Here is a 115343-nt window from a genome sequence, read left to right as displayed (position 1 = left end):
TTGAGCAGTCGCACGTGGCTCAAACTGGCCTGATGCCACAAACGCAAACCTTCCACCGACATCGCTTCGCCGCCGACATGAACTTGACGCAAATCACCGAGATCGCGCACCACACCGCTCGCGCATTCGCGAGCCAGCAAGTACCAGTAAGCTGCCGGCAAGTCCGCCACGGTGACGCCTTGCTGGACGATTTCAGCGGCCAGTCGCCCGGCATCCCACAACTCATCACCGCGCATGATCAACGCCGCGCCGACACACAGCGCCGGGAAGCACTGTTCGACGAAGCCATCGAAACTGACGGTCGCGAACTGCAACACGCGGTCTACCGCCGAGAGCACCGAATAGTCGGCGGCGCTCTGGCAGAACTCGCGCAACGCGGCGTGAGCGATGGCCACGCCTTTGGGTTGGCCGGTGGAGCCGGAGGTGTAGATGACGTAGGCCAGGTCTTCGACGACCGCGTGATTTGGCGGATTGCTGTCGGAGTAACCGGTGTTGTCGTCGAGGCTGAGACGAAGCACGCCTGGCACATCCTCCAGCAGACCGGTTTCGCACAGCAGCACGTCGAGGCAGCTGTCGTCGATCATGTAGGTCAGCCGTTCCGCTGGATATTTCGGGTCCAGCGGCACATACGCGGCGCCGCTTTTCAGCACCGCCAACAGGCTGACGATCAATTGCGGACTACGGTGCAGCGCCAGCCCGACACGCTTGCCGGGGCCTGCGCCGTTTTCAATCAGGCGATGGGCCAGTCGGTTGGCCTGGGTGTTCAACTGCGTGTAGCTGAGGGATTGGCTGTCGACCTGCAACGCCAGTGCTTGCGGGGTGACGGCAGCCTGAGCGGCGATTTGTTCATGGACCAATAAGGTTGTGGATAACTGAACCGGGGCCGGCTGGCTGATCGCAAGCAGCGCTTTTTTGCCATCGATATCGAGCAGTTCCAGCGCGCCCAATGCCGCATCCGGCAGCGCCACCAACTGCATCAGCAGATGCTGCAGGTTGGCCGACAACTCAGCGACCTGTGCCGCACTGAACCGCGCCGCGTCGTAGCTGAACTCCAGACTCAAGCCCTCACCCAGCTCAATACCCAACGTCAGCGGATAATGCGTGCGTTCGTGGTTATGCAGGTTGCCAAACGACAGCCCGGCCGGGGCGCCCTGTTTCAGCGCTTCGGCCACCGGGAAGTTTTCGAACACCAGCAGGCTGTCGAACAGCGCCGAACCCTGCTGCCCCGCCCAACCCTGAATGTCATAAAGCGGCACATGCTCGAACTCGCGCATGGCCAGGTTCAACCCTTGCAGCTCGCTCAGCCATTGGCTGACGGTTTGCTCAGGGTTCATCGCGCACACCAGCGGCAGCGTGTTGATGAACAGTCCGAGTTGTTCTTCGATCCCCGACAGCGGCGCCGAACGACCCGCGACGGTGGCACCGAACACCACGCAATCCTGGCCGGTGTAGCGATGCAGCAACAGACTCCACGCCGCTTGCAGAACGGTGTTGAGGGTGACTTTCTGTTGCCAGGCAAAATCGGCCAGACGTTGAGTGGCGCGACTGTCGAGGGCGACTCGATACTCTTCGCTGCCCCGCGCGCCCACTGGCGGGCGCAAGGCTTCAGCGAGCAATGTCGGCGCCTCCAGCGGCGTCAACGCGGCTTTCCAGAACTGCTCGCCAGCGACGGCGGATTGCTGCTGTAACCAGCCCAGATAATCGCGGTATTGCCCGGTCGGTGTCGGCAGCGATTGCCCGGTGGCGTAATGCTGAATCACTTCGGCCAGCAACTGCGCATTGCTCCAGCCGTCCATCAAGATGTGGTGGCTGGTGTAGATCAGGTGCCAATCGTTGGAGTCGGTACGGACCAGCTTCAAGCGGAACAGCGGCGCGCTGCCCAATTCGAATCCTTGGGCGCGCTCGGCATCGGCCAGCGCATCGGTGTCGGTCGCGTCCAGCACTTCGAGTGGCAACTCGACCTGACGGACAATCGCCTGATGCGCGGTGTCGAGGCCTTGCCAGTGGAAGCTACTGCGCAGGATGTCGTGGCGTTCCAGTGCGGTCTGCCAGGCTTGCGCAAAGCGCTGCGGATCGAGGCCTTGAATGTCCAGACGCAACTGACTGATGTAGGCGCCAACGTGCGGTTCATAGAGCGTGTGGAACAGCATGCCCTGTTGCATCGGCGACAGCGGATACAGGTCTTCAAGAGTTGCGACCGGCAATGCGTCGAGTTGCATCTGGCTGATGCGCGCCAGCGGGAAGTCCGACGGCGTGGCGTGGGGCATTTCAACGGCACAGCAGTGATCGATCAGCGCCTTGAGTTCCAGCGCGTAATCGTCTGCCAGACGCTGGATGGTCGCGATGTCGAACATCTCGCGGCTGAACCCCCAGCTCAGCGACAACTCGCCGCCGTAGACCTGACCTTCGACCGTCAGCCAATTGCCCAACGGAGCCGAAGGATCCTGCGCCACACCGTTACCTTCGGTAGAGGGCACGAACATCGCCGCATCGTCGAACTGACGGTCAAACTGCCCCAGATAGTTGAAGGTAATGCGCGGTTGCGGCAAAGCTTCCAGTTCGGTACGAATCGTCGGGCTGCCGAGATAACGCAGCGCGCCGTAACCGAGGCCCTTGTCCGGCACGCCGCGCAGTTGTTCCTTGATGCTTTTGACCGATGCGCCGAGATCGCTCGACGGCACCAGATTGACCGGGAACAGGCTGGTGAACCAACCCACGGTACGGGTCAGGTCGATGTCGTCGAACAGGTCTTCGCGGCCATGGCCTTCGAGCTGAATCAGCGCACTGCCCTGCCTGCTCCAGCGGCACACTGCTCGTGTCAGTGCGGTCAGCAGCAGGTCGTTGACCTGGGTCCGATATGCCGCCGAGGCGTTTTGCAGTAGTTTGCGGGTGTGTTCGGCGTCGAGTTTGAACTCGATTTTGTGTTCGAAGCGGTTTTCCAGTGCGCCATTGGGGCGGTCGCAGGGCAGATTATTCGGTGCGTTGTTGAGTTGGGTCAGCCAATAACCGTGGCTGCTTTCAAAGGCTGGAACGTGCGCTTGCAGACGGGCGACCCAGCGCTGATAGCTACTGGTTTTCGCTATGGAAATATTGCCGCGGTAGAACTGCTGAAGATCTTCCAGCAGCACGCGCCAGGAGACGCCGTCTACCACCAGGTGATGAATCACCAGCAACAGGCGTTGTGTACCGTCAGCCATCGCCACCAGCAGCGTGCGCATCAGCGGGCCATTGTGCAGATCGAGACTGCGTTGGGCTTCATCGCACAGGACGTTGAGTTCTTCGAGCGACTGCGCCTGACACTGCCACAACACCGACTCCGTGGTGGGTGCGGCGTAGATTTGCTGCCAGCCTTCGACGGTCTGTTCATAACGCAGGCGCAAGCTGTCGTGGTGAGACAGCAATTGCTCAATAGCGCGGTCCAGCGCCTCGGCGTTCAACACCTCACGGGGCACCAGCAGCAGCGACTGGTTCCAGTGCTGGCGCTCGGGGATTGCCTGTTCGAAGAACCATTGTTGAACCGGCGCCAGCACCACTACGCCCTGCGCCGGGCATTGGTCGATCAATGGCTGTTCGCCGCTGCGGGCCGCTTGAGCGAGGCTGCGAATGGTCTGGTGCTGGAACAGGTCCTTGGGACTCAACACGATCCCGGCCTGACGCGCGCGACTGACCACTTGCATGGACACGATGGAATCGCCGCCCAGTTCGAAGAAGTTGTCTTCCAGACCGACGTTATCCATGGCCAGCACGTCCTGCCAGATCGCGGCCAGGGATTTTTCCAAAGCGCTGCGCGGTGCGACGTGTTCGCGTTGTTGCTGCGAACCATCAACCGCCGGCAAGGCTTTACGGTCGAGTTTGCCGTTGGGGGTCAGCCGCAGGTGATCGAGGAACAGCAGAAACGCCGGGACCATGTAGTCCGGCAGGTGCTGACGCAGTGCGGCTTTCAAGGTTTCACGCAGGGTCGATTGCGCGTCGGCATCGTCCAGCAACGCTGGATCATTCGGCACGACGTAAGCCACCAGTTGCTGACCGTTGACACTATCCTGCGCCAGCACCGCCACTTCGCGCACGGTGTCCTGCTGCAACAGTCGCGCTTCGATCTCACCCAGTTCGATGCGAAAGCCACGGACCTTGACCTGATGGTCGATGCGCCCGACGTATTGCAGCGTGCCGTCGGCCTGATAGCGGGTCAGATCGCCGGTGCGGTACAGACGCTCGCCATTGCTGGCGAACGGGTTAGGCACGTACTTTTCGGCGGTCATGCCCGGCCGCGCCAGGTAACCGCGGGTGATGCCGGCTCCGCTCAGATAAAGCTCCGCAGAGACGCCTTGCGGCACCGGTTGCAGCTCGGCATCCAGCAAATAGCTGACGGTGTGTTTCAGCGGACGACCGATGTTCGCGCGGCCGCCGGCCTCGCGCCGGGTCCAGGTCGAATAAGTCGTGTCTTCCGACGGGCCGTACAGGTCGTAGACGTGTTCGACGGTCGGCTGCTGATACAGCGCTTCCACCAGGCTCTGCTTCAGCGGCTCGCCGGCGAGGTTGATAATGCGCACGCTCGGCGGGATCTGCCCGTCGCGCTGCAACGCATTGATCGCCGACGGCACAGTGTTGATCAAGCGCACCTGATCCCGCGCCGGCAGTTGCGGCAATTCCAGGGCATTGCGGGCGATGATCACCGAACCGCCGTTGGCCAGGGTCACAAACAGCTCCCACACCGACAGGTCAAAACAGACCGAGGTCGAGGCCAGCACCCCTTGAATGTCTTCGCGGCTGTAGACCGATGTCGACCAATCAATCAGCGCCAGCACGTTGCGATGGGCGATGGCCACGCCTTTGGGTTTGCCGGTGGAGCCGGAGGTGTAGATGACGTAGGCGAGGTTGTCCGGCGTGACGCGAGTTTGCGGGGCGTTTGCCGGGTATTCGACCCATGCCTTGTCGTCCAGCAGCAACACTTGCGTATCGGCTGTAACGGTCAGTGTCGCGGCGACGGATTGCTCGGTCAGCAACACCAGTGCGCGGCTGTCTTCGAGCATGTAGGCAACGCGCTCAACCGGGTAATCCGGGTCCAGCGGCACGTAGGCACCACCGGCCTTGAGTACCGCAAGCAGCGCCACCAGCAAGTTTTCCGAGCGCGGCATGGCGACGCCGACACGGACTTCCGGGCCGACGCCCAGCTCGATCAGTTTGTGCGCCAGGTGATTGGCCTGGATGTCGAGTTCGGCGTAAGTCAGCTGCTTGGTGCCGAAGGTCACTGCTAATGCATTCGGATTAGCTGCGACTTGCTGGCTGATCAGCTCGTGAATGCACAGGTCTTGCGGAAAGCCTTCATCGGCGTGATTCCAGTCATGCACGATGCGCTGGTATTCCGCACTTTCCAGCAGTGGCAAATCACTGACTCGCTGCGTCGGATCGCTGACCATGCCTTGCAGCAGATGGGTCCAGTGCTGCGCCATGCGCGCGATGGTGTCTGCGTCGAACAGGTCGTTGGCGTACGTCAGCGCAGCGTACAGCTTGCCGCGCTTTTCATTGGTGTTGAGGTCGTAAGTGTCGAGGGTCAGGTCGAACTGGGTGGTGCGCCCTTCCCACTCGATCACGCCCAGCGCCAGACCGGACGCCGTGCTGACCGTGGCAATGTCCGCGACCTGCGGCTGGTGGTTGTACATCACCTGGAACAGTGGCGTGTGGCTGAGGCTGCGCTCCAGTTTCAGCGCTTCGACCAGACGCTCGAACGGTAAATCCTGGTGAGCCTGGGCGCCGAGGGCGGTTTCCTTGATGGCGCGCAGCAAGTCGTCGACGCGGGTCTGGCCGTCGAGTTGCGTGCGCAGCACTTGGGTGTTGACGAAGAAACCGATCAGGCCTTCGATCTCTGCGCGATTGCGGTTGGCAATCGGCACACCGACGCGGAGGTCGGTCTGCCCGGTGTAACGATGCAGCAGCGCGTTGAACGCACCGAGCAACAGCATGAACAGGGTGATGGTGTGCTTTTGCGCCGTAGCACGCAGTTGCTCGGCCAGTTGCGCATCGACGGCAAACTCGTAGCGAGTACCGCGATAGCTTGGCATTGCCGGGCGCGGGTGGTCGGTGGGCAGCTCCAGCACCGGGTGCTCGTTGCCCAGTTGTGCTTGCCAGTAATCGAGTTGGCGCGCCTGCTCGCCGGCTTCCAACCAGCGCCGCTGCCACAGGGCGTAGTCGCTGTATTGGATCGGCAATGGAGTGAGTTGCGGTTGGGCGCCCACGTCGAACGCGTCGTAGCAGCGGATGAATTCGTCGATCAGCACGTTCATCGACCAACCGTCGGACACGATGTGGTGCAGGGTAAGCAGCAACACGTGTTCCTGATCGGCGAGTTTGAGCAACGTCACGCGCAACAAAGGGCCGACTGCAAGATCGAACGGCTGCACGGATTGCTGCTCGGCTGCTTGTGCGACCGCGAGTTCGCGCTCAGGCGCCGGTAATGCGCTGAAATCCACATGATCGATCACCAGCGGTGTGCGGGCTGGCACTTGCAGCAAGCTGTCATCGGCCTGGAGCTGGAACACCGTGCGCAGGGTTTCGTGACGTTCGACGAGGCTGGCGAAAACCTGTTCCAGCGCGTGCAGATTCAAATGCCCGGTCAGGCGCACCGCGCCCGGCAGGTTGTACGCGCCGCTGTGCGGGTCCAGTTGCCAGAGAAACCACATGCGTTGCTGGGCGAAGGACAACGCCTGGCGATCCTCGGCCTCAACGCCAGCCGGAATGGGAAACCGGGCGAAATCAACGCCTTCCTTGTGCAAGGCCGCAAGGAACAACTGACGCTTTTCCAGGGGCAACCCGATAAACCGGCGAGCAAGTTTCAAGGAGTCTTCAGCATTCATTTCTAAGCATCCGGATCAGTGGCGGGAAGCACAAAGGCACGTCGTCCCTATAAAACGAATGCACACCGGAAAAATTAACGAATGAGAATAAGTATCAGAAAGGAGGTGGAGCGAGAGGAAATACAGAAACTTGGCGAACCCGAAACCTGTAGGAGCAAAGCTTGCTCGCGATAGCGGTGCAACTGCCAAAATCTATGTTGAATGTCAGTCCGTCATCGCGAGCAAGCTCGGCTCCTACAGGGGGGACGGAGTCAGGCGCTGGCGGTCATGGTGTGGCGGCGATGGTGAATCTCGAGTTGATCCTTGATCACCCGCAGCACCTTGGCCTCGTGCTCATGGATGAAGAAGTGACCACCACTGAGCATGTCCAAGGAAAAGCTGCCGTGGGTTTCCTTGCTCCAGCCGATCAATTGTTCAGTAGTGGCGCGGTCAGCCTTGCCGCCGAGCACGTGCACCGGGCATTTGAGCAAGGGACGCGGCTGCAGCTCGAAGCGCCCGCACAGCAGAAAGTCCGCGCGCAGGACCGGCAGCGTCAGACTCATCAGCTCTTCGTTGGCCAACACCTCTTCGCTGGTGCCGTTGAGCGTGCGCAATTGCTCGATCAATTCGGCATCGGTTTTCGGTTCGGCGAAACCGCGATCATAATCAGCACGCATCGTCGGCGCGGCGGTGCCTGAAGCGAATAGCGCCACCGGCTCCGGGCAACCCATCGAACGCAACGCATGGGCCATTTCACAGGCGAGCAATGCGCCCAGGCTATGGCCGAACAACGCGTACGGCGTCTTGAGCGTGGTGATTTGTTCCTGCGCGAGTTGCAGCGCCAGACGCTGCATGTCGGTGTGCAACAGCTCGCCAAAGCGCGCGCCACGGCCGGGCAGTTCCACCGGTTGCAGCGTGAGCCACTCCGGCAGTTTGCGCCGCCAGCGGCTGTAAACCATGGCACTTGCGCCTGAATAGGGCAGGCACAGCAATGTCAGCTGGGTCACCTGGCTTACCTCGAAAAGTTGTCTACCAAGAGAACGGATGAGCGCCGCGGAGAATTAGGCGAACACATCCCCCCTGTAGGAGTGAGCCTGCTCGCGATAGCGGTATGTCAGTTAACTTGATGGTGACTGAAACACCGCTATCGCGAGCAGGCTCACTCCTACAGGGGGTCTTTATTTCAAATGACGGAAGCTTTGGACGGCGGAAACGAGGACCACCAGGCCTGCAGCTATCGCCAGCCAAAACCCGCTACGAGCCCCGAACCCATCCACCAACCACCCCGAACCGGCCGCGCCAATCGCCACGCCGATGCTCAACCCGGTGACCAGCCAGGTCAGGCCTTCGGTTAGCTTGGCCGGTGGCACGATGCGCTCCACCAAGGCCATGGCGACAATCAAGGTCGGCGCAAAAAACAGCCCGGCAACGAACACCGCCAACGACAATCCAAGAATATTGGTCGCCAGCAGCAACGGCAGCGTCGTCACCGCCGTCGCCACCCCGCCGTATAAGAACAATCGCGGTAACGGCAATTTCGAACGCAATGTCCCGAACGCCAGCCCGGCCATGCATGAACCAATCGCATACACCGACAACACAATACTCGCCGCCGCCGGTTGGCCCTGCTGCTGGGCAAACGCCACACTGACCACATCGACTACACCAACGATGGTACCCATGGCGACCATCAACAGCATCAGCAGCTGAATCTCGCTGGAACGAATGATCGAGCCTTGACGATGTTCTTCATGCGGATGAATCACTGGCTCGGTGTCGCGTTGCAGGACGAACGCTGTCACTCCGATTGCCAGCATCAACAGCGCCGCCAGCGGCCCGGCCTCGGGGAACGCCACCACGCACAACCCCACCGACAACGGCGGCCCGACGATAAAGCACACCTCGTCCAATACCGATTCCAGCGCGTAGGCTGTTTGCAGTTCGGGTTTGCCGCGATAGACCTCGGTCCAGCGCGCCCGGACCATCGCCGACATACTCGGCATGCAACCGGCCAGCGCGGCGAACACAAACAGTGTCCAGTTCGGCGCTTGCAAGCGGGTGCAGAGCAACACCATCAACAACGCCCCGCCACCGATCAGTGCTGACACGGGCAAGATCCGGCGCTGTCCAAAACGGTCCACCAGCCGCGATACCTGTGGCGCGCAAAATGCCGTGGCCAGGGCAAACGTCGCTGCCACGGCACCGGCCAGTCCATAGCCGCCCTGCAGTTGCGAGAGCATGGTGATCAGGCCAATGCCGGTCATGGAAATCGGCATGCGCGCGATCATGCCGGCCAGCACGAAGGCTCGGCTGCCGGGGGCTTTGAACAGGTCGCGGTATGGGTTTGCCATGGGGTCGAGTCTCAGCCAGGGCGTGCAAGTTGCCATAAGACTGCCCCAGGGAAAAGTCCGGATTTGTTGGTTGAATGTGAACGTCGCTACACCCAACGGCAATCGGTGAGAACCTACGATCACCTTGTACAAAACACTTAGGTCGGCACACCCTCTGACACTTTAACGAGACAATGAAATCGGTCTAATAGAAATTTTGCAGGGTGCAAATGCCTTGACTAGATTTCAATTCATACATGCATACGTCTGAATTTCCCTACGTAGTCTGGTCATAAATAAAGGTCCGGTAGCGAAGACACAATGGAGTCTGGCTATGGACGAGTTACTGATTCTGGTCGACCGACACGGTCGCAAAAAAGGCACCGCTGAGAAATTACAGGCCCATCAACAGGGCCTCTTGCACCGCGCCTTCTCAATCTTCATTTTTGATCGCGACGGGCGCCTGTTGCTGCAACAGCGTGCTCTCGGCAAATATCATTCCCAAGGTTTGTGGAGCAATACCTGCTGCGGTCATCCCCGCCCGGGAGAACGGACCGCTGCCGCAGCGAAACGCCGCTTGCTCGAAGAAATGGGCATCACCTGTCAGTTGCGTAAAGTCTTCACCCTTCTCTACCGTGAACCCGTTTCAAACCAGCTCATCGAGTACGAATACGGGCACATTTACGTCGGCGTCAGCGATTGCGACCCCGTCGCCAACCCCGAAGAAGCCAATGACTGGCAATGGCAACCATTGCCCGAGCTTACCGCACGCATTACCGCCGCACCCGAGACCTTCACTATCTGGTTCCGCCGGTTGCTCGATACCTGTGGACCCGCTGGACTAAACACCTGGAAAGACCAAGCGCTAACTGGCCGGCAAGCGGTGCGCATATCGAAAACGAGACCTGGTCATGAATGACAGCCTGCGCCGCCGACCTACGTCTCGATACTCGGATTACACCGTCGAAGCCGCAGAGCACGAGTTATGGCGGTAAACGCGACTGGAAAACAACCGAAGGGCTAGACTTTCATGGTCTGCTCTGAACTCCCACCAGCACCCGCTAGTCATCTGTTGAGGCCCTCATCAAGGCGCATGCCAATCTCCCTTCGACTTATCCGGAGTTTCGCGGCAATGGCTGATCTTCATCCCGAACGACAAAGCGCCATCGACGCCCACGGCATCATCGGCGACATGCGTAGCGCGGCACTGGTCAATGACAAGGGCAGCGTGGACTTTTTCTGCTGGCCGGAATTCGACAGCCCTTCAATTTTCTGTTCGCTGCTGGATGCGCCCGAGGCTGGCATCTTCCAACTCTCCCCGGACTTGCCCGACGCCCGCCGTGAGCAGATTTACCTGCCCGACACCAACGTGCTGCAAACCCGCTGGCTCAGTGAGCGCGCGGTGGTCGAGGTCACCGATCTTTTGCCCATCGGCGACAGTGAGGACGATCTGCCGCTATTGATGCGAAGGGTTCGCGTGGTCAGCGGTGAAGCGACATTTCAAATGCGCTGTGCCGTACGTCATGACTACGCTCGCGCCAAGACTCGCGCGCAGATGGATAAAAAAGACGTGACGTTCGTGGCCGCCGATCAGCCGTCCATGCGCCTGTCGTCGGATCAGATTTTGCGGGTTGATGGCAATGCTGCAGTCGCCGAATTCACCCTCAAACAGGATCAGAGCGCACAATTCCTGCTCGGAGGCCTCGACGACCCGCGCTTCAAGGAGGGAGCCGCCGCCATTTGCCAGGAGCGCACCTTAAAGTTCTGGCGCGACTGGATCGGTCAGTCCAACTATCGCGGTCGCTGGCGGGAAATGGTCAACCGCTCGGCCCTCGCCCTGAAGCTCCTGACCTCGCGTAAACACGGCGCCATTCTCGCCGCCGCCACGTTCGGCCTGCCGGAAACGCCCGGCGGTGAACGCAATTGGGACTATCGCTACACGTGGATCCGCGATGCCTCGTTCACCGTCTACGCGTTCATGCGCCTGGGGTTCGTCCAGGAAGCCAACGATTACATGCGCTGGCTGCGTGGGCGAGTCAGCGACTGCCATGGCAAGTCGATGAAACTCAACATTCTCTACGCCATCGACGGTCGCCAGGAACTGTCGGAAACCGAACTGTCGCACCTGTCCGGCCATGGCGGCGCCACACCGGTGCGCATCGGCAACGGCGCCTATGATCAGGTCCAGCTCGACATCTTCGGTGAGCTTATGGATGCGATCTACCTGGTCAACAAGTATGGCGACGCCATCTCCCATGAAGGTTGGAAACACACCGTGGAAGTGGTCGATCAAGTGTGCGAAACCTGGCAGCAGAAAGACGTGGGCATCTGGGAAATGCGCGGCGAGCAGCACCACTTCCTGCATTCACGGCTGATGTGCTGGGTCGCCCTGGACCGCGCCATTCGCCTCGCCTCCAAACGTTCACTCCCCGCCCCGTTCGCCCGCTGGGACCAGATGCGCCAGGCCATCTACGCCGACATCTGGGAAAACTTCTGGAACGAAGAATGCGGCCATTTCGTCCAGCACATCGGCGGCACCGCCCTCGACGGCTCAATGTTGTTGATGCCGCTGGTGCGCTTCGTCAGCGCCAAGGACCCACGCTGGCTCGCCACCCTCCAAGCCATCGAAAAAACCCTGGTGCGCGACGGCATGGTTTACCGCTATCGCAACGACGACGCCCGGATTGATGGCCTCGACGGCACCGAAGGCGCCTTCGCCGCGTGTTCGTTCTGGTACGTCGAATGCCTGGCCCGGGCCGGTCAGGTGGAAAAGGCTCATCTGGAGTTTGAACAATTGCTGAGGTATGCCAACCCGCTGGGCTTGTATGCCGAAGAGCTGGACAGTCATGCGCGGCATCTTGGGAACACCCCGCAAGCGCTGACGCATCTGGCGTTGATCAGCGCGGCGTGTTTTCTGGATCGGAAATTGAGTGGGGAGAAGAGTTTCTGGCAGCCGTGAGACCGTGGCGCCCCCTTCGTCGGAACGCCGCCCGGAGCAAGCCCGCTCCCACAGGAGTCTGCAATAGCTCGGCAAACGGTGGTCCATTGTGGGAGCGAGCCTGCTCGCGAAGAGGCCATCAGCCACAACACCATGCGCCGACAGAGCCTGTCGGAAATTTCCCGTTTTGCGCTGCCGCTTGTAGGACCGAGGCTTGCCCGTGAAGCACTTAAACACACCCACCGGAACATAACAGCCCCGCACTGGCGAGACTTGGCGGGCGCTACTGCCCTGAAACCTACAAAAGCCAAACAACCATTCCCCCTTCACCCCAACACGGCACATTCCTACGCCCTGAAATACCTTGTTGCCAGTCGTTACATCCCCCCCTAACATCCAACGTCAACGGGTACAGCGGAGCTGTCCAATAAAACCCGAATTCAAGGAACCAGAATGAACCAGCACATCCACCGCAGCATCGACTCCCCCTTCAGGTCAGGCCTGAACCGCGAGGAATTATGGGAAGGCCCGGACAAAGGCTTGATCAAATGCTGGGAAATCGGCCGCCAACGCGCCACCCGCTTTCCCGAACTCGCCAAACGAAGCCTTGCCGGGGAACTGCCGGTGCTCGGTTGGAAGGGTGGTGTCAGTCGCAGCCTGAAAAAACTCGAAAAGTACGGATCGCTCAAATACCTGGCGCAGTGGCAAGGTTTGCGCGGGGAGGATCTGGATATTGATTTGAGTGCAGAGCGGGCGTTGGCCTGTTCCCGAACCGGCATGGTGGTGACCTTTACGCCGGATCGGTCGAAGTACTTTAATCAGGTGGCGGAAGTGGAAGCGTAAGCAATAGCACTCATGGTCGATTTACTCCGGCAAGGGCCTGATCAAGAAACCTTTTGATCAGCCCACTCATTTTGATCGGCTGTTCATTGAGTGCAAAGTGCCCGGCATCGAGCATGTGCAACTCGGCATCGGGACGGTCGTTCTTTATGGATTTGGCGCCGTTCTCTGAAAATATAAGATCGTGGATGCCCCAAAGCACCAGTAAAGGCAACTTGGAATCCTTCAAATACGCTTGCCATCGCGGGTACTCGCGGACGTTATTCTGGTAGTCATACGCGAGTTCCAGCTGTACTGCCGCAACCCCCGGCTTTTGCAGAAAAGCGATCTCGTCGGACCATAGGTCAGGATTGAAAGACTCCCGGTTTTTGCGTGCCCCCACATACCGCGCCACACCGGATGAAGGCGCCGGCATAGCATTGAGGATCTTCTGCTCATAAGCAGCACGGTCCTGCCAGAACGCACGACGCAGCTTCCATAAATCACTCAGCCCCGCCTCATGGATCACTGCGTTCTGTACGATCAGTGCCTGTACTCGTTGGGGGTGAGCAAGTGCAAGGTGGAATCCAACCGGACCACCATAGTCTTGCATGTAAAGGCTATACCGATTGAGCGCCAACACCTCGGTAAATGCGGCCATTGTCTTGGCCAGATGCTCAAACGTGTACTTGTAAAGGTGGCGATCAGGCATCTGCGAATGACCGAACCCTGGATAGTCCGGCGCGATACATCGGTAAGACTTGGCCAACAGTGGCAGCAACGGATCGAACATGCGTGAAGATGATGGGTATCCATGCAGCAAGAGCAGGATCGGTGCATCCTTGGGGCCTGCTTCACGATAGAAAATTTCCACCCCATTCACCTGGACTGTTCGATAGCGAACACTCTGATCGCTCTCGCTGAACGGGTCCGCACGCGGGGGTTGTCCCTCTCCATTGACGCCGGTTGACCGATTGATTGCCAGTGCGATGGCTGGAGCCGACGCGGCGACCACGCCCGCCATGGCCAATCCAGACAACACGCTACGTCTACCCAGGCTGTAATTTCTGCTCATGAAAACGCTCTTATTGAGGGAACGCTTCCATTGTCTGCTTCTGAAGCAGTTCGGGAGAGCTACAAACTTGCCAGGTTTAGATAGGTTCTTGCCAAACACTTAGAGGTTGACATGCACGCACTGAAGATCGCCGTTGTCGCCTTCGATGGAATCAGTCCGTATCACCTGTCCTTACCTTGTTTGGTGTTCGGCAATCATCGCGCGGACCTGGGTGTGCCCCCCTACGAGTTCATGGTCTGTTCAGCCGAGGACGGCAAACTACGCACCAGTGTTGGCTTTACCATTGAAACGGTGCACAACCTTAGTGTGCTGTCATCGGCGGACATTGTGATCGTGCCGTCGTGGCGCAATCCGCACGAGCCTGCGCCAATATCCTTGATAGAAGCACTGCGAGCCGCGCACGCGCGTGGCGCGCAGGTGGTCGGCCTGTGCCTCGGTGTTTTCGTGGTTGCGCAGACAGGCTTGCTGGATGGTCGTCGAGCGACAACTCATTGGTTGTGGACAAGGCTGTTCACCGAGCGTTTCTCCAACGTGCGGCTTGAAGTCGATAAGTTATATATAGACGAAGGCGATGTTTTGACGTCGGCGGGTAATGCCGCCGGAATGGATTGTTGCTTGCACCTGTTCCGCAAGCATCATGGAGCAGATGTTGCCAACCGTCTCGCGCGACGCCTGGTCGTACAACCGCATCGCCCGGGCGGACAAGCGCAATTTATCGAGCGCCCGATGCAACACGACGGAGCAGGTGATCGCCTGTCAATCACCCTGGCTTGGGTGCGAGCCAATCTAAATACACCGCACACCATTCGCTCGCTCGCTGACCATGCTCGACTTGGCGAACGAACGTTTTCGCGTCGTTTCCAACAACTTACCGGTACATCGGTAAAACGATGGCTGACCGAAGAACGGTTGCTGCTCGCGCAATGCCTGCTCGAGTCGAGTAACAAACCTATCAACGATATCGCGCACGCCGTGGGCTTTACCGATAGCCTTTCAATGCGTCAACAATTTGCAGCAAAACTGCATACCACTCCTTCGATGTATCGGAAGGTATTCCGCATGAGTGAGGGCAATCGGGTCTGAATGCAGTGGTCAACTAACCCCGGACGCGACGTTAAGTTTTTTCTCGGCCTGAGTTGGCGCTAGCCCACCGCTAAACCGATGGAGCTGAATCCAGTTGTACCAAGGCGTCAAAAAATGACGTTTTGTTACAGCCTGCACAAGTTTCGATTAGTCAGGCTCGGACTTTACCGTTAGTGGAACGGTCGGGGTTCCCGCATAGAACACAATCAGCTCAACCGGTTCATCCCCACTCTCACCGCGATGAAAGGCGCCGACTATCTCAGGCAATACGTCTCCAGGACCGATGACCAATGTCTTTGCGTTGTCCTTGCGGATGACCGTCAGGTGACCGGAAAGAACATAGGCGACATTGACTACCGGATGGGTGTGCCACGGAAGCGAACTATGTGCCGGGATCTTATAGCGCAGGACCGATACTTCCGGCTGGCCTTCTGGATACTTGCGATATTGAACGCCGTCCCACGACTGCGTTGTTTTCAGAAGCTGCGTTACCTCGACTTGAGGCTCGGCCGCCACAGCCGTCGAGGCATGCATAGCGCCAGCAAGCAAGGACAACGAAGCCATGAGAACAGTTGCAAAGCGTGTTTTGACAGGCGGATGGCTGGACATCAAATGTTCCCTTAGTTGGACAATAAGGCAGCTATGGGGCAGTTTAGTGGCGAACAATGTCAGTGACTTTTTTGACAAGTCTTATGATTAAGCTCTACGGCTTTCCATTTCACACCAATAGCCAGGCCAGTCTCTGCGCGCCCCTCTTTCAATGCCCGACAATACCAGACTCTTATCGGACAAACGGTAGCCGGCAAGCTGAATAAGTGTTTAGATGTTTCGACGAACGATCAGCATTACTGTTTTTCTTTCTTTGTGAGCACCAGATACAACATGCATTAATGCTGTAAAGAGTTTTCTCACGAAACATATATTTACACACACTGAAAGACCGTAGCTTTCAAAAAACGCCCCAGGCGTAGTGCAATAGTGCGAATTGCAATATCCCGATCCGCAATTCCCCCTCGCCGCGAAGGGCTATCGCGTCAAGCGCCCCCGACAGTTTCCCTATGCGGTGCCAGCGCTACTGAATCGACTGCAACACTGACGGAAAACCGCTCGCGATAAGCCTGCGGTGTTACCCCCATAGCCCGCAGAAAACTGCGCCGCAGCGTCTCTTCACTGCCAAACCCGCATTGCACCGCCACCTTCTTAATCGGCACGCCGGTATCGCTGAGCAACCGTCGCGCCGTTTCGACCCGGATCAATTCGATGGCTCGCGCCGGGGTTTGCCCGGTATCGGCGCGGTAGTGGCGCACGAAGCTGCGTTCGCTCATGCCCGCCTGCAAGGCCAGGGTGGGGATGCCGAGGTCCTTGGTCAGATTTTCACTGATCCAGGCATGAAGTTCGTCGAAACGCTCGCCTTCCTTCTGCAAGGACAAGGTCACGCTGAACTGAGACTGGCCGCCCGGACGCTTGAGGAATACCACTAGTTGTTGGGCGACCTCCAGGGCCATGTTGCGGCCGAGGTCTTCTTCGACCATGGCCAAGGCGAGGTCGATACCTGCCGTGACACCGGCCGAGGTCCAGACCGGCCCGTCGTTGATGAAGATCGGATTAGGTTCGACGTGAAGGCGCGGATGCTTCTGCGCCAACTGCTCGCAACGCGTCCAGTGTGTCACCACTCGACGGCCATCGAGCCAGCCACTGGCCGCCAGCAAAAACGCCCCGGTACATACCGACGAGACACGCCGGCAAGCCGCTGCATGTTCACGCACCCATGCCACCAGCGTCTGATCTTCTGCGGCCACATAAACGCCCCAGCCACCGGCAATGACCAGCGTGTCACTACCCTCCTCGGGCAACGCTTCAGCCAACAGCGCCAAGCCCGCCGACGACATCACCGCCCCGCCACCGCTGGCAATCACCGAAGGCGCATAAGGCGGCGGCAGCCCTTTCTGGCGGGCAATATCGTTGGCCGAAGCGAACACCTGCAAGGGCCCGGTGACGTCGAGCAGTTGCACATTGGCAAACGCGAGCACGTGAATGGTTTTCGGCATGATTGGCGTAATTCGTGGGGTGATTGGCGAGTACGCCAAATCCTACGAGCCTACAGTGAAGACGTCCACCCACTTCAGGAGAAATAAGCCATGACGTTGCAGATCGGTTTTCTGTTGTTTCCTCAGGTTCAGCAACTCGACCTGACAGGCCCTTACGACGTATTGGCCTCATTGCCGGACGTAAAGGTGCACTTGATCTGGAAAGACCTGGTGCCCGTCACCGCGAGCACCGGGCTAATGCTGAAACCGACCATGACGTTCGACGATTGCCCGGCGCTGGATGTGATCTGCGTTCCCGGCGGAGGTGGCGTCGGGCCATTGATGGAGGATGAACAAACACTGGCATTCATCAAGGCTCAAGCCACCAACGCGCGGTATGTCACCTCGGTGTGCACCGGTGCGCTGGTGCTCGGCGCCGCGGGGTTGCTCAAGGGCAAACGGGCGACGACCCACTGGGCCTATCACGAGTTGCTCAAGCCGCTGGGTGCGATCCCGGTCAAGGACCGGGTGGTGCGCGATGGCAATCTGCTGACCGGTGGCGGGATTACCGCTGGGATCGATTTTGCCCTGACCCTGGCGGCTGAACTGTTCGACAAAGACACGGCGCAACTGGTGCAGTTGCAACTGGAATATGCCCCGGCACCGCCATTCCAGTCGGGCAGCCCTGAAACAGCGCCGCAAAGTGTTCTGGCCAAAGCGCATCGCCGTGCAGCTGCCTCGCTTGAGCAACGGACGCAAATCACCGAACGGGCGGCGGCCAGACTCTAAGCACCGCCAGACTTTTCGATAGGCGAAAAAAAACCCGCCGAAGCGGGTTTTTCCCAAGACCATTGTCGACTCCCTGTCGGTAGCCAATCCTTGCTGATGGTCGATCATCCGTGATCCTGAAGCGCTTCCTGTGCTTCAGTTGATGGGGCTAGATTACGTGTCGGATCCAATCTGCAACAGACGACATAGCTACCACCGCGTGTAAGACATTCGCTATAACCGCCCTTCCGAAAACCCTTAGACGCCTAAGGCATCTCGCCTACAAGCCGCGCGTTTAGCGACCTGCGCCTCCACCACCCTCACGCTCGAGGGCTTTTTTGGCGCTTTCAATCAGATACTGTTCTATGTTGTTCATCTGCTCTTCCCAACCACGGCTGTCCATGCGAAACGCTTTTTCGCGACGCGCCTGGGGAACGTGGTCGAAACCGGATTCAGACACCTTGAGCAGCGTGCCGTCATCCATGTCTTCGAGCTCGAATTTCACCAGTGTGGTCGGCTCCTGGGAGTAGTCGAGTTCCGGGTTGACGGCATAAGGGTGCCAGCGAAATGAAAACAATCGCTCCGGCTCGACCCGCTCGACCAGGACATTCCACAGCAAATGCTCGTAACCGGGGTACGTGACCTGCCCCTGAGTCCACTCACCGGCGACAAAACGCTTGCCTTCCAGCGCAACGCCAAACCATTGCCCGAACACTTCGGCATTGGCCACCGCGCGCCAGACATGCAAACGCTTCGCTTTGAGCAGGATCTTCCTTTCGATGCGATCTGATGCTGGATTCATATGTCACCTCCTGTAATGAACAGTAGGTCAGTAAGACCACAAGACCAACCCTAAAATGTCCCAATCGCTTGCCGCGATCAACCATGTCCGCAATATTCGGCCGCATTTGCACGCATAAGTTCGGGTTTGCAAACGAGACAGTTGGCTGTCAGTGCACCTTCGGCAGGTCTTCCTCAGTCGGCAATTGGCTACACTGCTCCCCAATTCCCCTTGTCACAGCGAGTTTCCTCCATGTACTCACGCTTTTTCCTGGCGCTGGCGCCTGTGATGTTTACCTCAATGGTTGTCGCCGCGGACTGTGAAAACGCCAGCGACCAAGCCACGATGAACCAGTGCGCGGCGCAGCAGCATGCGGCGGCCGATAAGGAATTGAATGCGTTGTATCAGCAAATCACCACGCGCCTGAAAGGCGAGCCCGACCGCAAGAAATTGTTGGTGGGGGCGCAGCGGGCGTGGGTCGCATTCCGGGATGCCGAGTGCACGTTTTCGGCGTCGGGGGTGGATGGGGGCAGTTTGTATCCGTTGGTCTACAGCAACTGCACCACGGACTTGACCAAGGCGCGTGTTCAGACGTTCAAGAATTATCTGAAGTGCCAGGAGGGGGATGTGGGTTGTCCGGTGCCTGGGGTTTGATGATTGTGTGATCTTGAGGGCCTCATCGCGAGCAGGCTCGCTCCCACATTGGTCCTGCGTTCACAGTTCCAGTGTGGGAGCGAGCCTGCTCGCGATGGCGGCCTGTCAGGCGCTGCAATTACCGCACAAACACCTGCGCTGTGGTAATCGCCATATCCCCGCCCGGTAACTTTATGCTGCCGATCTGCTTCAGGCTGTCGGCATCAAAAATCGCCACATCGTTAAACGTCCCGGCCAGGTAGATCTTGCTGCCGTCCTTGTTGAAGGAAATGCAGTAGTAGGAATGATCCAGCGTCGCCGACTGGAGCATTTTCTTCTCCTTGATGTCGTACTTGGCCAACCGGTTCAGCACCCCGAACATCAGGTTCGGGTCCTTCGGCGAGCGCATGCCGCTGAAGTAGATTTCCGTCAGGGGGCCGAAGTCGGTGGCTTCGGTCTTGCCGGTTTTCAGGTCGATGCTGAACAGCCCGTAAAGGTACTCGGCGGTGGCGGGGTCCTGCTTCTTGTCCTTGAATTTCGCCGCGGTGTAGAGCAGCGAGAAGTCATGGCGATAGGTCTGCTGGTTCCACACGTAGAGCACGTCCGGCGCGCTGTAGTTCGGGCGTTTCCAGTGACGGCTGGGGATCAGCACGTCGAACTTGCCGGTTTTCACATTGACCTTGTAGACATCTGCCCCGGCCACGTACAGCGTGCCGTCATCGCCACTTTGCATGATGGTCAACTGCCGAGGTGCCGGGAAGCTGCGCACCGGTTTGGCGTCCATGCCAGCGTCGGTGGCATAGACATCGAGCCGCGGTTGCTGCACTTCGTAGCGGTCATTGAGCATCAGTGTCGGGTTGGCGATGGTGAACAGTTCCTTGCCGTCGTGGCTGAGGGTGAAGGCGAACATCGACTTCGCTTTCTCCCCCGGTTTCTGGGTAATGCTGGCGTGGAACACCTGTTTGCAGTTGTCCAGCTCGACGCCGTAGACATCCGCATAGTGGTTGTTCAACACATAGGCGGTCTTGTGATCCGGCGACAGCTGCACGGTGCCGGGGCCGAAGGCGTCGGGCATCTTGCAGGTTTTGAACAGGGTGTCCGTCGCCAGGTCGATCACGTGCAGGTTGTTCGGGTAATTGGTGGTCACCATGTACTCGTGACCGTCTTGCAGTGCTGTATTTTCATCGGCCAGAACGTTGAACGAACAGGCGCTCAGGACGGCGAACGCGGCCAGGCCGCAGGCATTAGTGCGAAGCATACTGGAATCCTTCTTATGTCCGATTACTTGTCTTTTGGAAAGACAGTCCCGAGGTTGCGCCAGTTTTCGTTGGACGCCTGTGCATCCTTGTTCCAGTCCGGGTAGGTGCTCATCATGTCGGGCACCTGGGCCGGCCACCAGCACGGGTCGGAGCAGCCATATAGGTCGGCTTCCATTGGCTGGCACAGCGACGACACCCCGCCAAATGCATCGATTTCCCAACCTGGGTCGGTGGTCGAGGCGCAGCCCGCAACGGAGCTCATCGCCACCACTTCTTCGATACGGTTATCGGCCGCGGCCTCATCCAGTTTCAGCGCTTTATTATTGATTGCCTTGAGATGTTTCATATCAGTGAGCCTTGCGCGGAGTGATGTAGCTGCTGATAAACGCAGGGTTATGGGCCATGATCCGGGTATAGACCTCGATGCCGAAGTCGACCCAGTCACGCATCAGTTCGCAGTAGTGATAGGTCGGGTGGGTCGGGTCGCCGTACCGGGCGTAGCTCTCGTGGTAGCAACCACCGGAGCACAGGTTGCGGATCTGGCAGTCCTCGCAACCGGTGTTGGTGCGGTCGAGGCGCTGGGACAGGAAGTCGTTCAACTCCACCTGTTTGACGCCACTGTGCACGTTGCCGAAGGTCGGCAGTGATGAACCGGTGAAGCGATGGCACAGGTTCAGCTCGCCCTTGTGATCCACCGCCAGCATCTTCAGGCCCGCGCCGCACGGCAGGGCTTTTTTGTGGCCTTCGTGGATGTCGGTGATCAACTGGTGCAGGTTGGAAAAACCGATATTGCGGTGTTCCAGCGCCGCTTCCAGATAACGCCGACCAAGCTTCTTCATGTTGGCGAAGACTTCGACCAGTTCGTCGCTGCTCAGGTTGAAGCTGCTGATGTCGCCGGAGGTCACCGGGGCAAACCCGACTTCGGCAAAACCGAGTTCGTTGAACAGGTGATCCCAGATGGTTTCGACATCGGTGACGCCAGTGGTCAAAGTCACCCGCGCGCCAACTGGTCGGCTGTTGTAGCGCGACAGCAGCATCTCGGCCTTGCGCCGCACCACGTCATACGTGCCCTGCCCGCCCACGGTGATGCGGTTGCGGTCGTGCACGGTTTTCGGCCCGTCAATACTCACCGAAAGCCCAAAGCGGTGGGCGTTGAGGTAGTCCACGGTCTCTTCGGTGAGCAGCGTGGCGTTGGTGGTCATGACGAACTCGACGAACTTGCCGGCCTCGGCAAACCGCTTTTCACAATAGTCGACCATGTACTCGATCAGCTTGCGGTTGCTCAGCGGCTCTCCACCAAAAAACACAACCGTAAAACGCTCCTCATCCGGCGATTCGCGCAGCAGCATTTCCACCGACGCGACAGCCGTTTCAACGTCCATTTTCTTACCGGCCGACGGTTTGTCGAGGTCTTCCTTGTAGCAGTAGGTGCAGCTCAGATTGCAGCCGGTGTTGACGTTGAGCACCACGGTATTGATCGCCGTGCGTTCGACCCGTTTGGTGCCGATGTCCGGGGTCAGCGGCGAGCCGTCGCTGACCAGTTCCAGGGACATCAACTCACGCAAGGTCTCGGTGATTTCCTCGCCGTTGAAGCGTGAAGACAAGCGCTGGATCAAGTCGTCCGACGAACAGCCGGGACCGCGCAAGGTATCGATGATGGTGCCCGTGAGCTCATCACTGGCGAACAGCGAACTGCTGGGGATGTGAAACAGCATGCGGTCGGCGTCGACATGCACTTCGTGCAGGTTCCGTTCAACCAGATTCAAAATAGCGCCCATTGCAACCTCCTGTGCAAACCCAGTCTGACGGGGCCTGCGGTCATTCCGAAAAAGTGTCTGAAGCCGTATGGATCAGCCAACTCATGGAATGGGTGGATTGTTCCAGCGTTGCACGGTGACGATCATGTGGCCTTCGCCGGTCAGGGATTTCCCTGCATCGTCGACGGCGGCGATCACCTTGAGGTTGCCGGCATTGTTGGTGGACATTTTGCGTTGCGGGTTCGGCCCGGCATCGCCAGGGGTGAACACGCCGGTGTCAGCCTGCATGGTGCCGGCGAACTTGACGTCTTCGTCTTCCTTGGCGCGGTCATCGAAGGCTTCGACCTTCCACTGTGCCGGGAACACACCGATGCGATACGGCTTGCCGTCGGCGCCCTTGCCCCAGGCTTCGGCGTCGAAACGGCCCTGGACTTTCGGCGTTGAACCACCGCCCTCGCCAATCCGCGCCACCGAGAACTCCGGCACGACTTTGACTTCGGCGATTGAGCTGTAGACCGACAGGTTCGGACCTTTCAGCGAGCCGACAGAGACGTTGCGCAGACCCGGTTGGGCATTGGCGGCGGCCTTGAGTTTGACCCTCATGCGTTCGGGGCTTTGCTCGACGATTTCGACCACTTCCACGCCTTTGCCGAAGTCCGGTTTGCCAGTGAGGCCGCTGCCAATCAGGGTGACTTCCGTTTCGCTACCGGCCTTCAGATAACCTGGCTGCACCGCCAGCAGACGGTTGGAACCCTGCTTGGCGGCAACGAAGTCCAGTCCGCGCTCATCATGCTCGGCCTCGAACATCCTGCCCTGCATCGCATTGCCTTGAACGGCGAACACCTGGCGCATGGTCACGCCGTCAATGGTCACGTTGCCGCGCCATTCATAACCGGTATACAGAATTGCGCTGCCATCGCCGTTGAACGGAGTGCCGTCGGCGTACTGGCCTTTGACGCTGACCTTGAAGGTGTCGCTACCATCGGCGCTGACGGTCATCACACCGGCCAATTCGCCCTTGCCCGGCAAGTGGCCGCTGAAGCTCCAGTCCCCCACCAGTGCAGCGGATTTCGGCGCGACGCTCTGCCATTTTTTCCAGGCTGGGTTGTCCAGCGGATAACGCTTGGCCAGCAGCGGCACCATGTCTTTGCGAGCGATGTCGAACCAGTCGCGGTCCCGGGCCAGGGCCTGGTATTCGAGGGACGGCCATTGGCCGAGGTGGAAGTTCACCAGACGCTCCCATTCCTGGGCCGGACGCCGTTGCAGAGCGACCCGCGCACCGGAGTGGCAGCGGCCACACATCTGGCTGGTCTGGTCGTCGAACTTCTCGACAGTATTGAGCCGGCGTTCCAGCGCATACCGCACGCCATCGGTCTCGCTCGGCGCCAGCCCCTGGGTGTCCGCCAGGTACTTGACCAAGGTGCGACGGTCGTCATCGCTAATCTGCAAACCGTGCATGGTCTGCATTCGGGCGATGGTCATCAGCCAGCCTTCCGGGGTCTTGCGCTGGTGACTGATGCGACTGAGGCCGTTATCGGCTTCGGGGGTGTGACAACCCTGACACGTTTCCTTGAGGATGGTCTGGGCGTCGCGGGCTGCCAGGCTATAAGGCGAATGCAGCGCCGCACAGGCGGCCACGGCCAGCAGGCTGGCGCTCAGGCCTGATCGGAGTTTTCTCTTCATCAACGTCGAACCTCGCACGGTGCGTTCTTATTGTTGTGGCTTATCGTTTTTATGGTTTCTACCGCCGGCGACGAACCGCTGACAGAGGCAAGAGAAACGTCTGCGATGAGCAATACACGGAGCGTGCCAGCTTGCCGATATCCTTTTTTATCAATCAGTTGCGTGAAAATAATAGCGCTCGAACCGCTTTCGACGAGATCGCCTGCGTCTAATATCGCGACAGTTGTTGCAGTTTGAGACAAGCATAGATGCCCAGTTGGAACAGCTCATCGCCCGACGATTGACGGCACGGGGATGCGAGCGCGAAATGGTTGTTCACCGATTGCCAGCAAGGGGATAAAAAATGGCAAGCATCACTGTCTTGGCGGGGGACTTTCTGCAGGGTGATGGAGAGTACAGGGACGGCGTTTTCACCCTCAGGACGCCGCTTCACCCATGGCCCGGCCTCAGTCTCCCGCTCTCATCATTCAAGCGTGTGGAAGTCGCCAACGAGGAGTCGATCAACAACATCAAGGATGCCATCGGGTTCGGCGTGGCGGGCGCCATGCTGCTGGGCCCCATCGGCGCGATTGCCGGGTTCATGTTGGCCGGCAAAGAGACGGAAGTGACCTTTCTGGCCACGCTCAAGGATGACAGGACGTTATTGGCGGCCGTCGATAGCAGCACGTTCGAGGAGATTGCCCGAAGAATCCCTTCATGATCACATCAGCAAGGGCCGCACCACACACCGGTGGTGCGGCTGACGCAGGTTCAACTCAAGAACGTTGGAGGGGCGCCTTTGTGTGCGTTGATCTCTTGCTGCATCTGCGTCACCAGCGTCGTAATTGCATGGGCCGTGTCCAGTTCCCAGACGGGAACGTTGGTCGCCACCAGGTCCACTTTGCCGGTCATGCAATCGCAGACCCGAATGGTCATTGACTGATCCGGGGCCATGCTGCAGGTGCATATCGAGGGCAGAAAACTCTGCTCAATGATGCTTTGAATCTCCAGGGTTGAAAGGTTCATCACAACCTCCCTTGCGCGAGATGTGTGGCCGGGCAATGTTCCATCATTTCACCCACCGAGCCAAAAAATTCTAGCCCTCAACTCAAGGGGGTTCAATGTCGCAACCGGGTTGCTCGTCGTCTCAGCGGATGTCGCAATTTGCGAAAAAACCTCCCTGCAGCCCTCCTTTTTCGCCCGGCGATCCCCGACTAACCCAAGGCCCGCCTGACCTTGCAGCGACTTGGCACAGCCATTGCGAAAGCCCTGTTCTCACGAACAATAAGAGGCTTCGCCATGTCGCTCCCTAATTTGCTTCCCGCCACCTGCGCGTTCATCCAGCGTGCCCCGCGCATGCTGATCGGCGGCGACTGGGTCGAGGCCGCCGACGGCCAGACCATGCCCCTGCACAACCCGGCCACCGGCGAAGTATTGTGTGTGGTGCCACGGGCCACGCCCGACGATGTCGACCGCGCCGTGCTGGCCGCGCGTCAGGCCTTCGATGATTCGGCCTGGACCCGCACCCGCCCGCGTGAACGTCAGAACCTGCTGTGGAAACTCGCCGACCTGATGCAACGCGACGCCGAACTGCTGGCGCAACTGGAATGCCTGAACAACGGCAAAAGCGCGGCCGTCGCCCAGGTCATGGACGTGCAACTGGCCATCGATTTCCTGCGCTACATGGCCGGTTGGGCGACCAAGATCGAAGGCTCCAGCGTTGAGGTGTCGTTGCCGTTGATGCCCAACGATCAATTCCACAGCTTCATCCGTCGTGAAGCAGTGGGCGTGGTCGGCGCCATCGTCGCCTGGAATTTCCCGCTGCTGCTGGCCTGCTGGAAGCTCGGCCCGGCCCTCGCCACCGGTTGCACCGTGGTACTCAAACCGGCGGATGAAACCCCGCTGACCGCGCTCAAACTCGCCGAGCTTGTGCTGGAGGCGGGCTACCCCGAGGGCGTGTTCAACGTGGTCACCGGCACCGGCATCACCGCAGGTGGAGCCCTGACACACAACCCGCTGGTGGACAAGCTGACCTTCACCGGCTCCACCGCCGTGGGCAAGCAGATTGGCAAGATCGCCATGGATTCCATGACCCGCGTAACCCTGGAGCTGGGTGGAAAATCACCGACCATCGTCATGGCCGACGCCGACCTGAAAAACGCAGCAGCCGGTGCCGCCAGCGCGATTTTCTTCAATCAGGGCCAAGTGTGCTGCGCAGGCTCGCGACTGTACGTGCAGCGCAAGCATTTCGACAATGTGGTGGCAGACATCGCTGGCATCGCTAACGCCATGAAACTCGGCAACGGCCTGGACCCAAGCGTTGAGATGGGGCCGTTGATTTCGGCGCGGCAGCAGGAACGAGTGTTCGGGTACATCGAGAAGGGCCGGGAAAGCGGCGCGACCATCGCCTGCGGTGGCGAGCAGTTCGGACCGGGCTTTTTCGTCAAGCCGACGGTGATCGTCGACGTCGATCAGAAGCATTCGCTGGTGCAGGAAGAGATTTTTGGCCCGGTGCTGGTGGCGATTCCGTTCGATGACGAAGCCGATGCGTTGCGCATGGCCAATGACAGCCCTTATGGGCTCGGGGCGAGCATCTGGTCGAATGACCTGGCGGCGGTGCACCGGATGATTCCGCGGATCAAGTCGGGTTCGGTGTGGGTCAACTGCCACAGCGCCCTGGACCCGGCGCTGCCGTTTGGCGGGTACAAGATGTCGGGGGTCGGGCGAGAAATGGGGTATGCGGCGATTGAGCATTACACCGAGTTGAAGTCGGTGTTGATCAAGCTCTGATTTGCGGCGCCCTTCCGGGCGCCATCGCGAGCAGGCTCACTCCCAAAAGGGATCTGTGTTCAACACAAAACCAATGTGGGAGCGAGCCTGCTCGCGAAGGGGCCAGACCGGCCCCTACAAATCTCAGGGCTTGAACCCTTGAGCCAACAACCACCCCCGAACCACCCGCCCCTGCTCCACCGTCAACCCCGCCAATACCCGTTCCGCCGGTTCAGTGCGCAACCGCCGCACCAACGGCGCCACCTCGACCCCTTGCACATGCCAGATCCCCAATGGCTGATCCGCCGTGATCACCACCTCGGCCTCATCCACAAAACCATCCCGCAGCACCGGCGCTCGCTCAATCTTCAGCGCCGCAAAATCCGCCTCGGCATGGGCAACCTCAGCATCCGGCCAGCACCGCCGCGCCTGCCAGAAGGGCTGATCCAGCCAACGCAGTTCATCGGCGTAAAAATCGCGACCGATCCGCGCAAAGCGCAAAAACAGCTGTTCCACTCGCTGCTGATGAAAGCGCTGTGCCAGGGCCGTTCGCTCGGGTTTGCGCAACAGTGTGTTAATCACTATCGGCGCCTGTAACGCCGAAGACAGTGACTGAAAAATCCCGTTGCCCGACAGCGGATCCACCGCCATCGCCGCATCCCCAACCCGAATCCAGTGTTGGCCGCACACCTGCGGACACAGGATTGCGGTGCTGCTGCGGGCATGCAGTTGCACGTCGATTTCAGGCGTAGCCCCGAAAAACGCCTGAGCCAGCGCCGAGCCCTGGCGCCGCTGACGACAATAGTCGAGCAATTGCGCCTTACCGGGCAGCCCGGCGCTGGCCACGTCCACCGTCCACTGCCAATAACACTGGCCGTCAGCCCGTCGCGCCATCCACGCCCAGCCATCCTCAAGGCTTTCAACCGCGCTGGCGGTGCTGCCCGGCATGGCCTGCCAGCGATTGAGCAGGCTGACCGTCTCCGGCCCTCTCAGGCCTTTGCCGAGCGCCGGCGCCTGACGCCCTCGGGCCTCCACCAGAAAGTCCGCGACCAGCGTTTCGCGACCTTCGATCTCGATTCGATGCCCCGTCGCGTCAGTCTGAACCGTCGGCACCCGACCTTCGATCACCTCAACGCCAGCCAGGCGCAGGTCTTCGCGCAGGCCTCGGTCGAAGACGGGGCGGTCCAACAGGAATTCAATGTTCTGCGCATGCTGCTGACCGTTCCACGACACCTGCCGCTGGGAAGGCAGCGCCGCATCCGCCAGCGCCTGATGCAGGCCCGCGCCGCGCAAGGCCTCCAGCACCCGCAACGAGACACCTTCCAACGCCGCAAACCGGCGCCACTCGCTGACCAGCGTCACGGGATAACCAAGCCGCCGTAACCCCAAGGCCACCGCAGCTCCCGCTGGCCCGGCGCCGAGAATCACAATCATGGTCCAACGCGCCGTTCAGGGCCGCGATAACGCGCGTGCTCGCGCAACCACTCGACCACCTGCTCGTTGCTCGCCTCAGGCTGTGTAACCAGAAAAGCGGCGATGTGCCCGCTCAACGCCGCACACCCCAGGCTGGCGCCGGACTGCCCCGGATAGGTCCCATGCACACACGCAGCGAAATCCGCTTGGGCACTGTTGAGCCACGACCATTCTTGTTCGGCACAACGCGCGTCACCGGTGACGCGCAACACCTGCGGATAATTCGCCGGAAACACGCCTTCCCCCTGCGCCGGGCTCGATGCGCAGAGTAGAACCCCGCGCGCCACTGCTGCCGCGCAGGCTTCGCGCAACAGGCTGCGATCCTGGCGCAAACCGAGGCTCAAATTGATCAGCCGGACGTCCTGCGCCACCAGCCAGTCAATGGCGCTGGCGATCTGCAAGGCGCTGGTGACGCCGCGCTGGTCAAACACCTGGCCCACGCAAAACACCGCTGAAGGTGCCCGCCGTCCGATGGCTTCGATCACCGCGCTGCCGTGGCCCAGGGGATCATCGCGCAAGTCGCTTTCGGCCAACCCGTCGTCCAGCAACGAGAAGCGCCGGCCGGCGACGACCTGTACCCGTTGCGCCGCCGAATGGCCGCTGTCGACGACGCCGATTCGCAGTTCAGGCTTCATGCAGCACCGTTTTTGAAGTAAGCACGCCGTCGAGCAATTCAAACCGCAAATCGGCATCGGCCAGGGTTGAGGGGCGGTGGCTGATCAAGATTCGTGTACGCCCGGCAAACAATCGGTCGATGGCCTCGATCACTTCGCGTTCGGTGGTTTCATCCACCGCCGAGGTGGCTTCGTCGAGTACCAGAATCAGCGGGTCCTGCAATAGCGCCCGGGCAATGGCGATGCGTTGTTTCTGCCCGCCGGACAACTGCTGACCACGCTCGCCCAGCGGACTGTCGAGGCCTTCGGGCAGCGACTCAATCAAGCTGTCGAGTTGCGCCAGCCGCGCGACTTCGGTGATTGCCTCGCGACTGGCATCCGGCACGGCGTAAGCGAGGTTGTCGGCGAGGCTGCCGCGAAACAAAACGATGTCCTGGCTAACCACGGCAATTCGCCGACGCAACTGGAACAGGTCCAGCTCCCGAAGGTCGACCTCCCCCAGCAACACTCGGCCCGACTGTGGATCATGGTGGCGTTGCAGCAGATCAATGAGGGTCGATTTACCGACCCCGGAGCCGCCGCTGAGGGCGACTTTCAAGCCGTAGGGAATGCGCGCTTCGATACCGCGCAAGGTCGTCGGGCGGCCAGGATGGCTGAAGTGCACATCGTCGAATCGAAGGTCACCGCAGGCAGGCATCGGTTGCGGTTGGACCGGCGTCAGAACGGTCGGCTCTTCACCGCGCAATTCCATCACGCGCCCGAGGCTGACAGTCATCCGTTGAATGGCGACGTAGAGCCCGAGCAGGCTCTGAACCGGTCCGACGGCCATGCCCAGGTAGGTAGAAAACGCGATCAACGCGCCCAACTGCCATGTGCCCTGCACCACCCAGTAACCGCCAATCAAAAATGCACAGGCCCGGGACAACGACGTCAATGTGCCCGGTACGGCCTGGGTAAAAAACTCGGTGACTTGCAGTCGCAGCAATTGGCTCATGTAGCCGTGGCCCAGCGTCTCCAGCCGTCGTGATTCCCGCTGTTGCTGGCCGGCGGACTGGATGAACTTCATCACTGGCAGCGTCTCGACCATGAACGAGGACATGTCCGCCGAGCGCTCGCGCAATTGCCGCACATCCCGCTCGACCTTGCGTCGCATCCAGCGCAGCCAGAGCACGTCGAGGGGGATCAGCACCAACGCCAGCAACGAGAGCTTCCACGACAGGGTCAGCAACATCGCCACCGCGCAGACCAGGCCAATCACGCTCGACACCGCCGAGAACAGCGAGTCCACGGCAAAGCGCTGGATCTCGGCGACGTCGCCATCCAGACGCGACATCAGGTCACCGATACGCCGCTGCCCGTAAAAGCTCGGTGAGAGCGTCTGCAAATGCCGATAGAGATCATCACGCAGGGCAAACAGAATCCGCCCGGACAATCGCGTGTGCAGGTAGCGATTGATGCCCGACAGCGCCGTGCCGAGCAGCCCGGCAACGATCATCAGCCCGGCAATTAACACCAGCATCGGAAAATTGCGCGCCAGCAAGCCATCGTCGATCAGAAGCTTGGTCAGCCACGGTTGCACCAATACCAGCAGCGAGGCGCACACCGATAAACCGAGCAGCCCGGCGATGGCCAAACGATGCGGGCGCACGAAGCTGTAGAGCCAGCGCAATGCCGCTTGCAAGGCCTCTGGGTTCTGGCTGTCGATCAGCCGAACGATCAGGCGCTGCATCACGAACGCAACTGTTTGAGCTTGCGATACAGGGTCGCGCGACTGATGCCCAACGCGTCGGCGGCGGCCGAGACGTTGCCCTGGTGGGTGTCCAGGGACTGGCGAATCAGCTCCAATTCATTTTCACGGATGCTGCCGGCCTGAGGCCGTTCGGTCGCGGTCAAATCGTCGAGCATGCTGTCGGGCAAGTGGTCGAGGGTGAGGACGGTCTCCCCCGGTTCGCGCATGGCCAGCGCGGTGCGCAATACCATCTCCAGTTGGCGGATGTTGCCGGGCCAGTGATACCCCCCGAGCAAGCGGCTCAAATCGTCATGCAGGACGACGGTCGGGGCATCAAGCCTGGCCAGCAATCGCCCGACCAGGGCACTGAAATCTTCGCGCTCGCGCAAGGCCGGGAGCATCACGCTGATACCGTTGACTCGGTAGAACAGGTCTTCACGGAAGTGTTTCTCTTCCACCAGACGCTTGAGGTCGCGGTGCGTGGCGCAGATCAACGCGACGTCGATGTCCTGCTCTTCGCCTGCCCCCAACGGTGCGACTTTGCGGTCTTGCAGTACCCGCAGTAAACGCGCTTGCAGGGCCAGCGGCATGTCGCCGATTTCATCGAGAAACAAGGTGCCACCGTGGGCCTGTTGCAGGCGACCGATCATGCCGCCACGGCGGGAGCCGGTGAAGGCACCTTCTCGGTAGCCGAACAGTTCCGACTCGATCAGGCCTTCGGGAATCGCCGCGCAGTTCACCGCGATGAAGGGTTTGTCGCAACGGGTTCCAGCCATGTGTAACGCGCGGGCGATGACTTCTTTACCGGTGCCGGTTTCACCGAGCAGCAACACCGGTAATTCATTGGCCAGGCCTTGCCGGGCCATGCGCAAGGCTCGGGCATAACGCACGTTACTCCCGGCCAGGGACTCAAGGTCCGGCTGGGGCTTGACGGTTTTGGCGGTGCTGCGCGGTGGGCTGCTGATGCCGATCGAGCGTTGCGGCGCGCGCAAGGTTTTGTAGAAGAATTCGCCTTTGGCGGTTTGCAGGCTGCCGACGCCGCCCTGATGCAACCGCGACAAAAGCTGGAGCCCATCGACCCCGAGAAATTCTTCGCACCGCCGACCGACCAGCGCCGAGCGTTCGGCGTGGAGCAACTGACAAGCCTGGGCACTGACCGCGAGGATCTGACCGCCAAGGCTCACCGCCAGCAGGCCTTGCCACGGGGATTCGAGGTATTGGCGCCGGCTGTGGAAGGCCAGCACGATTTCGTCGGGATAACTGGCGTTGAAAACGCGGCTTTCAATCTGGCTGACCGCCATCGTCAGCAACGCGGTGCTGTCGTGAACGCGACCGAGCGGGCCTTCGCGGGTCAGGTCGAGCACGCCGAGCATGCCGCCCTGCGGACAATGGATCGGTACCGAGGTGCAGGAGAAATCGGTCAGGCGATCGAGGTAATGCTCGCCGCAATCGATCATCGTAGGCCGGGCTTCAACCAGTGCGGTGCCCAGCGCGTTGGTGCCGCGAGCGGCTTCGCTCCAGCAGGCGCCCAAGGTGATGTCTTGCAGGCCGCTGCCTTTGAGGCGATCGGCGCGTCCTTCGACGGCGAGAATGGTGGCGTCGGAGTTGGCGAGGATGATCAGCCCTTCCTTGCCCTGACGTTCGGCCAGGTAATCAATCGCCGGCAATGCCGCGTCGATCAGCAGTCGGTTGCTGGCCAGCAGCACGTCGAGGCTGGCGCTCGACTCCAGCGCCAGCTCGTGCTTTCCATTGAAATGCACGCCATGACTGAGGCTGCGCCGCCACGACGCATCGATTTCCGCGCGCAATACGCCATCGGGGACTTCGCCCTCCAGATGGAGTTTTTCCCGGGCCAGCCGGGCTTCGTGGTGACGTTTCGGTGGTGTTGTTTTTATTGGCGTCATCAAGCGCTCCGAATCGGTCCGCCCTGCGCTTTTTTTAGTTCAGCGCCCTGCCGCAATGTTTACGTTAACGTCAGGGGGATGGCAAGTCCTGTGGCGAGGGGGCTTGCCCCCGTTCGGCTGCGCAGCAGTCGTAAACCGACGAACGTAACGCTTCGGAAGACATGCGGTCGCTGATTTTAAGGCTGCTTCGCAGCCCGACGGGGCGATGCGGCGTTCCGACAAGCCCCCTCGCCACGGTCAGAGCTGCCACACCTCGGGGCTCACAAAAAACGCCCGCGCATTATCCTCCAGACTCTCCAGGTGATACCCCCCCTCCTGCACAATCAGACATGGCAGCCCAAGGCTGCGAATCCGCTCTCCAAGCACCGCAAACCCTGCTCGCGTGACCGCCACTTTGCTCTGCGGGTCCAGTTCGAAAATATCGAACCCGAGGGACAGCACCAGCACTTGGGCTCCGAAATCCTTCACCGCCGTCAACGCGATATCCAGTTGATCGAGGAAGTCTGCCTCGCTCGCACCATGGGCCATCGGCAAGTTCAGGTTAAAACCTTCTCCTGCCCCGACACCGCGCTCATCACCAAAGCCTGCAACCCCCGGATAGAAATTGGTCGGGTCGCCATGCACCGAGACGTAGAGCACGTCGTCACGGTCGTAAAAAATCTCCTGAATCCCCTGCCCATGGTGCATGTCAGTATCGAGCACCGCGACTCGCTCAAACCCGCCGCGTAACACCTGCGCCGCCACCGCTGCATTGTTCACATAACAGAAACCACCCGCTGCTTCGGCCCGAGCGTGGTGACCCGGTGGACGACACACGGCATAAGCGGCCGGCTCGCCATCGAGCAACGCCTGAGCGCCCGCAATCGCGCTTTGCGCCGACCAATAGGCCGAGCGCCAGGTCTGTTCCCCCACCGGACAGCTGCCATCGGCCAGATAGCGGGCGGCCTGGGCGAGAACCCCGCGCAACGCATTGGGCTCGCGCACGAAGATGTTCGACATCACCTCATCGCCCCAATCCTCGGGGATTTCCTTCCAGTGCTGATGGGCTTCCTGCAAGAACGTCAGGTATGGCGTACCGTGGACTGCCAGCAGCGGATCGAGCCCGGCATCAGCCGGTTTCTCAATCTTGAAACCCAATGAATGCGACGCCTGGACCAACCGCTGAGCCCGCTCCGGCACTTCCTGCGGCGTACGCATTTGCCCACGGGAGTAGTAGCTGCGTGGATGATGAAGCAATTGTTCGGGGTGGAAAAAACTGCGCATGGGGTTAATACCTGTCAGTTAACGTAGATCTCGAAACCGGATGCGATCAACTGTAGGAACGAGCTTGCTCGCGAAGAGGGCGTGTCAGTCAACATCATTGTTGAATGACACACCGCATTCGCGAGCAAGCTCGCTCCTACATGGATCGTGTTTACTCAGCACTTACTGCGCGGGAAAGCACGGCGTTGAGCAGCACATCGGTGCCCTGACGCACGTCTTCGGGCAGCACATCTTCCGCTTCGTTATGGCTCAAGCCGCCGACGCACGGGATAAACACCATCGCCGTCGGACAGAACCGCGCCAGGTGAATTGCGTCGTGGCCAGCACCGCTGACAATCGATTGCTGAGCGTAGCCGAGTGCGTCCACCGCCTGCTGCACCGCCGCCACGCATTCGGCGTCGAACGGCGTCGCCGGGCTGATCCAGTGCGGGGTGATCGTCAGATTCAAACCGCGATCATCGGCAATGGCCTGAAGTCGCGCACGCACCTGCTGCTCCATCGCGTCGATGGCTTCGTCGCGGTGATGACGCAGGTCGATGGTGAAATTCACCAGCCCTGGAATCGTGTTGCGCGAGGATTTATTGATGCTCAACTCGCCGACGGTGGTCAGACCTTCGGGGGCGAAATCGCCGGCCAGGCCTTCGATCGCCTGAATCATTCGCGCCACACCGTACAGGGCATCCTTGCGCAGCGGCATCGGCGTGGTGCCGGCGTGGGCTGCCATGCCTTCGACTCGCACGTCGAGCCAGCGAATCGCCTGGCCACCGCTGACCACGCCGATGCTTTTGGCGTTGTCCTCAAGGATCGGACCTTGTTCGATGTGCGCTTCAAAGTAAGCATCCACCGCACCGCCCAATGGACGCTCGCCGGCGTAACCCGTGCGCTGCAGCGCCTCGGCAACGCTGATGCCATCGATGTCACGCACGGCCAGCGCGGCGTCCAACTCCATAATCCCGGTGAATACCGCCGAGCCGAACATCGCCGGAGTGAAGCGGGCGCCCTCTTCGTTGGTCCACACCGCCACTTCCAGCGGCTTGCGGGTCTGGATGCCGAGGTCATTCAGACAGCGCACCACTTCCAGGCCGGCAAGTACGCCGTAAACACCGTCGAAACGCCCGCCTTCAGGCTGAGTGTCGAGGTGGCTGCCCATCATCACTGGCGCGGCATCGGGGTCGGTGCCGGCGCGGCGGGCAAACAGGTTGCCGATGGCGTCCACGCTCAGGGTCATGCCGGCTTCGCGGCACCAGTGGGAAAACAGTTCGCGACCGGCCTTGTCCTCCTCGCTCAGGGCCAGGCGGCAACTGCCGCCACGGGCGGTGGCGCCGATTTCGGCCATGGCCATCAGACTCGCCCACAGGCGTTCGCCATTAATCTTCAACATAAAATCACTCCTGGAAACTTCGATTAAGCGTTGGCCATTTCGACGCGTTCAGCGCTGGCATGACGACGGGCAAGGGACAGGACACAGATCAACGAAGTCGCGGCAATCAGGCTGTAGAACACCGCCATCGGCCACCATTGACCGGCAAACTTGTGCGCCAGCAACGTGCCGATCAATGGCGTCAGGCCACCGGCCAACGCACCGCAAATCTGATAGGCCAGCGAAATCGCGGTGTAGCGCACGCGAGTCTCGAACATGCCGCTGACGTAACCGGCGATCACCGCGTAGAACGACGCCATGCACACCACCGCCAGGGCGATGCCGAGGATGATCAACGGCGCCTGGGCCGAGCTGACCAGTACGAACATCGGGTACGGAGACGCCATGGCCAACAACGACACCAGGCACAGGAATCGCGTTGCGCCCATTTTCTCGGCCACCCACGCTGCCAAGGGTTGAATGCAGAACTGAATGATCGCCACCACGAACAGGCACTCAAGAATCAGCGAGCGCGGCAGTTCAAGTTGCTGGGTGGTGTAGGCGATCATGAAAGTATTGGTGAAATACACCCCGGCGATCCCGAGGGTGTTGGCGCCGATGCACAGCAGCAGCGGGCGCCACGCGGTGCGCAGGACTTCCATGACCGGAGCCTGCTCTTTACGTGTGCTTTTGCGGGCCAGTTCGCGGCTGGCGAGGAACTCCGGCGACTCATTCACGCCCAGGCGAATCGCCAGCCCCACCAGCAGCAGCAACGAACTGGCGAGGAACGGCAGACGCCAGCCCCAGCTCATCAGGTCTTCTTCCGGCAAACGGGTGACTGCGCTGAACGCCAGCAGAGACAGAATCAAACCAGCCGGACTACCGAGTTGGGCAAAGGATGCGAAGAAATTGCGTCGACCTTTCGGTGCATGCTCGCCGGCCATCAGCACAGCCCCGCCCCACTCGCCACCGACCGCGATGCCCTGGACGATGCGCAGCAGAATCAGCAGCGCCGGCGCCGTTGCACCGATTTGTGCGTAGGTCGGCAGCAAGCCGATGCAGATCGTGACCACGCCCATCATCAGCAACGTGATGATCAGCGACTTCTTGCGGCCGATGCGATCGCCGATATGGCCGAAAATAATCCCGCCCAACGGCCGCGCAAAAAAGCCCACGGCGAAGGTGCCGAACGCAGCCATGGTGCTGAACAGTTTGTCGTCGGAGGGGAAGAACAGCGCGCCGAATACCAACGCGGCTGCAGTCGCGTAAATGTAAAAGTCGTACCACTCGATCATGGTGCCGATGAAGGCTGCGGCTGCCGCACGGCGCGGCTGAGGAGAAGCTTGGGGCTTCATGGGTCGGTCTCCTTTGGTTATTTTTTTGGCAGGAGTGAAACAGCAAAATCAAGGCGCTCTGACGGCGCCTGTCTGGAGATGATTTATCGTCCCGGGGCTATGATTAGTCAATTTTCTATTTATTATGCGGACTATTACATCAGCTTATAATCGAGAGCCGCCATGGCCGAACGCGATCTGCAACGCTTGCTCAATGACCGCCTGGACTGGAACCTGCTGCGCACCTTCCGGGTGATCGGCCAGGAGCTGAGCATCAGCCGCGCTGCCGCCCGCCTGCACCTGACGCAACCGGCGGTGAGCCAGGCGCTGAAGCGTCTGGAGGAGCAACTGGGCCGACAACTGATCGCCCGTCGCGGGCCACGGTTTGCCCTGACCGAAGTCGGTGAACAGATCTTCGCACTGGCCGGGGAAATCTACGGGCAGATGTCCCAGGTCAGCAGTGTGCTGGAACAGCCGGCCGACGAAGTGATCGGCAAGGTTCGGCTGTTGATCATCAGTCGGATATTTTCGGAGCGCTTCGACGACTTCCTCGCAGACTTCCACCGCCAGCATCCGCGCGTGGATCTGGAAGTCGACGTGATGCGCAGTTCCGACATCGTCAGCGCCCTTCAGGAAAAAACCGCCACCCTCGGCTTGAGCCTCAATCGCCGCCCGCAACCACGCCTGGAACAGCGGCTGTTCCTGCGTCAGCGTTATGCGTTTTTCTGCGGCAAGCATCATGCAATGTTCGGTCAACAGAACGTCGCCGAGGGGGATTTGCAGCGGGAGAATTTCGTCAGTTTCACCAGCGACCAGATTGGCGGCATGCTCTCGCCGCTGACGATTTTTCGTGATCAGCAAGGCTTCAGCGGGCGGATCGTCGCCTCGTCACCGAGCCTGGAGGAAGTCCGGCGACTGGTGATCGCCGGGTTCGGAATCGGTTGTTTGCCCGAGCACGTGGTGGCGGCGGACGTCGACGCCGGATTGCTCTGGCGCCTGCCGCCCCACGAAGGGATTGCCGATGTGGACATTCATTTGCTGTGGAACCGCGAGCAGCGCATGAGTCGGGCCGAGACGATCTTTCTCGAGAGCCTGCAACAGTGCTTGCTGGGCTGAGTGGCCCGATCAGAACAACGGCAGACTGTAGCTGACCACCAGGCGGTTCTGGTCCGCATCGCGCGATGCTTCACTGCGCGACATACCGTTGCGCCAACCCAGTGCGACGTTTTTCAGCGGTCCGCTCTGGATCACGTAGTCGAGGCTCAGGTCCCGCTCCCATTCCTCTTGCTCAGGTCCGGCAACCGTTTTTATTCCGCTGCCTGAGAGGTACATCGCCGAAGCCTTGAGCCCCGGCACGCCAAGGGCGGCGAAATCGTAGTTGTACTGGGCGAAACCGGTACGTTCACCGGCGCGGGTGAAGTTCTGGATGTAGCGGTCGGTCAGCAGGTAAACGCTTGCGCCTCCAGCGCCTTTGTCCGGCAAACTGCCTTGGTTGAGCTGCACGAATCCGCTGTCACTGGACACCTGCTGATAACCGGCCATCAGCGCGTGAGCGCCGATGCTCCAAGTGAACGACAGGCTCCAGGTGTTGTTGTCGATCTTGCCGTCGCCGTTCTCCGTAAAGCCACTGGTACGGTAGCCGCTGGCCCTCCCGGTGGCCGAGTCATTGGCACCGTCGGCGGAGGTCTTGAAGTAGCGCAAATCGGTTTTTAGCGCGCCGAAATCCCCCAGTTTCAGGTTGTGAACCAGACCGGCGAAATGCTGTTGGTAATAGTTTTCGAGATTGGCGTAGTAGTACTGCGCCAGAAGCGCATCGGTGACCTTGTAATCGGCACCGGCAAAATTGAACGCGTTACTTTGCCGGGTGCCGCCGGCCACGGCCAGACCGGTGCGGTCGCTGGAACCGCGGCCCGTGGCCTGTTCGAGATGACCACCGGTCAGGGTCAGGTGCTCAAAGTCATTGGAGACGATCTGCCCACCCTCGAACGTCTGCGGCAGCAGCCGGCCGTCGTTGGCCTGCAGAATCGGCAACTTCGGCATCAGGGTGCCGTAACGCATTTCAGTCTGCGCAAAGCGCATCTTCGCCGTCGCACCGAAACGCGACCATTGCTCGGCTGCACCGTTGCCATCGTTGGGGATCATCGAACTGCCGACATGGCGACCGTCACCGCTGTCCAGGCGAATACCCAGCAGGCCTAACGCATCGACACCAAAGCCGACAGTGCCTTCGGTGAATCCGGACTGATAGTTGAGCATGAAACCCTGCGCCCATTCTTCGGTTCTGGAAGGGTTCGCGGCGCCATCGCGATTATCGTTATTGAAGTAATAGTTACGCATCCCGAGGGTCGCTTTACTGTCTTTAATAAAGTCCGCAATGCTTAATGGACTGAATAAAGCACTGCCGATCGCAATAAGTGCCAACGGTTGTTTGTTCATTGATTTTGAAGTTCCTGAGCAGCCAGCTTTTGGGCTGGCTGCCGGTCATTAAGAGAGTTTGATACTCAATACACTGGACACCGGCTCGCCTGCCATTAACCGGGTCAGCAGTTGCGGTTCTGCCCGGTCAGATGCCAGCGCACGCTCGATGACGTTTTGCGCGGTGACCGGATTGAGAAACAGCACGCCGTTGTCGTCCGCCAGCACGAAATCCCCGGGATGCACCGTGACGCCGGCACAGTGGATCGGCTGATTGATCTGACTGTCGCCACGGCCATGCAACTTGGTGGTCAGCAGGCTGGTACCGCGAGCGAAGACCGGCAACCCGGCCTCGCGCAGTTCGAGCAAGTCGGTCACTGCGCCGTCCACCACGATGCCCACCGCACCAGCGCAACGCGCCGCGCAACTGGTGACGGCGCCCACCGGGGCGTGTTGCCAGTCACCGTCGGTGTCGATCACCAGCACATCGCCGGGCTGGATGAGCGCCAGGGCCTGGTTGACCGCGATAGCATCGGCGCCCACCAGTTTCAGGGTCAGCGCGCGGCCGACCAGTTTCACATTGGGCACCATGGCCCGCAGTTGCGAATCGGCAAAGCCCTCCTCGAGAAAATGCCCTAGGGTCGGAAAGCTCACCGCGTTGAGCTGCTCGATCAGCTGCGATTCATCCATGTTGCGCCTCCTTGGCAATCAACTCGGCGACACAGTCGATTTCCAGCGACACGCCCCACAACGCCACACAAACCGTGGTCCTGGCCGGCGGCGCATGGCCGAGGAACTCGCGATACACCGCGTTGAACGGTTCCAGTTGCGCGGGGTCGGTGAGGTACGCGTTGACCTTGATCACGTGGCCGAAGTCCGACCCGGCTTCAATCAGGATCGCCTCCAGGTTGCGCAAGGTTTGCCGCACTTGTTCGGTGAAGTGGGCCGGTTGGTCATCGAGCCCGCTCTGGGCCGGGATCTGCCCGGCGGTAAACACCAGATGGCCGCTGACCACCGCTTGCGAGTACGGGCCGACTGGGCCGATAAAGCCCGGCGCCGATTGAATTCTTCGCATGTTGTTGAACTCCATGGATCAGGCCGCAGCCGATTTGAAAGGTTTGCGAGCGGGTTGATCGTCACCCGGCACTGCCGTCGGCACGTCGCTGATATCTCGCTTGAAGGTCTCGGTCAGCAACAACAGCGCCACCAACGAAATCAACGCCGCGCCAATCATGTACCAGGCCACCGAAGAGCCTTTGCCGGTCGCCGCCAGTAGTGCCGTGGTGACGATGGGCGTCGCCGCGCTACCGAGCAGGCCGGACAACATGTAGCTGATGGACAGTCCCGAATAACGCACACGTGTGCCGAACAGTTCAGCGAGGAACGTCGCGATCGGCCCGTAATTGGCCGCGAAGGCAGTCATCAACAGCAGGTAGCCGAAGATCACACAGGGCAACTCTTTGGTGTCCATCAACCAGAACAACGGGAACGCGACCAACGCTTCAGCCACGATGCCGGCGACGATGATCGGCTTGCGTCCGTAGCGGTCCGACAGCGCACCGAACACCGGCAGCATGACGATGCACCAGGCGCAGGACAGCAACACCACGCCGAGCATCACGCTGCGGCTGAACCCGAGATTCTGCGTGCCGTAGGTCAGGCCGAAGGCAACGATGATGTTGAACGACGCCCCGGTCGACATGGTGGCGATCCCGCCCAGCACCACTTGTTTCCAGTACTTGCGAAACACTTCCGCCAGCGGCATTTTCACCTGCACCTCGGCTTCCTTGACCTTGTTGAAAGCCGGGGTTTCAGCGATGTTCAAGCGGATGTACAAGCCCACGGCGATCAGCAGCACGCTGGCCAGGAACGGAATACGCCAGCCCCAGGCCAACAGGTCTTCAGGGGACAGCCACGCGGCAATCAGCAGGAAGGCCAGGTTGGCAATCATGGTCCCGGCCGGGACGCCGATCTGAACCCAGGAACCGTACAAACCGCGTTTGTTGGCGGGAGCATGTTCCACCGCCATCAGCACCGCACCGCCCCACTCGCCACCTAACGCCAGGCCTTGAATGACCCTCAGCAGCAACAACAGAATCGGCGCCCAGATACCAATTGCCGCGTAGTTAGGTAATAACCCGATGGCGAATGTTGCGGCCCCCATGGTCAACAGTGAAACCAACAACATCGACTTGCGTCCCAAGCGGTCACCGAAATGACCGAACAATGCCGCGCCGACAATCCGGGCCAGGTAGGCCGAAGCAAACGTCCCGAAAGCCAGTAATGTACCGATCAACGGATCGAAATCCGGAAAGAACACTTTATTGAACACCAGCGCCGAAGCCGTGGCGAACACAAACAGGTCGTACCATTCCACCGTGGTGCCAATCACACTGGCCACGGCCACTTTCTTCATGCTTATTGCAACTTCCGGAGGTGCGCCGGACTTTTCTACAGGCGATAGATCGCTCATTACTGTCTCCAGGAGTTCATCAAGAACTCGTATTTAATTGTTTTAACTGGCAGTAAAACGTTCGAAGTGAGGGATTGTTGTTATAGATCGCCCAACTAATTTGGCGAGTTCGCAAGGCGCTTTCTTATTAATAACCGAGTGTTCGGTCCGCACAATTCAATAACGGTTCGCCAGCATTTAAACGGCGAAAATTTTCCGCTACTTGTTCGGCAATGCAATCGTGGGAGGCTGCCGATGCCATGTGGGGGGTAATGGTGACGCCGGGCATTGTCCAGAGACGGTGATCGACCGGCAGCGGTTCTTGTTCGAAAACATCCAGCAACGCACCGCGCAGTTTTCCTCGGGCCAGGGCTTGTTCGAGGTCGTCGATATTCAGATGACCGCCCCGACCGCAGTTGACCAGCGCGGCGCCATTGGCGAGCCGCTCGAACGTTGCGCTGCCGAGGATGCCGCGGGTTTCGCTGGTCAACGGCAACAGGTTGATCAGCAACTCCAATCCATCGAGGAACGGGTTCAGTTTTTCCGCACCGGCAAACGTCTGTACGCCCGGCAAGTCCTTGCTGCGGCGCGCCCAACCACGAACGTCGTAACCGGCGGTGGCCAGATCCTGGGCAATGGCGCTGCCCAACGACCCAAGCCCCATCACTCCGACCTTGAACTGCCTCGCCGCCCGTTGCAGCGGCCGCTCCCAACGCTGGTGCTGTTGCTGCAACAGCACCTGATCGAAGCCGCGGTGATAGTGAATCGCCGCCCAGCGCACGTATTCAGTCATGCCTTGGCGGTGACCGGGATCGACCACTCGGCACACGGGAAGGTCCGGACACGACGGGTCGTGATCCAGGTGATCGATTCCCGCCGCCACAGAGTGAATGACCTGCAGGTTCGGCAACGCAGCGAGGCTGCCCGGCAACGGAAACCAGCAGGCGGCAATCTGCGCGTTGACGGCCTGTGGATCATCAGCCAGCACGGTGGTGAGTTGCGGTGCACTGCGGGCAAACGCGGCCTGCAATTGTTTAATCAACAAGGTGTCGCGAGACAGCAGAACCACGGTGTTCATGAGAGATAGGACTCGCGCTGGGATTCGATCAGGGTTAAAGCGGCCTCCCAGGCCAGGTCGATGATGTTGTCCTGTTCATCGCGGTCAAACTGTTCAGCGGTGTGCGCACAGACTTCCGGGGACGGGTAATGCAACGCCGAACCACCGGACAACGCCGCAACTTGCGCCTGACAGGCACGCTCCAGAAAGTGAATCTCCTGGAACGCCTGGGCCACACCAGAACCACCGACCAACAGTCCATGATTGCGCAGGATCATCGCCCGGTGCGGGCCCAGATCGGCAATCAACCGCTCGCGCTCATCCAGCGACAGCGCGATGCCTTCATAGGTGTGATACGCCAACTTGCCGTAGAACTTCAGCGCGTGCTGACTGATCGGCAGCAAGCCTTGCTTCTGGGCGGCGACCGCCATGCCGGCAGCCGTGTGGGTGTGAATCACGCAGTTGAGATCCGGGCGGGCCATGTGGATCGCCGAGTGAATGACGAAGCCGGCGGCGTTGACCCGGCGACCTTCATAAGCCGGATCGACCACTCGCCCATCCTCATCGATCCGCACCAGGTCCGAGGCGCGCATGCGGTCGAAAATCACCCCGTAGCGATTGATCAGAAAGTGATGCTCAGGCCCCGGAATTCGCAGGGTGATGTGAGTGTCAATCAAGTCGGTCATGCGAAAATGCGCGACCAGGCGATACAGCGCAGCCAGCTCGCAACGGGCTTGCCATTCAACCGGGCCGATGTGTTCAGGTTTACTCACGAATACACCTCTTTAGCAGCGTGGGTGACGACCGGGTTGGCGCGCAGGCGGGCCAGGCCGCAAACACCGATCAAAGACAGGGCCGAAAGCAAGGTGAAGAACACCGCCAACGGCAACCATTGTCCGGAAAACTTGCTCGCCAGCAGCGTGCCGATCAGCGGCGTAGTACCGCCGGCCAGCGCGCAGCTGAGTTGGTAGGCGATAGAAATGCCCGAGTAGCGCAGGTGCACCGGGAACGCCTGAGTCATGTAGCCGGCGATCACCGCGTACAGCGCCGAGAGAATCACCACCGCCAGAGCAATGCCGACGGTCATCAGCACAATGTTCTGTGTGCCCACCAGCATGAACATCGGATATGGCGTGACCATGCACATCAGCGCGACGAGTTTGAGGAAGCGGCCTTCGCCGATGCGCTCGGCCAGCAACGCAGAGAGCGGTTGCGAGAGCAGCTGAATGACGGTCACCAGAAACAGGCAATCGAGAATCGTCGAACGTGCGATGCCCTGATACTGGGTGACGTAGGTGATCATGAAGGTGTTGGTGAAAAAGAACCCGGCCGAGCCGATGGTCACCGCGGCGGCGGCGAACAGGATCTGCCGCCAGCAGGTGCGGATAACGTCTTTCACCGGGTATTTGGCCGTCTCGTTGTTGTCCCGGGCCTTGGCAAACTCTGGTGACTCGTGAACGCCTGAGCGGATCATCAGACCGACCATCATCAACACACCACTGGCCAGAAACGGCAGACGCCAGCCCCAGGCGAGGAAGTCCTCTGGCTCAAGGGAAGTCACCAGACGAAAGGCAATCAACGCCAGCAGTAAACCGGCTGGGCTGCCGAGTTGAGCGAACGATGCATAGAAAGTCTTGCGCTTGGCCGGTGCGTGCTCGCTGGCCATCAACACCGCTCCGCCCCACTCGCCACCAACTGAAATGCCCTGAATCAAACGCAGCACAATCAGACCGACCGGCGCCCAGATGCCGACGCTGGCGTAGCTGGGCAACAGACCGATGCCGGCGGTCGCCAAACCCATCAGGGCCATGGTCACCAGCAGCATTTTCTTGCGGCCCAGTCGATCACCCAGATGACCGAAAACCATTCCGGCCATTGGGCGAGCGATGAAGCCGACGGCGAAACTGCCGAAGGCTGCCAAGGTGCTCATCACCGGATCGCTGCTGGGAAAGAACACTTGCCCAAGCACCAGCGCCGCCGCCGTCGCGTAGATGTAGAAGTCGTAGAACTCGATGGTCGTGCCAATGAAGGCTGCCGCCGCCGCTCGACGCGGTTGTGGGGTAGTGTGCATGCAAGGACCCTGTGTATTTATAGTTTTGGGCAGGTACTGAAGGCTGTATACGGTTGCACTCTGTGGCGCTTGTGGGCTTTATCGCTTCCGTGACAGGATTAGTCAATTTTCATATTCTTATCTTTACTATTAGCCCTGCTACTACATGGACTATTTATGCCCTCCACTTCCAACCCATGGGTCGGTCGCCGCTTTCTCAATGACCGCCTCGACTGGAACCTGTTACGCACCTATTTGGTGATCGGCCAGGAAGGCAGCATGAGCCGGGCCGCCGCGCGATTGCACATCACGCAGTCAGCCGTCAGTCAGGCGCTGAAACGACTGGAAGAACAATTGGAATGTGTGTTGATTGCCCGCAGCGGGCGGCGGTTTGATCTGACGGAAACCGGGGAGGAAGTCCTGCGCATTGCGGCGGACATTTACGGCGATATCTCACGACTGGGCACAGTGGTGGAAAATCGTAACGACGACGTGGTCGGCAAGATTCGCATCCTTACCGTCAGTGGCGTGCAAGCACGACATTACGACGAGTTCCTCGCCGATTTCCACGAAACCCATCCGAAAATCGAGTTTGAAGTCGAGGTGATGGGTAGCTCGAACATCATCAGTTCACTGCTGCAAAAGACAGCGACCATTGGCGTCGGCCTGTGTCGTTTACCGCAGCCGCGATTGGAGCAACGGGTGCTGTTTCGTGAGACTTATGCGTACTTTTGTGGGCAGCGTCATCGGTTGTTTGGGCAAGAGAATCTGACCTTGGAACAGCTCGCGGCGGAGAACTTTGTCAGCTTCACCAGTGACCAACTCGGGGGCAATCTTTCGCCCCTGACATTGTTCCGCGACCAGCAAGGCTTTACCGGCAAGATCGTCGCTTCATCGACGAGTTTCGAAGAAATTTATCGCTTGATCTGTTCAGGGTTCGGCATTGGCTGCCTGCCGACGCATCTGGTACGAAGGGATGTCGAACAAGGGTTGCTCTGGCGTTTGCCGCCGGAAGATGGCGTGGTGGATTTCGATATCCAACTGTTGTGGAATCGCGAGCAGAAGTTGAGTCAGGCCGAAACCGTATTCCTCGAAAGCTTCCAGCACATGCTCAGCATTCGTGAGCCTGTGCTGTGAAGCCTTGCCCTCTTAGACGTTGGGGTCGCCCGGAGCTTTGCTCGGGGCGGCGTATTGCGGTTTCAGGTGACCGTCCTGATCAAGTAGCCAGGCGTCCATAATCTGTCGGACCACAGGACCGGCAACGCGACCACCGGCCTCGCCGTTTTCGATCATCACCGAGATGACAATCTTCGGGTGCTCGGCCGGAGCGAAGCCGACGAACAAGGCGTTATCGCGGTTACGCTCCAGGGTTTTCGCGCGGTTGTAGCGCTCGCCCTGTTTGATTGCGACAACTTGCGCGGTACCACTCTTGCCGGCAATGCGGTATTGAGCACCCAGCGCTGCCGCCCGGGCTATCCCGCGAGCGTCGTGCATCACCATCTGCATGCCGTGGTTGACCTGCTCCCAGTCACGCGGGTCCTTGAGCAGGATGTTGGGCATCGGATGCTCGTCAATCGGCGCAATACCGTCCACAGTCTTGGCCAGATGCGGTCGATTCCACACGCCTTTGTTGGCAATTAGCGCGGTGGCCTGGGCCAATTGCAGCGGTGTGACCTGCATATAACCCTGACCGATGCCGAGGATCACCGTTTCGCCAGGAAACCAGGCCTGACGGCGCGTGGCGCGCTTCCAGGCCTGGGATGGCATCAGACCGGCAGACTCTTCGAACATGTCCAGCGAGACCTTCTCGCCGAGGCCGAACATCGCCATGTAGTCGTGCAGGCGATCGATGCCCAGCTTGTGGGCCAGGTCGTAGAAGTAGGTGTCGTTGGAGCGCATGATCGCCGCGTCCATGTCCACCCAACCGTCGCCGCTGTGGTTCCAGTTGCGGTATTTGTGATCGTAGTCCGGGAGCTGGTAGTAACCCGGATCGAAAACACGGGTCTGCGGGGTGACGACACCCGTATCGAGGCCGGCAATGGCCACCTCCGGCTTGATGGTCGAACCCGGCGCGTAGAGGCCCCGCAGCACACGGTTGAACAGCGGGCGGTCGATGGAGTCGTGCAGCGCCGCGTATTCCTTGAAGCTGATCCCCGTGACGAATAGGTTCGGATCGAAGCTTGGCTTGCTGACCATTGCCAGCACTTCCCCGGTCGACGGGTCGAGCGCGACAACTGAACCTCGACGATCACCCAAGGCTGCTTCGGCGGCCTCCTGAAGTTTGACGTCCAGGCTCAGGACGATGTTTTTGCCGGGGACCGGATCAGTGTGCTTGAGCACTCGCAACACACGGCCTTGAGCGTTGGTTTCGACTTCTTCATAGCCGACCTGGCCATGCAGCTCGGACTCGTAGAATTTTTCAATGCCGGTTTTGCCGATGGATTGGGTGCCACGGTATTCCACCGTGTCCAGGGCTTTGGATTCTTTCTCGTTGATGCGACCGACGTAGCCAATCGAATGCGCGAAGTGCGCGCCCATCGGGTAGTGGCGCACGAACTGAGGCTCGACATCGATCCCCGGCAACCGGAACTCGTTGACCGCCAGTACCGCGATCTGCTCTTCGCTCAGTTCATAGAACAGGGTGACCGGCACGAACGGATGACGGGCCTGCTTCATTGCCTTGTCGAACAACGTTCGATCTTCTATCGACAGGTGCAGGAGGTTAACCACCTCATCCAGCTCCTCTTTGACATCCGAGGCGCGTTCGCGGGTGATCGTCAGATTGAAGCTCGGCCGGTTGTCCGCCAGAACCACGCCATTGCGGTCGTAGATCAACCCTCGAGTGGGCGTGATCGGCAGGACGTGGACACGGTTGTTTTCGGAGATGGTCGAGTGATAGTCGAATTCGACCACCTGCAGGACATACATGCGCACCATCAGAGCGCAGGAAATAGCGACGACAAACAAGCCGCAAGCCATCAGTCTTTTGTTGACCAGGCGCGTCTCTTTTTCGTGGTCCTTGATCGGTATCGGTTCGGGCATTTCCGCAGCAGCTCTTTAACTAAAAAGGATGCCGATCCGTAGGCTTGAAATCAGTCCGTTAAAAAACGAGCTGCACCATACCAAAAACCGCCCGGTCACTTTAGTTCGATTTCCTCTAACGGTTGTCCTTAACGATCAAAACGACAGTCACCTGCTCTGTGCTCCCATTCATAGGTTTTTCTTGCTGATGAGCGTGTGAATACGGGACGCACAGCACTTTCCTGCGGACAAAACAAAACCCCTACCTGCATACGCAGATAGGGGTTTCGGAATTTAATCTTGACGATGACCTACTCTCACATGGGGAAACCCCACACTACCATCGGCGATGCATCGTTTCACTGCTGAGTTCGGGATGGGATCAGGTGGTTCCAATGCTCTATGGTCGTCAAGAAATTCGGTAGCCAGGTCGTTATGTGCATAACGCTCCAGCGAATGGGTATGTAATAGATTTGTGTGTTTCGTTTCGAACTTTCGGTTCTTTCGTCTTCACACACCGCAATCTGGCCTCTTTCGAGTTCGCAAATTGCTTGGGTGTTATATGGTCAAGCCTCACGGGCAATTAGTATTGGTTAGCTCAACGCCTCACAGCGCTTACACACCCAACCTATCAACGTCGTAGTCTTCGACGGCCCTTCAGGGGACTCAAGGTCCCAGTGAGATCTCATCTTGAGGCTAGTTTCCCGCTTAGATGCTTTCAGCGGTTATCTATTCCGAACATAGCTACCCGGCAATGCCACTGGCGTGACAACCGGAACACCAGAGGTTCGTCCACTCCGGTCCTCTCGTACTAGGAGCAGCCCCTCTCAAATCTCAAACGTCCACGGCAGATAGGGACCGAACTGTCTCACGACGTTCTAAACCCAGCTCGCGTACCACTTTAAATGGCGAACAGCCATACCCTTGGGACCGGCTTCAGCCCCAGGATGTGATGAGCCGACATCGAGGTGCCAAACACCGCCGTCGATATGAACTCTTGGGCGGTATCAGCCTGTTATCCCCGGAGTACCTTTTATCCGTTGAGCGATGGCCCTTCCATACAGAACCACCGGATCACTAAGACCTACTTTCGTACCTGCTCGACGTGTCTGTCTCGCAGTCAAGCGCGCTTTTGCCTTTATACTCTACGACCGATTTCCGACCGGTCTGAGCGCACCTTCGTACTCCTCCGTTACTCTTTAGGAGGAGACCGCCCCAGTCAAACTACCCACCATACACTGTCCTCGATCCGGATAACGGACCTGAGTTAGAACCTCAAAGTTGCCAGGGTGGTATTTCAAGGTTGGCTCCACGCGAACTGGCGTCCACGCTTCAAAGCCTCCCACCTATCCTACACAAGCAAATTCAAAGTCCAGTGCAAAGCTATAGTAAAGGTTCACGGGGTCTTTCCGTCTAGCCGCGGATACACTGCATCTTCACAGCGATTTCAATTTCACTGAGTCTCGGGTGGAGACAGCGCCGCCATCGTTACGCCATTCGTGCAGGTCGGAACTTACCCGACAAGGAATTTCGCTACCTTAGGACCGTTATAGTTACGGCCGCCGTTTACCGGGGCTTCGATCAAGAGCTTCGCGTTAGCTAACCCCATCAATTAACCTTCCGGCACCGGGCAGGCGTCACACCCTATACGTCCACTTTCGTGTTTGCAGAGTGCTGTGTTTTTAATAAACAGTCGCAGCGGCCTGGTATCTTCGACCGGCATGGGCTTACGCAGTAAATGCTTCACCCTCACCGGCGCACCTTCTCCGAAGTTACGGTGCCATTTTGCCTAGTTCCTTCACCCGAGTTCTCTCAAGCGCCTTGGTATTCTCTACCCAACCACCTGTGTCGGTTTGGGGTACGGTTCCTGGTTACCTGAAGCTTAGAAGCTTTTCTTGGAAGCATGGCATCAACCACTTCGTCACCCAAAGGGTAACTCGTCATCAGCTCTCGGCCTTAGAATCCCGGATTTACCTAAGATTCCAGCCTACCACCTTAAACTTGGACAACCAACGCCAAGCTGGCCTAGCCTTCTCCGTCCCTCCATCGCAATAACCAGAAGTACAGGAATATTAACCTGTTTTCCATCGACTACGCTTTTCAGCCTCGCCTTAGGGACCGACTAACCCTGCGTCGATTAACGTTGCGCAGGAAACCTTGGTCTTTCGGCGTGGGTGTTTTTCACACCCATTGTCGTTACTCATGTCAGCATTCGCACTTCTGATACCTCCAGCAAGCTTCTCAACTCACCTTCACAGGCTTACAGAACGCTCCTCTACCGCATCACCTAAGTGATACCCGTAGCTTCGGTGTATGGTTTGAGCCCCGTTACATCTTCCGCGCAGGCCGACTCGACTAGTGAGCTATTACGCTTTCTTTAAAGGGTGGCTGCTTCTAAGCCAACCTCCTAGCTGTCTAAGCCTTCCCACATCGTTTCCCACTTAACCATAACTTTGGGACCTTAGCTGACGGTCTGGGTTGTTTCCCTTTTCACGACGGACGTTAGCACCCGCCGTGTGTCTCCCATGCTCGGCACTTGTAGGTATTCGGAGTTTGCATCGGTTTGGTAAGTCGGGATGACCCCCTAGCCGAAACAGTGCTCTACCCCTACAGTGATACATGAGGCGCTACCTAAATAGCTTTCGAGGAGAACCAGCTATCTCCGAGCTTGATTAGCCTTTCACTCCGATCCACAGGTCATCCGCTAACTTTTCAACGGTAGTCGGTTCGGTCCTCCAGTTAGTGTTACCCAACCTTCAACCTGCCCATGGATAGATCGCCCGGTTTCGGGTCTATTCCCAGCGACTAGACGCCCTATTAAGACTCGCTTTCGCTACGCCTCCCCTATTCGGTTAAGCTCGCCACTGAAAATAAGTCGCTGACCCATTATACAAAAGGTACGCAGTCACCCAACAAAGTGGGCTCCCACTGCTTGTACGCATACGGTTTCAGGATCTATTTCACTCCCCTCTCCGGGGTTCTTTTCGCCTTTCCCTCACGGTACTAGTTCACTATCGGTCAGTCAGTAGTATTTAGCCTTGGAGGATGGTCCCCCCATATTCAGACAAAGTTTCTCGTGCTCCGTCCTACTCGATTTCATGACCAAGAGATTTTCGCGTACAGGGCTATCACCCACTATGGCCGCACTTTCCAGAGCGTTCCGCTAATCTCAAAGCCACTTAAGGGCTAGTCCCCGTTCGCTCGCCACTACTAAGGGAATCTCGGTTGATTTCTTTTCCTCAGGGTACTTAGATGTTTCAGTTCCCCTGGTTCGCCTCTTAAGCCTATGTATTCAGCTTAAGATAACCATCTTATGATGGCTGGGTTCCCCCATTCAGACATCTCCGGATCAAAGTCTGTTTGCCGACTCCCCGAAGCTTTTCGCAGGCTACCACGTCTTTCATCGCCTCTGACTGCCAAGGCATCCACCGTATGCGCTTCTTCACTTGACCATATAACCCCAAGCAATCTGGTTATACTGTGAAGACGACATTCGCCGAAAATTCGCAATTTAACTCACAAATTTTACCTTAGCCTGAGCCGTTACCAGTGAAAGTAACGTTCAGTCTATCTTTCTATCACATACCCAAATTTTTAAAGAACGAACTAGTCAAAGACTAGAAATCAACATTCACCATCATCCGATGGAATGCTCATTTCTAAGCTTTATACCGACAGAAGCAGTAGTGGTGGAGCCAAACGGGATCGAACCGTTGACCTCCTGCGTGCAAGGCAGGCGCTCTCCCAGCTGAGCTATGGCCCCGTATTTCTACAGGCGTTTCCCACACAAAATTGGTGGGTCTGGGCAGATTCGAACTGCCGACCTCACCCTTATCAGGGGTGCGCTCTAACCAACTGAGCTACAGACCCAATTTCGAGCTACTAAGGCCGACCTCACCCTGCTCTTGACCACAAAGCATGGGGTGCGCTCTAACCAACTCAGCTACAAACCGATACAGGCTGCTTCTTTCGTCTTCTTCAATGAATCAAGCAATTCGTGTGGGAACTTATGGAGCAGCTGATGTCGTCGATTAAGGAGGTGATCCAGCCGCAGGTTCCCCTACGGCTACCTTGTTACGACTTCACCCCAGTCATGAATCACACCGTGGTAACCGTCCTCCCGAAGGTTAGACTAGCTACTTCTGGTGCAACCCACTCCCATGGTGTGACGGGCGGTGTGTACAAGGCCCGGGAACGTATTCACCGCGACATTCTGATTCGCGATTACTAGCGATTCCGACTTCACGCAGTCGAGTTGCAGACTGCGATCCGGACTACGATCGGTTTTATGGGATTAGCTCCACCTCGCGGCTTGGCAACCCTCTGTACCGACCATTGTAGCACGTGTGTAGCCCAGGCCGTAAGGGCCATGATGACTTGACGTCATCCCCACCTTCCTCCGGTTTGTCACCGGCAGTCTCCTTAGAGTGCCCACCATTACGTGCTGGTAACTAAGGACAAGGGTTGCGCTCGTTACGGGACTTAACCCAACATCTCACGACACGAGCTGACGACAGCCATGCAGCACCTGTCTCAATGTTCCCGAAGGCACCAATCCATCTCTGGAAAGTTCATTGGATGTCAAGGCCTGGTAAGGTTCTTCGCGTTGCTTCGAATTAAACCACATGCTCCACCGCTTGTGCGGGCCCCCGTCAATTCATTTGAGTTTTAACCTTGCGGCCGTACTCCCCAGGCGGTCAACTTAATGCGTTAGCTGCGCCACTAAGAGCTCAAGGCTCCCAACGGCTAGTTGACATCGTTTACGGCGTGGACTACCAGGGTATCTAATCCTGTTTGCTCCCCACGCTTTCGCACCTCAGTGTCAGTATCAGTCCAGGTGGTCGCCTTCGCCACTGGTGTTCCTTCCTATATCTACGCATTTCACCGCTACACAGGAAATTCCACCACCCTCTACCATACTCTAGCTTGTCAGTTTTGAATGCAGTTCCCAGGTTGAGCCCGGGGATTTCACATCCAACTTAACAAACCACCTACGCGCGCTTTACGCCCAGTAATTCCGATTAACGCTTGCACCCTCTGTATTACCGCGGCTGCTGGCACAGAGTTAGCCGGTGCTTATTCTGTCGGTAACGTCAAGACACCAACGTATTAGGTTACTGCCCTTCCTCCCAACTTAAAGTGCTTTACAATCCGAAGACCTTCTTCACACACGCGGCATGGCTGGATCAGGCTTTCGCCCATTGTCCAATATTCCCACTGCTGCCTCCCGTAGGAGTCTGGACCGTGTCTCAGTTCCAGTGTGACTGATCATCCTCTCAGACCAGTTACGGATCGTCGCCTTGGTGAGCCATTACCTCACCAACTAGCTAATCCGACCTAGGCTCATCTGATAGCGCAAGGCCCGAAGGTCCCCTGCTTTCTCCCGTAGGACGTATGCGGTATTAGCGTCCGTTTCCGAGCGTTATCCCCCACTACCAGGCAGATTCCTAGGCATTACTCACCCGTCCGCCGCTCTCAAGAGAAGCAAGCTTCTCTCTACCGCTCGACTTGCATGTGTTAGGCCTGCCGCCAGCGTTCAATCTGAGCCATGATCAAACTCTTCAGTTCAAACATCTTTGGGTTTTTAAGAAACCCTAAACTTGGCTCAGCAATCGTTGGTTACATCTTTGATTTCTCGCGGAGTAACTTGTGATGCTGATAATCTTGTTGACTATCAGTCTGACTCCACAAGCACCCACACGAATTGCTTGATTCAGTTGTTAAAGAGCGGTTGGTTAAGATCTTTCGTCTCAACCGAGGCGCGCATTCTACAGCAGCCTCTGTTGCTGTCAAGCGGTTATTTTCAGAAGTTTTCAAAGTTTCCTTTGTAACTTCAACCACTTGCGCTTTCGATCTCTCGTCAGCGGGAGGCGAATTCTACAGCGTTACACGCTGCTGTCAACACCTCTTTTTCAACTCCTTTCGAGCTTCGATGAACTGAAGCCGCTTGCTGCCGAAAACTGCGTAACTCATTGTTTACCAAGGAGTTTTCCGTTTCGACTGCGCCGGAAGAGGGGCGAATTATAGACATATAGAATCTGTCGTCAAGCACTGATTTGGATTTTCTATCAGCTAATTCAAAATCACAGCTATATATAGACGTGCTCGCCACGAATGCGCACTATATTGCTCAAATGCAATGAGCAATACTCTTGCTTCCCACTTCGGACGATGCCTCTCAATGAATGATCAGCCCCGCAGTCTTGCCTCGACCTTGTTCTCGGTAGGCCTGCTACTAATAGCCATGGCGTCGATCCAGTCCGGAGCGTCTTTGGCTAAAAGCATGTTCCCTGTTATTGGTGCTCAAGGAACCACCACCCTACGCCTGATTGTCGCCAGTGTGATCATGCTGCTTCTGCTGCGCCCATGGCGGGCTAAGCTCACTGCAAAATCCCTACGCACCGTGATCATTTACGGTATGGCACTGGGCGGCATGAACCTCCTCTTCTATATGTCTTTACGCACCGTCCCCTTGGGCATTGCCGTAGCCCTGGAGTTCACCGGGCCGTTGGCGGTGGCAATCTATGCCTCGCGCCGCGCGATCGACTTTTTGTGGATAGCACTGGCCGTTGCAGGATTGCTGCTGCTGGTTCCAACAGGAGCCACATCTGCGGGGATTGACCTGACAGGTGCAAGTTATGCTTTAGGCGCCGGCGTCTGCTGGGCGCTGTATATTCTATTCGGCCAGAGGGCTGGCGCCGACAATGGCGTACAAACAGCCGCATTGGGCGTGATGATTGCCGCATTGTTCGTGGCCCCTATCGGCATCGTCCATGCTGGCGCTGCGCTGTTGAGTCCGGCGCTGATCCCCGTGGCCATCGGTGTTGCCATTCTGTCCACCGCCCTGCCCTACACGCTCGAAATGGTAGCGCTCACCCGCATGCCAGCCCGCACATTCGGCACATTAATGAGCATTGAACCTGCGTTCGGCGCATTGTCAGGCCTGTTGTTCCTCAATGAATACCTGTCACTGTCACAGTGGATGGCCATCTTGTGCATCATTCTCGCTTCCGTGGGCGCAACCATGACCATGGGCAGTGCTGCCAAGCCATCGGTTGCGGCAGATTGATACAGGGTTTTACGCGGGTCTGGTAATTACCGTTCAATTAGGCCATGTTTAGACCCGCAACCTAGTGTCAGGCAAGGATTTTTCAGGGCAGGGATATCACGAAGCTTTAAGCGAGTGCGAATGCAGCGAGACCCGGGCACAAGATCCGGGAACGCTATAAGGACAGCAATGAAACGAATTTTGATATTGGTCGCCGTACTTGCAATTGCGGGATGTGCGGCGACCTCGAAAACACAAGTCAAACACGGCAAAAAAGGGCTACATATCAACTGTTCAGGACTCACATCCTCGTGGGACAAGTGCTACACCAGCGCCACCAACTCGTGCGCACCCAAGGGGTACAAGGTTCTCGCCAAGTCGGGGGACGCGGTGGAAGAACCAGGAGACTATCCGTTCGGGCTCAATCCTGCCGGCTACACCAGCCGCAGCATGATCGTTATTTGCAAATAGTTTGATTCCGTCCGGCAATCTGGCGGCCAATCTCATCGCAGCTGGACTTCAACACATTACGCTGGATGTCTGGCGTCGCCAGCATCCGGGCGACAACCAAAGCACCGATACATTGCGACAGAATGGCCCAAGCCAGGCTGTCGCTCTCTAGAATGCGCGCCCAATTCTCCTGTAGCTGACAAATCCAGCGTTCCGCCTGCTGGCGAACCAGCACATCCGAACGAGCGATCTCTGCGCCTAACGCTGGCAATGCGCATCCGGACTCTGGATGCTCGACATGTGCCATGCTCAGGTACTGCTTAAGGCAACGCTCAAGCTTTTCACCCGCCTGGTCGGCGCCTAATCGTTCCACGCTTTGACATAACTCACGTTCGACGATTGAAGCGAACAGTTCGTCCTTCGACGAAAAATGACTATAGAAAGCCCCGCCGCTCAAGCCAATCGCCTTCATCAAACCGTCGACGCCGACCGTGGAAAAACCTGACTTCTTGGCTGACACCGCACTGCTTTCCAGTAGCTTCTCTTTGGTTTCCAATTTGTGACTGGCCGAGTAGCGCATTGCCATTTCCTCAGGATTGATCTTCTTGACGCCTGCCGAATCGTAGCATAACGTTCGTTTAGTTAACGATCGTTTAGCAAAGGGATTAACCGATGAATAACAAGAAGGTCGTACTGGTTGTCGGCGCAGGTGATGCTACCGGCGGTGCCATTGCCAAACGTTTTGCACAGGAAGGCTACGTCGCCTGCGTCACCCGACGCAGTGCAGACAAACTTCAGCCGCTGGTCGACATGATCAAAGCCAATGGCGGCGACGCTCACGGCTTTGCTTGTGATGCGCGCAAGGAAGAAGAGGTGATTGCATTAGTCGAACAGATCGAAAGCGAGATCGGGTCTATCGAAGTGCTTGTCTTCAACATTGGAGCCAATGTGCCCTGCAGCATTCTTGAAGAAACGGCCCGCAAGTATTTCAAGATTTGGGAGATGGCCTGTTTTTCAGGTTTTCTTAATGCTCGTGAAGTCGCCAAGCGCATGGCCAAGCGTCAACGAGGCACAATCCTTTTCACCGGGGCTACGGCCGGCATGCGCGGTGCGGCAGGATTTGCAGCGTTCGCCGGCGCCAAGCACGGCATTCGTGCCTTGGCCCAAAGCATGGCGCGTGAACTCGGCCCCATGAACATCCACGTTGCTCACGTTGTCGTCGACGGAGCTATCGATACCGACTTCATCCGCGAGAGCTTCCCAGAAAAGTACGCGACCAAGGATGAAGACGGCATTCTCAACCCCGAGCACATCGCCGAGAACTATTGGTACCTGCACAGCCAGCCACGGGACGCCTGGACGTTCGAACTGGATTTACGGCCCTGGAGCGAACGCTGGTAAGCCCTCCCCTACAACAATAAACAGAGCGCACCGACCATGAGCAAAACCGTGGAGTTCTTTTTCGACCTCGGCAGCCCGGCCACCTATCTGGCCTACACCCAGCTACCAAAAATCTGTGAGCAAACCGGCAGCCAACTGATTTACACGCCAATGCTGCTGGGTGGCGTCTTCAAAGCCACCGGCAACGCTTCGCCGGCGATGATCCCGGCCAAAGGCCGTTACATGTTTCAAGACCTCGACCGCTATGCAAAACGCTATGGCGTGCCACTGAAATTCAATCCACATTTCCCCATCAACACCCTGATGCTCATGCGCGCCGTGACCGGGATTCAGTTGCGTCACCCCGAGCGCTTCCTTGCGTTTATCGACTGCCTGTTCACAGCTCTCTGGGTCGAAGGTCGCAGCCTTGATGACCCCGCCACCGTCGCCGCCGTGTTGACACAAAACGGTTTTGACCCCAATGAAGTACTGGCCTTGACTGCCGATGAGGAAGTCAAAGCCGCACTCAAGGACAATACCGAGAAAGCGGTACAGCGCGGTGTATTCGGGGCGCCGAGCATGTTCGTCGACAACCAGTTGTTCTTCGGCCAGGATCGGTTGGAGTTCGTTGTTGAAGCCCTGAGTTAAATCTCGACTACTAACCGCCCCTGCGAAGATCCCGAAACGAGCAACTGATGAGCGGCCTCGGCAGTTTCCAGCGTGAACTGCCGAGGATTGAGCAACGGTTTCAACTGACCTGCTTCAATCAACCGCGTCGCGTCCTGAAGAATCTGGCCATGATGCTCACGCCCTTTACCGGTCAACAGCGGCAACAGCGTAAACACCCCGGAATAAGTCGCCCCACGAAACGACAGCGGCGCAAGGCTGTGCTGCCCCCAGCCCAGACAGCTCACTACATGCCCTTCATAAACTCGAACTGCCTTGAATGAATCATCCAACACCCCACCGCCCACTGTGTCATAGACGACATCGAAGCCCTCCCCCGAAGTGAACTCAGCTACATAGTCCTCCACCGAAGACGCGCGATAATCGATAAACATTGCACCGAAACTTTCAATAACCCCCTTATGACCCGCTGACCCCGTGGCAAACACTTCAGCACCGCAAGACCGGGCAATTTGCACAGCCACGTGCCCGACGCCACCCGCGCCACCGTGAATCAGCACCTTCTGACCGGCTCGTACCCGAGCCCTATCAACCAGTCCTTCCCACGCAGTGATCAATACCAATGGCAACCCTGCGGCCTCGCGCATGCTCAGATTTTTCGGTTTGTGCGCCAGAAGTCGCGAATCAACCACCGCGAACTCCGCAAGAGAACCCTGCGCACCGCCGATTCCGGTCGCCATCGCGTAGACCTCATCACCCGGCAGCCACTCGCTGACGCCCTCTCCCAACGCCTCAACGGTCCCCGCGAGATCCATGCCCAACACGGCCGGTAGTGGCTGACGTGCATGAGCCGCCTCTCCCGAACGAATCTTCGCATCCAGCGGGTTCACCCCGCTGGCCTTGATCCTGACCAGCACTTGACCCGCCCTCGGCACAGGCCGCGGCAGGGAAACCAAGCGTAAAGGCCCATTGGCCGAGTCAACAATCAGAGCGCGCATTTCAAGTGAGTCAGACATTTCGCCAAATTCCGTCAGAAGTGAGTGTGGGATTAATCTTCATCCAGTTCACTCATGCCGATAAGGCGCTATATAGCTATAGTGATCATGCCCATATGGCATCAATGAGAGACTTCGTGGACACACTCAACGCAATGGCCACCTTCGTCCGGGTCGTCGAACGTGGCAGCTTCTCGGCCGTTGCCCGGGAGATGCAGACCAGCCAGCCGACTATCAGCAAACTATTAAGGGCGCTGGAAATCAGACTGGGCGCAAAGCTGATTAGCCGCAGCACTCGACAACTGTCACTGACCGATGAAGGTCAGCGCTACTACAACGAATGCCGGCAAATCCTGGCCGCCGTGGACGCAGCGGAACAGCGTTTTCGATCGGGACGCGAATCCGTGGCCGGCAACCTGAAAATCGGTTCATCCGTGAGTTTCGGGCGCTTGCAGATTGCACCGCGACTCCCTGAGTTTCTCAAAGCGCACCCTCAGGTTCAGATTGACCTACAACTCAGCGATCAAAATCAGGACTTGGTCAGTGAAGGGCTCGACGTGACGTTCAGAATCGGTGAGTTGACCGACAGTGGCCTGCTCGCGCGTCACATCGGTACCACCCACCGGATCACCGTTGCAGCGCCTGACTACCTCAAGCAACACGGCCTGCCGCAAACCCCGGAAGAACTCGACGCGCACAATTGCCTGCAATTCAATTTGCTCAACAGTCAGAACCTATGGAATTACGAAAGAGGCAACCAACGCCACGAAGTGCGCATCAGGGGTAATGCGCAAAGCAACAACTCCGAGGCGATTCGCGAGATGGTGCTGGGGGGATTGGGGATTGCGCTGTCGCCGGTGTGGCTTTTCAGCGAGGATCTGAAAGCCGGCCGAGTGCAGGCCATTTTGCAGGACTACACGGCTCAGTCTCTGCCGATTCATGCGGTGTCCCCGGCGAATCGTCGCCAATCCGCCAGGGTCAGAGCTTTTGTCGACTACATGAGTCAGGCGCTCGAACAAGCGCCTGAACTCCAACCCGTCAAATAGCCGCGGTGCGGGTATTCAACCACTCAAGGGCCGCGCCATCGAGCAACGGGCTCAAGCGCTCGCGCACTTCGGCATGGTAGGCGTTGAACCACTGTTTCTCTTCCAGCGTCAGCAGCGACGGCTCCAGACAGCGGGTGTCGATCGGGCACAGCGTCAGGGTTTCGAACTTGAGGAACTCACCAAATTCGCTGGTGCCCGCCTCACGGTTCAGCGCCAGGTTCTCGATCCGCACCCCCCAACGCCCCGGCCGGTAAGTGCCTGGCTCGATGGAGGTGATCATGCCCGGTTGCATCGCGGTCTGCGGAGTAGCAGCGGCCTGATAGGCGATGACCTGCGGACCTTCGTGAACGTTGAGGAAGTAGCCAACGCCATGGCCGGTACCGTGACCGTAGTCGACGCCTTCAGCCCAGATCGGCGCGCGCGCGATGGCATCGAGCAACGGCGACAAAATCCCCCGAGGGAATTGCGCACGGGACAGTGCGATCACGCCTTTGAGGACGCGTGTGCAGTCACGTTTCTGTTCGTCCGTCGGTGTACCCACCGGCACCATCCGCGTGATGTCGGTGGTGCCACCCAGGTACTGACCGCCGGAGTCGATCAGTAACAGACCGTCCCCCTCGATCACCGCATGCTCTTCTTCGGTCGCGTGGTAGTGCGGCATCGCGCCATTGGCGTTGAACGCGGCAATGGTGTTAAAGCTCAGCGATACGTAGCCAGGACGTCGGGTACGCGCGGCGGTCAGGTGTTCGTCGATGGTCAGCTCGGTGATGCGCTCACGACCCAGGGTCGAGTCCAGCCAAGTGAAGAATTCGCACAGCGCAGCGCCGTCCTGCTCCATGGCCTGACGAATGTGCTCGGCATCGGCCAGGCTTTTCTGCGACTTGGCCAGCGTAGTCGGATTCAGGCCTTCGACCAGTTTTACGCCGCTGCCCAGGTTGTCCAGCAAACCGGCGGTGACGCGCGCTGGATCGACCAGCAGACTCGCGCCGCTCGGCACGGCGCTCAAGGCGGCGGCCACTTCACTGTAATCGCGCAGGGTCACGCCGTCTTGTTCAAGCACAGCACGCAGTTCGGCATCGACTTTGCTCAGGGCCACGAACAGGATTGCCTGCTCCTGGCTGATCAAGGCGAAGGACACGAACACCGGGTTGAACGACACGTCGCCGCCGCGCAGATTGAACAGCCAGGCGATGTCATCCAGGGTGGCGACAAAATGCCAGTCAGCCACACGGTCTTTCAAAACCTCGCGCAGCTTCGCGAGTTTTTCACCACGGCTGACCGTCGCCTGTGGTGGCAAATGTTGATAGATCGGCTCATTCGGCAGCGTCGGGCGGCCGCTCCAGACTTCGCTCAACAGATCGATGTCAGTGCGCAGGCGTGCGCCGCGCTCTTCGAGTTTGCCACCCAGCGTACGCGCCGAGGCCACGGCCATCACCGCACCATCCACCGCGACGACGCCCCCTTCAGGGGTTTTTTCGGCTAGCCAGTCCAGCGGGCCGGGTTGACCCGGTTGCAGCTTGACCAGTTCGATACCGCTGCCCTTGAGTTCCTTGGTCGCTTGCTCCCAATAACGGCTATCGGCCCAGACGCCGGCAAAATCCGGCATAACGATCAGTGTGCCGACCGAGCCATGGAAGCCCGACAACCACTGCCGCCCCTGCCAGTAGCCTGGCAAGTATTCCGACAGGTGCGGATCGGCCGACGGCACCAGCAAGGCATGAATGCCTTCGCGGCTCATCAGTTCGCGGGTTTGCGCCAGGCGCTGGGGCACCGATCCATTGATCGAAGGCTGCGTACTCATCGTGTCTCCTGCTAATCACTTCAGCTTTATTGTTGAGTGCCGATCTGAGTCGGCGCTTTAAGGCGCTACTGCCAGAATGCCGGGGCGCTGGCGCAGGCCGCTTTGATCAGGTGCACCGCTTGGTCGATGTCTTGCTCAGTGGTGAACCGGCCGAGACTCAAGCGAATAGTACGACTCGCCGAGCGGGCGTCATGCCCCAGGGCCAGCAGCACATGGGATGGAACATTGCTGGCGGAGTTACAGGCCGACGTCGCAGAAAAGGCGATCGAATGGCTCAACGCCGCAGAATTGAACTCACCTTCACTGAAGGTCAGGCTCAAGGTATGAGGAATGCGTTGGGTCGGGCTGCCATTGAGGCGAACGCCGGGAAGGCTGAGCAATGGCTCAAGCAAACGTTCACGCAAGCGCACGATCGTGGCTTTCTCTTCATCGAACGAAGCAGCGGCCAATGCGAAGGCCACGCCCATGGCTGCAATCTGATGAGTCGCCAGGGTGCCGGAACGCAATCCGCCCTCGTGACCACCGCCGTGAATCTGTGCCTGCAAGCGTTGCTGCGCACGCGGACCGACGTACAGCGCACCGATGCCTTTGGGGCCGTATATTTTGTGCGCGGAAAACGACATCAGATCCACCGGCAAATGAGCCAGATCAATGGCTACCTTGCCAGCACCCTGAGCGGCGTCGACATGGAACAACGCGTCGCGTGCCCGCACGACTTCGCCGATGGCGGCGATATCGTTGACCGTGCCCAGTTCGTTGTTGACCAGCATCAGCGACACCAGAAAGGTGTCCTCGCGCATCGCTTCGCTGACCGCTTGCGCCGTGATCAAACCATCGGTGTCAGGCACCAGATACGTCACCGCAACACCGGCATCCTGCAATTGTTTCGCCGTGTCGAGTATCGCCTTGTGTTCGATCTGGCTGGTAATGATGTGCCCACCGCTGACACCGCGCGCCTGGGCCACGCCTTTGAGCGCGAGGTTGTTGGATTCAGTGGCGCCGGAGGTCCAGACGATCTGCGCAGCCTGTGCGCCGACCAGTTCGGCGACCTGCTGCCGGGCGTGCTCGACCGACTGTCGGGCCTGCTGGCCAAAGGCATGGGAGCTGGACGCCGGGTTGCCGAAATTGCCGGTAAAACCCAGACACTCGACCATGACCTTGATGACCCGCTCATCCACCGGTGTGGTGGCGGCGTAATCGAAATACAACGGACGTTTATTCATAAAAGACTCGCAGAGCGTGTTCCGGGATCAGGAAGCTCGTAACGGAAACGTCAAAGCGCAGCCTTGTGAGCTGCGCCGATATCTCAGTACGTTAGAAATACCTGATCGGAGGCCGTTAAAGAAGAACAACTTCATTTAAAAGTGCGTAGGAACGCTCCTGAAGTCGAGCTTAACAGGCATCGGGCAAGCGGTTGAAGCAATGCGTCAGCTAATGCTTTCAAGAAGTAACGGATACAGCGAAGCCACCAACAGCAAGGCCATGCCCCAGTTGAACAGACGCAACCAGCGGCGATCCTTCAACACATTGCGTAACAGCGTGCCGCAGCCAGCCCAGACACTGACGCTAGGCAAGTTGATCAACGCGAACACCGCCGCAATCACCAGCACGTTAGTGAAGTAGCCCTGCATCGGCGTGTAGGTGCTGATGGCACCAATGGCCATGATCCACGCCTTGGGATTGACCCATTGAAACGCCGCTGCGCCCAGGTAGCTGATGGGCTTGCTCTCGCCCTTCTCGCTTTCGGAGACCGGACCTGAATGGGCAATTTTCCACGCCAGGTACAGCAAATATGCCGCGCCGACGTAACGCAGCACCGTGTAGAGCAACGGATAGGTTTGAAACGCAGCGCCCAGGCCAAACCCCACGGCAACTACCAGCACAAAGAAACCACAGGTGATACCCAACATGTGCGGGATGGTGCGGTTAAAGCCGAAGTTCACACCCGATGCCAGCAACATGGTGTTATTTGGGCCGGGAGTGATCGAGGTGACGAGCGCAAACAGGGCGAAGCCCATCAGCAGGTCGAGTGAGAGTGTCATGAGCGGCAGTCCATTAGGGTCAGTCGGGTGTTAAGACCCTATCGCACGCCTTGCGGGAAACCCACGGACAGTTACGTAAAACTTCGAGCGGTACAGTTTTCGCTTAGCTTGGACGACCGTGAAGCTGTACAGCACGTTCGGCGTTCATCTCGCCCTGTTTATCGAACCCAAACGATTTTTGCGGTTGACCGAGCAATGCGGCTTTCTTTGCGTGGTACTCCTCGAAGGACAGGCCACGACGGTTCAACTCCTCAAGCGCCAATTCCCTGGATTCTTCGGCGGTGTAGGGCCGTAGTTCCGGTGAAACATGGCTGGCACATCCGGCAAGCACGGAGATCGCGAGCAGCAAGAAAGTGGCGATTAGAGGTTTCATTTTTGGCGTCCTGCAACTGGGTTCGGGTGAATGAACACAGGCTACTCGCGCCGCTTCACGGGCAGAAATCAACGCTCTCGATAGTGGCTATCGACTTTGGTAAACACTCTCCAGTTGCCCCCACACATATTCTCTAAAGATCTATAAATATTTGTTTAATGTCTTTTGCGGAATATTAAACAGCCTTTATAACAACGCCATCGCTTCACGAACTGTTGCCTGAACAACTGTTTACCGGGCAACAGTCATCCAGCAAACGGCCCCGAAAACAGTACAGCGCCTGCCAAGAAACATGCTCAAAGCCCCATAAACAGGGGCCCGAGGGATTGGTACAGCTCTTGCTCAAGCCAAGGACTACTCACTGCTCCCCCGAGCAACTGTTTAAAAAAAGGAACTGATCATGTCCCGTGCACTGAAAGTTGTTGCCCTCTCGGGTGGAACCTGGCGTCCGTCTCGCACCCTGGTGCTGACTCAGGCGCTACTGAGTGAACTGTCGGCGCAATTACCCATCGAGAGCAAGCTGATCGAACTCGGTGACATCGCCCTCCCCTTGGGTGCGGCCCTCTCGCGACAAGAGTTGAGCGACGAGATTGATGCCGAGCTGCAAGCGATCGAGAACGCAGACCTGCTGATCGTCGCCGCGCCGGTTTATCGCGGTTCCTATCCGGGGTTGCTCAAGCACTTGTTCGACCTGATTGACCTCAATGCCCTGATCGACACCCCAGTGTTGCTTGCCGCTACCGGTGGCAGCGAACGTCACGCGCTGGTCCTCGATCACCAGTTGCGCCCACTGTTCAGTTTCTTCCAGGCCCTGACCTTGCCGATTGGTGTCTACGCCACCGAAGCCGATTTCTCCAACTACCAAATAACCAGTGAGCCCTTGAAGGCCCGCATCCGTCTTGCTGCAGAACGCGCCGCGCCGTTGTTCGGCGTGCATCCCAAAAATCTGCTGAAAATCGCCTAAGGAATTCTTCATGGATGTTTTCTGGTTCCTGCCGACCCACGGTGACGGCCATTACCTGGATGTGCTGCCCACCAAAGCCACGGCCTGACGCACAACCCTCCTTGGGAAATGGGAGCTTTGTGGCGAGGGGGCTTGCCCCCGTTCGGCTGCGCAGCAGTCGTTACACCGGTTGACGCAGAGCTTCAAAAAGTACTCGGCCGCCAGGTTTCAGGGCCGCTTCGCGCCCCAACGGGGCGGTGCGGCGTTCCGACAAGCCCCCTCGCCACAAAAGCCCGTCCCACAGGGGATTTGTGTCGAATTTATGAGGAACCCCCGCGTGACCGCCAAGCCACACAGCACTCTGTTATCCCCTTTGCAAACCGCCCGCCAATTGGCCACCGGGTTTGCCCTGACCGCCGTCGAGCGCGACGAGCGCGGCGGCACGCCCAAGGTTGAACGTGACGCCTTGCGCCACAGTGGGCTGCTGGGGTTGAGCATTCCCGTTCAGTACGGCGGCCTCGGCGCCAGCTGGACTGAAACCCTGACCATCGTGCGTGAATTCGCCAAGGTCGACAGCTCGATTGCGCATGTCTTCGGCTTTCATCACTTGATGCTCGCCACCGTGCGTCTGTTCGCCCAGCCTGAACAATGGCAGCCCTGGTTCGAACAGACTGCGCGCAAAAACTGGTTCTGGGGCAACGCCCTCAACCCGCTGGACACCCGCACGGTAGTGAAAAACCTCGGTGGCTGGCGTGAGTTTTCCGGCAAGAAAAGCTTCTGCTCCGGCGCTAGCGATTCGCAGATGCTGATCGCCTCCGCCGTCGATGAAAGCGCCGGCGGCAAGCTGTTGATCGCCGCGATTCCCAGCGGTCGCAGTGGCATCACCTTGCACAACGACTGGAACAACATGGGCCAGCGCCAGACCGACAGCGGCAGCGCCACTTTCGAACGGGTGCGGGTCGAAGAGTCGGAACTGCTGCTGGATCCGGGCCCGTTGAGCACACCGTTCGCTTGCCTGCGGCCGTTGATCGCGCAACTCACCTTCACGCACATGTTCCTCGGCATTGCCGAAGGCGCCTTCGAAGAAGCGCGGCAGTACACGCTCACCGAAACCCGGCCATGGCACAAATCCACTGCTCGGGATGTGTGTCAGGACCCTTATGTACTCGGCCATTACGGCGAATTCTGGGTCGCTCTCGAAGGCGTTCGATTGCTGGTGGAACGCGCCGCCGAACTGCTCGACAAGGCTTGGGCGAAAGGCCCGAATCTCAGCGCCGAAGAACGTGGGCATCTGGCCACGGCCATCGCGACCGCGAAGGTCGCCGCCACGCGCAACGGCCTGGATCTGTGTAGCCGGCTGTTCGAAGTGACCGGCGCGCGCTCGACTCACGCCTCCCTGCGACTGGACCGCCACTGGCGTAACTTGCGCACGCAAACCCTGCACGACCCGGTGGATTACAAACTCCATGAACTGGGTGACTGGGCGCTGAACCAGGCCCTGCCGATTCCGACTTTCTATTCATAGCCTTCTCTTCATGGAGCGATTCCCATGCAACTGCTGACCTTACCGCCCTCGCCCGCGCTGGCCACCTCGATCCGCGCCACGGCGCAGGTATTCGAAGACCCGAAATCCCAGGCCTTGCTCGCCCATCTGCAACAAGTCGCGCCCAGTGAAGCCAGCGTGCTGATCATCGGCGAAACCGGCACCGGCAAGGAGTTGGTGGCGCGGCACATCCACAACCTCAGCGGCAGGCGCAACCGGCCGTTCGTGGCGGTGAACTGCGGCGCGTTCTCCGAATCGCTGGTCGAGGCTGAACTGTTCGGCCACGAAAAAGGCGCCTTCACCGGCGCGTTGAGCGCCAAGGCCGGCTGGTTTGAGGAAGCCGATGGCGGCACGCTGTTCCTCGATGAAATCGGTGATCTGCCGATGGCGATTCAGGTCAAGTTACTGCGCGTGTTGCAGGAGCGAGAAGTGGTCCGGCTCGGCTCGCGCAAGAGCATTCCCATCGACGTGCGCGTACTGGCCGCGACCAATGTGCAATTGGAAAAAGCCATCAACGCCGGGCATTTTCGCGAAGACCTTTATTATCGTCTCGACGTGGTCAGCCTGGAGCTGAGCCCCTTACGCGAGCGTCCCGGCGACATCCTGCCACTGACCCGTCATTTCGTCGAAACTTACAGTCAGCGCCTGGGTTACGGCAGCATCACCATCAGCAAAGAAGCCGAATTGAAACTGCGCAGCTACAGTTGGCCGGGCAACATCCGCGAGCTGGAAAACGTCATCCACCACACGCTGCTGATCTGCCGAAACGGTGTGATCGAACGCGATGACCTGCGCCTGTCCAACATGCGCATCGAGCGCCAGGACGATTACCACGCCAACATCGACGATTCACCGGAAGCCCTGCTGGATCGAGCCTTTCAGAAACTCTTCGCAGAACAGGCCGGTGCGCTGCATGAAAAAGTCGAAGACGCATTGTTGCGCGCGGCCTATCGCTTCTGCCATTACAACCAGGTCCACACCGCCGCCCTGTTGGGCCTGAGCCGTAACGTGACCCGCACGCGGCTGATCAAAATCGGCGAGCTTGCCGTGAACAAGCGTCGGGTGATGGAAAATGTTCAGGGCGAGCGTGTGATGCAGTTGTCGGTTTAGTCCACGTCGGGTCGTCGCTGCTGGAATCGAGTGCAGATCAGAAATAGCGGCGCGGCCATCGCGAGCAGGCTCACTCCCACACCGGTTCTCCTGTGAACACAAAACTTGTGAACACCTCAGATCTAATGTGGGAGCGACGGTGCGACGATTCGACCTGCTCGCGATGGCTTACTGACATTCAATGAAGTTTTAGAACCCTGGCGCAATCTGCCCCTTATAGCGGGTCAAGATGAACTGCCGAACCTCATCCGAATTCAACGCCTTGGCCAGTTTCTGCAAGCCCGGATCATTGATGTTGTCCGGCCGCGCCACCAGAAACTCGATATACAAGCTCTTGCCCTTCTCGACGATCAACGCGCTGTTGGTGTCGATCCCCGCTTCCAGTGCATAGTTGGCGAAGACAAACGCCAGGTCGACCTGACTCACCGAACGCGCCAGCAACGCGCCTTCCAGTTCACGAATTTTCAGGTGTTTGGGGTTGTCGATGATGTCCCGTTGAGTCGCCAGGGTGTTGCTCGGGTCCTTGAGTTTGATCAGTCCGGCTTCGTGCAACAGCACCAGCGCGCGGCCGGTGTTCACCGGGTCGTTGGGGATCGACACGGTGGCGCCGTCCTTCAGCTCGGCGATGTTTTTGATCTTGGTCGAGTAGGCTCCAAACGGTTCAATGTGCACCCCGACCACCGGTACCAAATCGGTGTGGCGAGACTTGTTGTAATCATCGAGAAACGGCCGGTACTGGTAGTAATTGGCGTCGAGGTTCTTCAACGCCAACTGCTGGTTGGGCTGGATAAAGTCGTTGAAGACTTTGATGTCCAGGTCCACGCCTTCCTTGGCCAGGGTCGGTTTGACGAATTCGAGGATTTCCGCGTGCGGCACCGGGGTCGCGCCGACGATGAGTTTTTCGTTGGCGTGAACGCTCAACGACACTAAGGCAGCCAGAATGGCCAGGGTCTTTTTCATGTGGTGCTCCTAGGCAGATTGAGTGGCCGTCGTTAGGTGGACGTGGGCCTGATGGTGTTCTTTCGAATAAAAAACGGGATCGAATATTTATCGTCGGCTGTAGCGCGCCACCAGCCGGTCGCCGGTCATTTGCAGGGCCTGAACCAGCATCAGCAACAGCACCACCGTGACCACCATGACGTCCGTCTGAAAACGCTGGTAGCCGTAGCGGATCGCCAGGTCGCCCAATCCGCCGCCGCCGATCACACCGGCCATCGCCGTGTAATCGACCAGCACAATCGCGGTCACCGTGACCGCCGCCAACAAACCTCCCCGCGCCTCGGGCAACAAAGTGTGGCGAATGATCTGCCACGTATTCGCGCCCATGGCCTGGGTCGCTTCCACAACCCCGCGATCCACTTCGCGCAACGCGGTTTCCACCAGCCGCGCGAAGAACGGCGTACAGCCGACCACCAGCGGCGGAATGGTCCCCGGCACGCCGAGCGAAGTGCCGACCAGCAGCGTGGTCAGGGGAATCAGCACGATCAGCAAAATGATGAACGGCAGCGAGCGCAGCATGTTCACGATCACCGACAGCACGCGGTAAACGCCGACCGCCTCATGCAACTGGCGCTTGCCGGTGAGGAACAACACCACACCCAGCGGCAGTCCCAGCAGCACGGTGAATCCCAGCGCGGCGCCGAGCATGCTCAGGGTGTCGAGGCAGGCCTGGGCGATGTCGGGCCAATAGATATGTTTCAGCAACTCGGCCATGGATCACGACCAGTCGTGGCGTGGCGGTTTCACGCCGTTGAGCAGCCAGTTGCCGATAACGTGGTACTTCCAGCGCACCGGGTCGTGCAGCGTATGAACCCGGGCGTTGCGCCAGTGGCGGTCGAAGTTGTGCTTCCTCAGGGTTGAGCGGGTGCCGCCGAGTTCGAACAGTTTGTTACTGGCTTCGATCGCAATTTCAGTGGTCAGCACTTTGGCCTTGGCCACTGCGAGGGAGGCTTGGGCGACATTGTCTTCATCGGGTGCAGGACGCGCCGCATCCAGCGCTCGTCCTGCCCGTTCCAGCAAGGCTTCGGCGGCTTCCAGGCGAATCTCCAGGCCACCAATCTGGATCATGGTCAGCGGATCTTCACTGGCCTTTTCCACGCCGGCATCGATCCACGGCCGAGCGAATTGCTGGACGAAGGCGATGGTGTCGCGCAGTGCCGCACGGGCGATGCCGGCGTCGATGGCCGCAGTGGTCAATTGCGCGAAGGGGCCGGCCAGCGTTGGCGTTTCATAAGAACGGTAAGTCGGGAACAGATTGAACGCCGAGACGTGCAAGTCCTCGGCGAGCACGGTGCCACTGGACGTGGTGCGCTGGCCGATGCTGTCCCAGTCGTCGACGATCACCAGCCCTTGGGTCCCGCGCTCAACGAATGCCAATTGGCCCTTTTGTTCTTCATCCAGCGCCAACACCGCGAGCCAGTGGGCGTAGAGCGAACCAGTGCAATAGCCTTTACGCCCATTGATCACATGGCCGTCGCCATAGCGGCGAATCGTCGCTTGGATGTCCTGCACATTTTTGCCGCCGGTTTCCGATAAAGCGTTGGCAAAGCGGTGCCCTTGCAGCGCCAGTCCGAAGAAATGCGCCTGTTGTTCGGGCGTGCCTTGCAGGCGGATGTCTTCGAGCAGGCAATAGTGGTTTTGCGGAATCTGCCCCAGCGACGGATCGGCGGCCGAGATGATCGCGATGACCTGCGCCAGCACGGCGTAAGACACCTGAGCCCCCCCAAATTCTCGAGGCACGCTAATGCCCCATAAACCACTGTTGGAATACAGATCGACGATCTCGGCGGGCACCTGTCGGGTGCGGTCGCGTTCGGCATCCTGTTCCAGCAATACCGCAGCGACACGCTCGGCTACGCGCAAGGCTTCGGCTTCGTCGGCAATTCGATGGGCGGCCGGTGGGTTGATCGGATAAACGGCAGATTCAGGCATTTGAAGTTCCGGGCAGCAGTGTTTAACAGAGCCATTGCAGCTTCTGTGCCGAGGTCCAGCGCTAATGTTTTCGGGCAGTTGAAGGGAGTTTTTCAGGTTATGGCATGACGCAGCAGAGCAATTTGTTGCTGCGCTGTTGTTGGCTGAACAGCGTTGCAGCTCGTCGGGCGTTCGGTAGCCAACACGACGCTGACCTATATTTATCCGGCCGGAAATCGGCACAGGACACCTATTCACCCACAACAACAAACAGGGAGATTCATCATGAGCGTCAAACCCATTCCAGAGGGTTATCACAGCATCACCCCGTATCTGGGCATTCAAAAAGCGGCTGAAGCGATCGAGTTCTACAAGAAGGCCTTTGGCGCCATCGAAGTCATGCGTCTGGCCATGCCGGACGGCGGGATCGGGCATGCCGAACTGCGGATCGGCGACTGCCCGATCATGCTCGGCACGCCGTGCGATCAGGGGCCGTTGAGCAATCCTGACAAGTCACCGTCGGTGGGCCTGCATCTGTATGTGACAGATGTGGACAAGTCTTATAAACAAGCGATTGCGGCGGGCGGCACGGTAGTGTCCGAGGTCAAGGATCAGTTTTACGGCGACCGCTCCGGGACGTTGAAGGATCCGTATGGGCATTTGTGGTTTTTGGCCACGCGCAAGGAGGATTTGACTCAAGCGCAGATTGAGCAGCGGGCTAAGGAGATGTTTCAGCAAGGTTGAAATCTTCAGTGCCTGACAGGTCCTCTTCGCGAGCAGGCTCGCTCCCACAGATACAGCGGTGATTTTGTGGGAGCGGGCTTGCTCGCGAAGGGGCCATCTCCAACACCACAATAACCACGACTTGCGCCCTTCCCCGGCAACACCTTCCTACTAATAAGAAACATTTACTTTCATCTCCCCCTTCGGGATTTCCGATCCTCATCCGTCTTATAGAGATGCAGTCGGCGTGCGCACGCACAGCCATCGCCGGCCTTTTCATGGACCTCTACGCTGGGAAGCCCGCAGCAGAGGCCCTCTCATCGATACAAGACCTTCAATCATGTCGAAGAAATCCCGTTCCAAACTCTGGTTTCTGGTCCACAGTTGGCTGGCATTGCCGATCTGGTTTTTCGTGCTGATTGTCTGCGTTACCGGCACGCTGGCGGTGATCAGTCAGGAAATCGTCTGGCTGGCCAACCCGCAAATGCGTGCCAGCCAGCCATCGGACGATGCGCCGCTGCTCAGCTATGACCAGATCATCGCGGCGATCAAACAGGCCGAGCCTGACACGCTGGTCGAGTCCATCAGCCGCCCCGACGAATCCCACTTCGCCCTCGACGTCGGCGTCAGTTACCCGGATGGTCGTTCGGTGACGGTGTACGTCAACCCGTACAGCGGCGTCATTCAAGGCACCGCCCCGGCCTTCGATTTCAAGGCTTTTACCCGCGCGTTGCACGGCTGGTGGCTGGTGCCGTTCACTAACGGTTACAGCTGGGGCTGGTACCTGGTGTCCTTCCTGAGCCTGCCGTTGCTGGCCTCGTTGGCCACCGGACTGGTGGTCTACAAAAAATTCTGGAAAGGCTTCTTCCGACCGACCCTGCGCATTCGTCACGGCGCACGGATTTTCTGGGGCGACTTTCATCGCCTCAGTGGCATCTGGTCGATCTGGTTCATTGCGGTGATTTCCATCACCAGCACCTGGTTCCTGATTCAAGCGTTCATGTTCGATAACCAGGTCTCGATTTCCACCGCGCCGGTGGCCCAGGTGGTGCCGCGTGAGAGTGTGCCGGAGACCAGCGACGGCTCGCCAGCACCGACGATCAGCCTCGAAACCGCGATTGCCCAGGCCAAGGAACGCATTCCCGGCCTGGATGACAGCTTCGTCAGCCTGCCCGCCAATGCCTACAGCTACCTGTCGGTGGGCGGCCGGAGTTGGTATCCGCTGATGTACCAGACCGCCGACATCAACCCGTACACCGGTGACGTTGCCGCCACGCGCCTGCTGTCGGACCGCTCCGGCCTGGAGCTGGTGACCGAGTCCATGCGTCCATTGCACACCGGTGATTTCGGCGGGATCTGGATCAAGCTGATCTGGTTCTTCTTCGGATTGATCCTGAGCATGATGGTCCTCAGCGGCTTGCTGATCTGGACCAAACGCACCGCCCTCGCCACGGCCAATGCCCTCAAACGCAGCCATAAACAGCCACGGGTGCAAGCCACCACGGAGGTCAGCCAATGAGCTCGCGCGCCAAGCAAACTCCGGGCTCGGCACTGAGCCGCTTCTGGCTCAAATGGCGCTTCCACCTCAACGTGCTGCTGTTGTTGGTGCCGCTGGGGTTCATGCCCAAATACTTCGCTGATGCGGCGCTGTTTCGCGGCGACACCGGCCTGGGTGAGCGAGAAGTCGGAGAGGTTCAGGTGGGGCCGTGGAGCCTGCGTCTGGCCGAGCTGCGTAATGAGGCACCCACGCTCGACGGACCGGCCGGCCACATGAAGAGCTTCACCGCCGCTCTGTGCGAGCGTTGCCGCGATCAGGTCAAGGCGACTTACCTGCGCATCGGGAAACCGCGCAGCCTGCGGGCCGCCGGGGTGATTTTCTTCGGCACGCCGCATCGCATGGGCGCCATGGTGCCGATCCCGGAAAAGACCAAGGCTGACGCTGAACTGTGGATCACCATGGAAGGCTGGGATGGCGCGATGCACCAAGCCTCCCTCCCCCTGAGTCAGGCATCGCCTGCCACCCTCGCGTGGCTGAACCAACAAGGAGGCAAACCATGATCAACGTTTTTCGCCCGCTCCACGCCGTGTTGCTGCTGCTCTGCGCCGGCTTCAGCGCCAGCACGCTGGCGCACAACCCGATGTGCGAGTGCAAAGCCATCGATGCCGAACAGATCAAATGCACCGGCGGTTTCTCTGACGGCAGTGGCGCGCCGGGCGTGACGCTGGACGTGATCGGTTACGACGAAAGCATTCTGGTGCCGGGCAAGCTCGGTGCCGATTCCACCTTGACCTTCAAGAAACCCGGCGCCGAATTTTATGTCCTGTTCGACGCCGGTCCCGGCCACGTCGTCGAGATCGACCAAGCGGACATCGAAACCCCATGAGTACGCCAACCACTCAAATCGTCCGCCCGGCCGGTGCCGGCCATGAAACCCTTTATGTGCTGCTGTTGTGCCTGATGATTCTCGCGGTGGCAGGCTCAGTGGTCGCGTGGCGCCACGAATCTCAGGCCGTGAGCAGCGTCGGCAGCCATCAACTGGATGCCCGCCGCGACTTGAGCGCCTCCGAACAAGGCATTTACGCCGACCTGCGGGTGACGCTGGACGAGATTCACCTGCTGCGCCAGGAACAGCAAACCCTGCCAACTCCTGCAACCCTCGCCGATGAAAGTTTTGCACCGTTTGCCCAGGATGCCAGCTCGGTCAGCCGTGGCGCCCACATATGGCAATTGCTCGACGCCAAGGCTTATTTCGGCCAGAGCCAGACACCCGCCGTGGCCGGATCGTTTTTGATGCGCCTTACCGCTGGCTACGAGGCACCGGACATCTGGCTCAACCGCGTCGCCGACGTCAAAGCCCCGACCGATCTGACTGACGCCGCACTCGAAAGCGCCGGCTGGCGCCAGATCGTCGCGCAATTCGATGCCGGCGTGACTCGCCAGCACCGGCACTGAACCCTCGCCTTCACCCGAGAGAAGATCGCTTTCCCATGCCTATTTCATCTTTTTTGCGCCTGCTTTGGGTCGGCTTGCTGGCCTGCCTGCTGACCCCACTGACCCATGCCGACGACGCCAAGCGACTGCGCATCGGCATCACCCTCCATCCTTATTACAGCTACGTGGCCAACATCGTCGGCGACAAGGCCGATGTGGTGCCGCTGATTCCCGCCGGTTTCAACCCACACGCCTATGAGCCCCGAGCCGAGGACATTAAACGCATCAGCGGGCTGGATGTGATCGTGCTCAATGGCGTCGGCCATGACGACTTCGCCGACCGCATGATCGCCGCCAGCGAAACGCCGAACATTGCGGTGATCGAAGCCAACGAAAACGTACCGCTGCTGGCCGCCACCGGGTTTGCCGCACGCGGTGCCGGCAAGGTGGTGAACCCGCATACGTTCCTGTCGATCAGCGCCTCGATTGCTCAGGTCAACAACATCGCCCGGGAACTGGGCAAGCTCGATCCGGCCAACGCCAAGACCTATACGCAGAACGCCCGCGCCTATGGCAAACGTCTGCGGCAGATGCGTGCCGACGCCCTGGCGAAGCTGACTCAGGCGCCAAACGCCGAACTGCGGGTGGCCACGGTTCACGCGGCTTACGATTACCTGCTGCGAGAGTTCGGCCTCGAAGTCACCGCCGTGGTCGAACCGGCCCACAGCATCGAACCGAGCCCGAGCCAGCTGAAAAAAACCATCGACCAACTGCGTGAGCTGGACGTGAAAGTGATCTTCTCGGAGATGGACTTCCCGTCCACCTACGTCGACACCATCCAACGCGAATCCGGGGTGAAGCTGTATCCGCTGTCGCACATTTCCTACGGCGAATACACCGCCGGCAAGTACGAAAAAGAAATGACCGGCAACCTCAACACCGTGGTCCGGGCGATACAGGAGTCCGGCCAATGACCGCTAAAGAAATAATCAATGCACAAAACCCCGGTCCAACTGACTCCGAATCCTTTGTGGGAGCGAGCCTGCTCGCGAAGGCGTCCAGTCAGTCAACATCATCGTTAAATGAGACACCGCATTCGCGAGCAGGCTCGCTCCCACAGGTTTCGGGGCCGACGCTGGAGTTCGTCGATGTCAGCCTGACCCTCGGCCGCACAACGATCCTCGACAAGGTGAACTTTCAGGTTTCGCCTGGCAGCGTGCATGCGCTGGTCGGCCCCAACGGTGGCGGTAAAAGTTCGCTGATCAAAACCTTGCTGGGACAGATGCCGCATCAGGGTCGCCTGAGTCTGCAATGGCCGGGCGATCCCGGAACCATCGGCTATGTGCCGCAAGCCCTGGAGTTTGATCGCGGTTTGCCAATGACCGTCGACGATTTCATGGCCGCCATGTGCCAGCGCCGTCCGGCGTTTCTCGGTTTGAGCAAACATTACGCGGCGGCGATTGGTGAAGCGCTGGAACGGGTCGGCATGCAGGACAAACACAAACGGCGTATGGGTGCGCTGTCCGGCGGCGAGCGTCAACGGGTGTTGCTGGCTCAAGGGCTGATCCCGGCACCGCAACTGCTGGTACTCGACGAGCCGATGTCGGCACTGGATGAAGCCGGTATTCAGGTGTTCGAACGGCTGCTCCGCGACTGGCGCCGCAGCGGCATCACGGTGCTGTGGATCGAGCACGATCTGGAAGCCGTGGGGCGTCTGGCGGATCGGGTCACCGGCCTCAATCGCCGGGTGTTGTTCGATGCCACGCCGAAACAGGCGTTGACACCAGAACGCTTGTTGACCCTGTTCTCCACCCATCCACGGAGCGCCACGTGATGAGTTATGAAGCCTTTCGTTTGATGGTTCAGGGGTGGGCGTCTTCGGGCTACCTGCCCGAGGCACTGGCCTATGGATTTGTGGTCAACGCGCTGCTCGCCGGCTTGTTGATCGGCCCGGTACTGGGCGGGTTGGGCACGTTGGTGGTGGTCAAGCGCTTCGCGTTTTTCTCCGAAGCGGTGGGTCACGCGGCACTGACCGGCGTGGCCATCGGCATTCTGCTCGGCGAACCCTACACCGGGCCGTATGGCAGCCTGTTCGGTTACTGCCTGCTGTTCGGCATTCTGCTCAACTACCTGCGCAACCGCACCGGTCTGGCGCCGGATACATTGATCGGTGTGTTCCTGTCGGTGTCGCTGGCATTGGGCGCGAGCCTGCTGCTGATTCTGGCGGGCAAGATCAACGTGCACATTCTGGAAAACGTGTTGTTCGGTTCGGTGTTGACCGTCAACGGCAATGACCTGGCGGTATTGGCCATTGTCGGTTCGCTGGTCATGGCGCTGGCCTTGCCGCTATACAACCGCATCATGCTGGCCAGTTTCAACCCGCAACTGGCGGCGGTGCGTGGGGTGGCGGTGAAAACCCTGGATTATCTGTTTGTGATTCTGGTGACGCTGATCACCGTGGCGGCGGTGAAAGTCATCGGTGCGATTCTGGTCGGCGCGCTCTTGGTGATACCAGCGGCGGCCGCGCGTTTGCTCAGTCAATCACTGAAAGGCTTTTTCTGGTGCTCGGTGCTGATCGCCACGGTCAGCACGCTTTGCGGGATTCTGGCGCCGATTGTCTTTGATCTGCCGATTCCGTCCGGTGCCGCGATCATTCTGGTGGCCGGTATCGCCTTCGCCCTGTCCGCCATCGCGCGCGGTGTCGTCCCCAGCCTGAAAGGGAATCTCGGATAAATGTCTTTTTCTCTGCGTCAACTGACCCTGGCCGTTGCCCTCTGCGGGCTGGTCAACACCTCTTTTGCGGCGGACAAAACCAAACCGCTGCGCGTGCTGGCGTCCTTGCCGATCACTTACGGGTTGGGCGAAGTCTTGCTCAAGGGCACCGACGTCAACCTTGAACGTGCTGCACCGGCGAACCTGCCCGGCAGCCGTCAAACCGCCTACTTCACCGGCCGCGGTGCCCCGGCGCTGGCCAAACTCGCCACCGACGCCGATGCCGTGATCGGCCTGCGTTCGCTGTGGGTGGATGATCCGCTGTACCCGATCTCCCGTCGCAGCAATATTCGCATCATCGAGGTCGACGCCGCCCGCCCGGTGGACGGAGCCCTGCCCGGCATCGCCGTGCAGCCGGATAACAAGGTCGACGGGTTGAACAGTCAGCCGTGGTTCTCCAGCAACAACATGGGACGCATGGCCGATGTGATGGCCGCTGATCTGGTGCGTCTGGCGCCAGAAGCCAAACCCAGGATCGAGGCCAACCTCGCTGCATTGAAGCAACGACTACTCAAGTTCAGCGCTGACAGCGAAGCGCGGCTGGCCAGTGCGGACAACCTTAGCGTGATAAGCCTCAGCGATCACTTCGGCTATTTGATTGGCGGGCTCAATCTGGAGCTGATCGGACTTGATGCACGGCCGGATGCCGAGTGGACGCCTGAAGCGCTCAAGCAGTTGGGTGCGACGTTGAAGGAGAACAATGTGGCGGTGGTGTTGCATCATCGGCAGCCTTCGGACGCCGTGAAAGCGGTGATTGCCGAGGCAGGTAGCCGGTTGGTGGTGTTGAGTGTGGATGCGGCGGATCCAGTGGCCGAGCTGGAGGGGAATGTGGATTTGGTGATCAAGGGGTTGAGCGGAGCATAAGCCAGTTGGACCGCGTTATCGTTCTTCGCTGGCAAGCCAGCTCCTACAGGGGATTTGTGCCACACCTTGAATCCAATGTAGGAGCAGGCTTGCCAGCGAAGGCGGCCTGATAGACGACACAAAGTCCGGACACGAAAAAGCCCGCTGGCCTTCTCGGTCCAGCGGGCTTCTTTCTGCACAGTGAATCAGTGAGCCAATGCCGCCTGTTCTTCCATCTTGCGACGCAAGCTCAGCGGACGCATGTCCGTCCAGGTTTCTTCGATGTAAGCCAGGCATTCCTTTTTCAAACCGCTCTTGCCCACCGTGTGCCAGCCGGCCGGTACGGCTTTGTAATCAGGCCAGATCGAGTATTGCTCTTCGTGGTTGACCACGACCTGAAAGAGGATGTCCTCGCGGTCGAATACTGAAGTCATGTATTTCTCCATCGCTGTAGGGTGGGCTACGCGGCGTGCGCAGCTGTTATGTAGAAGGAACGTTCAAGGAGAGAAAAAATTTAGAGGCTGGCGGTGGCTGCGGTCATGGCCCGGCCGAAAATCTCGGCCACTTGATCGATTTCCGTAGCAGTGATCACCAGCGGCGGCAGGAACCGCACCACGCCACCGTGACGCCCGCCCAGCTCAAGAATCAACCCGCGCATGAGGCATTCGCGCTGCACCAGCGGCGCCAGACGAGCAAATATCGGTGGATGGCCCTGAGCGTCCGGCGCGCCGGTCGGGTCGACCAGTTCAACGCCAAGCATCAAGCCGCGGCCCCGGATGTCGCCCAATTGCGGGAAGTCCCTCTGCAGGATGCGCAGGTGTTCGCTCAAGCGTTCGCCCATGGCAGTTGCGTGTTCACACACCTTGTGTTCGACCAGATAACGCATCACCGCGGAACCTGCGGCCATGGCCATCTGATTGCCACGGAAGGTCCCGGCATGCGCACCCGGCAGCCAGGTGTCGAGCCAGTCGCGGTAAACCACCACCGCCAGCGGCAAGCTGCCACCGATGGCTTTTGACATCACCACCACGTCCGGCATGATGCCGGCGTGCTCGAAGGCGAACATCTTGCCGGTGCGGGCAAACCCGCTCTGGATTTCATCGACGATCAGCGCCACGCCAGCCTTTTCGGTGATACGACGCACGCCACGCAGCCAGTCCAGATCAGCCGGGATCACCCCGCCTTCGCCCTGCACCACTTCAACAATCACAGCGGCAGGCAATTGCACGCCGGCCTCAGGATCATTCAGCAGGTTTTCCAGATAACTGAGGTTGACCTTCACGCCTTGCGCACCACCAAGGCCGAACGGGCAACGGTAATCGTAGGGGTATGGCATGAACTGCACGCCGCTGCTGAGCAAGGCGCCCAGCGGCTTTTTCGGCCCCAGGCTGCCCATCAGGCTCAATGCACCCTGGCTCATGCCGTGATAACCGCCCTGGAACGACAACACGGTGCTGCGTCCGGTGGCCGTGCGCACCAGTTTCAACGCGGCTTCTATCGCGTCGGTGCCGGTGGGGCCACAGAACTGGATCTTCGCCTCGGCAGCCAAGGCTGGCGGCAGCAAGCCAAACAGGTCCTGCACAAATTGGTCTTTGACCGGCGTGGTCAGGTCGAGGGTGTGCAGCGGCAGCTCATCGATCAGCACTTGCTGGATCGCTTCGATCACCACTGGGTGGTTGTGCCCTAGCGCCAGCGTGCCGGCACCGGCCAGGCAATCGATGAAATGGCGACCTTCGACGTCTTCGACATAAATGCCCTTGGCGCGTTTCAGTGCCAGGGGAATGCGCCGCGGGTAGCTGCGGGCATTGGATTCCTGCTGGTTTTGACGGGCCAGCAGCGGCGATTCGTTGAATTGATAAAGCGACTCGGCGGGCGCCGGGACAATCCGGGCCGGCTGATCTTCGATAAGGCTGGTAGCGACTGACATCTCTCGACCCCTCAATAAGGTTTCCTGTTCTGGAAACGCATCAGGGGCTCAAGGATTTACACCTTCGACAACGCTTTGTGCATGGGAAAGGCATGAAGCCCTGCCACTGCATCGCTCCTACAGGGATTTGCGGTGGTGGTTAAAGGGTTTGCAATGGCATGGTCAGCTCAACCCGCAACCCGTCTGGCTGACTGTCAAAACGCAACGTGCAGCCGCAACGCTGGACAATCGCCTGAACAATCGCCAGCCCCAACCCGCAACCGGTGCTCTGGCCATTGCGCCAGAAGCGTTGGGTCAGGTTTTGCAAATCCTCTTCGGCAATCCCCGGCCCATGGTCGCGAACCAGAAAACGCGCACGATTGCCGGTGGTTTCCATGCTCAATTCCACGGCCCCATCGCCCGGGGTGTGGCGCAGGGCGTTGTCGAGCAGGTTGCGTAATGCTGCAATCGACAACACGGCGGGCATTTGCACCGGCGCATTGGAGAATTTGCTCGGCATTTGCAGCTTGATTCGCTGCCGATCCCCGCTGGCGGCGTCCTGAATCGCCAGTTTCGCCACTTGCTCAGCGCTGCACTGTACGCCGTCATCGAACGACAGGCTGCCCTCGACCCGCGCCAACAACAGCAATTGTTCTAGGGTCCGATGCATGCGGTCGGCGCCCTCTTCGGCCCGCGCCAGGGACTGATCCCGCGCTGCGCCGTCGGTCATTCGCGCCACTTGCAGGTGGGTCTTGATCGCGGTCAGCGGGCTGCGCAGTTCGTGCGCCGCATCACCGGTCAGACGTCGCTCGCGTTCGATGGTTTTGCCGATCCGCTGGAGGAGCTGGTTCTGGGTGTCCAGCAACGGTTGCAGCTCGCTGGGCAGCGGCTGAATCTGCAACGGTTCGAGGGAATCGGCGCTGCGCCGCATCAGCGCATCGCGCATTCGGTTGAGCGGCGCCAGCCCTTGGCCGATCCCCAGCCACAGCAAGCACAGGCAACCGAGCAACGCCACACCGACCGGCACCGACGCCGCCAGCAGAATGGACATGTTCAGCGCCTCGCGCTCAATTTGCCGGTCGGCGGTGGTAATGCGTAGATCGCCCCGCGCCAGCGTAAAGCTGCGCCATGGCGCGCCGTCGATCATCTGATCGTGGAAGCCCATTTTCTCGGCTTCCAGTTTTTGCTCAGGGTCACTGTGACTGCGGGCGAGAATTTCCCCACGCAACGAGCTGACCTGACAGGCCATGCCGCCGGGAATGTTCAATTGCTCCGCGCTGAAATGCGTGCCCTCGCCTTTGCTCGACAGTGCCGGCAATTGCTCCAGCAATCCGGCGACCATTCGCGCTGACGCCACCAGCCGCTGGTCGAGGGAAAACATCATTTGATTACGCAGGTCACTGAGCATCCAGGCCGCCGCCAGGGCCCAGATCAAGGCAAAAGCGGCGCCCAGGGTCAAGCTCAGGCGCAAACGCAGGCTCATCACTTTGAGTGTTCTCCGCCATCAGCAGGGCCCAGGCGATAGCCCAGGCCGCGCACGGTTTCGACGATGCCGTTGCCGAGTTTGCGCCGCAGGTGATGGATGTGGACGTTGAGGGCGTTACTTTCCAGTTCGTCGTTGAAACCGTAGACGCTGTCCTTGAGTTGCTCGGTGGAAAGTACGCGACCGCGGTTATGCAGCAACGCCTGCAACAACGCCTGCTCGCGCCGCGACAGGTCCACCGGTTGTCCACCGAGCAGGGTTTCGCGGCTGCTGGGGTCGTACGTCAGGGCACCATGTTCGATCAGGTTGACGCTGCGCCCGGCTACCCGGCGCAGCAACGTGTGCAGGCGTGCGGCAAGCTCACGCAGATCGAACGGCTTGAGCAGGTAGTCATCCGCGCCGGCTTGCAAGCCATCGACGCGATCCGTCACAGAATCGCGCGCGGTGAGAATCAACACCGGAATCTCCAGACCGTTGTGACGCAGCTGCTGCAGCAGCTTCAGGCCGTCCTCGTCGGGAAGACCGAGGTCGAGCACCATGACGTCAAATTCAGCGACCTTAAGCATCGCGCGCGCAGACGAAGCGGTGGCGACGTGCTCGACCGTCAGGCCCTGGGCGGTGAGGCCGGCAACAATGCCGCTGGCGATCAGCTCATCGTCTTCACAAACCAGTACGTGCATGGGAGCTCCATGAGCAAAAACGCGAGTCAAACAGGCGAGGATTAAGCCCGAATTATGACGATCGAATCGACGGACGAGAAGCACATTCGTAATGTTGAGCCGCAGAGCGATCAATAAAGAAGATAGCAACAGCAAAATTTTTTATTATTTACTCCACTGAAAACCAACCACCCCAGTTTCAACTCGAAACACACAAACAATCGACGCCCATTTTAATTATCAATAGTACACGTTAATGTGGCGCCGTTGATAACGCAAACAGCAACTTCAATACAGTTCAACAACTCATAAAACCGCGCATAGATGGCATGGCGCTTTTTAATTAAACTGAAAGGAATCAGATAATGACAACAATGAAAAACTTCGTAGCCGTCGACTGGCGTGATGGAGCGGACCGCATTCATTTTTTCTTCAAGGACACAAACACCTACTCTCGCTTCAATCTTGGGGAAAACTCTGTCGGAAAAGGCTATCCCTGCAGTGTCGACGTTAACTGGCCTGACTTCGGCCAGCACGTGAAAGACCTGCGTTTCGGATTCAACACTTCCGCAATTGATTGGGATGGGGCTGGAGGTGATCTTCTCGTACTGTTCTATTACGAAGGCAATACCCCGGCGGTGTGCAGATACGACCAGCGCACCGACAGGGTCCTTACCAAAACGACCCTTTCACATACCATATGGGCGCCGCTGAAACCTTACTTCGACCGAATTATTGGCGTCATGCGGTACGAAACTGTGGGCAGCAAGTACACCTATTGGGTCTTGCTGAACGACGGAAACTATCTTATCTACGACGCTTACAGCGAAAAACTTTTGGTCAAACCCCTAACAGGTTCTAAATGGGCTCAACTAGAAAAATACAAGGACCGTATGATCACCGCTGTACTGAACGACCAACCGCTACTCAACACGTACTTTTATATCTTCTTGACCGACAATAAATACCTGATATATGACTTCGATGAGTACCACGTATCGGGGCCATTCATCGTCGACGAAGGCACATGGCCGGGTCTGCTTCCACGCTGAACAATGGCTCAACATTCAAAATGGGGCACGCTACATTTATCAATGAGTCGTGCCCTGCTGTTGAGAAAGACAACACATAATCCGGCAACGCACAATTAGCTGAAAGGAATCAGATCATGCAAGCACTTAAAAATTTTGTGGCCGTTGATTGGCGCGCAGGAAAAGACAAAATATATTTCTTCTTCAAAGACACTAATAAGTATTCCCGATTTGATATTGGCTCCAACACCGTAGAGAAGGGATTTCCTGCCGACATCACAGCAGATAATTGGGGAGCCGTTCATGCCCAACTAAAAAATCTGCGATTCGGATTCACCTCCAGCGCACTCGGTGGTTCATGGGGAGGGGGGGATGACATTTTATGGTTGTTTTATAACACCACTGGCAAACCAATGGTTTGCAAATACGACCAGGACCTTGACAAGCCTGTTGCTAATTACCTTCTTGAAAACTCGATATGGCACTCATTAGCGCCTTATTTTGACACTATCGTCGCTGGCACCTGGTGGGATACTTTCGCGCCCAAAAACGTATTCCGCTTTCTGACAAACGACGGGCACTACATTACCTTCAACTACACAACCAAAAAAACAACACGCCTGCCAATTACGCCTGACTCATGGCCTGGCTTGTCGCCGTATAAAAACCGAATTATAGGCGCAGTGCAAAATGACGCGCCTCTAATCGATACTTATTACTACATCTTTCTCACCAACAACGAATTCATCAGGTACAACCTGAAAGATAACAAAGCAGAGACTGGCCCGATAACAATCAATGACGTTAATTGGCCTGGACTGCTGAGGGACTGAGGACTCGCCGACGTCCGGTGGGGCGGTTAATCATCGGTTAATCGCCGCCTCCCATTGTGCATCTCACTTGCACAGGGATAAGGCTTACCCATGCGTCGTCTGTTTCTATTTTTTGTCCTCTTGATCTCGGGTCTGGCCCAGGCAGGGACCAATCCGTTCGATACAAAACCTGAATTCCTGCCGGTGGAAAAAGCGTTCGCTTTCACGTCCGAACGCCTTGAATCCGGTGAAACCCAGCTCTATTGGCAGATCACCGACGGTTACTACCTTTATCAGAAACGCCTGAAATTCGATGGTTTGCCTGTTGATCAGCATCCCGTCTTACCGGAAGGCGAAGCGCACAGTGACGAGTTCTTTGGCGAGCAACAGGTTTACCGCCAGGGTCTGGAACTCAAGATCCCGGCCGGTGCAACCGGTCAGATCAAGGTGGGTTTCCAGGGCTGTGCCGATGCCGGCTTGTGTTACCCGCCGCAGACGCAGGTGGTGGATTTGGGCGGCGACGTCATGGTCGCCGCCAACGAAGCACCGGATCAAACCCTGGCCAGCGACCTGCAACAACGGGCGCTGGGCTGGAGTTTGCTAGTGTTTTTTGGCCTGGGTCTGCTGCTGGCGTTCACGCCTTGTTCATTGCCAATGCTGCCAATTCTGGCCGGCTTGGTTGTTGGCAGCGGCGCCACGCCTAAACGTGGGTTTGCCCTGGCGGGCAGCTACGTGGTGAGCATGGCACTGGTGTATGCGGCGATGGGCGTGTTGGCCGCGTTGCTCGGTGCGAACCTGCAAGCGTTGCTGCAAAACCCGTGGCTGCTAGGCAGTTTCGCGGCGGTGTTTGTGTTGTTGGCGTTGCCGATGTTCGGTTTCTTCGAGCTGCAATTACCGGTGGCCGTGCGCGACCGTCTGGAAAACGTGTCGCGCAATCAGCGTGGCGGCAATCTGGTCGGCGCCGGTGCGCTGGGCGCCTTGTCCGGTTTGCTGGTGGGTCCATGCATGACCGCGCCGTTGGCCGGTGCCCTGCTCTACATCGCGCAAAGTGGTAATGCGCTGCATGGCGGGCTGATTCTGTTCGCCATGGGCATCGGCATCGGTGTACCGCTGCTGTTGCTGGTGACGATCGGCAACCGCTTCTTGCCCAAACCCGGCGCGTGGATGAATCTGCTCAAAGGCATCTTCGGTTTCCTGTTCCTCGCTACGGCGTTACTGATGTTGCGCCCGGTGTTGAATGAATCGCTGTGGATCGGTTTGTGCGGCGCACTGCTGTTGATGGCGGCTTACAGCGCCTGGCGTCAGTCCAGCGGTTTTGGTCGTACGGCGCACGTGTTCGGCGCCAGCTCATGGCTTTTGGGTTTGTGGGGCAGTCTGTTGGTGATCGGTGCAGCGGGCGGTAGCGACGATTTGTTTCAACCACTGCAGGTCTATCGCGGCACAAACACGGCCAGTGCCGCCGCACCTGTCGGCCACGAGGCCTTCACCACGATCAAAGACCCGCAAGCGCTGCAACGGGAATTGGACGCGGCCATGGCTCAGGGCCAGTGGGTGCTGCTGGATTACTACGCCGACTGGTGCGTCTCGTGCAAAGTCATGGAAAAACAGGTCTTCGGCAAAGCCAACGTGATGCAAGCGTTGAGCGATGTGCGCTTGCTCCGGCTGGATGTCACCGCCGACAATGCCGCCAGCCGCGAACTGCTCGGCCGTTATAAAGTGCCGGGGCCACCGAGTTTTCTATGGATCGGCGCCGACGGCGAAGAGCGTCGCAGTCAGCGCATCACCGGCGAGGTCGATGCCGACACCTTCCTGAAACGCTGGAACACTACCCGAGACGCCCGTTAATGCTGACTTTCACCCTCGGCACCTTTGCCATCGCGCTTAACCATCTGCTGCTGATCAGCGCCCTGGCGCTGGCGACGTTTGTCGGCTGGCAGGTGGCCAAGCGGGGTGGCGAGAACCCCGAGTCGGTGCTGTTCAGCCTGTTCCTGATGGGCATGCTGGCAGCCCGGGTCAGTTTCGTCGCCGTTTACTGGGCGCACTATCGCAACGATCCGTGGCAAATCATCGACCTGCGCGACGGTGGCTTTCTCGCCTGGCCGGGGGCGATCGTGTTGCTGCTCGCGGCGTTGTATCGCGGCTGGCGTCGTCCGGGTTTGCGCCGGCCACTAGGATTCGGCGTGGGCAGCGGTCTGGCGTTCTGGTTACTGGCGACCGTCTCCCTGAGCATTTACGAACAAGGCACGCGCCTGCCGGAAATCACCTTGCGCAATGCCGCCGGTGAAACCGTGCAACTGGCCGATTACCAGGGTGGTCCGCTGGTGATCAATCTCTGGGCCACCTGGTGCCCGCCGTGCCGTCGGGAAATGCCGGTACTGGAAAATGCCCAGCAACAGCGACCAGACCTGACGTTCCTGTTCGTCAATCAGGCCGAAAGCATGCAAAGCGTTGCCACCTTTCTCGAAACCCAGGGCCTGAGCCTGACCAACGTGCTGTTCGATGGCGGCGGTCGTTTGGGTCAGGCCGTGGGTTCGATGGCGTTGCCGACTACGCTGTTCTATAGCAATGACGGTCGCCTGCTGGGCAGCCATTTGGGCGAACTCTCGCAAGCCAGTCTGGCCCGCGCCCTGGAAAACTTCGACACACCTCCTTCTGCCACACCGTCCCCCTCTTCAAGGAAACTGCCATGCCCCGCCTCCGCCACCTGCTGACGCTGACCCTGGGCGCCGCCCTGCTGCACCTGCCGTCGGTACAGGCCGCTGAAGAACTGCCTGAAGCGATCAAGAAGATCGAAGCCAAGGGCGCGAAAATCGTCGGCCAGTTCGATGCACCCGACGGCTTGCGCGGCTATGCAGCGCAATACCAGAACCGTGGCATCGCGCTGTACCTGACCCCGGATGGCAAGCATGTATTGCTCGGCAACCTCTACGATGCCGACGGCAAAGACCTGACCACCGCACCGTTGCAGAAGCTGGTTTACGCACCGATGGCCAAGGAAGTCTGGGGCAAGATGGAGGCCAGCAACTGGATCGCTGATGGCAAAAAAGATGCCCCGCGTGTGGTGTATCTGTTCAGCGATCCGAACTGCCCTTATTGCAACGTGTTCTGGGAACAGGCGCGGCCGTGGGTGAAGGCCGGCAAGGTGCAATTGCGGCACATCATGGTCGGGATCATTCGTGAAGACAGTCCGGGCAAATCGGCTGCGTTGCTGGCGGCCAAAGATCCGGGCAAAGCGCTGGAAGAACACGAAAAGGCTGGCAAGGAGAGTTCGCTCAAGGCCCTCAAGGACGTGCCGCCGGCGATTCAGATGAAACTGGCGGCGAACATGCAGTTGATGGAAGACCTGGAGTTGCAGGCAACCCCGGCGATTTTCTACATGGATGACAAGGGCGAGCTGCAACAGCAGCAAGGCGCGCCTTCGCCGGATAAGTTGGCGAAGATTCTGGGGCCGAAGTAGGCCTTACCGGCCCCTTCGTCGGAACGACGCCCGGAGCCGGCTCGCTCCCACATTGGAATGCATTCCCCTGTGGGAGCGAGCCTGCTCGCGAAGGGGCCAGTACAGACGCTAGATATTTAGAGCCCCTCCAAAGCCGCCATCAGGTCATTCAGCCGATCCACCTTCTCCTCGGTGATGTCATTCGCCGCCAAGCCCTCGATGTACTCTGCCAGTTCCGCCACTGTGCTGCATTCGAACATCGCCCGCAGCGGCACATCCCTTTGCAGCGCTTTCTGCACCCGCGATGCAATCTGCGTCGCCAGCAATGAATGCCCGCCCAGTTCGAAGAAATTGTCGCGCACACCGACCTTCTCGACTTTCAGCACCTGCGCCCAGATGTCCGCCAGCGTCTGCTCCAGCTCATTGCGTGGCGCCAGATAATCCTGGCTCTGCAACTGGCCGATTTCCAGCGCCGGCAGCGACTTGCGATTGAGTTTGCCGTTGGCGTTGAGCGGCAGGCGATCCAGCCACAACCAGTGTAATGGCACCATGTATTCCGGCAGTTCGACGCGCAGGCGTTGCTTGATATGCTCCAGCCGTTCGGTTGGATTGAGCACCGAATCGGCCGCTACCAGATAACCGACCAAGTGCTTGCCGTTCACCCCGTCCTGCACACCCACCGCCGCTTCGCGGACTTCCGGCTGTTCGTGCAAACGTGCTTCGATTTCCCCCAGTTCAATGCGGTAGCCGCGAATCTTTACTTGATGGTCGATACGCCCGACGTATTCCAGCACACCGTCACTGCGTCGACGGGCCAGGTCGCCAGTGCGATACAGTCGATCCCCCGGCGCGCCAAAAGGGTTCGGCACAAACACTTGCGCTGTGCGCAGCGGATCGCTGACATACCCGCGCCCGACCCCGGTGCCTGCCACGCACAACTCGCCCACCACGCCCAACGGCACCAGTTCCAGCGCGCCATCGAGCAGGTACAAACGGTTGTTGTCGGTCGGCGTACCAATCGGCAAATAGCTGCCGCGCGTCGAGGCCAGATCGACGCGGAAGAACGCCACGTCGTCCGAACATTCCGCCGGGCCATAAGCATTCACCAACCCAATCTCCGGGTAACGCAGCAGCCACTGGTGCGCGAGTTCCGGCGGCATCGCCTCGCCAGTCGGTAGCATCCAGCGCAAGCCGTCCAGGCTCATGCGTTCCTGGGCGAGCATGCCTTGAATCAGCGACGGCACGCTTTCCAGCACGGTAATGCCCTGCGCCGAAACGTGCGCCAACAGGCCTTGTGGATCATGGGCGATGGCGTTCGGCACGATATCCACCCGCGCACCGAACAACGGCGCGGCAAGGAACTGCCAGACCGAAATATCGAAGCTTTGCGAAGCCGTCTGAGCGATCACATCGGTATCACTCAGATTCAGGTACGGCACCTTGCTCAACTGGTTATTGAGCATGCCGCGCTGCTCGACCATCACACCCTTGGGCAGACCTGTGGAGCCCGATGTGTAGATCACGTAGGCGAGATTGTCCGGCCCGCTGTAGATGCCCGGATTGACCACCGAAACAGCACTCGCCTGCACCTCTTCCCAGACCAATAACTTGGGCCGTTGGGCGCAACCGGACTCGTCCAGCAACGCCAGCGCTTGCTCGCGGCAGGCTTGAGTACAAACGAGCAGCGGCGTGCGGCTCAGGTCAATGATCCGGCTCAGGCGCTGGCTCGGCAGGCCTGGGTCCAACGGCAAATAACCCGCCCCCGCCTTGAAGCTGCCGATGATCATGCCCAGCAAATCGAGATTACGTTCGGCCAGCAACGCCACCGGTTGATCCAGCCCGACACCGGCGGCGATCAGAGCGTGACCAAGGCGGTTACTGCGCTGGTTCAGCTCAACGAAGCTGTATTGCTGATCCAGATGACTGGCGACAATCCGCTGCGGATGCTCAGTCACCTGAGCTTCAAACAACGCGACGTAACTTTGATCCAGCGGGTATTCGTGCTCGCTCTGATTGCAGTCATGGACCAGGAAGTCCTGCTCCTCGGCACCCAGCAGCGGCAAATCGGCCATGTCGCCATGGAACCCTTCGACCAGCGCCAGCAGCAAACGCTTGAACTCACCGAGCATGCGTTCGATGGTCGACTCATCGAAGTAGCGCTGGTCGTAAGACAGGTGCAAGCCGAGGTCATCGCCCGGATAACACACCGCCGTCAGCGGGAAGTTGGTGTGGGTGCGGCCCGAATCCGAGGTCGCGTTGAGGCTTTGCGCACGGTCCAGCACCGACACTTCCACCGGGGCGTTTTCGAACACGAACAGGCTGTCGAACAGTGGCTGGCCCTTGGGCAGTTCACTGGTTTCCTGAATGCTCACCAGCGGCAGGTATTCGTACTCGCGCAGCTGCATGTTGCTGTCGAGCAAAGCGCTGAGCCATTGGCGAACGCTGCAACGCTGATCGTCCTCGGGCATTTTCACCCGCAGCGCAATGCTGTTGATGAACAGCCCGACCGTGCGTTGCATCTGCGGCATGTCCACTGGACGCCCGGCCACGGTGACGCCGAACAGCACGTCGCGATCACCGCTCAAGCGGCGCAGCACCAGCGCCCACGCCGCTTGGGCGAAGGTGTTGATGGTCAGATGATGCGCCTGCGCCAGTTCACGCAGTTGCGCACCGTCGTGGGCGTCGAGCCTGGTGTAGCGGTCGCCGACGATCATGCCGCCGCTTTCGCCGGCGTGTTCGCGCAGGAACGGTCGATCGCTCGGAATCGGCGTGGTCCGCTCGAAGCCTTGCAGGTTGGTTTTCCACCACTGCCGCGCTTCGGCCAGACTCTGGCGTTGCAGCCAGCCGATGTAGTCGCGGTAACGCGGTGGCACGGCCAATTGCGCTTCGCGTCCCTCGCCGAGGGCGGTGTAGATCTCAAAGAAATCGTTCATCAACAGCGAGCGGCACCATGCATCGATCAGGATGTGATGGTTGCTCATCATGAACCAGTAACGCGCCGCGCCGACCTTGATCAGGCGCAGGTGGAACGGTGCCTGATTGAGCAGATCGAACCCGGCCTCGCGCTCGCTTTTCAGCAAGGCCTGCAACGTCGGTTCTTGCTCGGATTCGGCGATCGCGCTCCAGTCGAGGTACTCGATTGGCGTGCTGCCTGGCTTGTGGATCACTTGCAGCATGTCTTCGCCGACGTTCCAGCAAAACGAGGCGCGCAGGGCTTCGTGACGGGCGATCACTGCTTGCCAGGCCCGGGCGAAGCGCTGCGGATCGAGTTCGCTGTTGATGCGGTAACGGTCCTGCATGTAATAGAGTCCGGTGCCTGGCTCCAGCAAGGTGTGCAGCAGCATGCCTTCCTGCATCGGTGTCAGCGGGTAGACGTCTTCGATCACGGCTGCCGGAACCGGCAATGCATCGAGTTGCGCCTGGGTAAGTTTCGCCAGCGGGAAGTCCGACGGCGTCAGGCCGCCCGTATCGTCTTGCAGGCAATGCTCGATCAGGCCTTGCAGTTCGCACAGATAAGCATCGGCCAAATCAGCGATGGCTTGCGGGGCGTAGCGTTCGGCGCTGAAGGTCCAGCGCAGCACCAGTTCGCCGGCATAGACCTGACTGTCGATGCTCAGCTCATTGGGCAGCGGCGCGTGCGGATCGTGGGCCGCGCCGACCGGTTCATCAAGCGGTCGGAACAAGGCCTCCGTACCAAAGCTCTGGTCGAACTGACCGAGGTAGTTGAAAGTGATTGGTGCGACCGGCAGCGCCGCCATGGTCTGGCGGCACAAGTCGTCGGCCAGATAACGCAGCACGCCATAACCCAAGCCTTTATGCGGCACGGCGCGCAGTTGTTCCTTGATCGCCTTGATCGAGGCGCCCTGCCCGTCCAACGGGGTCAGCCGCAGCGGGTAGGCGCTGGTAAACCAGCCCACGGTGCGGGTCAGGTCGATCTCGTCGAACAGGGCTTCGCGGCCGTGGCCTTCCAGTTGAATCAGTGCCGATTGGTCACCGCTCCAGCGACACACCACGCGGGCCAACGCCGTCAGCAACAGGTCGTTGACCTGCGTGCGGTAAGCACTCGGGGCCTGTTGCAGCAACTGCCGTGTGCGCTCTGCATCGAGGCGCACGCTGACAGTTTGTGCATGACGATTCTGCCGGCCGCCATCGGGACGATCGCACGGCAGCGCGACATCAGGCCCGGCCAGTTGCGATTGCCACCCGCTCAGTTCTTCGCGCAGGGACTCGCTGCCGGCGTACGCCTGCAAGCGTGCCGCCCAGTCCTTGAAGGCACTGGTTTTGGCCGGCAGATTGACCGCTTGCCTGGCCTCCAGTTGACGGTAAACCGTTTGCAGATCGTCCAGCAGTACCCGCCACGAAACACCGTCGACCACCAAGTGGTGAATGGCGATCAACAGCCGTTGTTGCCCCTCGGGGCCATCGACCAGCAACGCACGCAGCAGCGGCCCCGTTTCAAGGTCGAGGCTGCGCTGGGCTTCGGCAAACAATGCTTCGCACTGGTCCATGGCCGGCACGCGCACTTGCCACAACAACTCGGTGTCGGACACCGGTTGATGCTCGGCCAGCCATTGCCCGGCTACTTCGGTGAAACGCAGGCGCAAGGCATCGTGCTGTTCAACGACCGCCAACAACGCTTGTTCCAGGCGATGAGGTTCCAGCGTCACGGTCGGTTCCAGCAGCAACGCCTGGTTCCAGTGTTGGCGCTCGGGGATGTCGGTATCGAAGAACCAATGCTGGATCGGCGTCAGACGCGATTCACCAGTGAGCAAGCCTTGCTCGGCGGTGACCTGTTCGGTGCGGGTCGCTACGGCGGCCAGGGTTTGCACAGTCTGTTGCTGGAACAGGTCACGCGGACTGAAATGGATACCCTGTTGCCGCGCCCGGCTGACCACCTGGATCGACAGAATCGAATCGCCACCCAGTTCGAAGAAGTTGTCGTTGAGGCCGACCTGCGCCACGTTCAGCACGTCGCACCAGATGCCGGCCAATGTCAGTTCCATCGCATTGCTCGGCGCCACAAACTGCTGACGGTACAGCTCCGGGTCGGGTGCCGGCAATGCGCAGCGGTCCAGTTTTCCGTTGGCGGTCAGCGGCATGCTGGCCAGCAGGATCAGGTGCGTCGGCACCATGTAATCCGGCAGTTGTGATTTGAGGTGCGTCTTGAGGGCTTCGCGCAGTGTGGCTTGTTGCGCTTCGTCCTGTTCCGCCACCTCGGTAACCAGATAGCCCACCAGTTGTTTGCCGCTCGGCGCATCAAGCGTCTGCACCACGGCTTCACGGATCGATGCATGTTCCAGCAGGCGGGTTTCGATCTCGCCCAACTCTATGCGGAAACCGCGAATCTTCACTTGATGGTCGATGCGTCCGAGGTACTCCACCAGCCCATCGGCGCGTTGGCGCACCAGGTCGCCGGTGCGGTAAATACGCCCGCCATCCACGGCGAAAGGGTCGGCGATAAAACGCTCGGCCGTCATGCCCGGACGCTGGTGATAACCCTGCGCCAGACCGGCGCCGCCGACGTACAACTCGCCGGTCGCGCCCTGCGGCACAAGGGCCAGGTCCGCATCGAGAATGTACGCCACCCGCGCACCAATCACGCTGCCAATCGGCACGCTGCCCAGACCTTCTTTCAGCTGTTCGGGCGCGAGACTGGCCAGCGGCATGACCACGGTTTCGGTCGGACCGTAAGCGTTGAAAAACAGGCTCGGCTTGAACGCTGCGCGAATGCGCGCCAGGTGTTCGCCGGTCAGGGCCTCGCCGCCGGTAATACACATGCGCACCGGCAGGGTTTCACCCTGGGTCGCCAGCCATTGCGCCAATTGACTGCCGTAGCTGGGGGTGAAGCCGAGGATGTTGATGTCGTGCCGACGAATCAAACCGCAGATTTCTTGCGCATCCCACTGCCCTTGCGCCCGTAAAACCACTTGCGCACCGCTCAACAGGGGCACCAGCAAACGCTCGGTCGCGGCGTCAAAGTTGATGGAATAAAAGTGCAGTTCGCAGTCGTCCGGGCGCATGCCGAAGCGTTGAATGACGGCTTGGCAATGCATGGCGATTTCACCGTGAGACACCACCACACCTTTCGGTTTGCCGGTGGAGCCGGAGGTGTAAATCAGATAGGCCTGATGTTGCGGCAGGCTGATAAACGGCAGCTCGGTGGTCGGGTAATTGGCCAGTTCGGCGGTATCGTCCTCCAGACACCAACGAGCGACGGTTGTCGGCAACTCACCGAGGGCTTCTAACATCGCCGCATCGCTGAGCAGCAAACCGATGCCGCTGTCTTCGATCATGTAGTGCAAACGGTCCAGCGGATACTCCGGGTCCAGCGGCACATAGGCGCCGCCGGCCTTGAGGATTGCCAGCAGGCCGATGACCATTTCCAGCGACCGCTCAAGCGCCAGACCAACGCGCACCTGCGGACCGACGCCGCGCTCGCGGAGCATCCAGGCCAGTTGATTGGCGCGGCAGTCGAGTTCGGCGTAGCTCAGAGTTTGCCCGGTAAAGGTCAGGGCTGGCGCGTCTTTGCGCGCCAGCGCCTGCTCGCTGAACAGGTGATGAATGCACTGGTCGAGCCGATGCTCGCCCGGTTCGGTGCCGAGGCTATCGAGCAGTGTTTGCTGTTCGCTGGTGTCCAGCAACGGCAGTTCACTGAGGCGCTGTTGCGGGTCGGACAGCAGCGCTTCCAGCAAATTGCGCCAATGCCCGGCCATACGCGCAATGCGCGGTTCATCGAACAGATCCGTGCTGTAGGTCAGGCAGCAACCGAGGCGATGATCGAGGTCGGTGACTTCCAGATTGAGGTCAAACTTGGTCGCTCGCGCATCGTTAGCCAAATACTCGACCGTCATGCCGGCCAGGGTGCGGCTCTGCTGGAATTCCCAGCGCTGCACATTGCACATCACCTGGAACAACGGGTTGTAAGCCGCACTACGCGGTGGTTGCAACGCTTCCACCAAATGGTCAAACGGCAGGTCCTGGTGGGACTGGCCTTCGATCACCGTGTGGCGCACCTGCTCGAACAATTCACCGACGGACATCTGCCCGTCGAGCTGGCAACGCAGCACTTGGGTGTTGAGGAAGGCACCGATCAACCCTTCGCTTTCCGGACGAATCCGGTTAGCCACCGGCGCACCGATGCGCAGATCAGTCTGGCCGCTGTAGCGGTAAAGCAGCACGGCCAGCGCGGCGGTCATGGTCATGAACAGGGTCAGACCGTTTTGCGCATTGAAGGCGCGGACTCGTGCAGCGAGGTCATCGCTCAAGTCGAAGCGGAACAGCTCACCCTGATGGCTTTGCACGGGTGGACGCGGTCGGTCCGCCGGCAATTCCAGTAGCGGGTGTTCACGGCCCAGTTGCGCGGTCCAGTAATCGAGCTGGCGCTGACGTTCGCCAGACTCCAGCCATTGACGCTGCCAGACGCTGTAATCCAGATACTGCACTGGCAGCGGCGCCAGCGGTGATTCGCGGTCATCGACAAAGGCTTCGTAGAGCGCGCTCAGTTCACGGGCGAAAATGTCCATCGCCCAGCCTTCGGTGACGATGTGGTGCAGGGTCAGCACCAGGTAGTGTTCGTGCCCGGCGGTCTTGACCAGGCAGGCACGTAGCAGCGGGCCGCTTTCCAGATCGAAAGGTGTATGCGCCTCGTCGTCAGCCAGTTGCTGGACTCGTTGCTCGCGGACTTCGCCAGCCAGTGCCGAAAAATCCTTCCACTCCATGCGCAGGTTTGTTTGCGCATGGACCTGTTGCCGGGCTACGCCATCGAAGCTCGGGAACGTGGTGCGCAGGGTTTCGTGTCGCATGATCAGCGCTTGCAACGCGGCCTCAAAACGCCCGACATCGAGCACCCCGCGCAGCCGCGCCATGCCTCCCACGTTGTACGCGGGGCTGTCCGGCTCCATCTGCCAGAGGAACCACATGCGCTGCTGGGAATAGGACAGCGGCACCGGCTGGCTGCGGTCGACTTTGTCTATCGGTGGCTGTTTGTTCGTGTGGCCGCTGAGCTGAATCAGCCGAACCTGATCGGCGAACGCGCCCAGCTCACTGTTTTCGAACAGCGCACGCAGCGGCAACTCGACGTCGCAGGCCTGGCGGGTGCGGGAGATGATTTGCGTGGCCAGCAACGAATGGCCGCCGAGGGCGAAGAAGTCGTCGCGTAGACCGATTTGAGCCTGGCCCAACACTTCGCGCCAGATGCTGGCGATCTGTTGCTCCAGTGCGGTAACCGGTTCGACGTGTTCACGTACTTGCCATTGTGGCTCGGGCAACGCGCGGCGGTCGAGCTTGCCGCTCGGGCTCAGGGGCATTTGGGCCAATCGCATCAACTGCGCCGGCACCATGTATTCGGGCAGCTCAGCCGCCAGCGTGGTGTTCAGGCGTGCGGTTTGAGCGTCCTCGGTTTCGCTGGTTTCAGTGGCGGTGTAGTAGCCGATCAACTGCCCGCCGACCGCCGTCTCGCGCACCAGCACCACAGCTTGCGCGACGCCATGCTGCGCCAGCAACCACGCTTCGATTTCTTGTGGCTCAACACGGAAACCGCGCAGTTTGACCTGCTGATCGAGGCGACTGAGGTATTCGATCACGCCATCAGCGGTCCAGCGCGCGCGGTCGCCGGTGCGGTACAGACGCGCGCCCTGCTCGCCCAGCGGATCGACGACAAAACGTTCAGCGGTCAGGCCCGGACGGCCCAGATAGCCGCGCGCCAAGCCGATACCGCTGATGCACAGCTCGCCGGGTACGCCCGCCGGTACAGGATTGAGGTCGCTGTCGAGAACGCGACAAATGACGTTGCCCAACGGACGGCCAATTGGCGAGCGCTCGCCATCGGCCGTGGTGCAATGCCAATGGGTGACGTTGATCGCGGTTTCGGTCGGGCCATAACGGTTGTGCAGTTGCACAGCGGGCAACTGTTCCAGCACGCGGTTGCGCAGTTCCGCCGGTAAGGCTTCGCCACCGGAGAACACACGGCGCAGGCTGGTGCATTGCGCGGTGAGCGGTTCGTCGGTGAACAACGAAAGCAGCGGCGGTACAAAGTGCAGCGTGGTGACGCCGTGCTCTTGAACAAGCTGCGCAATGCGATGCGGATCACGGTGTTCGCCGGGGCCGGCAATCAGCAAACGTGCGCCGGTGATCAACGGCCAGAAGCATTCCCACACCGATACGTCGAAACTGATCGGCGCCTTTTGCATCAGCACATCGGTGTCGTTCAGGCGATAGGTGTTCTGCATCCATTGCAGCCGCTCGGCAAGCGCCGCGTGGGTATTGCCGACACCCTTGGGCTGACCGGTGGAGCCCGAGGTGTAAATCACGTAGGCGAGGTTGTCACCGTGCACATGCAGTCCCGGCGCATGGCTTGGCCAACGGTCGAGATTGAGCGCGTCCATGGCAATTACGCTGACGCCATTGGCGGCCGGCCAACGCTCGAGCAGTGCGGTTTGGGTCAGCAGCAATTCGACACCGCTATCGCTGAGCATGTAGGCCAGGCGGTCGGCCGGGTAGTCCGGGTCCAGCGGCACGTACGCGCCACCGGCCTTGATGATCGCCAGCAGGCCGATCAACAGTTGCGGCGAACGCTCGGCCGCGATGGCCACGCACACGTCCGGGCCGACGCCTTTGTCGCGCAGGTAATGAGCGAGGCGGTTGGTCTGGGTGTGCAGGTCGGCGAAGTCCATGGAGCCACCGTCCCACATCAGGGCGGTGCGTTCAGGCAACAGGCGTGCCTGTTGGTTGAGCAGTTGCGGCAGCCATTGGCCGGCTGGCGTGCAAGGCGCCTCGCTCCAGGCTGTTTGCTGATCGTGCTCGTACGGGGTCAGCAGTGGCAGGTCACCGATGGCGGTGTCGGGTTGTTCGCAAATGGCGCGCAACAGGTTGCTGAAGTGTTCGGCCAGACGCTCGATGGTCACCGCGTCAAACAGTTCGCTGGCGTAGTCGAAGGACAGGCTGAGGCGCCCCCTCTGGTCTTCTTCGCTGTGCAGTTGCAGGTCGAACTTGGCTTCGCGGCTGTGCCACGGCAGCTCTTCGGCGAGCAATCCTGGCAGGCGGCGCAGTGAGCTCAAGTCCCGTTGTTGGTGGTTGAACATGACCTGGAACAGGCCTTGTTCACGGGCTTGCGGGAACGCTTCGAGCAGTTGTTCAAAGGGCAGGTCTTGATGCGCCTGGGCGCCCAATGCGCTCTGACGGGTTTGCGCCAACAACTCAGCGAAAGGCTGCCGCGAATCCACCTCGGTGCGCATCACCTGAGTGTTGATGAAGAAACCGATCAACCCTTGTGTGTCCAGACGTGGACGGTTGGCATTCGGCACACCGATGCGGATGTCGCGCTGACCACTGTAGCGGTGCAAAAGACTCTGGAACGCGGCGAGTAACAGCATGAACGGTGTCGATTCATGAGCCTGCGCGGTCTGGCGAATGGCATCGCTCAAGGTCGCGTCCAGCTTGACGGAATGACGAGCAGCGCCATGCGTGTGCTGTGCCGAACGCGGATAATCTGTGGCCAGGGTCAGGGTCGGATGCTCATCGCCCAACCGGGCTTTCCAGTAAGCCAGCTGACGCTCGCCCTCACCTTGTGCCAGCCATTGGCGCTGCCAACTGCCGTAGTCGGCGTACCGGATCGGCAATGCCGCAGGCGCTGCTATTTGTCCTTGGGATGCGGCGGAGTAGAAGCGCGAGAACTCATCGATCAGTACGTTCAACGACCAACCGTCGGCGATGATGTGGTGCATCGTTACCAGCAATTGATGCTCCTCGTCAGCGAAGCGCACCAGGGTCACCCACAGCAGCGGGCCTTTCTCCAGATCGAACTGAGTACGGGCTTCGACTTCACGGATTTGCTCTGCACGGGTTTCACGCTCGGCAGCGGGCAGGTCGCTGATGTCGATCATTTGCAGGTTGAATTCAGCGGCGGCATCCACCTGTTGCAGCGCCACGCCGTCGCGCTCGAAGAACCGCGTGCGCAGGGATTCGTGGCGCTCGATCAGCTGCTGAAAGCTGGCGCGCAGCGCGTGTTCATCCAGCTCGCCGCGCAAACGCAACGCACCCGGTATGTTGTAGGCGCTGCTGTGCGGGTCGAGTTGCCAGGTGATCCACAGGCGGTTTTGCGCCAGCGATTGCGGCATGGCTTCGGTGCGCGACAACGGGGTGATCGCCCCTTGGGCCATGCCGCCATCCTGTTGCTGCTGAGCCACAGCGACAGCAAATGCGCCCAGGGTCGGCGCTTCGAACAGCAGGCGCAGGTTCAGCTCCAGACCGAGGGCTTCGCGCAGACGCGCGACCACTTGGGTGGCGGCGATGGAGTTGCCGCCGAGCAGGAAGAAGTGGTCGTCTGCATTGATCTGCTTGACCTGCAATTGTTCGCACCAGATCTGGCCGATCAGGGTTTGCAATTCAGAAGCCGATTCGGACTTTCCTTCACGTTCGGTGAGCGCTGACGGAAACAGTGCATAGCTGTCGAGACTACCGTCCGCCAGGCGATTGCGGCACGCCGAGCGTTGCAACTTGCCGCTGGAGGTTTTGGGCAACGCGCCTGGATTGAGCAGTACCACCACGCTCGGCGCTTCCTGAAAGGCCTCGGCCACAGCTTGGCGGATGGCGTCAATCAGCGCTTCGGGGGGCAGGATTTTCTGTACGCTGCGGCTGATTTCGGCGGCGATGCCAATGCCTTCCTGGCCGTCGTTGTGCACCGCGAAGGCGGCGACACGACCTTTGCGCACCACGTCCACATCACGTTCGATGGTCTGTTCGATGTCCTGCGGATAAAGGTTGTGTCCGCGAACGATCAGCATGTCTTTCAGGCGTCCGGTGATGAACAGTTCACCGTCGCGCATAAAGCCCAGGTCTCCGGTGCGCAGCCAGGTCTGGCCGTCGTGCTGCACGAAAGTCTTGGCGCTGGCCTCGGGGTTACGCCAATAGCCGAGAGCAATGCTCGGCCCGCTGGCCCAGACTTCGCCGACGGCATTGTCGGCCCGTTCAGTGAGCGCGACCGGATCGACAATCAGCACCGCGTGGTCCGGCTGGCTAATACCACAACTCATGACCGCGCGGCCCTCGCCCGACTCCGCCAGGTTTTGTGCCAAAGCTTGATCGTCCACGCGCAAGTTGCCAATACCTTGCCCGCGAGGGCTGCCGGCAACGAACAACGTCGCTTCGGCCAGCCCATAAGACGCCATGAAACTGTCTGGGGTAAAACCACACGGTGCGAATTTCTCGACGAAGCGTTCCAGGGTGTCGAGGCGAATCGGTTCGGAACCGGAATACGCCACACGCCAGCCACTCAGGTCGAGCCGCTCCAGGGCCGATTCGCTGACGCGTTCGCTGCACAGCCGATAGGCAAAATCCGGCCCACCACTGATGGTGCCGCCGTACTCGCTGATCGCTTCCAGCCAGCGCAATGGTCGACCGAGGAAGTACGCTGGCGACATCAACACACATGGCACACCGCTGAAAATCGGTTGCAACAGACCACCGATCAACCCCATGTCGTGGTACAGCGGCAGCCAGCTGACGATCACGTCGTCAGGGTTCAGGTCGATGCCAAAGCCGTGGCGAATCAACAGTTCATTGGCCACCAGGTTGCCGTGGCTGACTTGCACGCCTTTGGGCAGCGCGGTGGAACCGGAGGTGTATTGCAAGAAGGCAATGTGGTCGTCTTCGAGGTTCGGCTCGATCCAGCGATTCGCCCACTGCGCATCGAGGGTGTCGACGCAGAGCAGCAACGGCGCGTCTTCAATCTGCTGTAATGCGTCGCGCAGATCAACGCTGGTCAGCAGCACGCGCGGCGCGGCATCGCTGATGATCGACAGCAGACGCTCCTGGTGGTGACGTTTGGCCGACTCCGGCGGATAGGCCGGCACTGCGATCACCCCCGCATACAAACAGCCAAAAAACGCGGCAACGTAATCCGGGCCACTGGGAAACAGCAGCACCGCGCGATCGCCAAATTCCGCCTGGGCCTGCAACGCACCGGCAATGATTCGCGCGCGCTGATCCAGCTCGCGATAGCTGAGTACAACAGCCTGATCCGGGGTGTCGGCGAGAAAACGCAAGGCCACCCGATCCGGCGTCAGGGCCGCGCGGCGCTGGAGGGCTTGGACCAGAGTGCTTGGGAGTTCGAACGCGTCGGTCATGAGGTTTCCTGCCTGATTTCGGCTTGCAAGTGGAATCGGTTTTCTAACGTCACGCCCATGGGCAGGCGTGCAGGACGCGGTTTTCGCCGACCGCGCAAGGCAATGGGAATGCGGGTGTGGCCGGGATTTACCCTGCGCCTTTCACCAATGAGAACGGATGACATCTTGAAATAATTAGTCGGCAGGTCTGATAGCCAGCGGGGATGGGTGCTGCATACAAGGGCATCGACGTGCGGTAGTTCGCACTTTGCACCACGGAGGCGCATTAGTTCTATTTCTCAATTGACAATAATTATCATTCAACATAATTTGTCGCTCGACGTGCAGGGCGACTCAGGTTGCGAGTCGTCCCGCCAACCTTATTGCAGCAGGGTGATTTCCATGATGGAACCAGTATCCACAAGCAGGTGCGATTCACCGCTACTTCAAGCGTTCGTCGACAATCGACTGATTCTGGTCAAGATTGCAGCCCGCATTACCGGTTGCAGGTCACGCGCAGAAGACGTGGTACAGGATGCTTTTTTCCGGTTGCAATCCGCGCCGCCCATCACGTCCTCGTTCAAGGCACAGCTCAGCTATCTGTTCCAGATCGTGCGCAACCTGGCGATCGACCACTACCGCAAGCAGGCGCTGGAGCAAAAGTACTCCGGCCCTGAAGAGGAAGGTCTGAACGTGGTGATTCAAGGTGCCTCACCCGAAACCTCGCACATCAATTTCTCGACTCTTGAGCATATTGCCGATGCGCTGACAGAGCTGCCGAGCCGTACCCGCTACGCCTTCGAGATGTATCGCCTGCATGGGGTGCCGCAAAAGGACATTGCCAAGGAACTCGGTGTTTCGCCGACCCTGGTGAATTTCATGATTCGCGATGCGCTGGTGCACTGCCGCAAGGTATCGGGGAGTCGTGCGGATACCTTTGCTCGTCGTTAGTCTGAAATCTGCGGCGCCCCCATTCGCGAGCAGGCTCGCTCCCACAAAAAAGCCTCAGTGTTCACAGATTGTGTGTTCACAGCAGATCCAATGTGGGAGCGAGCCTGCTCGCGAAGGGGCACTCAAGACCGCAAGAAGACTTGAACTTAAAGCATCAAGCCAACCGGCACCGATCAAAAAACCGCTCCCGCCCCAACACCATCAACGCCGCGCGTTTATGCGCAAAGTCGAACTCTTTCTCGCAGTAAAAGCCCTGCCCCTGCATGTGCCCGATCATCCTGGCGTTGTCGGCACGAGGTTCGGCCACCACCCGTTGCGTGCGCGGATCGTCGAGAAACAGGTAATGCACCAGCGCCGATAACCAGCTCGCCACTTTGTGTGGACCACGGTGGTTTTCTTCACCCACCAGCATGTGAATGCCACGGTCATAATCGCCGGCGTCATAGAACGGTGCGATGCGATCTTCCTTGGCCCAATACGCTTCAAAATAGGCAAACGGCTGGTCATCGAAACAGCCGATCAAAGTCACCGTGTGCGGGTCCGCCGCCAGCTTGCTCAGGTAGTCGCGATGCTGTTCGAGACTGCCCTCCTCCTGCCAGAAACTCGCTACGCGCGGGTTGTTCTGCCAGCGATTGAAACGCTCCAGGTCCTGTTCAATGTCCACCGTGCGCAGGGAAATCCAGGCACCGAGGCGCGCGTCAAAACGCCGATAGACTTCACCGCACGGCTTGAGCGGGCGCAACGGATGGCGTTTGCCACCGCTGATGACCTTGTGTTGTGGATAACTGGAAGGAAGCAACTCGCCCAGCCATGGCTGAGGCAATTGCCAGAACAGTGTGCGTAAGCAGTCATACTGGCCGACGACTTCGCCGGGAATCAGCAAGCCGCTGAGCAGGGCCTGTGTGGGAATTTCATCGAGTTGCCAGGTCAGGCGCTGGCAGGCTGGATCACGGGCAAACAGCCAATAACAGGCCATCCGGATGGCCTGTTCGACGGGATGGCCAAAGTATTCTTCTACTTGCACCTGCAACTCGGGCTCACGGGTCAGGCGCAGCTGGATCAATGGCTGCCCTTCCAGATGCAAGTGCAGGCGGCTTTCGGTTTCATCCGCGACAAGCATCCCTTCGGATGGCAAGGCCAGGTCAGTCAGAACATTCAAATCGGGCATGGGTCGGGCTCACGATAATCGTCGACAGTTCAACGAAGTGACGTGTGCAGGGGCAGGAAATTTAAGGAAAGTCGCTCAATACGCGACTTGTGGTGCGATTTCAGCTACCGGGCACCGGCACCACGGCAATTTTGTACGGATCGAAGATCTTCAGCATCTGTCCGTTATCCCGCAATCCTTGCAGCAACTTACCGAACGCCTCATCACTGATGGGCGCAGCGGGACGAAGGATTGCGTAGTGGTGATAGACCTGATCGATGCGCTGAGACACCAGCAGTTGATCGGCGACTTTCTCGTTGCGCAACAGGTAATCGCTCAGGTACGAGCGCGTCACCAGGGCAATGTCAGACCGCCCGCGCAACACCATCAGCAAGTTACTGTCGTGGGAATAGGTCAGCGTAGCGTTGTAGTTTTGCGCGAGGAATTTCGAGTCGGCATTGAAATGGGCGAACTCGTAGTGATAGCCACTGAACAGGGCCAGTCGTTTGCCGCCAAGGTCGGCAAAGTAGTTTTGCTGGCGGTCCGGCAGGCGTTGCGCGACAAAGATCTCGGCGTCTTCCAGGCCCATGTCGACAGTGGTATGCGGGATATCTTGCCAGCCCCAGTTCGGGTTCTCAAAAATCGCCATGTCGACCCGGCCCTGCGTCAAATCACCGAAGCGCCGGGGAATGGAAGTGGGCACCAGGACAAACTGATAATCGCTTTGCAGGCGATTCAAAGCCTCGACCAATTGTGGCAGCAGACCCGTGTCGACACCGGATTCCGGGCGGATGGCATAGGGCGGAAAGTGGGCGGCACCCACCCGAACCGTTTGCGCAGCGTGGGACGGCAATACCCAAAGCGTCGTAAGCGATGCCAGCAATAACCGTGAAGCAGTCCGGATTGGCGAAGACATCAAAACAACGCACTCCCTGAAAAAATACACATCAATGCATTCAAGCTAGGCGGTTTCGGCCACTTAGCCAGTTCCCTTAGACGGGCACAACCTTATTGCTTTTCTTCCAGTACGAGAATCAAGGCTTCATCGGCCAATTGATCGAGGCTCATGCTGCCGCCTGCGCGAAACCAGGTGGTGGTCCAGGACAACGCGCCCGTCAGGAAGCGACGCGTAATGAACACATCACCGCGAATAAAACCCGCCTCTTTGGCTTCACCCAACACCTGCAGCCAAATGTCTTCATAAATATCACGCAATGCCAACACCTGCGCCTGCCCGTCTTCGGACAACGAGCGCCATTCATAGACCAGCACCGCCATGGCTTCGCCGCGCCCCCCCATGATCGACTGCAATTCGCAGCGAATCAGCGCCAGCACACGTTCGCGCACAGTGTTGGCCTCATCGAGGGCTGCACGCATCAATGCCATGTTGTAGCGGATGGTCTCTTCCATCACGGCGCGCAAGATTTCGTCCTTGCTTTTGAAGTGATGAAAAATGCTGCCTGACTGAATGCCTACCGCACCCGCCAAATCGCGTACGGTGGTGCGTTCATAACCTTTATTGCGGAACAGGTGAGCCGCCACTTGCAGCAGTTTGCCGCGGGCGCTGTCCGGGTCGGTCAATTGGCCGTTGTCGACCAATTCGCGCATGACCCTCAGGGCTTTTTGCTCGTCCACCCGTTCTCTCCTACAGTCGATCAATCAAATACACCGCTTGCCGCTAAAACTGCGGGGTTGCGCGGGCAATTTAAGCTGGCGACGACAACCTAGCAAGCGCTCGGGCAGAAGATATCTCAGGCATTTACAAACCAAGCGCTTGCTTGGTAGTCTCGATTCACTTCAGTGGGAGGTGGCTATGGAGTTGACTGTGCCTAAAACGATTCGCATCGGCTGCGCCAGCGCCTTTTGGGGCGACACCTCAACTGCCGCTGCGCAACTGGTGGGAGGTGGGCGTCTGGATTATCTGGTCTTCGACTATCTGGCCGAAATCACCATGTCGATCATGGCCGGCGCGAGGATGAAAGACCCACAGGCCGGCTATGCGGGCGACTTCATTGAGGTCCTCAGCCCGTTGTTGGGGCAACTCGCAGAACAGAAGATCCGCGTCATCAGCAACGCCGGAGGCGTCAACCCTTTGGCCTGCGCCGCCGCGCTGCAATCGGCCTGCGACAAGGCCGGGGTGGCGCTGAAAATCGCGGTGTTGCTGGGTGATGACCTGCAACCGCAGTTCAAACAGCTAAGCAGCCTTGGCCTCCATGAAATGTTCAGCGGCGCCCCCTTGCCGCCTATGTGCGTCTCGATCAACGCCTACCTCGGTGCGCCAGGCATCGTCGAAGCCTTGCGCCTGGGCGCGGACATCATCATCACCGGGCGCGTGGTCGACAGCGCCGTGGTCAGCGCTGCGCTGGTGCATGAATTCGGCTGGTCCTGGCACGACTACGACAAACTTGCACAGGCCGCGCTCGCCGGCCATATCATCGAATGCGGCGCTCAATGCACCGGCGGCAATTTCACCGACTGGCGCGAGGTGCCCGATTACGAACACATCGGTTTCCCCATCGTTGAGGTCAGCGCCGACAGCCAGTTCATCGTCAGCAAACCTGAAGGCTCCGGCGGCCTGGTCACGCCACTGACCGTCGGCGAGCAAATGCTGTATGAAATCGGCGATCCGCGAGCTTACTTGCTGCCCGATGTGGTCTGCGATTTCACTCAGGTCAAACTTCAGCAACAGGGCAAAAACGCAGTTCAGGTGCACGGTGCCAAAGGCCTGCCGCCGACCGATCAGTACAAGGTCAGCGCGACGTATCTGGACGGTTTTCGCTGCACCGCCAGTTGCCTGATCGCGGGCATCGATGCTGTCGACAAGGCGCGGCGGGTCAGCGAAGCGATCATCAACAAGACCTCGGAGATCTTCAGCCAGCGCGGCTGGGCGCCGTACAGCGAAGTGAACATTGAACTGCTGGGCAGCGAGGCCACGTACGGCCCCCATGGCCAGCGTCAGGACAGCCGCGAAGTGGTGATCAAACTTGCCGTGCGCCACCCGAGCAAACAAGCTTTGATCGTGTTCTCCCGGGAAATCGCCCAGGCCGCAACGGGCATGGCGCCAGGGCTGACCGGGATCGTCGGAGGGCGGCCAACGGTGTATCCGCTGATCCGGCTGTTCTCCTTCCTTATCGACAAAACCGCCTGCACGCTGGACATTAATTTCAACGGCCAGCGTCACGCTTGCGCCCTGCCCGCCGTCGATGTGCTCGACCCGGATGACTTGCCTGTCCCGTTCGACCCACCGCAGCCCACAGACCGCGCCGACGCCAGCGTGGCCCTGATCAAACTGGCGGTCGCCCGCTCTGGCGACAAGGGCAATCACAGCAACATCGGGGTCATGGCTCGCGAGCCCGAGTACCTGCCGTGGATCGCCGAAGCGCTGACGCCGGAGGTCATTGTCGACTGGATGAGCCACGTCCTCGATCCCGTTCACGGGCGTGTCGGACGCTGGTATCTGCCCGGCACCCACAGCCTTAATTTTCTACTGGAAAACGCCCTCGGCGGCGGTGGCGTGGCCAGCCTGCGGATCGACCCGCAAGGCAAAGCCTTCGCCCAGCAGCTGCTGGAGATCCAGATTCCGGTGCCTCAGCGCATCGCCGACCAAGTCAACTAGAGGACTGTTGCCATGGCTTACGATTCGATTTTCAAAGCCGATTTGTTTGCAGGCCAAACCATCATTGTCACCGGTGGCGGCAGCGGCATCGGCCGTTGCACTGCCCATGAACTGGCGGCGCTCGGCGCGCATGTGCTGTTGGTCGGGCGCAAGGCCGACAAGTTGAAAGGCGTCGCTGTCGAGATTGCCGAAGACGGTGGCAAAGCTGATTGGGCGGTCTGCGATATTCGCGAGGAAGAAGCGGTCAAGCACCTGATCAGCGAGCTGATTCGCAAACACGGGCCGATACATGGGCTGGTCAACAACGCCGGCGGGCAATTTCCTGCGCCGCTGGCCTCTATCAATCAGAAAGGTTTCGAAACCGTGGTGCGCACCAATCTGGTGGGCGGTTTCCTGATGGCCCGGGAAGTATTCAACCAATCCATGAGCAAGCATGGCGGCGCCATCGTCAACATGCTCGCGGACATGTGGGGTGGCATGCCCGGCATGGGGCATTCGGGCGCCGCGCGCTCGGGCATGGATAACCTGACCAAGACCGCCGCCTTTGAATGGGGTTACGCCGGAGTCCGGGTCAACGCGGTGGCGCCAGGTTGGGTCGCGTCCAGCGGCATGGACACTTATGAAGGCGCCTTCAAAGCGGTGATTCCAACCTTGCGCGAACACGTGCCGCTCAAACGCATCGGCACCGAATCGGAAATCAGTGCGGCGATTGTGTTCCTGCTCAGCCCGGCAGCGGCGTTTGTCAGCGGCAGTACCTTGCGCATCGACGGCGCCGCCAGCCTTGGCGGACGCGCCTGGCCGATCCACAAGGCTACGAACAGCGAATCGTATAACGGTTTTCACCGAGCCTATTTGCCAGACGTGCTTCAGGACAAGGAATAAGCCATGCCGGTGATTCAGTCGCAAGTGGACCCGTTCAGCGCGCAGTTCGCCCAGAACCGCGCAGCGATGCTGGCCGTGATCGAACACGTTCGCCAGCTCGAACAAAACCTGTTGAACAAGGCGGCCGAAGCCAAACCAAAATTCGACAAGCGCGGGCAACTGCTGCCGCGCGAGCGCCTCAACCTGCTGCTTGACCCCGGCGCGCCGTTCCTCGAACTGGCGAGTCTGGCCGGCTACAAGCTGCACGACGACAAGGACGGCAGTGCGGCCGGGGGCGGTTTGATCGCCGGGATCGGTTACGTGTCCGGCGTACGGGTGCTGGTGGTGGCGAACAACAGCGCGATCAAGGGCGGCACCATTTCCCCCAGCGGGTTGAAAAAGTCCCTGCGCCTGCAACAGATCGCCATGGAAAACAAACTGCCAGTGATCACCCTCGCCGAAAGCGGCGGCGCCAACCTGAATTACGCCGCGGACATCTTCGTCGAAGGCGCGCGCAGCTTTGCCAATCAGGCGCGGATGTCGGCCATGGGTCTGCCACAGATTACCGTGGTGCATGGCTCTGCCACCGCGGGCGGCGCTTATCAGCCGGGATTGTCGGATTACGTGGTGGTCGTGCGCGGCAAGGCCAAGCTGTTTCTCGCCGGCCCGCCACTGCTGAAAGCGGCGACCGGTGAAGTCGCCACCGACGAAGAGCTCGGCGGCGCCGAGATGCATGCACAAACTGCCGGCACCGCCGAGTACCTGGCCGAGAACGATGCCGACGGCGTACGCCAAGTGCGCGAAATCGTCAGCCTGCTGCCGTGGAACGATCAGTTGCCCTGGCGCCCGGAACATCGCTGGGAAGAACCGCTCTACCCCATCGACGAGCTGCTGGGCCTGATCCCCGATGACCCGAAAAAACCCTATGACGTACGCGACATCATTGCCCGTATCGCCGACGGTTCGAACTTCCTCGAATTCAAAGGCGAGTTCGATCAGCAGACCGTCTGTGGCCAACTGAAAATTCAGGGACGTGCCTGCGGCTTCATCGGCAACAACGGCCCGATCACGCCCAAGGGCGCCAGCAAGGCCGCGCAGTTCATCCAGCTCTGCGACCAGAGTCAGACGCCGCTGCTGTTTTTCCACAACACCACCGGGTTCATGGTCGGCACCGAGTCGGAACAACAAGGCGTGATCAAGCACGGCGCGAAGATGATTCAAGCGGTGGCGAACGCGCGGGTGCCGAAACTGACGATTGTCGTCGGCGGCTCCTATGGTGCTGGCAACTACGCCATGTGCGGCCGCGGCCTCGACCCGCGTTTCATCTTCGCCTGGCCCAACAGTCGCACCGCTGTGATGGGCGGCGCTCAGGCCGGCAAGGTGCTGCGAATCGTCACCGAAGCCAAACAGCTCAAGGACGGTCTGGTGCCGGACCCGAAAATGCTCGACATGCTCGAACAGGTCACCGCGCAGAAACTCGACAGTCAGTCCACCGCCCTCTATGGCAGTGCCAATTTGTGGGACGACGGGTTGATCGATCCACGGGACACCCGGACATTGCTCGGCTACTTGCTGGATATCTGTCACGAGGCCGATGTGCGGCCGCTGCAAACCAACAGTTTTGGCGTCGCTAGATTTTGACGACGCAGAGCGTCTAAGACTGCATTCCCACGCCGAGCGTGGGAACGATCAAGGAGAACAATAAAAATGATCTTCACCCAGGAACACGAAGCACTGCGTCGCACCATCCGCCAATTTGTCGATCACGAGATCAACCCTCACGTCGATGAGTGGGAAAAGGCCGGACGTTTTCCGATCCATGACATCTTCCGCAAGGCCGGTGATCTCGGTTTATTAGGGATCTCCAAACCGGAAAAATTCGGCGGCATGGGGCTCGACTACAGCTATTCGATCGTCGCGGCCGAAGAGTTCGGCACCATCCATTGCGGCGGTATTCCGATGTCCATCGGCGTGCAAACCGACATGTGCACCCCGGCGCTGGCGCGGTTCGGCTCCGATGAGTTGCGTGATGAGTTTCTGCGCCCGGCCATTACCGGTGAACAGGTCGGCTGCATCGGCGTCTCTGAAGTCGGTGCCGGCTCCGATGTTGCCGGGCTGAAAACCACCGCCCGCAAGGACGGCGACGACTACGTGATCAACGGCAGCAAGATGTGGATCACCAACTCGCCCAGCGCCGATTTCATCTGCCTGCTGGCCAACACGTCGGACGACAAACCACACATCAACAAGTCGCTGATCATGGTGCCAATGAACACGCCAGGCATCAGCCTCAGTTCGCACCTGGACAAGCTCGGCATGCGCAGCTCAGAAACCGCCCAAGTGTTTTTCGACAACGTTCGCGTGCCGCAACGCAACCGCATCGGCCATGAAGGCGCCGGGTTCATGATGCAAATGCTGCAATTCCAGGAGGAACGCCTGTTCGGCGCGGCGAACATGATCAAGGGCCTGGAGTACTGCGTCGACAGCACCATCGAGTACTGCAAGGAACGTAAAACGTTCGGCAATGCGCTGATCGACAACCAGGTGATCCACTTCCGTCTGGCGGAGCTGCAAACCGAAATTGAATGCCTGCGCGCGCTGGTCTATCAGGCCACCGAGCAATACATCAAAGGCCAGGACGTCACCCGCCTGGCCTCCATGGCCAAACTCAAGGCCGGACGCCTGGGCCGTGAAGTCAGCGACAGCTGCCTGCAATATTGGGGCGGCATGGGTTTCATGTGGGACAACCCGGTCGCCCGTGCATACCGCGACGTGCGGCTGGTGTCGATTGGCGGCGGCGCCGACGAAATCATGCTGGGGATCATCTGCAAACTCATGGGCATCCTGCCGGGGAAAAAGAAATGAGCACCCTGCCTGATTGCCAGACGTTGCTGCTGGAGTCGCATAACGGCGTGTTGCACATCACCCTCAATCGCCCGGAAAGTCGCAATGCCATGAGCCTGCAAATGGTCGCCGAACTGCGCGCGGTATTCGCGGCGGTGCGCGATGATCGAGCGGTTCGGGCATTGGTGATCGGCGGTGCCGGTGGGCATTTCTGTGCAGGCGGCGACATCAAGGACATGGCCAGCGCACGCGCTCAAGGCCCCAACGCCTATCGCGAGTTGAACCGGGCATTCGGCGCCCTGTTGCAAGAAGTGCAACACGCGCCACAAGTGGTGATCACGGTGCTGCAAGGCGCGGTGTTGGGCGGTGGCCTGGGGCTGGCCTGCGTCAGCGACGTCGCCTTGGCCGATCACTTGGCACAGTTCGGGTTGCCGGAAACCAGCCTCGGATTGCTGCCCGCGCAAATAGCGCCGTTTGTGGTCCAGCGCATTGGCCTGACTCAAGCCCGGCGCCTGGCGCTGACCGCCGCGCGTTTTGACGGTACACAGGCGCGGCGGATGGGCCTGGTGCATTTTGTCGAGCATGACGCGCAAGCGCTGGCCGAACGCCTCGATGAAATCCTCGCCCATGTGCTGTGTTGCGCACCGGGTGCTAATGCGACGACCAAAAAACTCCTGCTGGCGAGTGCCGGACAGCCGTCGGATGGGTTGCTGGATGAAGCGGCGCAGTGGTTTAGCGAAGCGGTGACTGGGGCTGAAGGAGTCGAAGGAACGATGGCCTTCGTGCAAAAAAGAAAACCGGGGTGGGCCACTTAAAAGCTTCGCGAGCAGGCTCGCTCCCACAGTTGATTTGTGTCGCTCACAAACCCTGTAGGAGCGGGCTTGCCAGCGAAGAGGCCATCACATCCACCGCAAATCTCAAGGGAAGAACCCATGCCCGGACTCAGAAAAATCCTGATCGCCAACCGCGGTGAAATCGCCTGCCGCATCCAGCGCACCGCCCAGGCGCTGGGTTATCGCACCGTCGCCATTTTCAGCGATGCCGACGCCGACGCCCTTCACGTGCAAATGGCCGACGAAGCCGTCAACATCGGCCCGGCCCCGGTGCAGCAGTCTTATCTGAACATCCCGGCCATCATCGACGCCGCCCGGCGCACCGGTGCCGATGCGATCCACCCCGGCTACGGCTTCCTCTCGGAAAACGCCCGCTTCGCCCTTGCCTGTCGTGATGCAGGCATCACCTTCATCGGCCCCAGCCCCGAAGCCATTGAGCTGATGGGCAGCAAACGCCTGTCGAAAATCGCCATGATCGACGCCGGCGTGCCCTGCGTTAAAGGCTATCAAGGCACCGAACAGGACGACACAACCCTGAGCCGCGAAGCTGAACGCATCGGTTATCCATTGATGATCAAGGCCAGCGCTGGCGGGGGCGGACGTGGCATGCGCCTGGTGCGGGACGCCAGCGGGTTGTGTGAACAACTGCGCACCGCACGTTCCGAAGCGCAGCATGGTTTTGGTTGCGATGAGCTGATCCTCGAACAAGCTTTGATCGACCCACGCCATGTCGAAATTCAGCTGTTTGGCGATCAGCACGGCAACCTGATCTACCTCGGCGAACGCGACTGTTCGATCCAGCGGCGCCATCAAAAGGTCATCGAAGAAGCCCCCTGCCCGGCGATGACCCGCGAGCTGCGTCAGGCCATGGGCGAGGCCGCGCTCAAGGCGGGTCGGGCAGTGAATTACGTCGGCGCGGGCACGGTGGAGTTTCTGCTGGACGCGCGCGGACAGTTCTACTTTCTAGAGATGAACACCCGGCTGCAAGTGGAACACCCGGTGACCGAACTGATCACCGGGCTGGACCTGGTGGCCTGGCAATTACTCGTCGCCGAAGGACAACCGCTGCCATTAAGGCAGGAGCAAGTGCAGCTCAACGGCCATGCCATGGAAGTGCGCCTGTACGCCGAAGACCCGACTCGCGACTTTCTGCCCCAGACCGGTCGAGTCACGGCGTGGGAACCGACATTACTGAGCGGCGTACGGATCGATCACGGCCTGATTGAAGGCCAGGACATCAGCCCGTTCTATGACCCGATGCTGGGCAAAATCATCGCCCACGGTGCAACCCGTGAAGAAGCCCGGCGCAAGTTGCTGCGGGCGGTGCAAGACAGCGTGCTGCTGGGCGTGCAGAGCAATCAGCGCTTACTCGCCAGTCTGCTGCAACACCCGCAGTTCATCAGCGGCGAGTTCAGCACCGGATTCATCCCGACCTGCTTCGCTGACGATCCGTGCTTGCAGGCTCATGTCCCAAGTGCCGCCGAACTGGCCATCGCTGCGGTGCTGTTCTATCAAGCGTCGGCACAAACTCACCCGGCACCACTGGCCGGTTGGCGCAACAACGCCAATGTGCCCCTGCACTATTGCATCGGCTTGAATGATCAGGACTGGCCGGTGGAACTGAACGCCTCGCCGGACGCGTCATTCAGGATTCGTGTGGCCGAGCAATTTCTTCAATTGAAGATCATCCGCTGCGACGGACGCTGGGCAACACTGGAGATCGACGGTATCCAACAGCGTCATGCCTATCGCCTCGAGGACGGGCACCTCTGGTTGTTCGCCCGCCCCGGTAGTTTGAAACTGGTGGACCGGGCTCAGGCGCTAGTGAGCAGTCAAGCCAGCGTGGGTACCGGCACACTCAAGGCGCCAATGGACGGAGCCATCGTCGACGTACTGGTCAGTGAGGGCAGCCCGGTCAGCAAAGGCCAACCGCTGGTGGTGCTCGAAGCGATGAAAATGGAGCACCCGCTCAAGTCGGGCATCGACGGGGTGCTTAAACGGTTGCAGGTGCGGGTCGGTGATCAGGTTAAAAATCGTCAGATTTTGTTGGAGGTCGAATAAGCCGCTAGGCGGATCCGTCGGGTTTGGCTACGCTCAAGCCCTATCAGGACGCGGATACCAGGAACCCTGCAATGCATCACTGGCTGGTGATAGATCTGGAAGCCACCACCGATGAGGGTGGCTGGCCAGTAACGGAAATGGAAATCATCGAAATCGGTGCCACCCTGGTGGACCGCAAAGGTCGCGAACTGGACTATTTCCAGCGTTTCGTGCGGCCGTTGCGTCGGCCTTTGCTGACGCCGTTTTGCCGGGAGCTGACTCACATCACCCAAGGCAATATCGATGCTGCGCAACCTCTGACCGAGGTTTGGCCGTCATTCGAGCGTTGGCTGGGCCACCATCATTCACGACTGGAAGGTTGGGCGAGTTGGGGGGACTACGACCGCAAACAGTTGGTTCAGGAATGGGAGCGCCTGCAACTCGACAGCGCCTTGAGCAGGGTGCCGCATATGAACCTCAAGCAGCGCTTTGCCAAGGCCAGACGGCTGGAACGTCCGCTGGGGCTCAATGGCGCCTTGCAACTGGCGGGCATGCAGTTCACCGGCCAGCAACACCGGGCGCTGGAAGATGCACGCAATACCGCGCGCTTGTTGCCACTGACTCTCCCCGTCTAGAGAGGTGACGGCGCACAAGGCCTTGTGCATACTGGCCGGCCTTTTTAGCCCTTTTCGAGGAATCGCCCATGTTTAAAGTCAACGAGTACTTCGACGGCACCGTCAAGTCGATCGCCTTTGGCACCGCTGTAGGTCCTGCGACCATCGGCGTCATGGCTCCGGGCGAATACGAATTCGGTACCAGCCAACGTGAAATCATGCACGTGGTCAGCGGCGCCCTGACCGTCAAACTGCCTGACAGCAGCGACTGGGAAACCTTCGCGGCCGGTAGCCAGTTCAACGTGCCTGCCAACAGCAAGTTTCAGCTGAAAGTGGCCGTCGACACCGCTTACCTGTGTGAATACCGCGGCTAAACCCCCGGGTTTTCATAGCGATAAAAAAATGCCCGTGTCTTTGGACACGGGCATTTTTCATTCAGGGGCTTTTACTCGAGAATCGTCACCGGCATCCCGACTTCGAGACGACCGTTGCTGTCGTTGACCAGATTCTGTCCAAACATCGCGCCGTCGGCCTTGGCACGGTATTTCTGCAACGTGGCCAGCGGTTCCCGGTCATCGCTGCGCTCACCGGTTTGCGGATCGATGGTGGTCAGAATGCAACGTGCGCAGGACTTGACCACCCGGAACTCGACATCACCAATGCGGATACGCTTCCAGCCATCCTCGGCATAGGCTTCGCTGCCCTCAATCACCAGGTTCGGTCGAAAGCGCAGCATTTCCAGGGACCGTCCGACCTTTTTCGACAAATCTTCCAGGGACGCCTGGCCGATCAGCAATAACGGATAGCCATCGGCAAATGCCACCTGATCGTCGTCCTTGCCGTAACCCGCCTCGGTCGTGCGCGCACGATCAAGGGGAACTTGCACCAGGCGCGTCGGCTTGCCAATGAACTCACTGACCCAGGCACCCGCCTCGTCCCCTGCATCCGGCACGCGCAAGGTGTCGCGCCAGATGGTCACGCCACGCAGTTCAGCGTTGCTGGAGGGCAAAGCGATATCGATCGGCGAGCGGCCCGGGGCACTCAGGGTCAAGCCGCCCTTGGCATTCCACAACGCCGACAGCTGGCTCAACGACGCCACCGCGCGCTGGGTCAGAAAGCGCCCGCTGGCCTCGTCCACCAGCATCCAGCGTCGATCACCGTCCAGCCCCAGCTTGTCGAGCCCGACTTGCTGCAAGGTCTCGCCCTTGCCGGATTTCAACGGATAACGATAAAGCGCGCTCAGACGCAGCATGGCCAGCTCCCTGGTAGGCAAAAAAGGCCACCCTATACGAGCTTGATCACCGAATCAAAGGCTGACATGACTGCCAGCCTGCCGCCCCGTGATCAGGCTGGCACTTCGTCGAGCATCAGGCGCTGGCGCACCACGTCGACGAGTTTGTCCGGCTGGAATTTGGAGAGGAAGTTGTCGCACCCGACTTTCTTCACCATCGAGTCGTTGAAGCTGCCCGACAGCGAGGTGTGCAGCACCACGTAAAGGCCACGCAGACGCGGGTCATTACGGATTTCGGTGGTCAGTCGATAGCCGTCCATTTCCGGCATTTCTGCGTCGGTGAACACCATCAGCAGTTTGTCGGTCATGGACACGCCCGTATCCGCCCAAGCCTTGAGCATGTTCAATGCCTTCAGGCCGTCGCTGGCAATGTGCATTTTCACTCCCAGTTGACCCAGGGTGTCACGCAGTTGCGACAAAGCTACGTTGGAGTCGTCGACCAGCAGCACTTCCCGGCCACGGGCGCGTTCCAGTATGGGGTCGTCGAGTTTTTCGCGGGAGACCTTGGCGCTGTACGGCACGATTTCGGCCAGGACTTTCTCGACGTCGATAATTTCCACCAACTGGTCATCGACCTTGCTGATCGCCGTGAGGTAATGCTGGCGACCGGCGCTGGTCGGCGGCGGCAGAATGGCTTCCCAGTTCATGTTGACGATGCGGTCCACACCCCCGACCAGAAACGCCTGCACCGAACGGTTGTACTCAGTGACGATGATCGTGCTGGTCGGACTCGGCACCAGCGGGCGCATGCCGATGGCCTGGGACAGGTCAATCACAGGCAACGTCTGGCCACGCAGATTGACCACGCCACAGACGAACGGATGGCGCTGGGGCATCAGCGTCAGCTTGGGCAGTTGCAGCACTTCCTGCACTTTAAAGACGTTGATCGCGAACAATTGCCGGCCGGCCAGGCGAAACATGAGAATTTCCAGGCGATTCTCACCCACCAGTTGCGTGCGTTGGTCTACCGTATCGAGAATGCCGGCCATTTTAATGACTCCTGGGCTTGTTCTGATGAATTCACTAAAGGGAGTTATCGGCTGTTATGGCCAGATCTTGACCCTGAGACAAAATGCCACGACCGAACATTGATGTCACATTAGCATCATGCTTTACTGCATCCGTGATTCATCTGCTTCACTCCTTGCGGCGCGACCACGATTCGCACGTTAGGTTCCCCTATGTAAGGGATTCCCCTAGTAACAATCAGGCCCAACCTGATATTCGCAATATCCAATAGCCATTAATGTGACGCCATTCTCATTGCATGAACGGAGTCAGGCTTTTGTGTGCGATCGCAGGAAAGTGGTCTTCCACCCTCTCAAGCTCCAAAGCCTGGGCTCAGTCCTGCTGGAGCGCGATCTCACGCCGGCATGACAGCGTCGGGACGTTGAACGTCCTCGTCGACATACGTGATATCCCCTCATTTGACATGACGTTGTGGAGGTAAGCATGCCGAACAAACCCAAGCAGTGGGCTCAGCGTTTACCGGAGTTTCTTGTCGAGGCAGAAACCCTTCTAGCAAAATCGGAGGAGTGCCTGAGCCACCTGCAATTGATCAGCAATGACAAAGACGCAATCGATTGCATGCTCAGCAGTCTGCTCAAATTGGCGAGCCGGGCCGATGCCCTGGCGCTGGAAGCCGTGTCCGAGTTTTCTCTGCATATTCATGGTTTGCTGAACCACACCCACAACCAGATCGACCTGCACGATCAAGCACTGGGGGCGCTGAAAGAATGCTTCACGCTGATGGCCTGGCAACTTGAACTCATCGATCA

At 59.3% G+C, this 115343-nt stretch carries 88 protein-coding genes, 2 tRNA genes and 3 rRNA genes (2 of these 93 only partly in view); 42 read left to right on the top strand and 51 right to left on the bottom strand.

Annotation, left to right across the window (positions count from 1 at the left end):
* The 3 genes from ACWGZX_RS23405 to ACWGZX_RS23395 all read right to left on the bottom strand — a co-directional run.
* Nucleotides 1-6851 carry the 5' portion of an amino acid adenylation domain-containing protein gene (locus ACWGZX_RS23405; RefSeq protein WP_452625614.1) on the bottom strand. Its footprint begins 4129 nt before the window's first position, so the window shows 6851 of its 10980 coding nt (coding positions 1-6851); the start codon lies at nt 6849-6851; the stop codon falls past the left edge of the window.
* Between the two features lie 251 nt (nt 6852-7102).
* Nucleotides 7103-7837 carry a thioesterase II family protein gene (locus ACWGZX_RS23400; protein ID WP_452625613.1) on the bottom strand — a complete coding sequence of 245 codons (735 nt, stop codon included), beginning with the start codon at nt 7835-7837 and terminating at the stop codon, nt 7103-7105.
* Between the two features lie 171 nt (nt 7838-8008).
* Nucleotides 8009-9181, bottom strand: a complete 1173-nt coding sequence (locus tag ACWGZX_RS23395; RefSeq protein WP_452625612.1) for an MFS transporter — start codon at nt 9179-9181, stop codon at nt 8009-8011.
* Between the two features lie 313 nt (nt 9182-9494).
* On the opposite strand from ACWGZX_RS23395, the gene idi reads away from it, so the two are divergent.
* From idi to ACWGZX_RS23380, 3 genes are all read left to right on the top strand, one after another.
* On the top strand, nt 9495-10079 hold the full coding sequence (gene idi, locus ACWGZX_RS23390; RefSeq protein WP_452625611.1) for an isopentenyl-diphosphate Delta-isomerase: 585 nt from the start codon (nt 9495-9497) through the stop codon (nt 10077-10079).
* Between the two features lie 213 nt (nt 10080-10292).
* A complete protein-coding gene (locus ACWGZX_RS23385; RefSeq protein ID WP_452625610.1) occupies nt 10293-12119 on the top strand; it encodes a glycoside hydrolase family 15 protein in 1827 nt (608 codons plus the stop codon).
* Between the two features lie 432 nt (nt 12120-12551).
* Nucleotides 12552-12941, top strand: a complete 390-nt coding sequence (locus ACWGZX_RS23380; RefSeq protein WP_452625609.1) for a hypothetical protein — start codon at nt 12552-12554, stop codon at nt 12939-12941.
* Nucleotides 12942-12951: 10 nt separating this feature from the next.
* Here the strand turns inward: ACWGZX_RS23380 and ACWGZX_RS23375 are convergent, their stop codons facing one another.
* On the bottom strand, nt 12952-13992 hold the full coding sequence (locus ACWGZX_RS23375) for an alpha/beta fold hydrolase (RefSeq protein WP_452625608.1): 1041 nt from the start codon (nt 13990-13992) through the stop codon (nt 12952-12954).
* A 111-nt stretch (nt 13993-14103) separates the two neighbouring features.
* On the opposite strand from ACWGZX_RS23375, the gene ACWGZX_RS23370 reads away from it, so the two are divergent.
* Nucleotides 14104-15075 (top strand): helix-turn-helix domain-containing protein, encoded by a 972-nt coding sequence (locus ACWGZX_RS23370; RefSeq protein WP_452625607.1) that lies wholly within the window; start codon nt 14104-14106, stop codon nt 15073-15075.
* A gap of 147 nt (nt 15076-15222) precedes the next feature.
* On the opposite strand, the gene ACWGZX_RS23365 is transcribed toward ACWGZX_RS23370, so the two are convergent.
* Together ACWGZX_RS23365 and ACWGZX_RS23360 are read right to left on the bottom strand one after the other, a co-directional pair.
* On the bottom strand, nt 15223-15684 hold the full coding sequence (locus ACWGZX_RS23365) for a cupin domain-containing protein (protein ID WP_452625606.1): 462 nt from the start codon (nt 15682-15684) through the stop codon (nt 15223-15225).
* A gap of 425 nt (nt 15685-16109) precedes the next feature.
* Nucleotides 16110-17123, bottom strand: coding sequence for a GlxA family transcriptional regulator (locus ACWGZX_RS23360; protein ID WP_452625605.1), 1014 nt, complete (start codon nt 17121-17123; stop codon nt 16110-16112).
* A gap of 90 nt (nt 17124-17213) precedes the next feature.
* On the opposite strand from ACWGZX_RS23360, the gene inhA reads away from it, so the two are divergent.
* Nucleotides 17214-17891 (top strand): isonitrile hydratase, encoded by a 678-nt coding sequence (gene inhA / locus ACWGZX_RS23355; RefSeq protein WP_452625604.1) that lies wholly within the window; start codon nt 17214-17216, stop codon nt 17889-17891.
* Between the two features lie 274 nt (nt 17892-18165).
* On the opposite strand, the gene ACWGZX_RS23350 is transcribed toward inhA, so the two are convergent.
* Nucleotides 18166-18672 carry an SRPBCC family protein gene (locus tag ACWGZX_RS23350; RefSeq protein ID WP_452625603.1) on the bottom strand — a complete coding sequence of 169 codons (507 nt, stop codon included), beginning with the start codon at nt 18670-18672 and terminating at the stop codon, nt 18166-18168.
* Nucleotides 18673-18903: 231 nt separating this feature from the next.
* Here ACWGZX_RS23350 and ACWGZX_RS23345 point away from each other — a divergent pair, with 231 nt between their 5' ends.
* Complete coding sequence (locus ACWGZX_RS23345) at nt 18904-19305, top strand: lysozyme inhibitor LprI family protein (protein ID WP_452625602.1); 402 nt, start codon at nt 18904-18906, stop codon at nt 19303-19305.
* A gap of 118 nt (nt 19306-19423) precedes the next feature.
* Here the strand turns inward: ACWGZX_RS23345 and peaD are convergent, their stop codons facing one another.
* From peaD to peaA, 4 genes are all read right to left on the bottom strand, one after another.
* Nucleotides 19424-20542 (bottom strand): quinohemoprotein amine dehydrogenase subunit beta, encoded by a 1119-nt coding sequence (gene peaD / locus ACWGZX_RS23340; RefSeq protein WP_452625601.1) that lies wholly within the window; start codon nt 20540-20542, stop codon nt 19424-19426.
* Nucleotides 20543-20565: 23 nt separating this feature from the next.
* Nucleotides 20566-20889, bottom strand: coding sequence for a quinohemoprotein amine dehydrogenase subunit gamma (gene qhpC, locus ACWGZX_RS23335; RefSeq protein WP_452625600.1), 324 nt, complete (start codon nt 20887-20889; stop codon nt 20566-20568).
* Between the two features lies 1 nt (nt 20890).
* The gene (peaB, locus tag ACWGZX_RS23330; protein WP_452625599.1) at nt 20891-22321 is read right to left on the bottom strand and encodes a quinohemoprotein amine dehydrogenase maturation protein; all 1431 of its coding nucleotides are present in this window, start codon (nt 22319-22321) and stop codon (nt 20891-20893) included.
* Nucleotides 22322-22402: 81 nt separating this feature from the next.
* Nucleotides 22403-23983 (bottom strand): quinohemoprotein amine dehydrogenase subunit alpha, encoded by a 1581-nt coding sequence (gene peaA, locus ACWGZX_RS23325; RefSeq protein WP_452625598.1) that lies wholly within the window; start codon nt 23981-23983, stop codon nt 22403-22405.
* Between the two features lie 343 nt (nt 23984-24326).
* On the opposite strand from peaA, the gene ACWGZX_RS23320 reads away from it, so the two are divergent.
* Nucleotides 24327-24683 carry a hypothetical protein gene (locus ACWGZX_RS23320; RefSeq protein WP_452625597.1) on the top strand — a complete coding sequence of 119 codons (357 nt, stop codon included), beginning with the start codon at nt 24327-24329 and terminating at the stop codon, nt 24681-24683.
* Between the two features lie 50 nt (nt 24684-24733).
* Here the strand turns inward: ACWGZX_RS23320 and ACWGZX_RS23315 are convergent, their stop codons facing one another.
* On the bottom strand, nt 24734-24988 hold the full coding sequence (locus tag ACWGZX_RS23315; RefSeq protein WP_452625596.1) for a DUF1652 domain-containing protein: 255 nt from the start codon (nt 24986-24988) through the stop codon (nt 24734-24736).
* 273 nt (nt 24989-25261) lie between these two features.
* On the opposite strand from ACWGZX_RS23315, the gene ACWGZX_RS23310 reads away from it, so the two are divergent.
* Nucleotides 25262-26752 (top strand): aldehyde dehydrogenase family protein, encoded by a 1491-nt coding sequence (locus ACWGZX_RS23310; RefSeq protein ID WP_452625595.1) that lies wholly within the window; start codon nt 25262-25264, stop codon nt 26750-26752.
* Nucleotides 26753-26875: 123 nt separating this feature from the next.
* Here the strand turns inward: ACWGZX_RS23310 and qhpG are convergent, their stop codons facing one another.
* The 7 genes from qhpG to ACWGZX_RS23275 form a co-directional block, all read right to left on the bottom strand.
* Complete coding sequence (qhpG, locus tag ACWGZX_RS23305) at nt 26876-28165, bottom strand: flavin-dependent monooxygenase QhpG (protein WP_452625594.1); 1290 nt, start codon at nt 28163-28165, stop codon at nt 26876-26878.
* Entirely contained in the window at nt 28162-28839 is a 678-nt protein-coding gene (gene qhpE / locus ACWGZX_RS23300) for a subtilisin-like serine protease QhpE (RefSeq protein ID WP_452625593.1), read from the bottom strand. The genes qhpG and qhpE overlap by 4 nt, the downstream gene beginning before the upstream one ends.
* Nucleotides 28829-30547: an ABC transporter ATP-binding protein gene (locus tag ACWGZX_RS23295; RefSeq protein WP_452625592.1), complete on the bottom strand. Its 1719-nt coding sequence runs from the start codon at nt 30545-30547 to the stop codon at nt 28829-28831. Before ACWGZX_RS23295 ends, qhpE begins: the two co-directional genes overlap by 11 nt.
* Nucleotides 30547-32451, bottom strand: a complete 1905-nt coding sequence (locus ACWGZX_RS23290; protein ID WP_452625591.1) for a sigma-54-dependent Fis family transcriptional regulator — start codon at nt 32449-32451, stop codon at nt 30547-30549. The genes ACWGZX_RS23295 and ACWGZX_RS23290 overlap by 1 nt, the downstream gene beginning before the upstream one ends.
* 237 nt (nt 32452-32688) lie before the next feature.
* Nucleotides 32689-33714 carry a histone deacetylase family protein gene (locus ACWGZX_RS23285; RefSeq protein ID WP_452625590.1) on the bottom strand — a complete coding sequence of 342 codons (1026 nt, stop codon included), beginning with the start codon at nt 33712-33714 and terminating at the stop codon, nt 32689-32691.
* A 151-nt stretch (nt 33715-33865) separates the two neighbouring features.
* Nucleotides 33866-35095: a Zn-dependent hydrolase gene (locus ACWGZX_RS23280; protein ID WP_452625589.1), complete on the bottom strand. Its 1230-nt coding sequence runs from the start codon at nt 35093-35095 to the stop codon at nt 33866-33868.
* A gap of 23 nt (nt 35096-35118) precedes the next feature.
* Complete coding sequence (locus tag ACWGZX_RS23275) at nt 35119-36429, bottom strand: MFS transporter (protein WP_452625588.1); 1311 nt, start codon at nt 36427-36429, stop codon at nt 35119-35121.
* A 162-nt stretch (nt 36430-36591) separates the two neighbouring features.
* Between ACWGZX_RS23275 and ACWGZX_RS23270 the strand changes: the two genes are divergently transcribed.
* Nucleotides 36592-37524: a LysR family transcriptional regulator gene (locus ACWGZX_RS23270; protein ID WP_452625587.1), complete on the top strand. Its 933-nt coding sequence runs from the start codon at nt 36592-36594 to the stop codon at nt 37522-37524.
* A 9-nt stretch (nt 37525-37533) separates the two neighbouring features.
* Here the strand turns inward: ACWGZX_RS23270 and ACWGZX_RS23265 are convergent, their stop codons facing one another.
* The 7 genes from ACWGZX_RS23265 to ACWGZX_RS23235 all read right to left on the bottom strand — a co-directional run bounded on the left by ACWGZX_RS23265 (nt 37534) and on the right by ACWGZX_RS23235 (nt 44403).
* Entirely contained in the window at nt 37534-38844 is a 1311-nt protein-coding gene (locus ACWGZX_RS23265) for an OprD family porin (RefSeq protein ID WP_452625586.1), read from the bottom strand.
* A 48-nt stretch (nt 38845-38892) separates the two neighbouring features.
* Nucleotides 38893-39513, bottom strand: a complete 621-nt coding sequence (locus tag ACWGZX_RS23260; RefSeq protein ID WP_452625585.1) for an RraA family protein — start codon at nt 39511-39513, stop codon at nt 38893-38895.
* A complete protein-coding gene (locus ACWGZX_RS23255; protein WP_452625584.1) occupies nt 39506-39898 on the bottom strand; it encodes a RidA family protein in 393 nt (130 codons plus the stop codon). Before ACWGZX_RS23255 ends, ACWGZX_RS23260 begins: the two co-directional genes overlap by 8 nt.
* A gap of 18 nt (nt 39899-39916) precedes the next feature.
* Nucleotides 39917-41296 carry an MFS transporter gene (locus ACWGZX_RS23250; RefSeq protein ID WP_452625583.1) on the bottom strand — a complete coding sequence of 460 codons (1380 nt, stop codon included), beginning with the start codon at nt 41294-41296 and terminating at the stop codon, nt 39917-39919.
* Between the two features lie 127 nt (nt 41297-41423).
* Nucleotides 41424-42353, bottom strand: a complete 930-nt coding sequence (locus tag ACWGZX_RS23245) for a 2-hydroxyacid dehydrogenase (RefSeq protein ID WP_452625582.1) — start codon at nt 42351-42353, stop codon at nt 41424-41426.
* On the bottom strand, nt 42350-43105 hold the full coding sequence (locus ACWGZX_RS23240) for a class II aldolase/adducin family protein (protein WP_452625581.1): 756 nt from the start codon (nt 43103-43105) through the stop codon (nt 42350-42352). Before ACWGZX_RS23240 ends, ACWGZX_RS23245 begins: the two co-directional genes overlap by 4 nt.
* A complete protein-coding gene (locus tag ACWGZX_RS23235; RefSeq protein WP_452625580.1) occupies nt 43102-44403 on the bottom strand; it encodes an MFS transporter in 1302 nt (433 codons plus the stop codon). Before ACWGZX_RS23235 ends, ACWGZX_RS23240 begins: the two co-directional genes overlap by 4 nt.
* A 156-nt stretch (nt 44404-44559) precedes the next feature.
* Here ACWGZX_RS23235 and ACWGZX_RS23230 point away from each other — a divergent pair, with 156 nt between their 5' ends.
* The gene (locus tag ACWGZX_RS23230) at nt 44560-45519 is read left to right on the top strand and encodes a LysR family transcriptional regulator (protein ID WP_452625579.1); all 960 of its coding nucleotides are present in this window, start codon (nt 44560-44562) and stop codon (nt 45517-45519) included.
* 12 nt (nt 45520-45531) lie between these two features.
* Here the strand turns inward: ACWGZX_RS23230 and mrdA are convergent, their stop codons facing one another.
* The 6 genes from mrdA to ACWGZX_RS23200 form a co-directional block, all read right to left on the bottom strand.
* Nucleotides 45532-47424, bottom strand: coding sequence for a penicillin-binding protein 2 (gene mrdA / locus ACWGZX_RS23225; RefSeq protein WP_452625578.1), 1893 nt, complete (start codon nt 47422-47424; stop codon nt 45532-45534).
* A gap of 277 nt (nt 47425-47701) precedes the next feature.
* Nucleotides 47702-47817 (bottom strand): 5S ribosomal RNA (gene rrf, locus ACWGZX_RS23220).
* 148 nt (nt 47818-47965) lie between these two features.
* Nucleotides 47966-50855 (bottom strand): 23S ribosomal RNA (locus tag ACWGZX_RS23215).
* Nucleotides 50856-51090: 235 nt separating this feature from the next.
* Nucleotides 51091-51166, bottom strand: a tRNA-Ala gene (locus ACWGZX_RS23210).
* Between the two features lie 30 nt (nt 51167-51196).
* Nucleotides 51197-51273 (bottom strand) — tRNA-Ile (locus ACWGZX_RS23205).
* Nucleotides 51274-51435: 162 nt separating this feature from the next.
* Nucleotides 51436-52971 (bottom strand): 16S ribosomal RNA (locus ACWGZX_RS23200).
* The 16S, 23S and 5S rRNA genes sit together here with 2 tRNA genes alongside, the layout of an rRNA operon.
* Before the next feature lie 613 nt (nt 52972-53584).
* Here ACWGZX_RS23200 and rhtA point away from each other — a divergent pair.
* Nucleotides 53585-54472 (top strand): threonine/homoserine exporter RhtA, encoded by an 888-nt coding sequence (gene rhtA / locus ACWGZX_RS23195; RefSeq protein ID WP_452625577.1) that lies wholly within the window; start codon nt 53585-53587, stop codon nt 54470-54472.
* Nucleotides 54473-54640: 168 nt separating this feature from the next.
* A complete protein-coding gene (locus ACWGZX_RS23190) occupies nt 54641-54922 on the top strand; it encodes a hypothetical protein (RefSeq protein ID WP_452625576.1) in 282 nt (93 codons plus the stop codon).
* Here ACWGZX_RS23190 and ACWGZX_RS23185 read toward each other — a convergent pair.
* A complete protein-coding gene (locus ACWGZX_RS23185; protein ID WP_452625575.1) occupies nt 54909-55481 on the bottom strand; it encodes a TetR/AcrR family transcriptional regulator in 573 nt (190 codons plus the stop codon). The genes ACWGZX_RS23190 and ACWGZX_RS23185 overlap by 14 nt on opposite strands.
* 92 nt (nt 55482-55573) lie before the next feature.
* Between ACWGZX_RS23185 and ACWGZX_RS23180 the strand changes: the two genes are divergently transcribed.
* Both ACWGZX_RS23180 and ACWGZX_RS23175 read left to right on the top strand, forming a co-directional pair.
* The gene (locus ACWGZX_RS23180; protein WP_452625574.1) at nt 55574-56302 is read left to right on the top strand and encodes an SDR family oxidoreductase; all 729 of its coding nucleotides are present in this window, start codon (nt 55574-55576) and stop codon (nt 56300-56302) included.
* 36 nt (nt 56303-56338) lie between these two features.
* Nucleotides 56339-56929 carry a 2-hydroxychromene-2-carboxylate isomerase gene (locus ACWGZX_RS23175; protein WP_223519341.1) on the top strand — a complete coding sequence of 197 codons (591 nt, stop codon included), beginning with the start codon at nt 56339-56341 and terminating at the stop codon, nt 56927-56929.
* On the opposite strand, the gene ACWGZX_RS23170 is transcribed toward ACWGZX_RS23175, so the two are convergent.
* Entirely contained in the window at nt 56926-57924 is a 999-nt protein-coding gene (locus tag ACWGZX_RS23170; RefSeq protein ID WP_452625573.1) for a zinc-dependent alcohol dehydrogenase family protein, read from the bottom strand. The genes ACWGZX_RS23175 and ACWGZX_RS23170 overlap by 4 nt on opposite strands.
* A gap of 104 nt (nt 57925-58028) precedes the next feature.
* Between ACWGZX_RS23170 and ACWGZX_RS23165 the strand changes: the two genes are divergently transcribed.
* Entirely contained in the window at nt 58029-58949 is a 921-nt protein-coding gene (locus ACWGZX_RS23165) for a LysR family transcriptional regulator (protein ID WP_452629057.1), read from the top strand.
* Here the strand turns inward: ACWGZX_RS23165 and ACWGZX_RS23160 are convergent.
* From ACWGZX_RS23160 to ACWGZX_RS23145, 4 genes are all read right to left on the bottom strand, one after another.
* Nucleotides 58942-60750, bottom strand: coding sequence for a M24 family metallopeptidase (locus ACWGZX_RS23160; protein WP_452625572.1), 1809 nt, complete (start codon nt 60748-60750; stop codon nt 58942-58944). The two genes, ACWGZX_RS23165 and ACWGZX_RS23160, sit on opposite strands and share 8 nt — an antisense overlap.
* A gap of 65 nt (nt 60751-60815) precedes the next feature.
* Nucleotides 60816-61973 carry a cysteine desulfurase family protein gene (locus ACWGZX_RS23155; protein WP_452625571.1) on the bottom strand — a complete coding sequence of 386 codons (1158 nt, stop codon included), beginning with the start codon at nt 61971-61973 and terminating at the stop codon, nt 60816-60818.
* Nucleotides 61974-62177: 204 nt separating this feature from the next.
* Nucleotides 62178-62792: a LysE family translocator gene (locus ACWGZX_RS23150; protein ID WP_452625570.1), complete on the bottom strand. Its 615-nt coding sequence runs from the start codon at nt 62790-62792 to the stop codon at nt 62178-62180.
* A gap of 103 nt (nt 62793-62895) precedes the next feature.
* A complete protein-coding gene (locus ACWGZX_RS23145) occupies nt 62896-63165 on the bottom strand; it encodes a hypothetical protein (protein ID WP_452625569.1) in 270 nt (89 codons plus the stop codon).
* A gap of 400 nt (nt 63166-63565) precedes the next feature.
* Between ACWGZX_RS23145 and msuE the strand changes: the two genes are divergently transcribed.
* From msuE to ACWGZX_RS23130, 3 genes are all read left to right on the top strand, one after another.
* Nucleotides 63566-64129, top strand: coding sequence for an FMN reductase (gene msuE, locus ACWGZX_RS23140; RefSeq protein ID WP_452625568.1), 564 nt, complete (start codon nt 63566-63568; stop codon nt 64127-64129).
* Nucleotides 64130-64445: 316 nt separating this feature from the next.
* Nucleotides 64446-65633 carry an acyl-CoA dehydrogenase family protein gene (locus tag ACWGZX_RS23135; RefSeq protein WP_452625567.1) on the top strand — a complete coding sequence of 396 codons (1188 nt, stop codon included), beginning with the start codon at nt 64446-64448 and terminating at the stop codon, nt 65631-65633.
* Nucleotides 65634-65657: 24 nt separating this feature from the next.
* The gene (locus ACWGZX_RS23130; RefSeq protein ID WP_452625566.1) at nt 65658-66761 is read left to right on the top strand and encodes a sigma-54 interaction domain-containing protein; all 1104 of its coding nucleotides are present in this window, start codon (nt 65658-65660) and stop codon (nt 66759-66761) included.
* 189 nt (nt 66762-66950) lie between these two features.
* Here ACWGZX_RS23130 and ACWGZX_RS23125 read toward each other — a convergent pair whose 3' ends face one another.
* The 3 genes from ACWGZX_RS23125 to ACWGZX_RS23115 form a co-directional block, all read right to left on the bottom strand.
* Entirely contained in the window at nt 66951-67721 is a 771-nt protein-coding gene (locus ACWGZX_RS23125) for a MetQ/NlpA family ABC transporter substrate-binding protein (RefSeq protein WP_452625565.1), read from the bottom strand.
* An 87-nt stretch (nt 67722-67808) separates the two neighbouring features.
* Entirely contained in the window at nt 67809-68474 is a 666-nt protein-coding gene (locus tag ACWGZX_RS23120) for a methionine ABC transporter permease (protein WP_452625564.1), read from the bottom strand.
* A 3-nt stretch (nt 68475-68477) separates the two neighbouring features.
* Nucleotides 68478-69692 (bottom strand): SfnB family sulfur acquisition oxidoreductase, encoded by a 1215-nt coding sequence (locus ACWGZX_RS23115; RefSeq protein WP_452625563.1) that lies wholly within the window; start codon nt 69690-69692, stop codon nt 68478-68480.
* A gap of 264 nt (nt 69693-69956) precedes the next feature.
* Between ACWGZX_RS23115 and ACWGZX_RS23110 the strand changes: the two genes are divergently transcribed.
* From ACWGZX_RS23110 to ACWGZX_RS23070, 9 genes are all read left to right on the top strand, one after another.
* Nucleotides 69957-70415, top strand: coding sequence for a VOC family protein (locus ACWGZX_RS23110; RefSeq protein ID WP_452625562.1), 459 nt, complete (start codon nt 69957-69959; stop codon nt 70413-70415).
* 319 nt (nt 70416-70734) lie between these two features.
* Nucleotides 70735-71913 carry a PepSY-associated TM helix domain-containing protein gene (locus tag ACWGZX_RS23105; protein WP_452625561.1) on the top strand — a complete coding sequence of 393 codons (1179 nt, stop codon included), beginning with the start codon at nt 70735-70737 and terminating at the stop codon, nt 71911-71913.
* The gene (locus tag ACWGZX_RS23100; RefSeq protein WP_452625560.1) at nt 71910-72452 is read left to right on the top strand and encodes a thiamine pyrophosphate-binding protein; all 543 of its coding nucleotides are present in this window, start codon (nt 71910-71912) and stop codon (nt 72450-72452) included. Before ACWGZX_RS23105 ends, ACWGZX_RS23100 begins: the two co-directional genes overlap by 4 nt.
* Entirely contained in the window at nt 72449-72778 is a 330-nt protein-coding gene (locus tag ACWGZX_RS23095; RefSeq protein WP_452625559.1) for a hypothetical protein, read from the top strand. The genes ACWGZX_RS23100 and ACWGZX_RS23095 overlap by 4 nt, the downstream gene beginning before the upstream one ends.
* Nucleotides 72775-73347 (top strand): DUF6162 family protein, encoded by a 573-nt coding sequence (locus tag ACWGZX_RS23090; protein ID WP_452625558.1) that lies wholly within the window; start codon nt 72775-72777, stop codon nt 73345-73347. Before ACWGZX_RS23095 ends, ACWGZX_RS23090 begins: the two co-directional genes overlap by 4 nt.
* Nucleotides 73348-73382: 35 nt before the next feature.
* On the top strand, nt 73383-74300 hold the full coding sequence (locus tag ACWGZX_RS23085; RefSeq protein WP_452625557.1) for a metal ABC transporter substrate-binding protein: 918 nt from the start codon (nt 73383-73385) through the stop codon (nt 74298-74300).
* Nucleotides 74297-75160 (top strand): metal ABC transporter ATP-binding protein, encoded by an 864-nt coding sequence (locus ACWGZX_RS23080; RefSeq protein WP_452625556.1) that lies wholly within the window; start codon nt 74297-74299, stop codon nt 75158-75160. Before ACWGZX_RS23085 ends, ACWGZX_RS23080 begins: the two co-directional genes overlap by 4 nt.
* Nucleotides 75160-76059 carry a metal ABC transporter permease gene (locus ACWGZX_RS23075; RefSeq protein ID WP_027925783.1) on the top strand — a complete coding sequence of 300 codons (900 nt, stop codon included), beginning with the start codon at nt 75160-75162 and terminating at the stop codon, nt 76057-76059. The genes ACWGZX_RS23080 and ACWGZX_RS23075 overlap by 1 nt, the downstream gene beginning before the upstream one ends.
* A complete protein-coding gene (locus ACWGZX_RS23070; RefSeq protein WP_452625555.1) occupies nt 76060-76962 on the top strand; it encodes a metal ABC transporter substrate-binding protein in 903 nt (300 codons plus the stop codon).
* Nucleotides 76963-77147: 185 nt separating this feature from the next.
* On the opposite strand, the gene ACWGZX_RS23065 is transcribed toward ACWGZX_RS23070, so the two are convergent.
* The 4 genes from ACWGZX_RS23065 to ACWGZX_RS23050 form a co-directional block, all read right to left on the bottom strand.
* Nucleotides 77148-77375 (bottom strand): MbtH family protein, encoded by a 228-nt coding sequence (locus tag ACWGZX_RS23065; protein ID WP_223519300.1) that lies wholly within the window; start codon nt 77373-77375, stop codon nt 77148-77150.
* An 80-nt stretch (nt 77376-77455) separates the two neighbouring features.
* Complete coding sequence (locus tag ACWGZX_RS23060; RefSeq protein ID WP_452625554.1) at nt 77456-78868, bottom strand: diaminobutyrate--2-oxoglutarate transaminase; 1413 nt, start codon at nt 78866-78868, stop codon at nt 77456-77458.
* 139 nt (nt 78869-79007) lie between these two features.
* Nucleotides 79008-80333, bottom strand: coding sequence for an ATP-binding protein (locus ACWGZX_RS23055; RefSeq protein ID WP_452625553.1), 1326 nt, complete (start codon nt 80331-80333; stop codon nt 79008-79010).
* Nucleotides 80330-81010, bottom strand: coding sequence for a response regulator (locus ACWGZX_RS23050; RefSeq protein WP_223519294.1), 681 nt, complete (start codon nt 81008-81010; stop codon nt 80330-80332). The genes ACWGZX_RS23055 and ACWGZX_RS23050 overlap by 4 nt, the downstream gene beginning before the upstream one ends.
* Nucleotides 81011-81354: 344 nt before the next feature.
* Between ACWGZX_RS23050 and ACWGZX_RS23045 the strand changes: the two genes are divergently transcribed.
* The 5 genes from ACWGZX_RS23045 (at nt 81355) to dsbG (ending at nt 86289) form a co-directional block, all read left to right on the top strand.
* Nucleotides 81355-82041: a hypothetical protein gene (locus tag ACWGZX_RS23045; protein ID WP_452625552.1), complete on the top strand. Its 687-nt coding sequence runs from the start codon at nt 81355-81357 to the stop codon at nt 82039-82041.
* 116 nt (nt 82042-82157) lie between these two features.
* Nucleotides 82158-82853 carry a hypothetical protein gene (locus ACWGZX_RS23040; RefSeq protein ID WP_452625551.1) on the top strand — a complete coding sequence of 232 codons (696 nt, stop codon included), beginning with the start codon at nt 82158-82160 and terminating at the stop codon, nt 82851-82853.
* A gap of 90 nt (nt 82854-82943) precedes the next feature.
* A complete protein-coding gene (gene dsbD / locus ACWGZX_RS23035) occupies nt 82944-84677 on the top strand; it encodes a protein-disulfide reductase DsbD (protein WP_452625550.1) in 1734 nt (577 codons plus the stop codon).
* Nucleotides 84677-85543, top strand: a complete 867-nt coding sequence (locus ACWGZX_RS23030; protein ID WP_452625549.1) for a prolipoprotein diacylglyceryl transferase family protein — start codon at nt 84677-84679, stop codon at nt 85541-85543. Before dsbD ends, ACWGZX_RS23030 begins: the two co-directional genes overlap by 1 nt.
* Nucleotides 85519-86289, top strand: a complete 771-nt coding sequence (dsbG, locus tag ACWGZX_RS23025) for a thiol:disulfide interchange protein DsbG (RefSeq protein ID WP_452625548.1) — start codon at nt 85519-85521, stop codon at nt 86287-86289. The genes ACWGZX_RS23030 and dsbG overlap by 25 nt, the downstream gene beginning before the upstream one ends.
* A gap of 116 nt (nt 86290-86405) precedes the next feature.
* On the opposite strand, the gene ACWGZX_RS23020 is transcribed toward dsbG, so the two are convergent.
* On the bottom strand, nt 86406-99389 hold the full coding sequence (locus ACWGZX_RS23020) for a non-ribosomal peptide synthetase (RefSeq protein ID WP_452625547.1): 12984 nt from the start codon (nt 99387-99389) through the stop codon (nt 86406-86408).
* 381 nt (nt 99390-99770) lie between these two features.
* Between ACWGZX_RS23020 and ACWGZX_RS23015 the strand changes: the two genes are divergently transcribed.
* Nucleotides 99771-100319, top strand: a complete 549-nt coding sequence (locus ACWGZX_RS23015; protein WP_223519282.1) for an RNA polymerase factor sigma-70 — start codon at nt 99771-99773, stop codon at nt 100317-100319.
* 154 nt (nt 100320-100473) lie between these two features.
* Here the strand turns inward: ACWGZX_RS23015 and ACWGZX_RS23010 are convergent, their stop codons facing one another.
* The 3 genes from ACWGZX_RS23010 to ACWGZX_RS23000 all read right to left on the bottom strand — a co-directional run bounded on the left by ACWGZX_RS23010 (nt 100474) and on the right by ACWGZX_RS23000 (nt 103101).
* The gene (locus ACWGZX_RS23010; protein WP_452625546.1) at nt 100474-101487 is read right to left on the bottom strand and encodes a GNAT family N-acetyltransferase; all 1014 of its coding nucleotides are present in this window, start codon (nt 101485-101487) and stop codon (nt 100474-100476) included.
* 100 nt (nt 101488-101587) lie between these two features.
* Entirely contained in the window at nt 101588-102382 is a 795-nt protein-coding gene (locus tag ACWGZX_RS23005) for a substrate-binding periplasmic protein (RefSeq protein ID WP_452625545.1), read from the bottom strand.
* A gap of 92 nt (nt 102383-102474) precedes the next feature.
* Entirely contained in the window at nt 102475-103101 is a 627-nt protein-coding gene (locus ACWGZX_RS23000; protein ID WP_223519277.1) for a TetR/AcrR family transcriptional regulator, read from the bottom strand.
* 190 nt (nt 103102-103291) lie between these two features.
* On the opposite strand from ACWGZX_RS23000, the gene ACWGZX_RS22995 reads away from it, so the two are divergent.
* The 8 genes from ACWGZX_RS22995 to ppnP all read left to right on the top strand — a co-directional run bounded on the left by ACWGZX_RS22995 (nt 103292) and on the right by ppnP (nt 112648).
* On the top strand, nt 103292-105082 hold the full coding sequence (locus ACWGZX_RS22995; protein WP_452625544.1) for an acyclic terpene utilization AtuA family protein: 1791 nt from the start codon (nt 103292-103294) through the stop codon (nt 105080-105082).
* 12 nt (nt 105083-105094) lie between these two features.
* Entirely contained in the window at nt 105095-105964 is an 870-nt protein-coding gene (locus ACWGZX_RS22990) for an SDR family oxidoreductase (protein WP_452625543.1), read from the top strand.
* A 3-nt stretch (nt 105965-105967) separates the two neighbouring features.
* Nucleotides 105968-107584, top strand: coding sequence for a geranyl-CoA carboxylase subunit beta (atuC, locus tag ACWGZX_RS22985; RefSeq protein WP_452625542.1), 1617 nt, complete (start codon nt 105968-105970; stop codon nt 107582-107584).
* A gap of 66 nt (nt 107585-107650) precedes the next feature.
* Nucleotides 107651-108808, top strand: coding sequence for a citronellyl-CoA dehydrogenase (gene atuD / locus ACWGZX_RS22980; RefSeq protein ID WP_452625541.1), 1158 nt, complete (start codon nt 107651-107653; stop codon nt 108806-108808).
* Nucleotides 108805-109602, top strand: a complete 798-nt coding sequence (locus ACWGZX_RS22975) for an enoyl-CoA hydratase/isomerase family protein (RefSeq protein ID WP_452625540.1) — start codon at nt 108805-108807, stop codon at nt 109600-109602. Before atuD ends, ACWGZX_RS22975 begins: the two co-directional genes overlap by 4 nt.
* Before the next feature lie 117 nt (nt 109603-109719).
* Entirely contained in the window at nt 109720-111681 is a 1962-nt protein-coding gene (locus ACWGZX_RS22970) for an acetyl/propionyl/methylcrotonyl-CoA carboxylase subunit alpha (protein WP_452625539.1), read from the top strand.
* 71 nt (nt 111682-111752) lie between these two features.
* Nucleotides 111753-112295 (top strand): exonuclease domain-containing protein, encoded by a 543-nt coding sequence (locus ACWGZX_RS22965; protein ID WP_223519264.1) that lies wholly within the window; start codon nt 111753-111755, stop codon nt 112293-112295.
* Nucleotides 112296-112363: 68 nt separating this feature from the next.
* The gene (gene ppnP / locus ACWGZX_RS22960) at nt 112364-112648 is read left to right on the top strand and encodes a pyrimidine/purine nucleoside phosphorylase (protein ID WP_452625538.1); all 285 of its coding nucleotides are present in this window, start codon (nt 112364-112366) and stop codon (nt 112646-112648) included.
* Between the two features lie 71 nt (nt 112649-112719).
* Here the strand turns inward: ppnP and ACWGZX_RS22955 are convergent, their stop codons facing one another.
* Nucleotides 112720-113526, bottom strand: a complete 807-nt coding sequence (locus ACWGZX_RS22955; protein ID WP_452625537.1) for an MOSC domain-containing protein — start codon at nt 113524-113526, stop codon at nt 112720-112722.
* Nucleotides 113527-113618: 92 nt separating this feature from the next.
* The gene (locus ACWGZX_RS22950; RefSeq protein WP_223519261.1) at nt 113619-114554 is read right to left on the bottom strand and encodes a chemotaxis protein CheV; all 936 of its coding nucleotides are present in this window, start codon (nt 114552-114554) and stop codon (nt 113619-113621) included.
* Between the two features lie 463 nt (nt 114555-115017).
* Here ACWGZX_RS22950 and ACWGZX_RS22945 point away from each other — a divergent pair, with 463 nt between their 5' ends.
* A protein-coding gene (locus ACWGZX_RS22945; protein ID WP_452625536.1) for a hypothetical protein crosses the window boundary here: on the top strand, nt 115018-115343 show its 5' portion. 145 nt of this gene lie beyond the right edge of the window; 326 of the gene's 471 nt are visible here — the first part of the coding sequence; it begins with the start codon at nt 115018-115020; the stop codon falls past the right edge of the window.

The sequence above is a fragment of the Pseudomonas sp. CLCA07 genome, from assembly GCF_053615335.1.
Note: the sequence above shows the minus strand (reverse complement) of the source record. Positions and strands in the feature narration are given on the sequence as shown.

Excerpts from the sequence above, each read along its gene's own strand:
- ACWGZX_RS23105 (WP_452625561.1), top strand. The coding sequence starts at position 70,735 with ATGTCGAAGAAATCCCGTTCCAAACTCTGGTTTCTGGTCCACAGTTGG.
- ACWGZX_RS23170 (WP_452625573.1), bottom strand. The coding sequence starts at position 57,924 with ATGTCTGACTCACTTGAAATGCGCGCTCTGATTGTTGACTCGGCCAAT.
- ACWGZX_RS23385 (WP_452625610.1), top strand. The coding sequence starts at position 10,293 with ATGGCTGATCTTCATCCCGAACGACAAAGCGCCATCGACGCCCACGGC.
- ACWGZX_RS23180 (WP_452625574.1), top strand. The coding sequence starts at position 55,574 with ATGAATAACAAGAAGGTCGTACTGGTTGTCGGCGCAGGTGATGCTACC.
- ACWGZX_RS23175 (WP_223519341.1), top strand. The coding sequence starts at position 56,339 with ATGAGCAAAACCGTGGAGTTCTTTTTCGACCTCGGCAGCCCGGCCACC.
- ACWGZX_RS23130 (WP_452625566.1), top strand. The coding sequence starts at position 65,658 with ATGCAACTGCTGACCTTACCGCCCTCGCCCGCGCTGGCCACCTCGATC.
- ACWGZX_RS23090 (WP_452625558.1), top strand. The coding sequence starts at position 72,775 with ATGAGTACGCCAACCACTCAAATCGTCCGCCCGGCCGGTGCCGGCCAT.
- ACWGZX_RS22970 (WP_452625539.1), top strand. The coding sequence starts at position 109,720 with ATGCCCGGACTCAGAAAAATCCTGATCGCCAACCGCGGTGAAATCGCC.
- ACWGZX_RS23380 (WP_452625609.1), top strand. The coding sequence starts at position 12,552 with ATGAACCAGCACATCCACCGCAGCATCGACTCCCCCTTCAGGTCAGGC.
- ACWGZX_RS22965 (WP_223519264.1), top strand. The coding sequence starts at position 111,753 with ATGCATCACTGGCTGGTGATAGATCTGGAAGCCACCACCGATGAGGGT.
- ACWGZX_RS23145 (WP_452625569.1), bottom strand. The coding sequence starts at position 63,165 with ATGAAACCTCTAATCGCCACTTTCTTGCTGCTCGCGATCTCCGTGCTT.
- ACWGZX_RS23125 (WP_452625565.1), bottom strand. The coding sequence starts at position 67,721 with ATGAAAAAGACCCTGGCCATTCTGGCTGCCTTAGTGTCGTTGAGCGTT.
- ACWGZX_RS23110 (WP_452625562.1), top strand. The coding sequence starts at position 69,957 with ATGAGCGTCAAACCCATTCCAGAGGGTTATCACAGCATCACCCCGTAT.
- ACWGZX_RS23005 (WP_452625545.1), bottom strand. The coding sequence starts at position 102,382 with ATGTCTTCGCCAATCCGGACTGCTTCACGGTTATTGCTGGCATCGCTT.
- peaD (WP_452625601.1), bottom strand. The coding sequence starts at position 20,542 with ATGCTTCGCACTAATGCCTGCGGCCTGGCCGCGTTCGCCGTCCTGAGC.
- ACWGZX_RS23185 (WP_452625575.1), bottom strand. The coding sequence starts at position 55,481 with ATGCGCTACTCGGCCAGTCACAAATTGGAAACCAAAGAGAAGCTACTG.
- ACWGZX_RS23255 (WP_452625584.1), bottom strand. The coding sequence starts at position 39,898 with ATGCGAAGAATTCAATCGGCGCCGGGCTTTATCGGCCCAGTCGGCCCG.
- qhpG (WP_452625594.1), bottom strand. The coding sequence starts at position 28,165 with ATGATTGTGATTCTCGGCGCCGGGCCAGCGGGAGCTGCGGTGGCCTTG.
- dsbD (WP_452625550.1), top strand. The coding sequence starts at position 82,944 with ATGCGTCGTCTGTTTCTATTTTTTGTCCTCTTGATCTCGGGTCTGGCC.
- ACWGZX_RS23015 (WP_223519282.1), top strand. The coding sequence starts at position 99,771 with ATGATGGAACCAGTATCCACAAGCAGGTGCGATTCACCGCTACTTCAA.
- qhpE (WP_452625593.1), bottom strand. The coding sequence starts at position 28,839 with ATGAAGCCTGAACTGCGAATCGGCGTCGTCGACAGCGGCCATTCGGCG.
- ACWGZX_RS23010 (WP_452625546.1), bottom strand. The coding sequence starts at position 101,487 with ATGCCCGATTTGAATGTTCTGACTGACCTGGCCTTGCCATCCGAAGGG.
- mrdA (WP_452625578.1), bottom strand. The coding sequence starts at position 47,424 with ATGCCCGAACCGATACCGATCAAGGACCACGAAAAAGAGACGCGCCTG.
- ACWGZX_RS23075 (WP_027925783.1), top strand. The coding sequence starts at position 75,160 with ATGAGTTATGAAGCCTTTCGTTTGATGGTTCAGGGGTGGGCGTCTTCG.
- ACWGZX_RS23080 (WP_452625556.1), top strand. The coding sequence starts at position 74,297 with ATGACCGCTAAAGAAATAATCAATGCACAAAACCCCGGTCCAACTGAC.
- ACWGZX_RS23395 (WP_452625612.1), bottom strand. The coding sequence starts at position 9,181 with ATGGCAAACCCATACCGCGACCTGTTCAAAGCCCCCGGCAGCCGAGCC.
- ACWGZX_RS23310 (WP_452625595.1), top strand. The coding sequence starts at position 25,262 with ATGTCGCTCCCTAATTTGCTTCCCGCCACCTGCGCGTTCATCCAGCGT.
- ACWGZX_RS23320 (WP_452625597.1), top strand. The coding sequence starts at position 24,327 with ATGGCAAGCATCACTGTCTTGGCGGGGGACTTTCTGCAGGGTGATGGA.
- ACWGZX_RS23280 (WP_452625589.1), bottom strand. The coding sequence starts at position 35,095 with ATGTTGAAGATTAATGGCGAACGCCTGTGGGCGAGTCTGATGGCCATG.
- ACWGZX_RS23155 (WP_452625571.1), bottom strand. The coding sequence starts at position 61,973 with ATGAATAAACGTCCGTTGTATTTCGATTACGCCGCCACCACACCGGTG.
- ACWGZX_RS23160 (WP_452625572.1), bottom strand. The coding sequence starts at position 60,750 with ATGAGTACGCAGCCTTCGATCAATGGATCGGTGCCCCAGCGCCTGGCG.
- msuE (WP_452625568.1), top strand. The coding sequence starts at position 63,566 with ATGTCCCGTGCACTGAAAGTTGTTGCCCTCTCGGGTGGAACCTGGCGT.
- ACWGZX_RS23245 (WP_452625582.1), bottom strand. The coding sequence starts at position 42,353 with ATGAACACCGTGGTTCTGCTGTCTCGCGACACCTTGTTGATTAAACAA.
- ACWGZX_RS23350 (WP_452625603.1), bottom strand. The coding sequence starts at position 18,672 with ATGAATCCAGCATCAGATCGCATCGAAAGGAAGATCCTGCTCAAAGCG.
- ACWGZX_RS23270 (WP_452625587.1), top strand. The coding sequence starts at position 36,592 with ATGGCCGAACGCGATCTGCAACGCTTGCTCAATGACCGCCTGGACTGG.
- ACWGZX_RS23190 (WP_452625576.1), top strand. The coding sequence starts at position 54,641 with ATGAAACGAATTTTGATATTGGTCGCCGTACTTGCAATTGCGGGATGT.
- atuC (WP_452625542.1), top strand. The coding sequence starts at position 105,968 with ATGCCGGTGATTCAGTCGCAAGTGGACCCGTTCAGCGCGCAGTTCGCC.
- ACWGZX_RS23020 (WP_452625547.1), bottom strand. The coding sequence starts at position 99,389 with ATGACCGACGCGTTCGAACTCCCAAGCACTCTGGTCCAAGCCCTCCAG.
- ACWGZX_RS23290 (WP_452625591.1), bottom strand. The coding sequence starts at position 32,451 with ATGACGCCAATAAAAACAACACCACCGAAACGTCACCACGAAGCCCGG.
- ACWGZX_RS23370 (WP_452625607.1), top strand. The coding sequence starts at position 14,104 with ATGCACGCACTGAAGATCGCCGTTGTCGCCTTCGATGGAATCAGTCCG.
- ACWGZX_RS23030 (WP_452625549.1), top strand. The coding sequence starts at position 84,677 with ATGCTGACTTTCACCCTCGGCACCTTTGCCATCGCGCTTAACCATCTG.
- ACWGZX_RS23345 (WP_452625602.1), top strand. The coding sequence starts at position 18,904 with ATGTACTCACGCTTTTTCCTGGCGCTGGCGCCTGTGATGTTTACCTCA.
- ACWGZX_RS23230 (WP_452625579.1), top strand. The coding sequence starts at position 44,560 with ATGCCCTCCACTTCCAACCCATGGGTCGGTCGCCGCTTTCTCAATGAC.
- ACWGZX_RS23375 (WP_452625608.1), bottom strand. The coding sequence starts at position 13,992 with ATGAGCAGAAATTACAGCCTGGGTAGACGTAGCGTGTTGTCTGGATTG.
- ACWGZX_RS23165 (WP_452629057.1), top strand. The coding sequence starts at position 58,029 with ATGAGAGACTTCGTGGACACACTCAACGCAATGGCCACCTTCGTCCGG.
- ACWGZX_RS22975 (WP_452625540.1), top strand. The coding sequence starts at position 108,805 with ATGAGCACCCTGCCTGATTGCCAGACGTTGCTGCTGGAGTCGCATAAC.
- ACWGZX_RS23275 (WP_452625588.1), bottom strand. The coding sequence starts at position 36,429 with ATGAAGCCCCAAGCTTCTCCTCAGCCGCGCCGTGCGGCAGCCGCAGCC.
- ACWGZX_RS23315 (WP_452625596.1), bottom strand. The coding sequence starts at position 24,988 with ATGAACCTTTCAACCCTGGAGATTCAAAGCATCATTGAGCAGAGTTTT.
- ACWGZX_RS22990 (WP_452625543.1), top strand. The coding sequence starts at position 105,095 with ATGGCTTACGATTCGATTTTCAAAGCCGATTTGTTTGCAGGCCAAACC.
- ACWGZX_RS23365 (WP_452625606.1), bottom strand. The coding sequence starts at position 15,684 with ATGTCCAGCCATCCGCCTGTCAAAACACGCTTTGCAACTGTTCTCATG.
- peaB (WP_452625599.1), bottom strand. The coding sequence starts at position 22,321 with ATGGGCGCTATTTTGAATCTGGTTGAACGGAACCTGCACGAAGTGCAT.
- ACWGZX_RS23120 (WP_452625564.1), bottom strand. The coding sequence starts at position 68,474 with ATGGCCGAGTTGCTGAAACATATCTATTGGCCCGACATCGCCCAGGCC.
- ACWGZX_RS22955 (WP_452625537.1), bottom strand. The coding sequence starts at position 113,526 with ATGCTGCGTCTGAGCGCGCTTTATCGTTATCCGTTGAAATCCGGCAAG.
- ACWGZX_RS23040 (WP_452625551.1), top strand. The coding sequence starts at position 82,158 with ATGCAAGCACTTAAAAATTTTGTGGCCGTTGATTGGCGCGCAGGAAAA.
- ACWGZX_RS23250 (WP_452625583.1), bottom strand. The coding sequence starts at position 41,296 with ATGAGCGATCTATCGCCTGTAGAAAAGTCCGGCGCACCTCCGGAAGTT.
- peaA (WP_452625598.1), bottom strand. The coding sequence starts at position 23,983 with ATGAAGAGAAAACTCCGATCAGGCCTGAGCGCCAGCCTGCTGGCCGTG.
- dsbG (WP_452625548.1), top strand. The coding sequence starts at position 85,519 with ATGCCCCGCCTCCGCCACCTGCTGACGCTGACCCTGGGCGCCGCCCTG.
- ACWGZX_RS23070 (WP_452625555.1), top strand. The coding sequence starts at position 76,060 with ATGTCTTTTTCTCTGCGTCAACTGACCCTGGCCGTTGCCCTCTGCGGG.
- ACWGZX_RS23115 (WP_452625563.1), bottom strand. The coding sequence starts at position 69,692 with ATGCCTGAATCTGCCGTTTATCCGATCAACCCACCGGCCGCCCATCGA.
- ACWGZX_RS23235 (WP_452625580.1), bottom strand. The coding sequence starts at position 44,403 with ATGCACACTACCCCACAACCGCGTCGAGCGGCGGCGGCAGCCTTCATT.
- idi (WP_452625611.1), top strand. The coding sequence starts at position 9,495 with ATGGACGAGTTACTGATTCTGGTCGACCGACACGGTCGCAAAAAAGGC.
- ACWGZX_RS23085 (WP_452625557.1), top strand. The coding sequence starts at position 73,383 with ATGCCTATTTCATCTTTTTTGCGCCTGCTTTGGGTCGGCTTGCTGGCC.
- qhpC (WP_452625600.1), bottom strand. The coding sequence starts at position 20,889 with ATGAAACATCTCAAGGCAATCAATAATAAAGCGCTGAAACTGGATGAG.
- ACWGZX_RS22950 (WP_223519261.1), bottom strand. The coding sequence starts at position 114,554 with ATGGCCGGCATTCTCGATACGGTAGACCAACGCACGCAACTGGTGGGT.
- ACWGZX_RS23045 (WP_452625552.1), top strand. The coding sequence starts at position 81,355 with ATGACAACAATGAAAAACTTCGTAGCCGTCGACTGGCGTGATGGAGCG.
- ACWGZX_RS23100 (WP_452625560.1), top strand. The coding sequence starts at position 71,910 with ATGAGCTCGCGCGCCAAGCAAACTCCGGGCTCGGCACTGAGCCGCTTC.
- ACWGZX_RS23150 (WP_452625570.1), bottom strand. The coding sequence starts at position 62,792 with ATGACACTCTCACTCGACCTGCTGATGGGCTTCGCCCTGTTTGCGCTC.
- ppnP (WP_452625538.1), top strand. The coding sequence starts at position 112,364 with ATGTTTAAAGTCAACGAGTACTTCGACGGCACCGTCAAGTCGATCGCC.
- ACWGZX_RS23065 (WP_223519300.1), bottom strand. The coding sequence starts at position 77,375 with ATGACTTCAGTATTCGACCGCGAGGACATCCTCTTTCAGGTCGTGGTC.
- ACWGZX_RS23295 (WP_452625592.1), bottom strand. The coding sequence starts at position 30,547 with ATGCAGCGCCTGATCGTTCGGCTGATCGACAGCCAGAACCCAGAGGCC.
- ACWGZX_RS23260 (WP_452625585.1), bottom strand. The coding sequence starts at position 39,513 with ATGGATGAATCGCAGCTGATCGAGCAGCTCAACGCGGTGAGCTTTCCG.
- atuD (WP_452625541.1), top strand. The coding sequence starts at position 107,651 with ATGATCTTCACCCAGGAACACGAAGCACTGCGTCGCACCATCCGCCAA.
- ACWGZX_RS23050 (WP_223519294.1), bottom strand. The coding sequence starts at position 81,010 with ATGCACGTACTGGTTTGTGAAGACGATGAGCTGATCGCCAGCGGCATT.
- ACWGZX_RS23095 (WP_452625559.1), top strand. The coding sequence starts at position 72,449 with ATGATCAACGTTTTTCGCCCGCTCCACGCCGTGTTGCTGCTGCTCTGC.
- ACWGZX_RS23360 (WP_452625605.1), bottom strand. The coding sequence starts at position 17,123 with ATGCCGAAAACCATTCACGTGCTCGCGTTTGCCAATGTGCAACTGCTC.
- ACWGZX_RS23265 (WP_452625586.1), bottom strand. The coding sequence starts at position 38,844 with ATGAACAAACAACCGTTGGCACTTATTGCGATCGGCAGTGCTTTATTC.
- ACWGZX_RS23060 (WP_452625554.1), bottom strand. The coding sequence starts at position 78,868 with ATGTCAGTCGCTACCAGCCTTATCGAAGATCAGCCGGCCCGGATTGTC.
- inhA (WP_452625604.1), top strand. The coding sequence starts at position 17,214 with ATGACGTTGCAGATCGGTTTTCTGTTGTTTCCTCAGGTTCAGCAACTC.
- rhtA (WP_452625577.1), top strand. The coding sequence starts at position 53,585 with ATGAATGATCAGCCCCGCAGTCTTGCCTCGACCTTGTTCTCGGTAGGC.
- ACWGZX_RS23285 (WP_452625590.1), bottom strand. The coding sequence starts at position 33,714 with ATGCGCAGTTTTTTCCACCCCGAACAATTGCTTCATCATCCACGCAGC.